The organism is Nitrosococcus halophilus Nc 4 (assembly GCF_000024725.1).
Taxonomy (GTDB): Bacteria; Pseudomonadota; Gammaproteobacteria; order Nitrosococcales; family Nitrosococcaceae; genus Nitrosococcus; species Nitrosococcus halophilus.
The window spans coordinates 2,372,091-2,486,060 of sequence record NC_013960.1 but is presented as its reverse complement, the minus strand read 5'-3'; the positions used below and the strand labels follow the sequence as shown (position 1 = coordinate 2,486,060).

The 113,970-nt window shown below is 51.2% G+C and carries 127 protein-coding genes, 4 tRNA genes and 1 pseudogene (1 of these 132 cut by a window edge); 23 read left to right on the top strand and 109 right to left on the bottom strand.

Annotation, left to right across the window (positions count from 1 at the left end):
• Positions 1–474 carry the 3' portion of a M14 family metallopeptidase gene (locus NHAL_RS11805; RefSeq protein ID WP_013033370.1) on the top strand. It extends 534 nt beyond the left edge of the window, so only the last 474 of its 1,008 coding nucleotides appear in the window; its start codon lies beyond the left edge, outside the window; its stop codon occupies positions 472–474.
• Between the two features lie 43 nt (positions 475–517).
• Here the strand turns inward: NHAL_RS11805 and cysN are convergent, their stop codons facing one another.
• The 4 genes from cysN to NHAL_RS11785 form a co-directional block, all read right to left on the bottom strand.
• Complete coding sequence (gene cysN / locus NHAL_RS11800; RefSeq protein WP_013033369.1) at positions 518–1,792, bottom strand: sulfate adenylyltransferase subunit CysN; 1,275 nt, start codon at positions 1,790–1,792, stop codon at positions 518–520.
• Positions 1,793–1,805: 13 nt separating this feature from the next.
• Positions 1,806–2,711 (bottom strand): sulfate adenylyltransferase subunit CysD, encoded by a 906-nt coding sequence (gene cysD / locus NHAL_RS11795; protein ID WP_013033368.1) that lies wholly within the window; start codon positions 2,709–2,711, stop codon positions 1,806–1,808.
• A 66-nt stretch (positions 2,712–2,777) separates the two neighbouring features.
• Entirely contained in the window at positions 2,778–3,491 is a 714-nt protein-coding gene (locus NHAL_RS11790) for a phosphoadenylyl-sulfate reductase (protein ID WP_013033367.1), read from the bottom strand.
• Between the two features lie 15 nt (positions 3,492–3,506).
• A complete protein-coding gene (locus NHAL_RS11785) occupies positions 3,507–4,307 on the bottom strand; it encodes a sulfite exporter TauE/SafE family protein (RefSeq protein WP_013033366.1) in 801 nt (266 codons plus the stop codon).
• 133 nt (positions 4,308–4,440) lie between these two features.
• Here NHAL_RS11785 and cysB point away from each other — a divergent pair, with 133 nt between their 5' ends.
• Complete coding sequence (gene cysB, locus NHAL_RS11780; protein ID WP_013033365.1) at positions 4,441–5,361, top strand: HTH-type transcriptional regulator CysB; 921 nt, start codon at positions 4,441–4,443, stop codon at positions 5,359–5,361.
• On the opposite strand, the gene mtnA is transcribed toward cysB, so the two are convergent.
• Entirely contained in the window at positions 5,358–6,404 is a 1,047-nt protein-coding gene (gene mtnA / locus NHAL_RS11775; RefSeq protein WP_041354916.1) for an S-methyl-5-thioribose-1-phosphate isomerase, read from the bottom strand. The genes cysB and mtnA overlap by 4 nt on opposite strands.
• Before the next feature lie 76 nt (positions 6,405–6,480).
• Positions 6,481–6,966, bottom strand: a complete 486-nt coding sequence (locus tag NHAL_RS11770; RefSeq protein WP_013033363.1) for a hypothetical protein — start codon at positions 6,964–6,966, stop codon at positions 6,481–6,483.
• A gap of 60 nt (positions 6,967–7,026) precedes the next feature.
• Between NHAL_RS11770 and NHAL_RS11765 the strand changes: the two genes are divergently transcribed.
• Together NHAL_RS11765 and ubiG are read left to right on the top strand one after the other, a co-directional pair.
• Positions 7,027–8,355, top strand: coding sequence for a TRZ/ATZ family hydrolase (locus NHAL_RS11765; RefSeq protein WP_013033362.1), 1,329 nt, complete (start codon positions 7,027–7,029; stop codon positions 8,353–8,355).
• Positions 8,352–9,062 (top strand): bifunctional 2-polyprenyl-6-hydroxyphenol methylase/3-demethylubiquinol 3-O-methyltransferase UbiG, encoded by a 711-nt coding sequence (ubiG, locus tag NHAL_RS11760; protein ID WP_013033361.1) that lies wholly within the window; start codon positions 8,352–8,354, stop codon positions 9,060–9,062. Before NHAL_RS11765 ends, ubiG begins: the two co-directional genes overlap by 4 nt.
• 22 nt (positions 9,063–9,084) lie before the next feature.
• Here the strand turns inward: ubiG and NHAL_RS11755 are convergent, their stop codons facing one another.
• The 46 genes from NHAL_RS11755 to NHAL_RS11535 form a co-directional block, all read right to left on the bottom strand.
• Positions 9,085–9,828, bottom strand: coding sequence for an SAM hydrolase/SAM-dependent halogenase family protein (locus NHAL_RS11755; protein ID WP_013033360.1), 744 nt, complete (start codon positions 9,826–9,828; stop codon positions 9,085–9,087).
• 197 nt (positions 9,829–10,025) lie between these two features.
• Positions 10,026–10,406 carry a 50S ribosomal protein L17 gene (gene rplQ / locus NHAL_RS11750; protein WP_013033359.1) on the bottom strand — a complete coding sequence of 127 codons (381 nt, stop codon included), beginning with the start codon at positions 10,404–10,406 and terminating at the stop codon, positions 10,026–10,028.
• Positions 10,407–10,442: 36 nt separating this feature from the next.
• Complete coding sequence (locus NHAL_RS11745; RefSeq protein WP_013033358.1) at positions 10,443–11,441, bottom strand: DNA-directed RNA polymerase subunit alpha; 999 nt, start codon at positions 11,439–11,441, stop codon at positions 10,443–10,445.
• Between the two features lie 92 nt (positions 11,442–11,533).
• Positions 11,534–12,160, bottom strand: coding sequence for a 30S ribosomal protein S4 (gene rpsD, locus NHAL_RS11740; RefSeq protein WP_013033357.1), 627 nt, complete (start codon positions 12,158–12,160; stop codon positions 11,534–11,536).
• Between the two features lie 15 nt (positions 12,161–12,175).
• A complete protein-coding gene (gene rpsK, locus NHAL_RS11735; RefSeq protein WP_013033356.1) occupies positions 12,176–12,559 on the bottom strand; it encodes a 30S ribosomal protein S11 in 384 nt (127 codons plus the stop codon).
• A gap of 22 nt (positions 12,560–12,581) precedes the next feature.
• Positions 12,582–12,938 (bottom strand): 30S ribosomal protein S13, encoded by a 357-nt coding sequence (gene rpsM, locus NHAL_RS11730; protein WP_013033355.1) that lies wholly within the window; start codon positions 12,936–12,938, stop codon positions 12,582–12,584.
• A gap of 103 nt (positions 12,939–13,041) precedes the next feature.
• A complete protein-coding gene (gene rpmJ / locus NHAL_RS20495) occupies positions 13,042–13,155 on the bottom strand; it encodes a 50S ribosomal protein L36 (protein ID WP_013033354.1) in 114 nt (37 codons plus the stop codon).
• Between the two features lie 25 nt (positions 13,156–13,180).
• Entirely contained in the window at positions 13,181–14,542 is a 1,362-nt protein-coding gene (secY, locus tag NHAL_RS11725; protein WP_013033353.1) for a preprotein translocase subunit SecY, read from the bottom strand.
• A 2-nt stretch (positions 14,543–14,544) separates the two neighbouring features.
• The gene (rplO, locus tag NHAL_RS11720) at positions 14,545–14,979 is read right to left on the bottom strand and encodes a 50S ribosomal protein L15 (protein WP_013033352.1); all 435 of its coding nucleotides are present in this window, start codon (positions 14,977–14,979) and stop codon (positions 14,545–14,547) included.
• A 1-nt stretch (position 14,980) separates the two neighbouring features.
• On the bottom strand, positions 14,981–15,172 hold the full coding sequence (rpmD, locus tag NHAL_RS11715) for a 50S ribosomal protein L30 (RefSeq protein ID WP_013033351.1): 192 nt from the start codon (positions 15,170–15,172) through the stop codon (positions 14,981–14,983).
• Positions 15,172–15,681, bottom strand: coding sequence for a 30S ribosomal protein S5 (rpsE, locus tag NHAL_RS11710; protein WP_013033350.1), 510 nt, complete (start codon positions 15,679–15,681; stop codon positions 15,172–15,174). Before rpsE ends, rpmD begins: the two co-directional genes overlap by 1 nt.
• Positions 15,682–15,693: 12 nt before the next feature.
• Positions 15,694–16,047 carry a 50S ribosomal protein L18 gene (rplR, locus tag NHAL_RS11705; protein ID WP_013033349.1) on the bottom strand — a complete coding sequence of 118 codons (354 nt, stop codon included), beginning with the start codon at positions 16,045–16,047 and terminating at the stop codon, positions 15,694–15,696.
• A 21-nt stretch (positions 16,048–16,068) separates the two neighbouring features.
• Positions 16,069–16,602, bottom strand: a complete 534-nt coding sequence (gene rplF, locus NHAL_RS11700; protein WP_013033348.1) for a 50S ribosomal protein L6 — start codon at positions 16,600–16,602, stop codon at positions 16,069–16,071.
• Positions 16,603–16,616: 14 nt separating this feature from the next.
• A complete protein-coding gene (gene rpsH, locus NHAL_RS11695; protein WP_013033347.1) occupies positions 16,617–17,009 on the bottom strand; it encodes a 30S ribosomal protein S8 in 393 nt (130 codons plus the stop codon).
• Positions 17,010–17,051: 42 nt separating this feature from the next.
• Positions 17,052–17,357: a 30S ribosomal protein S14 gene (gene rpsN / locus NHAL_RS11690; RefSeq protein WP_013033346.1), complete on the bottom strand. Its 306-nt coding sequence runs from the start codon at positions 17,355–17,357 to the stop codon at positions 17,052–17,054.
• Positions 17,358–17,381: 24 nt separating this feature from the next.
• On the bottom strand, positions 17,382–17,921 hold the full coding sequence (rplE, locus tag NHAL_RS11685; protein ID WP_013033345.1) for a 50S ribosomal protein L5: 540 nt from the start codon (positions 17,919–17,921) through the stop codon (positions 17,382–17,384).
• A gap of 57 nt (positions 17,922–17,978) precedes the next feature.
• The gene (gene rplX, locus NHAL_RS11680; RefSeq protein ID WP_013033344.1) at positions 17,979–18,299 is read right to left on the bottom strand and encodes a 50S ribosomal protein L24; all 321 of its coding nucleotides are present in this window, start codon (positions 18,297–18,299) and stop codon (positions 17,979–17,981) included.
• 11 nt (positions 18,300–18,310) lie between these two features.
• A complete protein-coding gene (gene rplN, locus NHAL_RS11675) occupies positions 18,311–18,679 on the bottom strand; it encodes a 50S ribosomal protein L14 (protein ID WP_013033343.1) in 369 nt (122 codons plus the stop codon).
• Between the two features lie 41 nt (positions 18,680–18,720).
• The gene (gene rpsQ, locus NHAL_RS11670) at positions 18,721–18,981 is read right to left on the bottom strand and encodes a 30S ribosomal protein S17 (RefSeq protein WP_013033342.1); all 261 of its coding nucleotides are present in this window, start codon (positions 18,979–18,981) and stop codon (positions 18,721–18,723) included.
• 2 nt (positions 18,982–18,983) lie between these two features.
• On the bottom strand, positions 18,984–19,178 hold the full coding sequence (gene rpmC, locus NHAL_RS11665; protein WP_013033341.1) for a 50S ribosomal protein L29: 195 nt from the start codon (positions 19,176–19,178) through the stop codon (positions 18,984–18,986).
• Entirely contained in the window at positions 19,178–19,591 is a 414-nt protein-coding gene (rplP, locus tag NHAL_RS11660) for a 50S ribosomal protein L16 (protein WP_013033340.1), read from the bottom strand. The genes rpmC and rplP overlap by 1 nt, the downstream gene beginning before the upstream one ends.
• 11 nt (positions 19,592–19,602) lie before the next feature.
• Positions 19,603–20,274, bottom strand: a complete 672-nt coding sequence (gene rpsC / locus NHAL_RS11655; RefSeq protein WP_013033339.1) for a 30S ribosomal protein S3 — start codon at positions 20,272–20,274, stop codon at positions 19,603–19,605.
• 12 nt (positions 20,275–20,286) lie between these two features.
• Positions 20,287–20,619, bottom strand: a complete 333-nt coding sequence (rplV, locus tag NHAL_RS11650; protein ID WP_013033338.1) for a 50S ribosomal protein L22 — start codon at positions 20,617–20,619, stop codon at positions 20,287–20,289.
• Between the two features lie 11 nt (positions 20,620–20,630).
• Positions 20,631–20,903, bottom strand: a complete 273-nt coding sequence (gene rpsS / locus NHAL_RS11645; protein WP_013033337.1) for a 30S ribosomal protein S19 — start codon at positions 20,901–20,903, stop codon at positions 20,631–20,633.
• 21 nt (positions 20,904–20,924) lie between these two features.
• On the bottom strand, positions 20,925–21,746 hold the full coding sequence (rplB, locus tag NHAL_RS11640; RefSeq protein ID WP_013033336.1) for a 50S ribosomal protein L2: 822 nt from the start codon (positions 21,744–21,746) through the stop codon (positions 20,925–20,927).
• Positions 21,747–21,783: 37 nt separating this feature from the next.
• Positions 21,784–22,080: a 50S ribosomal protein L23 gene (gene rplW, locus NHAL_RS11635; RefSeq protein WP_013033335.1), complete on the bottom strand. Its 297-nt coding sequence runs from the start codon at positions 22,078–22,080 to the stop codon at positions 21,784–21,786.
• Positions 22,077–22,652, bottom strand: coding sequence for a 50S ribosomal protein L4 (gene rplD / locus NHAL_RS11630; RefSeq protein WP_238985514.1), 576 nt, complete (start codon positions 22,650–22,652; stop codon positions 22,077–22,079). Before rplD ends, rplW begins: the two co-directional genes overlap by 4 nt.
• A gap of 62 nt (positions 22,653–22,714) precedes the next feature.
• Entirely contained in the window at positions 22,715–23,365 is a 651-nt protein-coding gene (gene rplC / locus NHAL_RS11625) for a 50S ribosomal protein L3 (protein ID WP_013033333.1), read from the bottom strand.
• Positions 23,366–23,400: 35 nt separating this feature from the next.
• On the bottom strand, positions 23,401–23,715 hold the full coding sequence (rpsJ, locus tag NHAL_RS11620) for a 30S ribosomal protein S10 (protein ID WP_013033332.1): 315 nt from the start codon (positions 23,713–23,715) through the stop codon (positions 23,401–23,403).
• Between the two features lie 4 nt (positions 23,716–23,719).
• A complete protein-coding gene (gene tuf / locus NHAL_RS11615; RefSeq protein ID WP_013033320.1) occupies positions 23,720–24,910 on the bottom strand; it encodes an elongation factor Tu in 1,191 nt (396 codons plus the stop codon).
• 37 nt (positions 24,911–24,947) lie between these two features.
• Positions 24,948–27,041, bottom strand: coding sequence for an elongation factor G (gene fusA / locus NHAL_RS11610; RefSeq protein ID WP_013033331.1), 2,094 nt, complete (start codon positions 27,039–27,041; stop codon positions 24,948–24,950).
• Positions 27,042–27,087: 46 nt separating this feature from the next.
• Positions 27,088–27,558, bottom strand: a complete 471-nt coding sequence (rpsG, locus tag NHAL_RS11605; RefSeq protein ID WP_013033330.1) for a 30S ribosomal protein S7 — start codon at positions 27,556–27,558, stop codon at positions 27,088–27,090.
• A 54-nt stretch (positions 27,559–27,612) separates the two neighbouring features.
• Entirely contained in the window at positions 27,613–27,987 is a 375-nt protein-coding gene (rpsL, locus tag NHAL_RS11600) for a 30S ribosomal protein S12 (RefSeq protein ID WP_013033329.1), read from the bottom strand.
• 177 nt (positions 27,988–28,164) lie between these two features.
• Positions 28,165–32,376: a DNA-directed RNA polymerase subunit beta' gene (gene rpoC / locus NHAL_RS11595; protein ID WP_013033328.1), complete on the bottom strand. Its 4,212-nt coding sequence runs from the start codon at positions 32,374–32,376 to the stop codon at positions 28,165–28,167.
• 77 nt (positions 32,377–32,453) lie between these two features.
• Positions 32,454–36,539: a DNA-directed RNA polymerase subunit beta gene (rpoB, locus tag NHAL_RS11590; RefSeq protein WP_013033327.1), complete on the bottom strand. Its 4,086-nt coding sequence runs from the start codon at positions 36,537–36,539 to the stop codon at positions 32,454–32,456.
• Between the two features lie 198 nt (positions 36,540–36,737).
• Positions 36,738–37,121, bottom strand: coding sequence for a 50S ribosomal protein L7/L12 (rplL, locus tag NHAL_RS11585; RefSeq protein ID WP_013033326.1), 384 nt, complete (start codon positions 37,119–37,121; stop codon positions 36,738–36,740).
• A gap of 69 nt (positions 37,122–37,190) precedes the next feature.
• The gene (gene rplJ / locus NHAL_RS11580) at positions 37,191–37,718 is read right to left on the bottom strand and encodes a 50S ribosomal protein L10 (protein ID WP_041354911.1); all 528 of its coding nucleotides are present in this window, start codon (positions 37,716–37,718) and stop codon (positions 37,191–37,193) included.
• 296 nt (positions 37,719–38,014) lie between these two features.
• A complete protein-coding gene (gene rplA, locus NHAL_RS11575; protein ID WP_013033324.1) occupies positions 38,015–38,710 on the bottom strand; it encodes a 50S ribosomal protein L1 in 696 nt (231 codons plus the stop codon).
• A gap of 3 nt (positions 38,711–38,713) precedes the next feature.
• Positions 38,714–39,145 (bottom strand): 50S ribosomal protein L11, encoded by a 432-nt coding sequence (gene rplK / locus NHAL_RS11570; protein WP_013033323.1) that lies wholly within the window; start codon positions 39,143–39,145, stop codon positions 38,714–38,716.
• An 84-nt stretch (positions 39,146–39,229) separates the two neighbouring features.
• Positions 39,230–39,763: a transcription termination/antitermination protein NusG gene (nusG, locus tag NHAL_RS11565; RefSeq protein ID WP_013033322.1), complete on the bottom strand. Its 534-nt coding sequence runs from the start codon at positions 39,761–39,763 to the stop codon at positions 39,230–39,232.
• Between the two features lie 9 nt (positions 39,764–39,772).
• Positions 39,773–40,111: a preprotein translocase subunit SecE gene (gene secE, locus NHAL_RS11560; RefSeq protein WP_013033321.1), complete on the bottom strand. Its 339-nt coding sequence runs from the start codon at positions 40,109–40,111 to the stop codon at positions 39,773–39,775.
• A 76-nt stretch (positions 40,112–40,187) separates the two neighbouring features.
• A tRNA-Trp gene (locus tag NHAL_RS11555) sits at positions 40,188–40,263 on the bottom strand.
• 108 nt (positions 40,264–40,371) lie between these two features.
• Positions 40,372–41,562 (bottom strand): elongation factor Tu, encoded by a 1,191-nt coding sequence (gene tuf / locus NHAL_RS11550; RefSeq protein ID WP_013033320.1) that lies wholly within the window; start codon positions 41,560–41,562, stop codon positions 40,372–40,374.
• A gap of 86 nt (positions 41,563–41,648) precedes the next feature.
• Positions 41,649–41,724: transfer RNA gene (locus NHAL_RS11545), tRNA-Thr, on the bottom strand.
• 57 nt (positions 41,725–41,781) lie between these two features.
• Positions 41,782–41,855, bottom strand: a tRNA-Gly gene (locus tag NHAL_RS11540).
• Positions 41,856–41,915: 60 nt separating this feature from the next.
• Positions 41,916–42,000: transfer RNA gene (locus tag NHAL_RS11535), tRNA-Tyr, on the bottom strand.
• A 177-nt stretch (positions 42,001–42,177) separates the two neighbouring features.
• Between NHAL_RS11535 and galE the strand changes: the two genes are divergently transcribed.
• The 7 genes from galE (at position 42,178) to ubiB (ending at position 48,741) form a co-directional block, all read left to right on the top strand.
• Positions 42,178–43,167 carry a UDP-glucose 4-epimerase GalE gene (galE, locus tag NHAL_RS11530; protein WP_013033319.1) on the top strand — a complete coding sequence of 330 codons (990 nt, stop codon included), beginning with the start codon at positions 42,178–42,180 and terminating at the stop codon, positions 43,165–43,167.
• 130 nt (positions 43,168–43,297) lie between these two features.
• Positions 43,298–43,837, top strand: a complete 540-nt coding sequence (hslV, locus tag NHAL_RS11525) for an ATP-dependent protease subunit HslV (RefSeq protein WP_013033318.1) — start codon at positions 43,298–43,300, stop codon at positions 43,835–43,837.
• Positions 43,838–43,857: 20 nt separating this feature from the next.
• On the top strand, positions 43,858–45,183 hold the full coding sequence (gene hslU / locus NHAL_RS11520; RefSeq protein WP_013033317.1) for an ATP-dependent protease ATPase subunit HslU: 1,326 nt from the start codon (positions 43,858–43,860) through the stop codon (positions 45,181–45,183).
• Between the two features lie 32 nt (positions 45,184–45,215).
• Positions 45,216–45,608 (top strand): gamma-butyrobetaine hydroxylase family protein, encoded by a 393-nt coding sequence (locus tag NHAL_RS11515; RefSeq protein WP_013033316.1) that lies wholly within the window; start codon positions 45,216–45,218, stop codon positions 45,606–45,608.
• Positions 45,609–45,615: 7 nt separating this feature from the next.
• Positions 45,616–46,362 (top strand): bifunctional demethylmenaquinone methyltransferase/2-methoxy-6-polyprenyl-1,4-benzoquinol methylase UbiE, encoded by a 747-nt coding sequence (ubiE, locus tag NHAL_RS11510; RefSeq protein ID WP_013033315.1) that lies wholly within the window; start codon positions 45,616–45,618, stop codon positions 46,360–46,362.
• A gap of 16 nt (positions 46,363–46,378) precedes the next feature.
• On the top strand, positions 46,379–47,068 hold the full coding sequence (locus tag NHAL_RS11505) for a ubiquinone biosynthesis accessory factor UbiJ (RefSeq protein ID WP_238985342.1): 690 nt from the start codon (positions 46,379–46,381) through the stop codon (positions 47,066–47,068).
• On the top strand, positions 47,065–48,741 hold the full coding sequence (gene ubiB, locus NHAL_RS11500) for a ubiquinone biosynthesis regulatory protein kinase UbiB (RefSeq protein WP_013033313.1): 1,677 nt from the start codon (positions 47,065–47,067) through the stop codon (positions 48,739–48,741). The genes NHAL_RS11505 and ubiB overlap by 4 nt, the downstream gene beginning before the upstream one ends.
• 41 nt (positions 48,742–48,782) lie before the next feature.
• On the opposite strand, the gene NHAL_RS11495 is transcribed toward ubiB, so the two are convergent.
• The 9 genes from NHAL_RS11495 to NHAL_RS11450 all read right to left on the bottom strand — a co-directional run bounded on the left by NHAL_RS11495 (position 48,783) and on the right by NHAL_RS11450 (position 57,189).
• Positions 48,783–49,397, bottom strand: a complete 615-nt coding sequence (locus NHAL_RS11495; RefSeq protein ID WP_013033312.1) for a flavin prenyltransferase UbiX — start codon at positions 49,395–49,397, stop codon at positions 48,783–48,785.
• Positions 49,394–50,767 (bottom strand): UDP-N-acetylmuramate:L-alanyl-gamma-D-glutamyl-meso-diaminopimelate ligase, encoded by a 1,374-nt coding sequence (gene mpl, locus NHAL_RS11490; protein ID WP_013033311.1) that lies wholly within the window; start codon positions 50,765–50,767, stop codon positions 49,394–49,396. The genes NHAL_RS11495 and mpl overlap by 4 nt, the downstream gene beginning before the upstream one ends.
• Before the next feature lie 14 nt (positions 50,768–50,781).
• Positions 50,782–51,285: a hypothetical protein gene (locus NHAL_RS11485; protein ID WP_013033310.1), complete on the bottom strand. Its 504-nt coding sequence runs from the start codon at positions 51,283–51,285 to the stop codon at positions 50,782–50,784.
• A gap of 665 nt (positions 51,286–51,950) precedes the next feature.
• Complete coding sequence (gene secF / locus NHAL_RS11475) at positions 51,951–52,895, bottom strand: protein translocase subunit SecF (protein WP_013033309.1); 945 nt, start codon at positions 52,893–52,895, stop codon at positions 51,951–51,953.
• 9 nt (positions 52,896–52,904) lie between these two features.
• The gene (secD, locus tag NHAL_RS11470; protein WP_013033308.1) at positions 52,905–54,761 is read right to left on the bottom strand and encodes a protein translocase subunit SecD; all 1,857 of its coding nucleotides are present in this window, start codon (positions 54,759–54,761) and stop codon (positions 52,905–52,907) included.
• A gap of 20 nt (positions 54,762–54,781) precedes the next feature.
• The gene (gene yajC / locus NHAL_RS11465; protein WP_013033307.1) at positions 54,782–55,126 is read right to left on the bottom strand and encodes a preprotein translocase subunit YajC; all 345 of its coding nucleotides are present in this window, start codon (positions 55,124–55,126) and stop codon (positions 54,782–54,784) included.
• Between the two features lie 34 nt (positions 55,127–55,160).
• Positions 55,161–56,276, bottom strand: a complete 1,116-nt coding sequence (tgt, locus tag NHAL_RS11460; protein WP_013033306.1) for a tRNA guanosine(34) transglycosylase Tgt — start codon at positions 56,274–56,276, stop codon at positions 55,161–55,163.
• A gap of 179 nt (positions 56,277–56,455) precedes the next feature.
• Complete coding sequence (locus NHAL_RS11455; protein ID WP_013033305.1) at positions 56,456–56,767, bottom strand: nucleotidyltransferase domain-containing protein; 312 nt, start codon at positions 56,765–56,767, stop codon at positions 56,456–56,458.
• Complete coding sequence (locus tag NHAL_RS11450; RefSeq protein WP_013033304.1) at positions 56,764–57,189, bottom strand: nucleotidyltransferase substrate binding protein; 426 nt, start codon at positions 57,187–57,189, stop codon at positions 56,764–56,766. Before NHAL_RS11450 ends, NHAL_RS11455 begins: the two co-directional genes overlap by 4 nt.
• Before the next feature lie 222 nt (positions 57,190–57,411).
• On the opposite strand from NHAL_RS11450, the gene NHAL_RS20490 reads away from it, so the two are divergent.
• Positions 57,412–58,130, top strand: a protein-coding gene (locus NHAL_RS20490) for an IS1 family transposase (RefSeq protein WP_420804776.1) whose coding sequence is annotated in 2 segments (ribosomal slippage) — positions 57,412–57,682 and positions 57,682–58,130 — 720 coding nt in all. Because the reading frame shifts where the segments join, the coding sequence is not laid out codon by codon here.
• A gap of 154 nt (positions 58,131–58,284) precedes the next feature.
• Here NHAL_RS20490 and NHAL_RS19860 read toward each other — a convergent pair.
• Positions 58,285–58,836 (bottom strand): SUMF1/EgtB/PvdO family nonheme iron enzyme, encoded by a 552-nt coding sequence (locus tag NHAL_RS19860; RefSeq protein ID WP_013033303.1) that lies wholly within the window; start codon positions 58,834–58,836, stop codon positions 58,285–58,287.
• Between the two features lie 189 nt (positions 58,837–59,025).
• Here NHAL_RS19860 and NHAL_RS11430 point away from each other — a divergent pair, with 189 nt between their 5' ends.
• Both NHAL_RS11430 and pyrF read left to right on the top strand, forming a co-directional pair.
• Positions 59,026–59,352, top strand: a complete 327-nt coding sequence (locus NHAL_RS11430; protein ID WP_013033302.1) for a helix-turn-helix domain-containing protein — start codon at positions 59,026–59,028, stop codon at positions 59,350–59,352.
• A gap of 65 nt (positions 59,353–59,417) precedes the next feature.
• Positions 59,418–60,116, top strand: a complete 699-nt coding sequence (gene pyrF / locus NHAL_RS11425) for an orotidine-5'-phosphate decarboxylase (protein ID WP_013033301.1) — start codon at positions 59,418–59,420, stop codon at positions 60,114–60,116.
• A gap of 4 nt (positions 60,117–60,120) precedes the next feature.
• Here the strand turns inward: pyrF and NHAL_RS21195 are convergent, their stop codons facing one another.
• The 27 genes from NHAL_RS21195 to flgB all read right to left on the bottom strand — a co-directional run bounded on the left by NHAL_RS21195 (position 60,121) and on the right by flgB (position 88,785).
• Positions 60,121–61,770 carry a flagellar hook-length control protein FliK gene (locus tag NHAL_RS21195; protein ID WP_013033300.1) on the bottom strand — a complete coding sequence of 550 codons (1,650 nt, stop codon included), beginning with the start codon at positions 61,768–61,770 and terminating at the stop codon, positions 60,121–60,123.
• Positions 61,771–61,956: 186 nt separating this feature from the next.
• Positions 61,957–62,409: a flagellar export protein FliJ gene (gene fliJ / locus NHAL_RS11415; protein ID WP_013033299.1), complete on the bottom strand. Its 453-nt coding sequence runs from the start codon at positions 62,407–62,409 to the stop codon at positions 61,957–61,959.
• Complete coding sequence (gene fliI / locus NHAL_RS11410; RefSeq protein ID WP_013033298.1) at positions 62,406–63,848, bottom strand: flagellar protein export ATPase FliI; 1,443 nt, start codon at positions 63,846–63,848, stop codon at positions 62,406–62,408. Before fliI ends, fliJ begins: the two co-directional genes overlap by 4 nt.
• Positions 63,841–64,575 carry a flagellar assembly protein FliH gene (locus tag NHAL_RS11405; RefSeq protein WP_013033297.1) on the bottom strand — a complete coding sequence of 245 codons (735 nt, stop codon included), beginning with the start codon at positions 64,573–64,575 and terminating at the stop codon, positions 63,841–63,843. Before NHAL_RS11405 ends, fliI begins: the two co-directional genes overlap by 8 nt.
• Positions 64,562–65,566, bottom strand: coding sequence for a flagellar motor switch protein FliG (fliG, locus tag NHAL_RS11400; RefSeq protein ID WP_013033296.1), 1,005 nt, complete (start codon positions 65,564–65,566; stop codon positions 64,562–64,564). Before fliG ends, NHAL_RS11405 begins: the two co-directional genes overlap by 14 nt.
• The gene (gene fliF / locus NHAL_RS11395) at positions 65,559–67,259 is read right to left on the bottom strand and encodes a flagellar basal-body MS-ring/collar protein FliF (protein WP_013033295.1); all 1,701 of its coding nucleotides are present in this window, start codon (positions 67,257–67,259) and stop codon (positions 65,559–65,561) included. The genes fliG and fliF overlap by 8 nt, the downstream gene beginning before the upstream one ends.
• 134 nt (positions 67,260–67,393) lie before the next feature.
• Positions 67,394–67,714, bottom strand: a complete 321-nt coding sequence (gene fliE, locus NHAL_RS11390) for a flagellar hook-basal body complex protein FliE (protein ID WP_013033294.1) — start codon at positions 67,712–67,714, stop codon at positions 67,394–67,396.
• A 53-nt stretch (positions 67,715–67,767) separates the two neighbouring features.
• Positions 67,768–68,799, bottom strand: coding sequence for a sigma-54 interaction domain-containing protein (locus NHAL_RS11385; RefSeq protein ID WP_013033293.1), 1,032 nt, complete (start codon positions 68,797–68,799; stop codon positions 67,768–67,770).
• Positions 68,800–69,006: 207 nt separating this feature from the next.
• Positions 69,007–70,449 (bottom strand): sigma-54 dependent transcriptional regulator, encoded by a 1,443-nt coding sequence (locus NHAL_RS11380; RefSeq protein WP_013033292.1) that lies wholly within the window; start codon positions 70,447–70,449, stop codon positions 69,007–69,009.
• Positions 70,450–70,551: 102 nt separating this feature from the next.
• Entirely contained in the window at positions 70,552–71,166 is a 615-nt protein-coding gene (locus NHAL_RS11375) for a PilZ domain-containing protein (protein ID WP_157862560.1), read from the bottom strand.
• 90 nt (positions 71,167–71,256) lie between these two features.
• Positions 71,257–71,562 carry a flagellar protein FliT gene (locus NHAL_RS11370; protein WP_013033290.1) on the bottom strand — a complete coding sequence of 102 codons (306 nt, stop codon included), beginning with the start codon at positions 71,560–71,562 and terminating at the stop codon, positions 71,257–71,259.
• A gap of 63 nt (positions 71,563–71,625) precedes the next feature.
• The gene (gene fliS / locus NHAL_RS11365) at positions 71,626–72,069 is read right to left on the bottom strand and encodes a flagellar export chaperone FliS (protein WP_013033289.1); all 444 of its coding nucleotides are present in this window, start codon (positions 72,067–72,069) and stop codon (positions 71,626–71,628) included.
• A 366-nt stretch (positions 72,070–72,435) separates the two neighbouring features.
• Complete coding sequence (fliD, locus tag NHAL_RS11360; RefSeq protein ID WP_013033288.1) at positions 72,436–74,475, bottom strand: flagellar filament capping protein FliD; 2,040 nt, start codon at positions 74,473–74,475, stop codon at positions 72,436–72,438.
• 33 nt (positions 74,476–74,508) lie between these two features.
• A complete protein-coding gene (locus NHAL_RS11355) occupies positions 74,509–74,907 on the bottom strand; it encodes a flagellar protein FlaG (protein WP_013033287.1) in 399 nt (132 codons plus the stop codon).
• A gap of 77 nt (positions 74,908–74,984) precedes the next feature.
• The gene (locus tag NHAL_RS11350) at positions 74,985–76,442 is read right to left on the bottom strand and encodes a flagellin N-terminal helical domain-containing protein (RefSeq protein WP_338040039.1); all 1,458 of its coding nucleotides are present in this window, start codon (positions 76,440–76,442) and stop codon (positions 74,985–74,987) included.
• A 346-nt stretch (positions 76,443–76,788) separates the two neighbouring features.
• Entirely contained in the window at positions 76,789–78,018 is a 1,230-nt protein-coding gene (locus NHAL_RS11345) for an EAL and HDOD domain-containing protein (protein WP_013033285.1), read from the bottom strand.
• 16 nt (positions 78,019–78,034) lie between these two features.
• Complete coding sequence (flgL, locus tag NHAL_RS11340; RefSeq protein ID WP_013033284.1) at positions 78,035–79,237, bottom strand: flagellar hook-associated protein FlgL; 1,203 nt, start codon at positions 79,235–79,237, stop codon at positions 78,035–78,037.
• 3 nt (positions 79,238–79,240) lie between these two features.
• A complete protein-coding gene (gene flgK / locus NHAL_RS11335) occupies positions 79,241–81,184 on the bottom strand; it encodes a flagellar hook-associated protein FlgK (protein WP_013033283.1) in 1,944 nt (647 codons plus the stop codon).
• 104 nt (positions 81,185–81,288) lie between these two features.
• Entirely contained in the window at positions 81,289–82,206 is a 918-nt protein-coding gene (flgJ, locus tag NHAL_RS11330) for a flagellar assembly peptidoglycan hydrolase FlgJ (RefSeq protein ID WP_013033282.1), read from the bottom strand.
• A gap of 78 nt (positions 82,207–82,284) precedes the next feature.
• On the bottom strand, positions 82,285–83,388 hold the full coding sequence (locus NHAL_RS11325) for a flagellar basal body P-ring protein FlgI (protein ID WP_013033281.1): 1,104 nt from the start codon (positions 83,386–83,388) through the stop codon (positions 82,285–82,287).
• Between the two features lie 60 nt (positions 83,389–83,448).
• Positions 83,449–84,318, bottom strand: coding sequence for a flagellar basal body L-ring protein FlgH (flgH, locus tag NHAL_RS11320; RefSeq protein ID WP_238985341.1), 870 nt, complete (start codon positions 84,316–84,318; stop codon positions 83,449–83,451).
• Positions 84,319–84,362: 44 nt separating this feature from the next.
• A complete protein-coding gene (flgG, locus tag NHAL_RS11315; protein ID WP_013033279.1) occupies positions 84,363–85,148 on the bottom strand; it encodes a flagellar basal-body rod protein FlgG in 786 nt (261 codons plus the stop codon).
• 44 nt (positions 85,149–85,192) lie between these two features.
• Complete coding sequence (gene flgF / locus NHAL_RS11310; RefSeq protein ID WP_013033278.1) at positions 85,193–85,933, bottom strand: flagellar basal-body rod protein FlgF; 741 nt, start codon at positions 85,931–85,933, stop codon at positions 85,193–85,195.
• Positions 85,934–85,960: 27 nt separating this feature from the next.
• Positions 85,961–87,238: a flagellar hook protein FlgE gene (flgE, locus tag NHAL_RS11305; RefSeq protein WP_013033277.1), complete on the bottom strand. Its 1,278-nt coding sequence runs from the start codon at positions 87,236–87,238 to the stop codon at positions 85,961–85,963.
• Positions 87,239–87,262: 24 nt separating this feature from the next.
• Positions 87,263–87,943 carry a flagellar hook assembly protein FlgD gene (locus tag NHAL_RS11300; RefSeq protein WP_013033276.1) on the bottom strand — a complete coding sequence of 227 codons (681 nt, stop codon included), beginning with the start codon at positions 87,941–87,943 and terminating at the stop codon, positions 87,263–87,265.
• A 22-nt stretch (positions 87,944–87,965) separates the two neighbouring features.
• Positions 87,966–88,379, bottom strand: coding sequence for a flagellar basal body rod protein FlgC (gene flgC, locus NHAL_RS11295; RefSeq protein ID WP_013033275.1), 414 nt, complete (start codon positions 88,377–88,379; stop codon positions 87,966–87,968).
• A gap of 4 nt (positions 88,380–88,383) precedes the next feature.
• A complete protein-coding gene (gene flgB, locus NHAL_RS11290) occupies positions 88,384–88,785 on the bottom strand; it encodes a flagellar basal body rod protein FlgB (protein ID WP_013033274.1) in 402 nt (133 codons plus the stop codon).
• Between the two features lie 311 nt (positions 88,786–89,096).
• On the opposite strand from flgB, the gene NHAL_RS11285 reads away from it, so the two are divergent.
• Entirely contained in the window at positions 89,097–89,954 is an 858-nt protein-coding gene (locus tag NHAL_RS11285) for an SDR family NAD(P)-dependent oxidoreductase (RefSeq protein ID WP_013033273.1), read from the top strand.
• Positions 89,955–89,998: 44 nt separating this feature from the next.
• On the opposite strand, the gene NHAL_RS11280 is transcribed toward NHAL_RS11285, so the two are convergent.
• A complete protein-coding gene (locus tag NHAL_RS11280; RefSeq protein ID WP_013033272.1) occupies positions 89,999–90,382 on the bottom strand; it encodes a SirB2 family protein in 384 nt (127 codons plus the stop codon).
• A 216-nt stretch (positions 90,383–90,598) separates the two neighbouring features.
• Here NHAL_RS11280 and NHAL_RS11275 point away from each other — a divergent pair, with 216 nt between their 5' ends.
• From NHAL_RS11275 to NHAL_RS20485, 3 genes are read left to right on the top strand one after another with little or no spacing between them, the layout of a single operon-like run.
• Positions 90,599–92,821 carry an AMP-binding protein gene (locus NHAL_RS11275; RefSeq protein WP_013033271.1) on the top strand — a complete coding sequence of 741 codons (2,223 nt, stop codon included), beginning with the start codon at positions 90,599–90,601 and terminating at the stop codon, positions 92,819–92,821.
• A 52-nt stretch (positions 92,822–92,873) separates the two neighbouring features.
• Positions 92,874–93,473, top strand: a complete 600-nt coding sequence (locus tag NHAL_RS11270) for a beta-class carbonic anhydrase (protein ID WP_013033270.1) — start codon at positions 92,874–92,876, stop codon at positions 93,471–93,473.
• Between the two features lie 21 nt (positions 93,474–93,494).
• Positions 93,495–93,734, top strand: a complete 240-nt coding sequence (locus NHAL_RS20485) for an FmdB family zinc ribbon protein (RefSeq protein ID WP_203434318.1) — start codon at positions 93,495–93,497, stop codon at positions 93,732–93,734.
• 105 nt (positions 93,735–93,839) lie between these two features.
• Here the strand turns inward: NHAL_RS20485 and clpB are convergent, their stop codons facing one another.
• From clpB to NHAL_RS11250, 4 genes are all read right to left on the bottom strand, one after another.
• Positions 93,840–96,437, bottom strand: a complete 2,598-nt coding sequence (clpB, locus tag NHAL_RS11265) for an ATP-dependent chaperone ClpB (RefSeq protein ID WP_013033268.1) — start codon at positions 96,435–96,437, stop codon at positions 93,840–93,842.
• A 64-nt stretch (positions 96,438–96,501) separates the two neighbouring features.
• A complete protein-coding gene (locus NHAL_RS11260) occupies positions 96,502–97,227 on the bottom strand; it encodes a lysophospholipid acyltransferase family protein (RefSeq protein WP_013033267.1) in 726 nt (241 codons plus the stop codon).
• Between the two features lie 65 nt (positions 97,228–97,292).
• The gene (locus NHAL_RS11255) at positions 97,293–97,922 is read right to left on the bottom strand and encodes an L-threonylcarbamoyladenylate synthase (protein ID WP_013033266.1); all 630 of its coding nucleotides are present in this window, start codon (positions 97,920–97,922) and stop codon (positions 97,293–97,295) included.
• An 18-nt stretch (positions 97,923–97,940) separates the two neighbouring features.
• Positions 97,941–98,777, bottom strand: coding sequence for a PHP domain-containing protein (locus NHAL_RS11250; protein WP_013033265.1), 837 nt, complete (start codon positions 98,775–98,777; stop codon positions 97,941–97,943).
• A 74-nt stretch (positions 98,778–98,851) separates the two neighbouring features.
• On the opposite strand from NHAL_RS11250, the gene NHAL_RS11245 reads away from it, so the two are divergent.
• Genes NHAL_RS11245 through ppk1 form a run of 4 tightly spaced genes read left to right on the top strand, consistent with a single transcriptional unit; the run spans position 98,852 to position 102,148 of the window.
• Positions 98,852–99,466: a septation protein A gene (locus tag NHAL_RS11245; protein ID WP_013033264.1), complete on the top strand. Its 615-nt coding sequence runs from the start codon at positions 98,852–98,854 to the stop codon at positions 99,464–99,466.
• Between the two features lie 2 nt (positions 99,467–99,468).
• The gene (locus NHAL_RS11240; protein WP_013033263.1) at positions 99,469–99,768 is read left to right on the top strand and encodes a YciI family protein; all 300 of its coding nucleotides are present in this window, start codon (positions 99,469–99,471) and stop codon (positions 99,766–99,768) included.
• Positions 99,765–100,046 (top strand): BolA family protein, encoded by a 282-nt coding sequence (locus NHAL_RS11235; protein WP_013033262.1) that lies wholly within the window; start codon positions 99,765–99,767, stop codon positions 100,044–100,046. Before NHAL_RS11240 ends, NHAL_RS11235 begins: the two co-directional genes overlap by 4 nt.
• 29 nt (positions 100,047–100,075) lie before the next feature.
• Complete coding sequence (gene ppk1 / locus NHAL_RS11230) at positions 100,076–102,148, top strand: polyphosphate kinase 1 (protein WP_013033261.1); 2,073 nt, start codon at positions 100,076–100,078, stop codon at positions 102,146–102,148.
• Positions 102,149–102,318: 170 nt separating this feature from the next.
• Here ppk1 and NHAL_RS22495 read toward each other — a convergent pair.
• The 15 genes and pseudogenes from NHAL_RS22495 to NHAL_RS11170 all read right to left on the bottom strand — a co-directional run.
• Positions 102,319–102,378, bottom strand: a pseudogene (locus NHAL_RS22495) (excalibur calcium-binding domain-containing protein); the annotation flags it as partial.
• A 389-nt stretch (positions 102,379–102,767) separates the two neighbouring features.
• On the bottom strand, positions 102,768–103,019 hold the full coding sequence (locus tag NHAL_RS21190; RefSeq protein WP_157862558.1) for a hypothetical protein: 252 nt from the start codon (positions 103,017–103,019) through the stop codon (positions 102,768–102,770).
• A 115-nt stretch (positions 103,020–103,134) separates the two neighbouring features.
• Entirely contained in the window at positions 103,135–103,686 is a 552-nt protein-coding gene (locus NHAL_RS11225; RefSeq protein WP_157862557.1) for a hypothetical protein, read from the bottom strand.
• A gap of 459 nt (positions 103,687–104,145) precedes the next feature.
• Entirely contained in the window at positions 104,146–104,724 is a 579-nt protein-coding gene (locus tag NHAL_RS11220; RefSeq protein ID WP_013033258.1) for a sigma factor-like helix-turn-helix DNA-binding protein, read from the bottom strand.
• A 78-nt stretch (positions 104,725–104,802) separates the two neighbouring features.
• A complete protein-coding gene (locus tag NHAL_RS21185; protein WP_157862556.1) occupies positions 104,803–104,949 on the bottom strand; it encodes a hypothetical protein in 147 nt (48 codons plus the stop codon).
• Positions 104,946–105,692, bottom strand: coding sequence for an SAM-dependent methyltransferase (locus NHAL_RS11215; protein ID WP_013033257.1), 747 nt, complete (start codon positions 105,690–105,692; stop codon positions 104,946–104,948). Before NHAL_RS11215 ends, NHAL_RS21185 begins: the two co-directional genes overlap by 4 nt.
• 139 nt (positions 105,693–105,831) lie before the next feature.
• On the bottom strand, positions 105,832–106,338 hold the full coding sequence (locus NHAL_RS11210; RefSeq protein ID WP_013033256.1) for a hypothetical protein: 507 nt from the start codon (positions 106,336–106,338) through the stop codon (positions 105,832–105,834).
• 69 nt (positions 106,339–106,407) lie between these two features.
• Positions 106,408–106,734 (bottom strand): hypothetical protein, encoded by a 327-nt coding sequence (locus NHAL_RS11205; RefSeq protein WP_013033255.1) that lies wholly within the window; start codon positions 106,732–106,734, stop codon positions 106,408–106,410.
• 153 nt (positions 106,735–106,887) lie between these two features.
• The gene (locus tag NHAL_RS22490; protein WP_013033254.1) at positions 106,888–107,142 is read right to left on the bottom strand and encodes a ParE family toxin-like protein; all 255 of its coding nucleotides are present in this window, start codon (positions 107,140–107,142) and stop codon (positions 106,888–106,890) included.
• Positions 107,139–107,339, bottom strand: a complete 201-nt coding sequence (locus tag NHAL_RS11195) for a hypothetical protein (RefSeq protein WP_013033253.1) — start codon at positions 107,337–107,339, stop codon at positions 107,139–107,141. Before NHAL_RS11195 ends, NHAL_RS22490 begins: the two co-directional genes overlap by 4 nt.
• A 114-nt stretch (positions 107,340–107,453) precedes the next feature.
• Positions 107,454–108,428, bottom strand: a complete 975-nt coding sequence (locus NHAL_RS11190) for a DNA-processing protein DprA (protein ID WP_013033252.1) — start codon at positions 108,426–108,428, stop codon at positions 107,454–107,456.
• A complete protein-coding gene (locus NHAL_RS11185) occupies positions 108,428–109,051 on the bottom strand; it encodes a hypothetical protein (RefSeq protein WP_013033251.1) in 624 nt (207 codons plus the stop codon). The genes NHAL_RS11190 and NHAL_RS11185 overlap by 1 nt, the downstream gene beginning before the upstream one ends.
• Positions 109,048–109,665, bottom strand: a complete 618-nt coding sequence (locus NHAL_RS11180; protein WP_013033250.1) for an HAD family hydrolase — start codon at positions 109,663–109,665, stop codon at positions 109,048–109,050. The genes NHAL_RS11185 and NHAL_RS11180 overlap by 4 nt, the downstream gene beginning before the upstream one ends.
• 89 nt (positions 109,666–109,754) lie before the next feature.
• The gene (locus NHAL_RS11175) at positions 109,755–110,036 is read right to left on the bottom strand and encodes a hypothetical protein (protein WP_203434317.1); all 282 of its coding nucleotides are present in this window, start codon (positions 110,034–110,036) and stop codon (positions 109,755–109,757) included.
• 92 nt (positions 110,037–110,128) lie between these two features.
• Positions 110,129–112,486 carry a hypothetical protein gene (locus NHAL_RS11170; protein ID WP_041354900.1) on the bottom strand — a complete coding sequence of 786 codons (2,358 nt, stop codon included), beginning with the start codon at positions 112,484–112,486 and terminating at the stop codon, positions 110,129–110,131.
• A 100-nt stretch (positions 112,487–112,586) separates the two neighbouring features.
• On the opposite strand from NHAL_RS11170, the gene NHAL_RS21180 reads away from it, so the two are divergent.
• Positions 112,587–112,892: a hypothetical protein gene (locus NHAL_RS21180; protein ID WP_157862555.1), complete on the top strand. Its 306-nt coding sequence runs from the start codon at positions 112,587–112,589 to the stop codon at positions 112,890–112,892.
• Positions 112,893–113,970: the final 1,078 nt, after the last annotated feature.

Here is a 113,970-nt window from a genome sequence, read left to right as displayed (position 1 = left end):
CCGGCGGTTACCCTTGAATGTGGCCAGCCCGATTGCCCCCAAGGTGTGGCTCACGCCCGTGAATACCTCACCGCTTGTTTGCACCTGGCCGAATTTCCCTCCCATTCCATTGCAAAACGGGAGATTGAACTTTTCCATACGGTAGCCGTAGTCCGAATCCCTTCCGAACTGCGGGTCGGTTTCCATGGGGAAGACTTGGACTTACGCTTGGTGGATGATCTCGATCAACTCAATTTCCAGGAATTGCCCGCCAATACCTTGTTGGGGTGGCAACCCTCAGATCCCAATGTCCTGCTTACCGTCACTGACGAGCAAGATGTGGAAGTCAGTGAGCGTTATTTTTATCTTGAGGACAGCGAGCTTCGGACCCGCCGCCCCGTAATGCCCTCAATGTTGACTCGTGATATCCGTGTCATTCGCCAGGATTGCCTTTGTTATTTAATGGAGCGGATGCAACTGCCCAATACTTCCTAGTCCTTTTTTTGTCCTATTTAGAAGGCACCCAAAGGGGTAAGGGCTAGATAATCATTCCCGCACCTACGGTTTCATTAGTAAATTCATTGACAAGAATTAAGCTGCCCGTTCCCCGATTCTTGCGGTAGCTATCAAAGAACAGCGGACTCGTCGTCCTGATCTTGATTCGACCGATATCATTGAGTGCTAATGTTGCTCCATCTTCAAGGCGACTCAAAGAAGTAATATCCAATTTATAACGCACCTCCTTGACGACGCAGCGGGCCTCCTTGGTGGTGTGCTTGAGGGCATACTTGCCACCGGGTACCAACGGAGCCTCATTGAGCCAACAGACCATCAGTTCAATATCCTGGGCGACCTGAGGCTGATTGGCGGGTTTGACAATCATATCTCCCCGGCTGATATCAATGTCGTCTTCCAGGGTAAAGGTCACCGACATCGGCGCAAAGGCCTCCTCAACGGGACCATCCATGGTATCAATGGACTTGATACGGGTAGAAAACCCTGAAGGCAGCGCAATGACTTCATCCCCTGGCCGAAAAATGCCTCCCTCTACTCGTCCAGCATAACCACGATAATCATGGTATTGATCTGATTGAGGGCGAATCACATACTGCACGGGAAAGCGACTATCGATGTGGTTGTAATCGCTGCCAATGTGTACATTTTCCAGGGTGTAGAGCAAAGTTCCTCCCTGATACCAAGGCATGTTCTCGGACTTTTCTACAACGTTATCTCCCCGTAAGGCGCTAATGGGAATATAATGGATATCGGGAATATCTAGCTTGGCTGCAAAATTCTCAAATTCTTTCTTGATATTCTCAAACACCTCTTCTTGGTAATCCACCAAATCCATCTTGTTAATACACAATACCAGATGGGGAAGTTCCAAGAGAGAGGCTATGGAGGCGTGGCGGCAAGTCTGTTCAATAACCCCATGACGGGCGTCAACTAACACAATGGCCAAATTGGCGGTGGAAGCCCCGGTGACCATATTCCGGGTATATTGTACATGCCCTGGGGTGTCGGAAATAATGAACTTGCGTTTAGGTGTCGCAAAATAGCGGTAAGCCACATCAATAGTAATGCCTTGCTCCCGCTCTGCCCGCAGGCCATCGGTGAGTAATGCCAAATTAATATTGCCCTCACCCCGCTGTTGGCTGCTTCTTTGGATAGACTCCAATTGATCTTCGAAGATGGATTTCGAATCATAGAGCAAACGACCAATGAGGGTGCTCTTACCATCGTCTACGCTGCCAGCGGTGGTGAGCCGCAACAGATCCATCTCTAAATATTGTGACTGCAAAGTTCCACTCATAGTTTTTTAAATATTAGAAATAACCTTGCTTTTTACGATCTTCCATCGCCGCTTCCGACCGTCTGTCATCAGCCCGGCCGCCGCGCTCGGTGACCCTAGCCGCCGCCACTTCCTGAATAATATCCTCGATCGTAGCAGCCTCAGACTCCACTACCCCGGTGCAGGTCATGTCCCCCACTGTTCGACAACGAACCCGCCGCTGCTCAGTGTTTTCTCCGCTCATCAAGCTAATATAGGAGGAATTAGCCAATAACATCCCATCCCGCTGGACAACTTCCCGTTCATGGCTGAAATAGATACTGGGAATATCCAATTTCTCTTGGGCGATGTATTGCCAAACATCCATTTCGGTCCAATTACTCAAAGGAAAAACCCGGAAGTGTTCACCCACATGCTTGCGACCATTGAACAAGCTCCATAGCTCCGGGCGTTGGTTTTTCGGATCCCATTGACCAAACTCATCCCGGTGGGAAAATATTCTTTCCTTGGCCCGAGCTTTCTCTTCATCCCGGCGTCCGCCCCCAAAGGCCGCATCGACTTTAAGTTCTTCAATAGCATCGAGCAAGGTGATGGTCTGTAGCATATTACGGCTAGCATTAGGACCTTTCTCTTCCACGGCACGCCCCTTGTCAATGGAGTCTTGTACCGTTCGAACTATCAATCGTGCCCCGATCTGTCCCACGAGACCATCTCTAAACTCGAGGGTTTCAGGAAAATTATGCCCGGTATCAATATGCAGTAAAGGAAATGGCAACTTGGCGGGCCAAAAAGCTTTCTGAGCCAGCCTCACCATGACAATAGAATCCTTGCCCCCAGAGAACAGCAGTGCAGGCCGCTCGAAAGTGGCGGCAACCTCGCGCATAATAAATATGGATTCTGCTTCTAGCTGTTTCAGATGAGTCAGACTGTACGACTTCATAATATCTTACTCATTGATAAATCTCGAATGCCTCTATAGGCTAATTTAACTCGGTGGTGGACAAATTTATCCCGTGGATAGCCGCTTTAGATGCAAACCACATTCTTTGGTATCCTCATCTTCCCACCACCATCTTCCAGCACGAACATCCTCACCCACAGTAATCGCCCGAGTGCAGGGGGCACAGCCGATACTGGCATAGCCCTGATCATGTAAAGCATTATAGGGGAGCTCAAGCCGGCGGACATAATCCCAGACCTCATCTTCACTCCAATCAATAAGGGGATTGAATTTCTGTAGCTCGTGTTCAGCATCCCACTCAGAAAGCGGTAAATCCTTGCGAGTCACGGACTGTTCCCGCCGCACCCCAGTAATCCAAGCTCTCTTCCCTGTGAGGGCCCGCTTCAAAGGTTCTACCTTGCGAATACTGCAACATTCTTTACGTAGCGCTATGGCCTCATAAAAACCATTAGGCCCATGCTCTCCCACATAGGCCTCCACTGCCTGGGTTTCAGGAAAATAAATTTTTACCTGCCGCGCATAGCGCTCTTTAACTTTTTGCATCACATCATAGGTTTCCTGGGGCAGGCGACCCGTATCCAGGGTAAATATTTCGATCTTCGGCGCATGCTTACAAATAAGATCAACCAGCACCATGTCCTCTACCCCAAAGCTACAAGCTAAACAGGCGGGAGCATAGCTGTGCTCAATTGAGGTCAATAGGGAAAGGGCTGCTTCAACTTTATCTGCCAATGAATCTTCTCTCACCGACGTATCCATTACCATATTTCCTGCTCAAAAAATAAACTTGATCCCCACCAACATCAGCAAGGTTGCCAAAGCTGCCTGCATCGCCCGCTCCGGAATATTTACCCCCACATGGCTGCCCACATAAATTCCAGGCAAAGACCCCAAAAGCAAACTTCCCAAGAGCGCCACATCCACCGAGCCCAAGTGCCAATGCCCAATTCCTGCAATAGCGGTCAAAGGCACAGCGTGCGCAATATCGGTAGCCACAACCTGTATCGTCCGCAGACCGGGATAAAGGTATAACAAAACTACGGCCCCTAAAGCCCCCGCCCCAATGGAAGATAATGTCACCAGAAAACCCAGCACCGCCCCCATCACAACGGTGCTTACGGTAGTAAAACGAGGCTCCCAGCGCAAGGAATAAATGGGTTGCAGCGATCTAGGCAAGCCATCCTTTTCCGCTATTCGCTGCAGCCAACTTTTCATAGGCAATGCCAACGCCGTCAAGACTAATGCTATTCCCAAAGCGGTATTGATAAGACCTTCTAATTGTACGCCACGGATCTGAAGTAGTTTTAGTATTTGTAGGGCAATCACGGTGGCAGGGATACTCCCTAGGGCCAGTAGACCCACCACCCGCCACTGAATAGTATGGTGACGCCAGTGTGCCCAAATGCCACCCATTTTGGTGAAGGCCGCAAATAGTAAATCAGTCCCTACTGCCGTTAGGGGTGGGATACCAAAACCAAAAATCAAAAGCGGCGTCATTAGCGAACCGCCGCCGACCCCCGTCAACCCCACCATGAAACCGACCACCAGCCCGGCGAGTATATATCCCAACTCCATCCGCTTCGAACCTATGTTGATTCCCTTTTAAAGATCGGGAATAGAAGTAGATGGAAATTGTAGCGTCCGGTGAATATTATATCAAAATATATTATTATTTATTGATATAATATTTTTTTATACCCAAGCAATCATGAAGCTACAACAACTCCAATTCGTGCGTGAAGTCACACGACGAGGATATAACGTATCCGCAGCCGCCGAGGCGCTTCACGCCACACAACCCGGGGTGAGTAACCAAATTCATCAATTGGAACAAGAATTAGGCGTGCCTATTTTTGAACGTCATGGCAAACGCCTCACCGGAATGACCCCCGCCGGAAGTGCTATTCTCGGGATGATTGAACGCATCCTGGGCGAAGTGGAAAATATCAAACAAGTCAGCGCAGAAGCCACCGACGAGCACCGGGGAATGCTCTCCATTGCCACAACCCATACTCAAGCCCGCTATATCCTGCCACCGGTCATCAAAGCCTTTAGGGACCGCTATCCCAATGTTCGCCTCAGGATGTTCCAGGGAACTCCCCATCAAATTGCCGAAATGGCAGCTACCGGCACGGTAGACCTCGCCATTGCCACCGAGGCCATTGAGTTATTTGAAGATCTAGCCATGCTACCTTGCTATGACTGGAACCGAAGCGTGGTCGTTCCCCCCAATCACCCCCTGTTATCATGCCGCCCCCTCACCTTGGAAGCTGTAGCCAAATACCCTATTGTCACCTATGTCTTCGGCTTTACAGGTCGTTCTAAACTGGATAAGGCGTTTGCCAGTAAAGAGCTTATTCCCAACGTCATCCTCACAGCCACTGACGCCGATGTTATCAAAACCTATCTCCATCTAGGATTGGGAATCGGAATTATCGCCAGCATGGCCTTTGATCCTGAACAGGACGCCCCTCTCAAAGCTATTGATGCCAGCCATCTATTTGAGCCCAGCACGACCCATATCGGCATCCGCCGTGGCACTTATCTGCGGAGGTACATTTATGCCTTCATAGAATTATTTGCTCCCCAGCTTACCCGCCAAGTGGTTGATACAGCCGTTCATGCCTAAACTTGAAGGGTCTTCATGCGCTCACTACTAGGCTGGTGAACCACTCCTTTTTCCGTCACAATCACATCAATGAGATGAGCAGGGGTCACATCAAAAGCGGGGTTATAAGCTTTAGTGCCTGAGATGGCTATCTCTTTGCCTGCTAGAGTCAAAACTTCTTCCGGAGGCCGTTGCTCAATTGGAATCCCCATCCCATCAGGTAAATTCCAGTCAATGGTTGAAGTAGGAGCCACCACCATAAAACGCACACGGTGATGGCGGGCAGCCACCGCCAAACCGTAGGATCCAATCTTATTGGCAATATCGCCGTTAGCCGCAATTCGATCGGCGCCAATAATCACCCACTGGATTTGCCCCTGCCCCAACAAATATGGCGCCACGCTATCGGCAATAAGCACCACCGGTATTCCGTCCTGTAGCAGCTCCCAAGCGGTAAGACGTGCCCCCTGCAACCAGGGCCGGGTTTCATCGGCGAACACTTCGTTAATTTGTCCCTCGCTATAGGCATAACGAATAACTCCCAGGGCAGTTCCAAAACCCCCTGTCGCCAAAGAACCGGTGTTGCAATGGGTCAATACTTTTGCGGGTCCTTCAATGAGGGCTGCGCCTAACTCACCCATGCGGCGATTAGCCGCAATATCCTCCTCATGGATACGCTGGGCCTCGGCGAGCAGCGCGTTTTCTGGATCGACATCACTGGGAAGGCCATTAATCAGCGCTGCCATCCGCTTCAATGCCCAAGCAAGATTGACAGCGGTAGGCCGCGCCGCCTCTAAATCTTGTAAATCAGTCTTAATCAGCGCTTTCCAATTAGAATTTGCTTCCGCAAAACGCGCCCTTGCAGCAAGCACTACTCCATAGGCGGCGGCGATTCCAATAGCAGGCGCGCCCCGCACCACCATTTTGGTAATGGCCTCAGCCACCTCAAAGGCGCAAGTTGCAGTCCAGTAGGTTTCTTCCTGGGGAAGGCGACGCTGATCCAGCAACCGCACTCCTCTTTCAGTCCAAACCACCGCCCGGATCCTATCGTGTTTAGTGTTCAACACTCTATTTACGCGTCCAGTTTAAAGAACCAAGAGAAACAGCCCCCTTTGAGTCATTTATCTCTTTTTGCCCCCATCAATGGGGCCAGTGGAGAATATATTCTTGGGGTAGCTTTAGCAAAATGATCACCAATATCACAATTGCCAGTTGCCGCTTATCTTCAAACAACTCAGGCAACCCCAGTTTTTTCGCCGCCAGATAGCCAATGAAAAAATAAAAAAAGATGTTAGGGAAAAAGAAAAACATGACCCTTAACTCAGTAAATAAGTAAAGCGCATACCCCAATAACCTATATCCATAAAAGAATAATGCGATGTTACGGATAGTTTTATTTTCCCATCGGCTCGCCACTATGGCTTGTATAGTAATCTGATAAACATCGAGGGGTTTGTCATAAGAAGTATAATCTATGTCTGTTGTTCCCATCTCCGCCCAAATCAGAATATCGATGGCATCGAATATATATTCTGAGACAATACTGCCCAAAAGAGGCCACTGAAATATCATCAATGGTCCCAACAGTCTCATTGCTAATACGATTATCGTTCCAGCATCAAACATGATTAAGCCACACCACCATTACCGCTTGTCTTCTTGTTAAAGGTTATAATTACCTTCACCATGCAAAACATTAATACTTTAATTTACGCCCCCTGGATTATTCCCGTTATTCCAGAAAATCAAATACTGGAAAACCATTGTCTTGCCATCCACCAAGGCCGTATCGTGGATTGCCTCCCTAGGGTCCAAGCAGAAGTCCGTTACCGGGATGCACACCTAATCGAGCTGACACAACATGCGCTCATCCCTGGCCTTGTCAATGCCCACACCCATAGCCCTATGTCTCTCCTGCGTGGTCTCGCTGACGATCTCCCCCTCATGGAGTGGCTTGAGGGGCATATCTGGCCAGCGGAATCCAAGTGGGTCAGTGAAACGTTTGTTCGCGACGGCGCGCTCCTAGCGATTGCTGAAATGCTCCGCGGAGGGATTACCTGCTTTAACGATATGTATTTCTTTCCCGAAATAGTGGCGCAGGTAGCAACTGAAGTGGGCATGCGTGCTGTTATCGGCATGATTGTTATTGATTTCCCCAGTCGTTGGGCAAAAACACCTGAGGATTATATCCGTAAAGGGCTTGAGTTAAATGACCAGTATCGGGATCATCCTCTTATCAAGACAGCCTTTGCCCCCCATGCCCCCTATACTGTCAGTGACGAACCCTTAAAGCAAGTTGCTATTTTAGCTAAAGAACTGAATGTTCCAGTTCATATGCATCTTCATGAAACAACAGAGGAGGTCAATAGGAGTTTAGCCCAATACGGCGTTAGGCCCTTAGAGCGGTTGCAGCGCCTAGAACTGCTCTCTTCCCAGCTCTTAGCCGTCCATATGACCCAACTTACCGACCGGGAGATTCAGACCCTAGCAACAAGTGGTACCCATGTCATCCACTGCCCAGAGTCTAACCTCAAACTGGCTAGCGGCTTTTGTCCCGTCGCAAAACTCTCTCAGGCGGGGGTTAATATTGCCTTGGGCACTGATGGCGCGGCAAGTAATAACGACTTAGACATGTTTGTAGAAATGCGTCTTGCAGCCCTATTAGCGAAAGCATTAGCCGGCGATGCCAGTGCCATTCCCGCAAAACAAGCACTTCGCATGGCCACTTTGAATGGTGCTAAGGCACTGGGCCTGGAGCAAGAGATTGGCTCTCTGGAAATTGGCAAGGTGGCGGACATCGTTGCCGTTGATCTCGGCGAGCTAGAAACACAACCCCTTTATGAGCCCACCTCCCAGTTAGTTTATACCGTAGGCCGGGATAGGGTCAGTGATGTTTGGATAGCAGGCCAACAAGTACTTAAGAAGCGCCAATTTACAACTTTGGACGAATCACTCATTCTGTCCCAAACCCAAGCATGGGCAGAAAGGATAAGAGAAACAAGGAAATCCATATGAGCGATAAACAAATCAATGTCGACCCTGGTGAAATTGCCAAGTTTGAGCAACTAGCCCATCGCTGGTGGGACCGTGAAGGTGAATTCAAGGCCCTCCACGATATAAATCCATTGCGTCTTGAGTACATTCGCAAGCGCTGCTCTTTGACTGGCAAGCGGGTGCTAGACGTAGGTTGCGGCGGCGGTATTCTTACGGAGGAGCTGGCCAGGCTCGGGGCCATAACAACCGGCATTGATCTCAGTGAAGCCCCTTTGACAGTAGCCCGCTTACATGCCCTAGAAGGGAATTTAGAAATCGATTACCGGCAGATAAGCGTGGAGCAACTTGCAGAAACAGAAGCTGAATCCTTTGATGTTGTCACCAATCTGGAAATGCTGGAACATGTTCCTGATCCGGCTAGCGTTATTGCCGCCTGTGGACGACTGCTTAAACCCGATGGGAGAGTATTTTTTTCTACTCTTAATCGTACCCCGAAAGCTTATTTATTCGCTATTATCGGCGCTGAATATACACTCCAATTGCTCCCTAAAGGCACCCACGACTACCAGCGGTTTATCCAGCCTGCTGAATTAGAGGCTTGGTGCCGGATAGCGGGCTTAGAACTCCAAGACTTAACAGGCCTTCATTACAATCCTCTCACCCACCGCTATTGGCTCGGCAATGATATCAATGTAAATTACCTCGCCTATGGAACTAAAATGGAATAACCGTATGAGTGTAGGGAATAAATCAGCCTTTAAATTCAATGGGAGTTCCCACCTCTAGCTTGAAACGCTTGGCAGCACACCCCTGATTAACGGCAATCTCTATAAGACCGAGGGAATTCACATACCAAAAACCTTCCCCCGGAGCCACGTCATGGAAAGTTTGCGCTGCGGAGACTAAATCTCCGCTCGGCAATCGAATTCGTCGACACTGCCCGGCCTTGATAGCTCGAATCCCCGTCATTGCATTCCCGTAATGATCGATATAAATAATTTCTGCAAGATCCCCTGGATCTGTAGTCACCACTGCCTCATCCCAGCGCTCACCTAACAATTCCTTGTCCTGAAGGTTTTTGCTTCGAGCCAACTTGGCCACAACTGGCGCAAATAAATCCCGACCATGAAAAGTTGCAGAAAGTGAAGAGGGACGCCAAGTAATGCGCCACAAAACTGTGCTTGTCGCCCGTCCCATCACCACATCTAATAATCCATTTCCTGGACCCACATACCAGCGATCATCTGCCAAAACCATGACCGGTTCTCGAGTACTAGAACCTACGCCAGGGTCGACTACGGCAAAAACCACAGTACCGGGAAGTAAATACTGAGCTAACGCCGCTAACAAGTGAGCCGATGCATGAGGGGAAAAGCGGGGAGCGTCTGCCATCAGATTAACGACCGGAATACCCGGCGCCTGCTGATGCAGCACAACTTCCACTTGGCCAAGATAGGGACCCCGAACTCCGAAGTCAGTAAAAAGGGCAATCATCTTCAATCACCTCGGAACAAACCTAGAGGTGCTTCTGGTGTGATGATGGCATCAGTCCCAAAAGGAAAAACCGCAAACCCCTACCTCGCAGACAAGGTTCGGGGTTTACAGAACTCTCACCGCCCACCGCCATCGCAGAGGACAGAATTTAGTCAGGTAAAATAGCGCTAAAAATTAGGTTAGCTTAAAAAATAGCTTTACTCTTCCTGTGCCTCAGAGAGGGGACGATCAAGCAATTCCACGATTGCCATCGGTGCATTGTCTCCTGCCCGAAACCCCCTCTTGAGTATCCGAAGGTATCCACCGGGACGTGTTTGATAACGGGGGCCTAATTCATTAAATAATTTAGTCACCGCTTCCCTATCTCTCAAACGGGAGAATGCTAGCCGCCGATTAGCTACAGAATCTTCTTTAGCCAAAGTAATCAGCGGTTCTGCAATACGACGAAACTCCTTTGCTTTTGGCAAGGTCGTATTGATCATTTCATGTTCAATCAGAGACACAGCCATGTTACGGAACATTGCCCTTCTATGGGAACTAGTCCGGTTCAGCTTCCTTCCACTATAGCGATGACGCATGGAATTATCCTTCTCTTCGTTTCCCAGCGAATAGCTTCAAACAGAAGCTTTAGTTTCTTCCTCATGTAGCCCCGCGGGTGGCCAGTTTTCCAAACGCATACCTAAGGACAATCCCCGCGATGCCAACACATCTTTTATTTCCGTCAATGATTTCTTACCAAGATTGGGAGTCTTCAGCAACTCCACCTCCGTCCTCTGAATAAGATCACCGATATAATAAATATTTTCCGCCTTAAGGCAGTTTGCCGACCGCACCGTCAACTCCAAATCATCTATCGGTTGCAACAGCACGGGATCGATCTCAGCCGTCTTTTTCTCCTTGGCGGTCTCTGTTTTGCCTTCCAATTCAACAAAAGCCGTGAGCTGATCCTGTAAGATTGTTGCAGCTTTGCGTACCGCCTCGTCTGAAGCTATAGTACCATTTGTCTCAATCTCTATAATCAACTTATCTAGATCAGTTCGCTGCTCAACCCGGGCACTATCCACTTCGTAAGTAACCCGCCGGATGGGGCTAAAAGAAGCATCCAGAATCAGATACCCAATAGGACGCTCTTCCTCTTCTTTAGGTATTCGTACGGAAGCTGGTTGATAACCTCGACCGCGAACCACCTTCATCGTAATATTGAGCTCACCGGATTTGGTGAGATGAGCAATCACATGTTCTGGATTAATAATCTCCACATCATGTTCAAGCTGTATCTCCCCTGCCGTTACTGCCCCTGGCCCTTTACTATTCAAGGCTAGGGTCACTTCATCACGGCCATGTAGCTTGATTGCTACCCCTTTAAGATTAAGCAGGATTTCCGTCATATCTTCCTGCACACCTTCCTTGGTGGTATATTCATGTAATACGCCGTCAATTTGCGCTTCTACAATAGCGCAACCAGGCATCGAAGATAACAAGATTCGGCGCAGGGCATTTCCAAGTGTATGCCCAAAACCCCGTTCTAGCGGTTCCAGCGTAACTTTAGCTGTGTAATCATTGACGCGTTGGACATCCACTATCCTGGGCTTAAGAAAATTAGATACTGACATGGGTGGCACACTTCCCCTCTAAGAGTTAATATCACGCCGGAAGTATGTTAGGGCACGGGCGCACCCTTTATGGAACAAAGTCTTTTATTCCCTTACTTTGAATAAAGCTCGACGACTAGGTTTTCCTGAATATCGGGGGCCAGTTCGCTACGTTCCGGTACTCTCTTAAAGGTACCCTCTAGCTTACCCATATTAATCTCTATCCAATCGAGCTCAGGGCGAGCCTGGGCTAACTCAAGCGCAAATTTTATCCGGTCTTGTTTCTTAGCCTTTTCCCTAACGGAGACTACATCTTCAGCCCGTATCTGGTAGGAAGGAACATTAATCACCTTTCCATTAACCAAGATTCCCTTGTGACTAATAAGCTGCCGTGCTTCTGCGCGGGTACTACCAAACCCCATCCTATAAACCACATTATCAAGACGCGATTCAAGCAATTTAAGCAAATTCTCGCCCGTAGACCCTCTACGCCGAGCAGCCTCCTTGTAGTAGCGTCGAAACTGCTTCTCTAATACACCATACATACGACGCAGCTTTTGTTTCTCTCGTAGCTGCAGCGCATAATCCGACATGCGGGCACGCCTAGCTCCAGCTCCATGCTGTCCAGGTACTTGCTCTATCTTGCACTTGGAATCGATAGGGCGAACACCGCTTTTTAGAAACAGATCCGTGCCCTCACGCCGTGCCTGCTTAAGCTTAGGACCTGTATATTTAGCCAACGTTAATTCTCCTTCTCAAACTCTTCGCTTTTTAGGGGGACGGCATCCATTATGGGGGATGGGTGTGACATCCGCGATATTGGTAACCTTAAATCCTACATTGTTCAGGGCTCGCGCAGCAGACTCGCGCCCAGGCCCTGGTCCTTTAACACGCACTTCCAAATTCTTCATGCCCATCTCTTGGGCTACCCGTCCAGCTTTCTCGGCAGCCACCTGGGCAGCAAAGGGGGTACTCTTACGTGAACCTCGGAAACCACTACCCCCGGATGTTGCCCATGCGAGGGTATTCCCCTGACGGTCAGTAATTGTCACAATCGTATTGTTAAAAGAGGCATGAATATGGGCAATGCCGTCAACAACGACCCTTTTTACCCGTTTTTTTGCGCTCGCTTTCGCCATGAAATCCTACTCGATTTTTGCCTTACTTTCTAACTAACCGCCGCGGGCCCTTACGTGTCCTTGCATTCGTCTGGGTACGCTGCCCCCGCACTGGGAGCCCCCTCCGATGGCGAAGTCCACGATAACAACCTAGGTCCATCAATCGTTTGATATCCATGCTTATTTCACGTCGCAAGTCACCTTCTACAGGATACTTCGCAACCTCAGCACGCAACCCTTCTAGCTCGCTATCAGAAAGATCTTTAACCTTCTTGTCAGAGGCAACACCAGCTGCCTCACAGATCTTCTTAGCCCGGGTTGGGCCTACTCCATAAATGGAGGTAAGCGCAATTACCGTGTGCTTGTGCACCGGGATATTAATTCCAGCAATACGGGCCATTCACCTCATCTCCATAAGGCTGTCAGTTGCATTTCGCGAAACCGCGCATTTTACTCTATGAGCTAACACACTGACAACTATCTTAGTTAATCCAACTAAATCTTTACCCTTGACGCTGTTTATGGCGGGCGTCTTTACATATGATTCGCACGACGCCCTTTCGACGTACAACCTTGCAATGGCGGCAAACTTTTTTTACCGAAGCGCGAACTTTCATTACCCCACTCCTGCCCCTTTACCAATCAATGTAGTAAACCTCCAGTGGTCGCTCCACTTCCCTTCAACTGTGATTTCTTCAGCAAACTCTCATACTGATGGGACATTAAATGGGCCTGCACCTGGGCAACGAAATCCATAACCACAACCACGATAATCAACAAGGAGGTACCGCCAAAATAAAACGGAACATTCCAATACAGAATTAAAAACTCTGGTAGAAGGCATACCGCAGTGACATAAATGGCACCACCCAAAGTCAGTCGTCCCATTACAGTATCAATATACCGAGTGGTCTGAGCTCCCGGCCGTATTCCCGGAATAAACGCCCCGGATTTTTTCAGATTATCTGCTGTCTCTTTTGGGTTAAACACTAGCGCTGTATAAAAGAAGCAAAAGAAGATAATAGCTACAGCATACAGCAGTACATAAATAGGCTGCCCTGGTGAAAGGGTAGCCGACAGATCTCTGAGCCAACCCATACCTTCGCTAGCACCAAACCAACTCGCCACCGTTGCAGGAAACAAGATAATGCTTGATGCAAAGATAGGGGGAATAACGCCAGACATATTAATTTTTAACGGCAAATGACTCACCTGGCCGCCATAGACTCTTCTTCCATGCTGCTGCTTAGCATAATGTACCGGGATACGCCGTTGGGCCCGCTCCATAAACACCACAAAGGCTGTCACTAACAAAGCCAATGTTAAAAGCACCAATACTGTGAAGGTATGCAACTCACCAGTTCGCGCTAACTCCAACGTTCCGCCAAGGGCTGAAGGTAACCCAGCGACAATGGCCGCAAAAATAATGAGCGAGATCCCATTCCCTATACCACGCTCAGTAATCTGCTCGCCTAACCACATGAGGAATAAAGTCCCAGTAACCAACGTCACCACCGCTGTTACCCTAAAAACCAGGCCGGCTTCAATAACCACAGATGCGCCCCCCACCTGCTGGGATTCCAGAGCAATAGCCACGCCAATAGCCTGTATCGTTGCCAGCACGAGCGTACCGTAACGCGTATATTGGGTGATTTTCCGCCGTCCCGAAGCACCCTCTTTCCGCATTTGCTCCAACTTAGGATGGACTACCGTCAGCAATTGCATAATGATGGAGGCCGAGATATACGGCATAATCCCCAAAGCAAAGACGGATAGACGCTCCAACGCACCTCCAGAGAACATGTTAAACATGTCTAGAATGGTACCACGCTGCTGCTCAAACAAAGCAGCTAAAGTCACCGGATCAATCCCGGGAACGGGAATAAAGGTACCGACCCGATAAACTAACAAGGCACCCAAAACAAAGAGTAGCCTTTGTCGCAGCTCCGTTAATTTACCCAAAGTGCCCTGATCAAATGACTTTTTGGAGGCGCGTTTCGCCACAGTTATTCTCCGATGCGGCCGCCTGCCGCTTCAATAGCTTTACGTGCGCCTGCAGATGCTCCAATGCCCTGCAGATTCACCGGTTTATCAATCTTACCCGAGGCAATTACCTTAACACGCTTGGCGTGCTTTGGAACCAAACCCGCCTTTATAAGGGCTGACAGGTCTACGGTATCAGCTTTCATCTTTGCAAGTTGATCGAGGCGTACCTCGGCTGCAAAGCGTGCCTTACGAGAATGGAAACCAATTTTAGGGACACGCCTTTGCAAAGGCATCTGCCCACCCTCAAAGCCAACCTTGTGGAAGCCTCCAGAGCGGGACTTTTGACCCTTATGACCACGCCCACAGGTTTTGCCCAAACCAGAGCCAATACCACGCCCGGCACGCTTTGCCGCCTGTTTAGCACCAGGAGCTGAGGCAATCATATTTAATCGCATTCTAGCCTTCCTCTAACCTTAGAAGGTAAGACACCTTTTGAATCATTCCTCGATTCTCTGGAGTGTCAATAACCTCAACTGTCTGCCCAATCCGGCGAAGCCCTAAGCCAGCAACACATGCTTTATGCTTTGCCAACCGCCCGATAGTACTTCTTACCAGCGTGACCTTGAGTGTTGTCTTTTCCGTTGCCATCACTCACCCATAATATCTTCAAGGGTTTTGCCCCGTTTGGCTGCAATCCCTTCCGGGTTTGACATCTCTACAAGCCCCTTAACCGTAGCTCGCACTACGTTAACAGGATTTGCCGAACCTATACACTTGGCCAAGACGTTATGTACACCCACCACCTCAAAAACAGCACGCATTGCACCGCCGGCAATAATCCCTGTTCCCTCAGAGGCAGGCTGCATATGTACTTTGGCAGCACCATGGCGAGCAGTAATGGGATGTTGCAGCGTATCCCCTTTTAGGGGAACAAAAATCATGTTTTTTCTCGCGTTTTCCATGGCCTTCTGAATGGCAACAGGAACTTCGCGAGCCTTACCTCGGCCAAATCCAACCCGTCCCTTACCATCGCCCACCACTGTCAAAGCCGAAAAACCAAATTGGCGCCCGCCCTTCACCACCTTGGCAACACGTCTCACGCCAACTAATTTCTCCAGCAATGCATCTCCTGTCATCCGCCGATCTGTCTGTGCCATCAACTCCAACCCTTAAAACTGTAATCCACCTTCACGGGCCGCGTCTGCCAATGCCTTTACCCGACCATGATATTTGTAACCAGAACGATCAAAGGCAACCTTGGCAATACCCTGCGCCTTAGCCCGTTCAGCAATTACTTTTCCAACGGTGATTGCTGCTTCTTTATTACCAGTATTCTTCAACTGCTGCTTTAACTCTGGCTCTAGCGTTGAAGCACTGGCAACGACATCCCCGCCTGTCGGCTTGATTATCTGCACATAAATATGCTTGGGAGTGCGATGAACCATTAACCGCGCTACTCCCAGCCCACGGATTTTGTGCCGCGCTTTAGTCGCACGCCGTAACCTTGCTACTTTTTTATCCACGCTGCTACGTTCCTGCCTTCGCTATTTCTTCTTCGCTTCCTTGCGCACAACTATTTCGTCTGCATAGCGCACACCTTTTCCCTTATAAGGTTCAGGCGGCCTAAATCTGCGAATATTTGCCGCAACCTGTCCAACTTGTTGCTTATCAGCCCCTTTGATGACTATTTCAGTCGGGCTCGGTACCTCGATGGTAAGGTTTGCTGGCGCAGTGAACTCAATAGGATGAGAGAAACCCAAATTGAGCACAAGCTTTTGCCCTTGCATCTGCGCTCGGTAACCTACTCCAACAAGTTGTAAGCGCCGCTCAAAACCTTGACTAACCCCCTGCACCATATTACTCACCAAGGCGCGGGTAGTCCCACTGAGTGCTCTTGCCTGTTTTTCTACACCCTTTGGCGCAAAAGACAATATTTCCCCTTCCTGGATTATTTGTACTAAGGGGTGAATGGCAAGCCCCAGAGAACCCTTTGTTCCCTTTACCTCAATATTGTTTCCGGCAAACGTGACTTCGACACCCTTAGGGATCGGCACTGGGTTATTCGCAATTCTTGACATCTTTCCCTACCTCTTTAGGCAACGTAGCACAAGACTTCGCCGCCTTCACCAGCAGATCTTGCAGCCTTGTCGGTCATGACACCGCGAGACGTGGAGACGATGGCAACACCTAACCCACCACGGATCTTAGGCAAACTATCCTTACCTTTGTATATACGCAGCCCGGGGCGACTTACTCGTTGAATTTCATCAATCACGGGCTTACCTTCATAATACTTTAAGTGCACAACTAAGGCGGGCTTCGTATCATCCACCACCTTATAATCTTCAATATAACCTTCTTCTTTCAACACGCGGGCAATATTTTCCTTCAGTTTTGAAGAAGGCATACTGACTTCTAACTTGCCCGCAGTTTGGCCGTTACGCACTCGCGTCAGCATGTCCGAGATTGGATCGGTCATACTCATGATATTCCTAGCCCCTTTGCGCTCTTACATTTTTATAGATGGTTACCAACTGGCCTTAACCAGCCCTGGAACATCGCCACGCATCGCTACCTCACGCAATTTGTTACGGGACAAACCGAATTTACGTACATAGCCATGGGGTCTTCCGGTTAAACGGCAACGTCTCCGTTGGCGCACAGGCGAAGAATCCCTTGGCAGGCTATGGAATTTAAGCATGGCCTGTTCCCGCTCCTCTGGGCTGAGACTTTCGTCCTGCATCCGTGCTTTTAATTCTGCGCGCTTGGCCGCATATTTACGCGCCGTGCGTACCCGCTTCAACTCTCGATTAATCATGCACTTTTTTGACATCCCTAACTTCCAGCCCTGCTCCGTCTATGTCCTGAAGGGAAAATTAAATGCCCTAAGCAATACGCGACCTTCTTCATCCGTCTTCGCTGTAGTCGTTATGGTGATATTCATTCCCCGTATGGTATCGATCTGGTCGTAGTCGATCTCCGGGAAAATAATCTGTTCACGAATACCCATATTATAGTTACCCCTTCCATCAAAAGACTTGGGGCTAAGCCCCCGGAAGTCTCGAACACGGGGAATCGCGATGTTAATGAAGCGATCTAAAAATTCGTACATCCGATCACGGCGCAAGGTAACTTTACACCCAATGGGCCAGTCCTTGCGGATTTTAAACCCTGCCACCGAATTCCGAGCACGAGTGAGTACCGGCTTCTGGCCAGATATTTTAGCCATGTCAGCCATCGCATGCTCTAGGATTTTTTTATCCCCAACAGCTTCCCCCACCCCCATATTCAGGGTGATCTTTTCGATACGGGGCACTGCCATCACTGACCGATAACCAAATTGCTCTTGCAATTGGCTAACAACGGTGTCCCGGTAATATTCTTGTAACCTTACCATACTAATTTACCACTAAGCCTTGGATTAAGCCCAAGTAACTTCGGCTATTTTTCTAAACTAAGCGTCAACGACTTCACCGTTTGACTTGAAATAGCGTACCTTACGGCCATCTTCCAATCTCTTAAAACCAACTCGATCACCTTTCTCCGTAACCGGGTTGTAAAGCATAACATTGGAGATATGCACCGGCGCTTCCTGCTCGACAATTCCTCCTGGCTTATTATCTGCCGGATTAGGCCGAGTGTGCCGCTTCACCATATTGACCTCTTCTACAATTACACGGTCACCGCCGCCCACTACGCGTAAAACTTTTCCTCGCTTCCCTCTACTTCTACCAGCAGTAACGACAACTTCATCGCCTACCCGTACTCTGCGCATCATCACCCTCCCTACAACACTTCCGGGGCCAAAGAAACTATCCTCATGAAGTTTTCGACACGCAGCTCCCGCGTCACAGGACCAAAAATTCGAGTCCCTATAGGCTGTAACTGATTATTCAATAATACCGCGGCATTATTATCAAATCGGATAAGTGATCCGTCTGCACGACGAACCCCTTTTTTGGTCCGTACAATCACTGCGTTATAAACTTCACCTTTCTTGACCTTGCCCCGCGGAATAGCCTCCTTGACTGCAACTTTAATAACGTCACCAATTCCTGCATAGCGCCGCTGCGATCCGCCTAACACTTTAATACAAACAAGTCGCCGAGCACCGCTGTTATCTGCCGCCTCTAGGCTGGTCTGCATTTGAATCATTATTGCTCTCCACCTAATATCATCGGGAAAACGACCATTATTCAGCGTGTGCGTTCAAGGACATTAACCAATTTCCAAGTCTTGGTCTTGGAGAGCGGGCGTGTTACTGAGACTGCTACCACATCACCCACTCGACACTCATTATTTTCGTCATGAGCATGTAACTTCGTGAAACGCTTTACATACTTTTTATAGAGAGGATGCGCAACTCTACGCTCTACAAGCACCGTGATTGTCTTATCCATTTTATCACTCACTACACGACCAATAACGGTGCGTAAAGATTTCTCCTGATCACTCATATCTACTGCGCCTGCTCTTTCTCTGTTAGCACTGTCTTAACTCGAGCAATACTACGTCGCACTCGATTTAGCTCGCTATTTCGCGCCAATTGCCCGGTACCCTTTTGCATACGCAGTTTAAATTGCTCTCGAGAGAGCTCCAGGAGTTCCTTCTGTAACTCATCCACTGTCTTTGTTCGCAACTCTTGAGCTTTCATTACATGACCGCCCGTGTAACAAATACCGTCTTAACAGGCAATTTAGCTGCCGCCAACTCGAAAGCCCTTCGTGCTACCTCTTCCGGTACCCCTTCCATCTCATAAAGGACACGCCCAGGTTGCACGTTAGCAGCCCAATATTCTACATTACCCTTTCCTTTTCCTTGGCGCACTTCAAGAGGTTTTTGAGTAATGGGCTTATCTGGGAAAATCCGGATCCAAATTTTCCCGCCCCGCTTAACATATCTCGTCATAGCACGACGTGCAGCTTCGATTTGACGTGCTGTAATCTTCCCTCTACCAATGGCTTTCAATCCATACTCGCCAAAATCCACTTGGTTACCCCGTAGCGATTGCCCGCGGTTTCTGCCTTTTTGTTGCTTACGGAACTTGGTTCTTTTCGGCTGTAACATAGTCTATTACCTTAGCTTATCGCCGAGTTCCCTGCGGTAACTTGCTGATCCGGCTGTTCAAACACTTCGCCCTTGAATATCCATACCTTGACACCAAGAACTCCATAGGTGGTTTTCGCCTCAGCAAAACCATAGTCAATATTAGCTCGCAGCGTATGCAACGGCACTCGGCCTTCTCGGTACCACTCATTGCGAGCAATTTCCGCCCCATTTAAGCGCCCAGAGACTTTTATACGAATGCCTTGGGCACCTACACGCATAGCGTTGGTAACAGCACGCTTCATGGCTCGACGAAACATGATTCGCCGCTCAAGCTGCTGCGCCACATTTGCAGCAACGAGGGTGGCATCTAACTCAGGCTTGCGTATCTCTTGAATGTTAATATGAACGGGTATCCCCATCATCTCAGAGACTTCTTGCCGCAAGTTATTGATGTCTTCGCCCTTCTTCCCAATGACAATACCCGGACGCGCCGTATGTATAGTAATCCGAGCATTACGTGCTGGCCGATCAATTTGAATATTACTGACTAGTGCATGGGATAGCTTCTTGGTAAGATGGCTGCGAACTCCCAAATCATTATTGAGCAAATCACTAAACTGGCTGCTGTCCGCATACCACTTAGAATTCCAGTCCTTGACGATACCAAGGCGAATCCCCGTAGGATGTACCTTCTGCCCCATTCCTATGCTCTCCTAATCCTCTGCAACTATCACCCTGATATGGCAAGAACGCTTAAAAATCCGACTGGCGCGCCCTCTAGCTCTTGCACGGATTCGCTTCATGGTAGGTCCTTCGTTGACCATAATGGCAGCAACCCGCAGCTCGTCGATATCAGCCCCGTCGTTGTGCTCAGCATTAGCAACAGCCGACTCCAATACCTTCTTGATAATTCCTGATGCTTTCTTGGGGCTAAAAGTCAAAACGTCTAACGCTTTATCCACAGGTAGCCCGCGAATCTGGTCGGCAACCAACCGACCTTTTTGTGCCGACAGCCGCGCATATTTTAGTGTTGCTGTAGTTGCCATCTTTCGCTCCGTTACCTTGACTTTTTGTCAGCCACATGGCCTTTAAAAGTACGAGTTGGGGCAAACTCACCCAACTTGTGACCAACCATATTCTCGGTGACAAAAATAGGGACATGCTGCCGACCATTATGCACAGCAATTGTCAGTCCAATCATCTCCGGAACGATCATCGAGCGACGCGACCACGTCTTAATCGGACGTCGGCTCTGGGTCGCGCTTGCCTCCGCCACCTTCTTTGTTAGGTGGGGGTCTACAAACGGGCCTTTTTTAATCGAACGCGGCATGCTTCATCCTCACTGAGTTATTTACTTACGTCGACGCACAATAAATTTCCCGGTACGCTTATTACGGCGGGTCTTATATCCTTTGGTAGGAACCCCCCAAGGACTCACCGGATGGCGACCACCTGAAGTTCGACCTTCACCACCCCCATGGGGATGGTCTACGGGATTCATCGCAACTCCGCGCACGGTGGGGCGCTTCCCCTGCCAACGCTTAGCCCCCGCCTTCCCCAGGGAACGCAGGCCATGCCCGTCATTGCCAACTTCTCCAACCGTCGCACGGCACTCAAGCGGTACTCTTCGTATCTCACCTGAGCGGAGGCGCAACATCGCATGACTGCCTTCACGGGCAACCAACTGGCAGGAAGCGCCAGCGCTCCGCGCCAATTGGGCACCCTTGCCTGGTTTTAACTCGACACAATGCACGAGCGTACCCACAGGAATATTCCGTAGAGGAAGGCAATTCCCATCACGAATTGGCGCATCCTGACCCGAGGTTACAGAAGTTCCAACTCGGATCGCCTTGGGTGCAATAATATACCGCTTTTCTCCATCAGAGTAGCTGATTAGTGCAATATGAGCGCTACGATTAGGATCGTACTCTATCCTTTCCACACGCCCAGGAACGCCAATTTTATTGCGTTTAAAATCAATAACTCGATAGAGTCGCTTATGCCCACCACCAGAGTGGCGAACAGTAATTCTACCTTGATTGTTCCGGCCTCCGCTCTTGCTCAGCTTCTCAGTCAAAGCCGGATGGGGTCTCCCCTTATATAACTCAGGAGAGGTTATCTGTACCACAAACCGACGACCAGCGGATGTAGGTTTAGCTTTTACGATCGGCATAGCCGTTTCCTTAATTTATTAAGCAATAATCCTGCGCTTACCCGGCACCCATAAAGTCAATCTCGTGACCTTCCTGCAGTGATACATAAGCCTTTTTCCAATCACTGCGGCGACCGGTATAGCGGCCAAAACGCTTACTCTTCCCCTTAATACGCGCTGTACGCACCTCAGCGACTTTAACATCAAACAAAAGCTCAACCGCCTGCTTGACCTCTCGCTTGTTAGCATCAGGCAACACTTTTAACACCACCTGGTTATGCTTTTCCCCAACTAAGGTGCTTTTTTCCGAGATCACAGGCGCTAAAATAATTTTAGTTAAACGCTCCTCGTTCATGCGAGGCTCTCCTCGAAACGACGGATTGCAGCATCTGTTGCTAGAACTCCATCAAACCGGATCAGATCAACAGGACTTATGTTGCTCGCATTTCCTACAGCAACCGCCGGGATATTACGGGCTGACAGTTCAAGATTAGGATTATCTTCAGCAACCACCACCAACACGCTACGCCAATCATAAGCGCTCAATAATTTGACTAATTCCTTTGTTTTGGGCTCAGGAAACACAATCTCATTGACCACCCGCAATCTATCCTGGCGCGCAAGCTCAGAGAGGATCGAGCGCATAGCGGCCCGATACATTTTTTTATTTACTTTCTGGGAATAATCCCTCGGCTTAGCGGCAAAAACCTTACCGCCTCCCCGCCATAGGGGACTCCGAATGGTACCTGCCCGGGCACGACCAGTTCCTTTCTGGCGAAAAGGCTTAGCGCCACCGCCTCGAACTTCTGAGCGCGTTTTTTGAGCACGCGTGCCCGCTCGATCTTTAGCCAAATAAGCAGTTACCACTTGATGGATAAGAGGCTCGTTAAAGTATTGAGCAAACACGACATCGGATACTTGTATCATACCCGTTTCAGCGTTTTCCGCGAGCGATTGCACTGCGAGCTCCACCGCTTCCTCCTTTTATCTTACTTACCTACCGCGGCCTTGGCTGCAGGCTTCACCACCACATCACCCCCTGGCGCGCCAGGAATGGCCCCTTTCACCAATAGCAAATGGCGTTCCTCGTCGACCCGCACCAACTCAAGGTTTTGAACAGTGCGCTGCACATTTCCCATCTGCCCAGCCATTTTTTTTCCTTTAAACACTCGACCCGGAGTCTGGCATTGACCAATAGAACCTGGAGCACGATGGGATAACGAATTGCCATGACTAGCGTCTCCACCACCGAAACGGTAACGGCGGACCACGCCTGCAAAGCCACGCCCACGGGTAGTACCCGTAACATCAACCTTCTGCCCGGCTTCAAATAAGCCAACCTTTAATTCGCTGCCAGCCTCGGCATCTGCTCCTTCCCCCTCTGCAAGGCGAAACTCGTGCAACTTTCGACCTGGCTCCACCCCCGCCTTTGCAAAGTGCCCCTTTAGAGGTTTGGTGACTCGAGAAGGTCGCTTCTCACCTAATGTCACTTGCAACGCCCGATAACTATCCCGCTCCAGAGTCTTAATCTGTGAAATCCGATTTGGAGTTGCCTCGATAACCGTTACCGGTATTGATTCCCCCTCGTCAGTAAAGACTCTTGTCATCCCCAACTTTCGGCCGACTAGTCCGATTGCCATTCGCCTATCCTCGCGCCTACCATCACATAGTTTTATCAAGTTAGCTTGATCTGGACGTCGACACCCGCAGCCAAATCTAGCTTCATCAAGGCGTCAACAGTCTTTTCCGTCGGTTCAACAATATCCATTAACCGTTTATGGGTACGGATCTCATACTGATCTCGAGCATCCTTGTTAACATGGGGCGATATCAAAATCGTAAACCGCTCCTTCCGAGTAGGCAAAGGAATCGGCCCACGTACGTGGGCACCCGTGCGCTTAGCGGTATCTACAATTTCCCGTGCTGACTGGTCAATTAGGCGATGATCGAACGCCTTTAACCGAATCCTAATAACTTGTTGCTTGGCCATGCCGTTACTCAATAACTTTACTGACGACGCCGGCCCCTACCGTACGCCCCCCTTCGCGGACCGCAAAACGCAAGCCCTCCTCCATCGCAATGGGCGCAATCAAACTGACCGTCATCTGAATATTATCCCCCGGCATCACCATCTCCACCCCCTCGGGCAAATCAATGGCGCCGGTCACATCCGTGGTCCGAAAATAAAACTGCGGACGATACCCCGTGAAAAACGGCGTGTGCCGACCCCCCTCATCCTTGGAAAGAACATACACCTCCGCATGAAACTTCGTGTGCGGCGTAATCGAACCCGGCTTGGCAAGTACCTGCCCGCGCTCCACATCCTCGCGCTTGGTCCCCCGCAACAAGACCCCCACATTGTCCCCCGCTCGACCCTCGTCCAAGAGCTTGCGAAACATCTCCACTCCCGTACAGGTCGTCTTCTGCGTCTCCCGCATCCCTACGATCTCTATCTCATCACCCACCTTGACAATCCCTCGCTCCACGCGGCCCGTCACCACCGTCCCCCGGCCCGATATCGAAAACACATCCTCTATCGGCATCAAAAATGGCTGGTCCACCGCACGCTGGGGCTCCGGAATATACGCATCCATCGCCTCCACTAACTTCAATATCGACGGAATCCCTATCTCGCTCGTGTCCCCTTCCAAAGCCTTCAACGCACTGCCCACCACTATCGGTGTGTCATCCCCCGGAAACTGGTAACTGTCCAACAGCTCCCGAACCTCCATCTCCACAAGCTCCAATAGCTCCGGGTCGTCCACCATGTCCGCCTTGTTCAAATACACCAAAATGAACGGGACCCCCACCTGACGCGCCAACAAAATATGCTCCCGCGTCTGCGGCATCGGACCATCCGCCGCCGATACCACCAATATCGCCCCGTCCATCTGCGCCGCACCCGTAATCATGTTCTTCACATAATCCGCATGACCAGGACAGTCCACGTGCGCATAGTGGCGAGCCTCCGTCTCATATTCCACGTGCGCCGTCGCTATCGTAATCCCTCGCTCCCGCTCCTCCGGCGCGTTGTCTATCTGATCATAGGCCCTAAACTCCCCTCCATATTGCTCCGCTAACACCCTCGTCAACGCCGCCGTTAACGTCGTCTTACCATGGTCTACGTGACCAATCGTGCCTACGTTGATATGCGGCTTCTTCCGCTCAAATTTCGCCTTGGACACAGTCGCTCACCTCACAAAAATAACTGTCTATCTTATCTTATTGAGACTTTTTGATAATTGCCCCAGCGATGTTAGAGGGCGCCTCATTATACTTTGAAAACTCCATCGTATAGTTAGCCCGCCCCTGAGTGGCCGAACGGAGATCAGTGGCATAACCGAACATTTCCGCCAATGGCACCTCCGCACGAATGACCTTGCCACTAGGGGAGTCATCCATTCCCTGGACCATACCACGACGCCGATTAAGATCACCCATCACATCACCCATGTATTCCTCAGGGGTTACTACTTCCACCTTCATAACAGGTTCTAACAGCACGGGATCTGCTTTTTGCATTCCCTCCTTGAAAGCCATAGAACCTGCAATTTTAAAGGCCATTTCACTAGAATCTACATCGTGGTATGAACCGTCATATAGCGTGACCTTGACATCCACTACGGGATATCCCGCAATAACTCCGTTCTCGGTCTGCTCTTTTATCCCCTTGTCAACGGCAGGAATAAATTCCTTGGGGATAGCCCCCCCCACGATTTTGTTGACAAACTCGTACCCCTTACCCCGCTCTTGAGGTTCGATCCGAAGCCATACATGACCATACTGACCACGACCACCGCTCTGGCGTACAAATTTTCCTTCTTGCTCCACACTCTGATGTATTGTTTCCCGATAAGCTACTTGGGGAGCACCTACATTAGCCTCCACCTTAAACTCTCGCTTCATGCGATCAACAATAATATCAAGGTGTAACTCCCCCATTCCCGAGATAATGGTCTGGCCAGATTCTTCATCCGTTCGAACTCTAAAAGAGGGATCCTCCTTAGCCAGCTTTCCAAGGGCAAGGGACATCTTTTCTTGGTCCGCCTTAGTTTTAGGCTCGATGGCAACGGAGATTACGGGGTCGGGAAACTCCATCCGCTCCAATAAAACGATATGGTCCATATCGCATATGGTATCACCCGTAGTCACGTTTTTTAGACCAACCGCAGCGGCGATATCACCCGCCCCCACATCTTTAATTTCTTCCCGGCTATTAGCATGCATCTGAAGCAAGCGGCCAATGCGCTCGCGGTTTCCAGAAGCCGCGTTGTAGACCGTATCCCCTGAACTTAACACCCCAGAATAAACCCGGAAAAAGGTAAGGTTTCCCACGTAGGGATCGGAGGCGATCTTAAAAGCTAGAGCAGCAAACGGCTCTTCATCAGAGGCATGGCGTTTGACTTCGGTCTCATCTTGTTGGATGCCTTTGATAGGGGGAACTTCAACGGGAGAAGGCATATAAGAAATGACCGCATCCAATACTGCCTGAACCCCCTTATTTTTAAAGGCTGAACCGCACAAAGCCGGAACGATTTCTCCATTCAAGGTGCGGGTACGAAGACCCTTGGTAATATCCTCCGACGACAGTTCGCTTCCCTCAAGGTACTTTTCCATTAATTCTTCGGAGGCCTCGGCAGCGGCTTCCACCATCTTTTCCCGATATTCATCGCAAGTGGCTTGCAGATCCTCCGGTATGTCCTTTTCTTCAAAAGACATACCCTTACTGCTCTCATCCCAATAGATGGCCTTCATCTTTATAAGGTCAACCACCCCCTTAAAATTTTCCTCAGCCCCAATAGGAACCTGAATAGGAACGGGATTAGCCCCCAGCCGGGTACGAACTTGCCCGACGACTCGGAAGAAATCAGCCCCCTGTCTATCCATCTTATTAACGAATGCCAAGCGGGGGACTTTGTATTTGTTTGCCTGCCGCCATACCGTTTCTGATTGGGGTTCAACCCCCCCTACGGCACAGAATACGGCAACGGCACCATCTAACACCCGCAGAGAGCGTTCTACCTCAATGGTGAAATCCACGTGCCCCGGCGTATCAATAATATTGACCCGGTGCTCGGGAAATTGCCTCTCCATGCCTTTCCAGAAACAGGTTGTTGCTGCCGAGGTGATCGTAATTCCCCTTTCCTGTTCCTGCTCCATCCAGTCCATAGCGGCAGCACCATCATGAACCTCACCAATCTTATGGGAGACACCTGTGTAATACAGGATACGTTCAGTGGTAGTAGTTTTACCGGCATCAATATGGGCCATAATGCCAATATTACGATAGCGTTCGATAGGGGTCTTCCGGGCCACGACAGCAAATCCTTAATTTGAAGAAATAATCCGAACCACCAGATACTCACCAACGATAGTGGGCAAAAGCCTTATTCGCCTCTGCCATGCGGTGAGTATCCTCCCGTTTCTTGACCGCAGTTCCCTTACCCTCATAGGCATCCATGAGTTCTCCAGCCAGACGCAACCCCATGGATTTCTCGCCCCGCTTGCGGGCAGCTTCCACCAGCCAGCGCATCGCAAGGGTAGAACGTCGCTCAGGACGGACTTCTATGGGCACCTGATAAGTTGCCCCACCTACCCGACGGGATTTAACCTCAACTAATGGACGAACATTTTCCAACGCCTTTTCCAAGATATCCATGGGCTCTTGATTCGCTTTTTCCGCAGCGCGATCCAAGGCTCCATAGACTATCTTCTCCGCCAGCGATTTCTTGCCATTGAGCATAAGAATAGTAATAAACTTAGCTAGCTGTGCGCTCCCATATTTAGGGTCTGGTAGCACTTCCCGCCCAGTAATAACCCGTTTTCTTGGCATCTCTTCCGTCCAGTTCGTTTATTTCATCCAACCTCTATAGATAAGGGGGTATCACTAGCCCTTCGGGCGCTTGGCCCCATACTTGGAACGACCCTGCCGACGATCCCCTACCCCTGCTGTATCTAAGGAACCCCGTACAATGTGGTAACGCACACCGGGCAAGTCCTTAACACGACCACCCCGAATCAGGACCACAGAGTGTTCCTGTAAATTATGCCCTTCACCCCCAATATAGGAGGTGACTTCCATGCTGTTGGTTAGGCGCACACGGGCTACCTTACGCAAAGCCGAGTTAGGCTTCTTGGGCGTCGTCGTGTAGACCCGAGTACAGACTCCCCGCTTCTGGGGACAGGCCTGCAATGCAGGTACATTACTTTTCTTTCTCTGCCGTACCCGCGGCTTGCGAACCAACTGGTTAATGGTAGCCATGGATTCTGAATACTCCGGACAAAATAAAGTTAAGCGCCCAAACGCCGACAACTGTCGGAGAGTGAACGCTTCAGGATTTGGGTTTCTAATTTCTAAACTTACGGCGTCCTCCTTGACCTTTTCAAGGAGGACGCCTACGTAGGAAACTGGAGATTTTAGGCTCGATGAGCTTTTTTGTCAAGCAGTCGCAGCACCTGACTCAGAAATTTCACCCTCCCCATAACGAGAAGAACTTGCTTCCCCGGTTAGGGCTTCTGATTGCTCTAACATATGCCGCTTGCGACGCCGCTCAGAGTGATAAGCTAATCCCGTCCCCGCAGGAATCAAGCGGCCCACAATCACATTTTCCTTCAATCCGCGCAACTCATCGCTCTTGCCTGTTACGGCTGCTTCCGTGAGCACACGCGTAGTTTCTTGGAAGGAGGCGGCCGAGATGAAAGATTCTGTCGCTAGTGAGGCCTTGGTGATACCAAGAAGCACCGGCTCAAAACGGGCAGATAGTTTGCCATCTTTCTCTACCTTTTCATTTTCCTCCAACAATCTCGCCTTATCAACCTGCTCACCCTTAAGAAAGCTGGTATCTCCAGGTTCTATTATTTCCACCTTGCGAAGCATTTGGCAAACAATGACTTCAATGTGCTTGTCATTGATTTTCACCCCTTGTAAGCGATATACATCCTGGACTTCGTTAACAATATATTGAGTTAACTCTTCCACACCCCGTAGACGTAGAATGTCATGGGGCGCAGGCGGCCCATCAACGATCACTTCACCTTTTTCAACGTGTTCACCTTCGAATACATTGACTTGACGCCACTTGGGGATCAATTCTTCATGCCGTTCGCCATCGCTTCCAGTGATAATAAGCCGCTGTTTACCCTTAGTTTCCTTACCAAAACTTACGGTCCCCGAAATTTCGGCAAGGACCGCGGGGTCTTTCGGTTTACGTGCCTCGAATAGGTCGGCCACCCTCGGCAAACCACCCGTAATATCGCGGGTCTTACTGGATTCTTGGGGCAATCGCGCTAGCACATCACCCACACCGACCATGGTAGCATCCTCTGCCGAAACGATAGCCCCTGCTGGCAAATAATAATGGGCAGGGATATCCGTTCCTGCAATGCATAAGTCACTTCCTGTTTCATCAACTAGCTTAACCATCGGGCGCAATTCCCTAGCAGCGGCGCCTCGTTGCTTAGGATCAAGCACGGTGAGGCTAGTCAAGCCAGTGACCTCATCAACCTGGCGTTCCACGGTGGTGCCTTCCACAAAATCCTGAAGTCTGACTTTGCCCGCCACTTCTGTAATCACGGGATGAGTATGGGGATCCCAGGTGGCCACTACTTGACCCGGTTCCACCACATCGCCATCTCCCACCGAAAGCTCAGCGCCATAGGGAATCTTATAACGTTCCCGATCACGCCCCTGCTCATCCACCACATGGACTTCCCCGGAGCGAGAGACAGCAACATATTTACCACTTTCATGCTGAACTATCTTGACATTATGCAACCGGATACTGCCCTTATACTTAATCTCAATGCTATTGGTGGTGACTGTTCGGGATGCTGCGCCGCCAATATGGAAAGTGCGCATAGTCAGCTGCGTACCTGGCTCACCGATGGATTGAGCCGCAATGACCCCAACGGCCTCACCCACATTGATACGGTGGCCACGCCCCAGATCTCGCCCATAGCAACCCGCACAGACCCCATAACGGGTCTCACAGGTAATAGGTGAACGGACCTTCACCGCATCGATGCCTAGGGTTTCAAGATGATCGACCCAGGATTCATCCAGCAGGGTGCCGGCGGGTATCGCCACTTCATTGCTCCCTGGCACAAAAACATCAAGGGCCAATACCCGACCTAGCACCCGCTCTCGTAGCGGCTCTACAACGTCACCCCCCTCTACCAGAGGAGTCATGCTAATCCCACGGGTGGTACCACAGTCATCTTCTGTGATGACCAAATCCTGGGCGACGTCCACTAAGCGCCGAGTCAAGTATCCAGAATTAGCCGTTTTTAGGGCTGTGTCAGCCAAACCTTTACGAGCCCCATGGGTAGAGATAAAGTATTGCAGGACATCTAGCCCTTCACGGAAATTAGCCGTAATTGGAGTTTCAATGATCGAGCCGTCAGGCTTAGCCATCAAACCCCGCATACCTGCAAGCTGACGGATCTGGGCAGCCGATCCCCGGGCCCCAGAATCGGCCATCATATAGATGGAGTTAAAGGTTTGCTGTTTGACGACTTTACCCTCTGCGTCCTCCACCTCTTCACTCCCTAACCGCTCCATCATGGCCTTGGCTACCTGGTCATTGGTATGGGACCAAATATCCACGACTTTATTATACCGCTCGCCATTGGTAACCAAGCCTGAGGCGTATTGTTCCTCAATTTCCTTAACTTCTTCTTCCGCCCTAGCAAGAATGGGTTGCTTTTCCTCTGGCACCACCATGTCATCAACACCTATGGAAATACCACTCAGAGTCGCTTGCCGGAAGCCGAGATACATCAGGCGATCAGCAAACACCACTGTGGTCTTAAGGCCTAGGCGCCGATAACAGATATTGACCAGCTTGGAAATCTCCCTTTTAGTCATATTCCTATCGACTAACTCGAAGGGCAACCCTGGCGGCAAGAGCTCTGAGAGCAGTGCTCGTCCCACTGTAGTCCTCACGATACGGGTCGTTTCGCGTTCACCTTCAGGTTTAGAGAGATCCGTTTCGGTAATACGTACGGAAACTTTTGCATGGAGATCAACCGCCGCTGTCTCATAGGCACGCCGTACCTCATTGACATCGGCGAAGAGCATCCCCTCACCCTTGGCATTCACCCGCTCAGAGGTCATGTAGTACAGTCCTAAGACTACATCCTGGGTGGGACCAATAATGGGCTCCCCATTAGCTGGCGACAGAATGTTGTTTGTGGACATCATGAGGGCGCGGGCCTCCAGCTGGGCCTCCAAGGACAGCGGTACATGGACCGCCATTTGGTCGCCATCAAAGTCAGCATTAAAAGCCACACAAACCAAGGGGTGGAGCTGAATCGCCTTACCTTCAATGAGCACCGGCTCGAAAGCCTGAATGCCAAGGCGGTGCAAGGTAGGGGCCCGATTAAGCATAACCGGGTGCTCGCGGATAACCTCCTCTAACACGTCCCATACCTCAGGACCTTCCCGCTCTACCAGTTTTTTTGCTGCCTTAATCGTGGTGGCAAGCCCAGCTCGCTCCAACTTACCAAAGATGAAAGGTTTAAAAAGTTCCAGTGCCATCTTCTTGGGCAAACCACACTGATGCAGCTTAAGGGTTGGACCCACCACAATGACAGAGCGACCAGAATAATCCACCCGCTTACCCAGTAGATTTTGCCGAAACCGTCCCTGCTTGCCTTTGATCATATCGGCTAGCGATTTTAAAGGCAGCTTGTTGGTCCCTGTGATCGCTCGGCCGCGGCGCCCGTTGTCCAAGAGAGCATCCACTGACTCCTGAAGCATGCGTTTCTCATTACGCACAATGATATCTGGCGCATTCAGATCTAATAATCGCTTAAGACGATTATTTCGATTAATCACCCGCCGGTATAGATCATTAAGATCAGAGGTGGCAAAACGCCCTCCTTCCAAAGGCACTAGCGGCCGTAAATCAGGCGGCAAAACCGGGAGCACTTCTAGAATCATCCATTCGGGGCGATTACCCGAATCGATAAACGCTTCCATAAGTTTAAGCCGCTTGCTAAGTTTTTTAATCTTGGTGTCAGAGTTAGTGTTGGTAATCTCCTCGCGCAGCTTTGTGGCCTCTCCCTTGAGATCAAGGGTTTTTAGCATTTCCTGGACCGCTTCTGCTCCCATACGGGCATCGAACTCATCGCCATACTCTTCAACAGCTTGAAGATAGGCCTCATCCGCTAAGAGCTGCCCCCGCTCCAATGGAGTCATGCCTGGCTCGATAACTACAGAAGCTTCAAAGTAGAGAACCCGCTCTATATCGCGGAGTGTCATATCTAAAAGCAAACTGATCCGCGAAGGCAGGGACTTTAGGAACCAAATATGGGCCACTGGACTGGCCAGTTCAATATGCCCCATACGCTCCCGGCGAACCTTGGCCAGAGTCACCTCTACTCCACATTTCTCGCAAATCACGCCCCGATGTTTGAGACGCTTATATTTGCCGCATAAACACTCGTAGTCTTTAACTGGACCAAAAATCTTAGCGCAAAAAAGCCCATCACGCTCCGGCTTAAAAGTCCGATAGTTGATGGTTTCGGGCTTTTTGACCTCCCCGTACGACCAGGCCCGAATCATATCGGGAGATGCCAGACCAATGCGTATGGAATCGAACTCCTCGATCTGGTTTTGCTGCTTAAGCAAATTCAGTAAATCTCTCATTATGCGGTCCTCCATAGCCAGGGCTGGCGGATATGTCTATTGCGACCATCGGCTCGTTTTCCCATTTCTGTGGCCATTTAGTCCTGTTCCAGTTCGATATCGATACCGAGGGCGCGGATTTCCTTTGTCAATACATTAAACGACTCGGGCATACCCGCTTCCATTCGGTAATCCCCATCCACGATGTTTTTATACATCTTGGTGCGCCCGTTCACATCATCAGATTTCACAGTGAGCATCTCCTGCAAAGTATAGGCAGCCCCATAGGATTCCAGTGCCCATACCTCCATCTCACCAAAACGCTGTCCACCAAACTGGGCTTTCCCACCCAGAGGCTGCTGAGTGACTAAGCTATAAGGGCCAGTCGACCTAGCATGCATCTTGTCATCAATCAAGTGATTAAGCTTAAGCATATGCATATACCCTACCGTTACCGGGCGGGCGAAAGCTTCTCCTGTTCGACCATCATAAAGAGCGGTTTGGCCGTTGGTAGGCAGATCAGCCAACTCCAGCATCGCTTTGATTTCCTTCTCGGAAGCTCCATCGAATACTGGCGTTGCCATAGGAACACCATTACGCAGGTTATTTGCCAGTTCCAATACTTCCCCATTGCTCAGAGAACTTAACTCTTCTTTCTTGCCACTGGTGTTGTATACCTGCTCCAAAAAAGCACGTAATTCAACAACCTGCTGCTCTGAACTGGAATCAAGGAGAGCGCCAATCTTTCGACCTAGGCCTTTCGCTGCCCACCCCAGATGAGTCTCCAGGATCTGCCCAATATTCATCCGAGAAGGCACCCCTAGGGGATTAAGGACGATATCTACCGGGGTCCCATCTTCCATATAAGGCATGTCTTCAAGAGGCACGATAGTAGAAATCACGCCCTTGTTCCCATGCCGGCCTGCCATCTTATCGCCGGGTTGGACGCGACGTTTTACTGCCAAATAGACCTTCACCATCTTCTGGACACCGGGAGGGAGATCGTGCCCGGAAGTGAGCTTGGCCCGCTGCTGCTGGAACTTTTCGTCCATCGCAGCCCGTTGCTCCTTAAGTTGCCCAGCAGCCCATTCCAGCTGCTTATCCGCCTCCTCACTGCGCAACCGAATCTCAAACCATCGATCCTTAGACAAATCAGCAAGGTAATTTTTTGTGATCTTGCTGCCCGCGCCTAATCCTGCCGGCCCTCCTTCAGCAATCTTACCCACCAAAACCTTTTCTAAGCGTTGGTAGATATCTGCTTCTACGATACGGAACTCATCTCGCAAATCCTTTTTGATCTTAGCCAGTTCCATCTCTTCTATCTGCAAAGCCCGCGAATCTTTTTCCACGCCATCACGGGTAAAGACCTGAACATCGATCACAGTGCCGTGCATACCCGAAGGGACCCGCAGGGAAGTGTCCTTCACGTCAGAGGCCTTTTCCCCAAAAATGGCTCGCAGCAACTTCTCCTCTGGTGTTAATTGGGTCTCCCCCTTGGGGGTCACCTTGCCCACCAAAATATCACCGGGTTTGACCTCCGCCCCAATATAAACGATACCCGCCTCGTCCAGTTTGGATAGAGCCGCTTCGCTTACATTAGGAATATCGCTGCTAATTTCTTCCGGACCCAGCTTGGTGTCCCGCGCAAAGCAACTCAACTCTTCAATATGGATAGAAGTAAACCGTTCTTCCTCCACTACCCGCTCGGAAATAAGGATTGAGTCCTCGAAGTTATAGCCATTCCAAGGCATAAAGGCCACGAGAAGATTCTGCCCCAAGGCCAATTCACCCATGTCTGTTGACGGACCATCAGCCAGAACATCACCTGCTACCACGACCTCACCTGGTTTCACCAAGGGCCGCTGGTTAATGCAGGTATTTTGATTTGAGCGGGCATACTTGGTGAGGTTGTAAATATCAACCCCGGGCTCATCAGCAGCCGTTTCCTCATCATTGACTCGCACTACCACCCGGGCGGCATCCACAGAATCCACGATACCTCCGCGGCGGGCAACCACCATCACCCCTGAATCACGGGCCACAACCTTCTCAATACCCGTACCGACTAAGGGGGTCTCCGCCCGCAAGGTGGGTACCGCCTGACGCTGCATATTAGACCCCATCAATGCACGGTTGGCATCATCGTGCTCTAAAAAGGGAATCAAAGATGCGGCTACCGATACAATCTGCTTAGGTGACACATCGATGTACTGCACCTTTTCCGGCGGCAAAAGCGTGAATTCATTCTTGTGGCGGCAAGAAACGAGCATATCCACCAGGCGGCCTTCCTCGTCCGCAGTCGCATTTGCCTGGGCAATCACGTACTGCCCTTCCTCAATGGCCGACAGATATTCCACTTCGCCGGTCACCTTGCTTTCGACTACCTTTCGGTAAGGCGTTTCAATAAAACCATATTGATTAGTTCTAGCATAAACCGCTAAGGAATTGATCAAACCAATATTCGGGCCTTCGGGTGTCTCAATGGGGCAGACCCGCCCATAATGGGTAGGATGTACATCGCGCACCTCGAAACCCGCCCGCTCACGGGTGAGTCCCCCTGGCCCTAGTGCAGATACCCGTCGCTTATGGGTTACCTCCGACAACGGGTTATTCTGATCCATAAATTGCGACAGTTGGCTAGAACCAAAAAATTCCTTAATCGCTGCCGACACCGGTTTCGCATTAATCAATTCCTGGGGCATCAGCCCTTCCGACTCGGCTAAGCTTAAGCGCTCTCGCACCGCCCGCTCGACCCGAACCAAACCTACCCGAAATTGGTTCTCCGCCATTTCACCAACACTGCGCACTCGGCGGTTGCCCAGATGGTCAACGTCATCCACGCTGCCATAACCGTTGCGGATGTCAATTAAAGTTTTTATGACATCGACAATATCCTCTTTTGATAATACACCTAGGCCAGTAATATCCTCTTTCCCAAGGCGACGATTAAACTTCATTCGCCCCACAGGGGAGAGATCGTAGCGTTCGGGGTTGAAAAACAGATTTTGGAATAAATTCTGCGCGGCCTCCTTAGTCGGCGGCTCCCCAGGACGCATCACGCGGTAGATTTCCATTTGGGCCTCCAAAGGCGTAGTGGTAAGATCTAACCGCAAGGTATCGGAGATAAAAGGGCCACGGTCTAAATCATTGGTATAGATAAGATCAAAGGCTTGGATATCGGCGCCTTCTATGGCTTCCATTAACTCTGCTGTAATTTCGTCATTAGCTCTAGCCAAGACTTCCCCGGTGTCGGTATCCACTAGATCTCGAGCCAGAGTCTTCCCTATTAAAAATTCCTTGGGCGCAGACAGAGTCTCCATCCCCGCCTTTTCCATCTGCTTGATATGCCGTGCTGTAACCCGTCGCTCGGCTTCGACAATGACCTCGCCATCGGGGTTAATAATATCGAAGGGCAGAGACTCGCCGCGAAGCCGCTGAGGCAGCAAATCTAATAAGTAAGCTGAACCCTGGTGATGAACTGTAATAGTCTCAAAGAACATCATCAGGATTTCCTCGGTGCTGTAACCAAGGGCACGTAATAATATGGTCGCTAGCAGTTTGCGCCGGCGATCGATACGGGCATAGACGCAGTCCTTAGGATCAAATTCAAAATCTAACCAAGACCCGCGATAGGGGATTATCCTAGCGGAAAAAAGCAACTTCCCCGAGGAATGGGTCTTGCCCTTATCGTGCTCAAAGATAACTCCTGGAGAGCGATGTAATTGGGAGACGATAACCCGCTCTGTTCCATTGATAACAAAATTCCCTTTTGGGGTCATTAGGGGGATTTCCCCCATGTAGACTTCTTGTTCCTTTACATCCTTGACGACTTGCTCGCTAGCGGGAGCCTCCTTGTCATAAATAACAAGGCGCAACTTAACCCGTAGTGGAGCTGCATAAGTCAAACCTCGTACTTGGCACTCCTTAACATCAAACGAGGGAGTACCAAGGTGATAACTGACATACTGGAGTTCCGCGTATTCTGTATAGCTCTTAATGGGAAATACGCTCTGGAATGCCGCATGTAACCCTTTATCCTCCCGCTTATTGGGAGGTGCATCCATCTGTAAGAAATTACGGAAGGAATCGATTTGTGTTGCTAGCAGGAAAGGAGTTTTCAGTATACTATAAAGCTTGCCAAAATCTTTACGAATACGCTTCTTCTCGGTCAGCGAGTAGGGCATCTTATCACCTCGGCGAGTGCCTGCTATCAAAAAACCAGCAGCGGGTAACCACCGCGTTGCTGGCACTCTCTAGAGACGGGTCACTATTCCTACCAAGCCCCATGCTTGGCAGAAACTAAAGAAACGGAAAAAGGCTGGTGGCTACCGCCACCAGCCAATTTTCCGTTCACACGGATAATAAACAATCGCGCTGTCGCGTTATTTAACCTCGACGCTGGCGCCTGCCTCCTCCAGTTGCTTCTTGACATCTTCAGCTTCATCTTTAGAGACTCCCTCCTTAACTGCTGAAGGCGCGCCTTCTACCAATTCTTTAGCTTCCTTAAGGCCAAGACCCGTGACACCACGCACCGCTTTAATGACTTGCACCTTATTAGAACCAAAGCTTGTCATTACCACATCAAACTCTGTTTTTTCTTCAGCTGCAGCCCCTGCCTCAGCACCGGCTGCAGGCGCAGCCACCGCCGCCACTGGAGCAGCAGCGCTAACCCCAAATTTTTCCTCCATGGCTTCAATCAATTCAACCACATCCATGACAGTCATATTCGAAATCGTTTCTAAGATTTCTTCTTTCGTTACAGCCATCGTTAACTCCGTAAACCTTGCTTAATACAGAATGTTGCCTAAGCTCCAAACACCCTTCTAACCGCGAATTCAGGTCGCTTGTTTTTGATCCCGCACAGCAGCAACGGTGCGCACCAACTTCGCTGTTGGCTCAGCCAAGGTGCGGACAAACTTGCTGATCGGCGCTTGCAAAACCCCCATAAGCATAGCAATTGACTGCTCCTTAGTAGGCATTTCCGCTAGGGCCTTGACCTGCTCAGGGGGCAACAACCTACCGCCAAGACAGCCCATCTTCACTACAAGCTTGGCATGCTCCTTGCCAAAATCTCGAATCAGCCGCGCTGCAGCACTAGGATCCTCGCGAGAAAACGCCAGCATCAAGGGTCCTCTTAAACCATCGCGCATGCACTCGAATTCGGTTCCTTCCAGGGCACGAGACGCTAACGTATTACGCACCACACGCAGATAAACTTTTCCCTCGCGGGCAGCTGTCCGCAACTTTGTCATCTCAGCAACAGTCAGTCCACGATACTCAGCAGCAACAGCGGAATGAGCTTGAGAGGCAACTGCCGCCACCTCGGCAACAACAGCCTTTTTTGCTTCCAGATTAAGACTCAACCTTATTGCCTCCTTAATTAATTTCTGCCACATCCCTGTCCATAGATAAGTACCTATTGGAGGTCGAAATATCCTCAACCTTCCCAATTTACGGCAGCCGTTGCCACAACATTCCGTAGTAGTAGCAGGGCCTACCGTCTGCGCAGGCCAGTTGGCCTCCCGCCAACCTATTAAGCTCAACACGCCTGCGGTCTTAGACAGCCTACGGATATATTCGTAGGCGGCCCTCTAACACCCTCAACAAACAGAGCCCATCATCGAAACGATGAACTCAAATGTTAAAAAATTCGCCCCACCTAATCTGAAAGGGTCGCTTGATCCACAGCTATACCAGGGCCCATAGTAGTAGACAAAGTCAGTTTTTTTAGGTACACGCCTTTCGCCGAGGCAGGCTTCAGCTTCCTGAGATCTTCAACCAGGGCTTGAAGATTTTGCTTAAGCGCACCGACCTCAAATGAGACTTTGCCAATTGAACAATGAATGATGCCCGCCTTGTCCGTCCGGTAACGAACCTGCCCTGCTTTAGCCTTAGTCACAGCACCAACCACATCAGTGGTCACCGTTCCCACCTTGGGGTTGGGCATCAGCCCACGAGGTCCTAGGATGGGACCCAACTGCCCTACTACGCGCATGGCATCTGGAGATGCAATGACCACATCAAAGTCGGTTTCGCCAGCCTTTACCTTCTCAGCCAAATCCTCAAGCCCAACGACATCGGCCCCTGCTTCTTTTGCCGCATCAGCATTAGCGCCCTGGGTAAAGACCGCCACACGCACTGTTTTACCAATACCATTAGGCAATACCGTTGAACCACGGACCACTTGATCAGACTTGCGCGGATCTACGCCAAGGTTAACAGCGGCATCGACTGATTCTTCAAATTTAGCCGTTGCGGCCTCTTTAAGCAGGCTTATGGCTTCCTCTACCGAATAGACCTTCCCCGGCTCCAACTTTTCCCGAATCCCAGCTAGCCGCTTACCCATTTTAGCCATGGCTTAGACCCCCTCCGTTTCCAGACCCATACTGCGTGCGCTACCGGCAATAGTGCGGACGGCTGCATCCTTATCTGCCGCAGTCAAATCAGGCATTTTTGTTTCCGCAATTTCCTCCAGTTGAGCACGGGTTACCTTACCCACCTTATTGGTATTAGGTTGGCTACTCCCAGAGGTGACTCCCGCTGCCTTTTTAAGCAGAACAGAAGCTGGCGGTGTCTTGGTCACGAAGGTAAAACTACGGTCAGAATAAACCGTAATCACCACCGGTATAGGCATGCCCTGCTCCAAACCTTGGGTCTGGGCGTTGAATGCCTTGCAGAACTCCATAATGTTAACGCCGCGCTGACCCAAAGCCGGGCCTACCGGAGGGCTTGGATTGGCCTGTCCGGCGGGTACTTGCAGCCTAATATAAGCTTCTATCTTCTTTGCCATGGTTTTGCTCCTATCGGGTGCAAACGGCGCTCTCGCCTCCCCGAAGCCTTATCCTCTAGACAGCCAGATTCCTAGCCACTACCACTATCTTTTTTCAACTTGTCCAAAATCGAGTTCAACCGGGGTGGATCGCCCAAAAATCAACACCGCCACTCGAAGCTTATTTTTTTCGTAATTGACTTCTTCAACCACGCCGTTGAAATCAGTAAAAGGCCCCTCTACTACCCGCACCATCTCACCGGGCTCAAATAGTATTTTTGGCCTTGGCTGCTCTGCCCCTTCCCGGACCCGCTCTAGTATCTTTTCGGCTTCAGCATCCGTGATCGGCGCCGGTTTATCGCTAGTTCCCCCAATAAAACCGAGCACCCGCGGAACATCCCTTACTAAATGCCAGGTCTCATCGCTCATTTCCATTTGAACCAAGACATATCCAGGGAAGAACTTACGCTCACTTTTACGCTTTTGGCCCTCGCGCATTTCAACGACCTCCTCTGTCGGCACCAGGATATCCCCAAATTTTTCCTGCAGCCCATAACGGCGAATTCGCTCCTCAAGGGAGCGCTTCACTTGCTGTTCGAAACCAGAGAAAGCCTGGACCACATACCAGCGCTTGGCCACCTTAACCCCCTACCCGGTCAATAGACGGACAATCCACATCAGCAGCGTATCAAACAGCCACAGTATGCTTGCCATCACCATTACCATTAGCAACACAATAAGCGTTGTACGAATAGTTTCTTGTCGTGACGGCCAAACGACTTTCCGAAACTCGGTTCGGGTCTCCCCAGCAAAGCTCAACGCAGCTTGACCCCGGGTCGTTTTTGCCAAGATTGCCAACGAAATGCCCACTGCGGTAAGTAGCCCTAGCACACGCAAAAGCGTAGATTGCTCATTAAAATAATAAAATAGCCCAATAGCGGTACCTAGCAACAATATTGCGACCGCAAGTTTAATGGTGTCTGCCATAATAATTTCGGAAACCAAAGACGGCGTTAATATATTTAATCTGGTAAAAAAACCCTTGCGTGAATACTTAACTAGATGGCAGGCCAGGAGGGAATCGAACCCCCAACCTGCGGTTTTGGAGACCGCCGCTCTGCCTATTGAGCTACTGGCCTAGTTAAAGTAAACAGAACTATTGACACAATAAACACTAGAAATAAGATAGGGGCGGAAACTGAATGAATTACTCAGATGATACTTCAAACTCGCCCCTGCTCCTACGTTTACTCAATAACTTTACTGACGACGCCGGCCCCTACCGTACGCCCCCCTTCGCGGACCGCAAAACGCAAGCCCTCCTCCATCGCAATGGGCGCAATCAAACTGACCGTCATCTGAATATTATCCCCCGGCATCACCATCTCCACCCCCTCGGGCAAATCAATGGCGCCGGTCACATCCGTGGTCCGAAAATAAAACTGCGGACGATACCCCGTGAAAAACGGCGTGTGCCGACCCCCCTCATCCTTGGAAAGAACATACACCTCCGCATGAAACTTCGTGTGCGGCGTAATCGAACCCGGCTTGGCAAGTACCTGCCCGCGCTCCACATCCTCGCGCTTGGTCCCCCGCAACAAGACCCCCACATTGTCCCCCGCTCGACCCTCGTCCAAGAGCTTGCGAAACATCTCCACTCCCGTACAGGTCGTCTTCTGCGTCTCCCGCATCCCTACGATCTCTATCTCATCACCCACCTTGACAATCCCTCGCTCCACGCGGCCCGTCACCACCGTCCCCCGGCCCGATATCGAAAACACATCCTCTATCGGCATCAAAAATGGCTGGTCCACCGCACGCTGGGGCTCCGGAATATACGCATCCATCGCCTCCACTAACTTCAATATCGACGGAATCCCTATCTCGCTCGTGTCCCCTTCCAAAGCCTTCAACGCACTGCCCACCACTATCGGTGTGTCATCCCCCGGAAACTGGTAACTGTCCAACAGCTCCCGAACCTCCATCTCCACAAGCTCCAATAGCTCCGGGTCGTCCACCATGTCCGCCTTGTTCAAATACACCAAAATGAACGGGACCCCCACCTGACGCGCCAACAAAATATGCTCCCGCGTCTGCGGCATCGGACCATCCGCCGCCGATACCACCAATATCGCCCCGTCCATCTGCGCCGCACCCGTAATCATGTTCTTCACATAATCCGCATGACCAGGACAGTCCACGTGCGCATAGTGGCGAGCCTCCGTCTCATATTCCACGTGCGCCGTCGCTATCGTAATCCCTCGCTCCCGCTCCTCCGGCGCGTTGTCTATCTGATCATAGGCCCTAAACTCCCCTCCATATTGCTCCGCTAACACCCTCGTCAACGCCGCCGTTAACGTCGTCTTACCATGGTCTACGTGACCAATCGTGCCTACGTTGATATGCGGCTTCTTCCGCTCAAATTTCGCCTTGGACATGGATGGATACCCCCTTACCTGAGAGTCACATAAACCTGACAACGCAATAATTGCGACATGACTGATATGTTATTCAAAATTTTTTTTGGAGCCCATAACCGGATTTGAACCGGTGACCTCTTCCTTACCAAGGAAGTGCTCTACCGACTGAGCTATATGGGCGTAGCAACATCATACACCTACGAAAAATGCACCTAGGGACCAACTTAACCCGAGTCATGGAGCGGGCGATGGGAATCGAACCCACGTCATCAGCTTGGAAGGCTGAGGTTCTACCATTGAACTACGCCCGCTAATGTATTCAAAGGTTAGCAGGATTCATCTAAGAGGTTACTCCTCCCGTCACTTGGAGCTGGTGGAGGGGGGAGGATTCGAACCTCCGAAGGCTGAGCCGTCAGATTTACAGTCTGATCCCTTTGACCGCTCGGGAACCCCTCCCAGACGTAAACATAATATTCTTGTGCATTCTTGCTGTAATGTCAATACCAGATATGCTTCCAAGCTTGATTTTATGACGATAACCCCCTATTGGTGATTGCCTATTCTACCCCCTATTACAACCACGGCAGTTAATACATAAAATAAGCATTTTACCGAGATTGGAGATTTAAAGCTATGGCACAAAAAGGAATACTCGTCACTGGCGGCGCAGGCTACATCGGCAGCCATGTGGTCCAGCAGCTGACCGCGATGTCTCATCGCGTCGTCGTCCTAGATAACCTCTCAACGGGTTTTGCCGATGCTGTTATCAACGCCGATCTCGTGATTGGAAACACTAAAGACAGCGAACTGGTAAGAAGCCTTCTGAAAGAGTACCAGGTAGACACCGTAATGCACTTTGCCGCCCACACTGTCGTCCCAGAATCCGTTGCTAATCCACTCAAGTATTACGCCAATAATACTTGCCACACCCGGAATCTCCTAGAGTGCTGCACGGCGGCAGGAGTAAAATACTTTATCTTCTCCTCCACCGCGGCCACCTATGGCACCCCCTCTACTCCCTTGGTTACCGAGGACACCCCGACTGCCCCTATCAATCCCTATGGCACTTCCAAACTAATGAGCGAATGGATGCTACGCGATTTATCTCAAGCAAGCAATCTTAATTATGTGATTCTTCGCTATTTTAATGTTGCCGGTTCCGACCCCACCGGACGTATTGGTCAGTCAACCCGTGAAGCCACATTACTCATCAAAGTTGCTTGTGAAGCTGCGGTAGGAAAGCGAGATCAAGTATCTATCTTTGGTACCGATTATCCCACCCCCGATGGCACGGGAATCCGCGACTATATTCACGTGGAGGATTTAGCAAAAGCTCATATTTTAGCCCTGGACTATCTTAAACAAGGCAACCAATCTACTATCTTAAACTGTGGCTACGGTCATGGCTACAGCGTCCGCGAAGTACTTGACGCCGTCCAACGTGTTCATGGCCGCCCTCTAAAGGTAGTGAAATGTGCCCGCCGCCCCGGCGATCCACCTCGCTTAATCGCTGCTGCTGAACAAATCCGGGGCGTATTAGGTTGGCAACCGCAGTATGATAACCTGGATTTTATCGTCAAAACTTCGTTAGACTGGGAATATAAACTGTTGGCACGTGGCTGACAGAGGAAAACCACTGAAGGAAATGGGGAGCCTTCCAATTTATGCCCTCTTACCGGTGCATAGTGTGGAATACGCTTCTTGGTGTAGAATCTAAAAGCTAAGAAACAATTTGAACGAGGAGCATAAGCCTTTGGAACAGTTTCGAGGCACAACCATTCTCTCGGTACGGCGCCAAGAGCAAGTTGTTATGGGGGGTGATGGTCAAGTCAGCATGAATGATATTGTCATGAAAGGCAATGCCCGTAAGGTGCGGCGCCTATTTCATGGGCAAGTCGTTGCCGGCTTTGCCGGCGGGACGGCTGATGCCTTTACGCTCTTTGAGCGCTTTGAGGCTAAATTGGAAAAACACCAAGGCAACCTAACCCGCGCTGCCGTAGAATTAGCCAAGGATTGGCGTTCTGATCGCTCTCTTAGGCGGCTTGAGGCCCTACTGGCCGTGGCTAACCCCAAGGCTTCTTATATTATCTCGGGGAATGGTGATGTCATTGAACCCGAATATGGCTTGATTGCCATTGGCTCAGGGGGCCCTTATGCCCAAGCGGCGGCCCGTGCGCTACTCGAAAACACGGACCTCAGTGCCCGCGCCATTACCGAAAAAGCCCTGAATATTGCTGCTGATATCTGTATTTATACCAACAGCTACCTAACCATTGAAGAACTCTCCGATTGAAACCCCTAAAACAGGACATTATGCCCGAACTCACCCCTCGACAAATCGTTCAGGAACTGGATAAGTATATTATCGGCCAAACGGCAGCTAAACGAGCTGTAGCCGTTGCTCTTCGTAATCGCTGGCGTCGGCGCCAGCTGAGTGAAGAACTGCGCCATGAGATCACACCCAAAAACATTCTCATGATTGGCCCCACCGGCGTGGGCAAGACTGAAATTGCCCGGCGCCTTGCAAAGCTAGCCAACGCCCCTTTTATTAAGGTCGAAGCGACCAAGTTCACCGAAGTCGGCTATGTTGGCCGAGACGTGGAATCGATTATCCGTGATTTGCTGGACATTGCCATCAAAATGACTCGCGAACAGGAAATGGCAAAGGTTCGCGACCGAGCCGAGGATGCGGCAGAGGAGCGAATCCTCAATGCCCTCTTACCCCCCTCGCGGGCTATGGCTGGTGAAACAACAGAAGGGGATTCAAGCACTCGGCAAAAATTCCGCAAAATGCTGCGGGAGGGAAAATTAGACGACCGGGAAATTGAAGTTGAATTAGCGGCTGTTTCCATGGGAGTGGAAATCATGGCTCCCCCGGGCATGGAGGAAATGACCAGCCAGCTTCAGAATATGTTCCAACATCTTGGCGGCAGCCGTACTCGAACCCGTCGGCTGCGGGTCCGTGAGGCATTCAAATTGCTGACTGAAGAAGAGGCCGGAAAGCTCATTAATGATGAGGACTTAAAGGCGCGCGCCCTGGATAACGTCGAACAGAATGGTATTGTATTTCTCGACGAAATGGACAAGATCGCCAAGCGTTCAGAAGTCTCCGGGACGGATGTCTCTCGTGAGGGTGTGCAGCGTGACTTACTCCCCATGGTAGAGGGAAGTACGGTCTCCACAAAGCATGGCATGGTAAGGACCGACCACATCTTATTTATTGCTTCAGGTGCCTTCCATCTGGCCAAACCTTCAGATCTCATTCCGGAATTGCAAGGGCGTCTACCCATTCGGGTTGAGCTCAGCGCCCTTAGTGTGAATGATTTTGTGCGTATTTTGACCGAACCGAGCGCTTCTCTTACCGAGCAGTATACCGCCCTACTCAAGACTGAGGGAGTCTCCTTGTATTTCACCGAAAATGGAATTGCCCGCATTGCCCAAATCGCTTGGCACGTCAATGAGCGTACGGAGAATATTGGTGCTCGGCGCCTGCATACTGTCATGGAACGTCTACTCGAAGGACTCTCCTTTGAAGCGGATGCGCATGCCAGTCGAGAAGTCACCATTGACGCCGCCTATGTAGACACACAGCTAGCTGATTTGGCCCAGGATGAAGATCTCTCGCGCTATATTCTCTAAGAGCCTTTAGCAACGCCTCTGGCTTCAAAATTATGGCAACACAGCACCCCCAACCTACAGAGATCAAGCTTCGCCGAAACTCCCGCCTGCTTGAACTCTGCTTTGACGATGGCGCTCATTTTACACTTCCCTGCGAATTTCTACGGGTCTACTCCCCATCAGCAGAGGTCCGGGGGCATGGCCCAGGACAAGAGATCCTCCTCATTGGCAAAGAAACCGTTAACATCAAAGACATCGAGCCCGTTGGCAATTATGCGGTTAAACTCCGCTTCGATGACGGACACGATACCGGCCTTTACTCTTGGGAGTACCTTTACAAACTAGGGCAAGAGCAAACCCCTCTTTGGCAAGAATATTTAGATCGCTTGCAGCAAGCGGGCTATCAACGCAGGGAACCTGAAACAAAAGATTCAAGTACGGACTAAATCAAGAATGGAGCAAAAAAAAACGACCCACTTTGGTTTTCAGGAGGTCCCTCTAGAGGAAAAAGCACATAAGGTCGCCGAAGTTTTTCACTCTGTCGCCAGCCGCTATGATCTGATGAACGACCTTATGTCCCTCGGCATCCACCGCCTGTGGAAGCGTTTTGTTATTGAACTCAGCGGTATTCGGCCTGGCATGCGAGTCCTAGACTTAGCGGGCGGCACGGGAGATCTGGTTAAAGTATTTGCTGACCGTGTCGGCAATAAGGGCCAAGTGGTCCTTGCAGATATCAATTCAAGCATGCTGGAGAAAGGCCGGGAACGGCTGACGAACCTGGGCAAAGTAGGCAATATAAGCTACGTCCAGGCCAACGCAGAAAGCTTGCCTTTCCCCGCCAATTATTTTGATCGAATCACTATCGCTTTTGGCCTGCGCAATGTCACCCAAAAAGAAACTGCCTTACATTCCATGTACCAAATTTTGAAACCAGGTGGCCAACTCCTGGTGCTGGAATTTTCCAAACCTGCACCTTGGTTGGCTCCTGCCTATGATGCCTATTCTTTTTGGGCTTTGCCGCGAATTGGCAAATGGGTAACCGGAGATGCGGATAGTTATCGCTATTTAGTAGAATCTATTCGCCGGCACCCGGATCAGGAAACCCTCTGCGCCATGATGCAATCTGCAGGATTTGATCACTGTGATTTTCATAACTTAAGCCAGGGCATTGTTGCCCTCCATAGGGGCTATAAATACTGACCCGATTGGGGTCAGAATGGTTGCCCTAAATTTTTTATTACAAAGCGATATTTTCCATTATCCTAATATAGGCCTGGGACCCATAGGACACCACACCGTGTACGTGCCCTCTATTTTATTAGCCCCCGTTGAGGCCTCGATTAATGCCTCTTTACGTCTTGATCCTGATAGCTTGGCCCGGGTAGCTGCCCTATCAGGTCGCTGCATTGCGGTGGAACTTCGCGGTCTGGATTTACAAATTTTCGTTGAACCGACCGCTGATGGCATTTTATTGGATACTTCCAGCGATTTGCCCCCCACGGCGACCCTATCAGGCACACCCTTGGGCCTTCTACGGATGGCGGCCGCTCCCGCCGATTCCAGTCTTTTGCTTGCCGGTGAGGTCCAAATCCATGGCGATATAGAGCTTGGCCGGCAGCTCAGAACACTGCTCCAGAACCTTGACCTGGACTGGGAAGAACTATTATCACGCTATACGGGAGATATCTTGGCCCATCAACTCGGCAATGGGATACGCGGCTTGATGACTTGGAGTCGACAGGCCACCGGAGCCCTCAGCCAAGATCTAGCGGAATACTTACGCGAAGAAACTCGATTATTGCCTGATCGTGGCGAAGTTGCCACCTTTCTCGATGCCATCGACTCTCTTCGGGCCGATTCAGAGCGACTGGAAGCGCGCGTTCAACGGTTACAGCAACAGCCATGAATTTAATTCGTCAGTTTCTGCGCTTAGCGTATATTAATTGGACCCTGCTGCGCCATGGATTGGATGAAGTAATCCTGGCCACACGTCTGTTTCGTCCCTTACGATTTTTGATTTACGTTACCCCCGGATACTGGTGGCGGAAAACCTCCACCACGGCACCACGGGGAGTGCGAATCCGCCATACCCTGGAAGATCTTGGGCCTATCTTCGTCAAATTCGGCCAACTGTTATCCACTCGCCGGGATTTGTTACCGGACGATATCGCAGAAGAACTTACTTTACTGCAAGATCATGTGGCGCCCTTCCCCAGTGAAGAGGCGAAAGAAATCATCGAAACAGCCTATGGCCAGCGTATTTCCGAAGCTTTTGCAATTTTTGAGGAGGAACCCCTAGCGTCGGCCTCTATTGCCCAAGTTTATACCGCTCAGCTACATGACGGAAGCAAAGTCGTGGTTAAGGTTGTACGGCCCGGGATCAAACGGGTTATCCAGGGCGATGTGGATCTTCTTTATATGCTAGCGGGCCTTGCTGAACGCTATTGGTCGGAAGGACCACGATTACGTCCCCGCGAAATCGTGGCAGAATTAGAAAAGAATTTATATGACGAGTTGGACATGCTCCGAGAAGGGGCTTCCGCCTCTCAATTACGGCGTAATTTCATCGGTTCCACTAAACTCTATGTGCCCCTGGTGTATTGGCATTACACCCGCCTTAATGTGCTCGTCATGGAGCAAGTTCAAGGCATCCCTATTGGTAATATCAACGAACTCCGGCGTCAGGAGATAAATTTCAAACGGCTCGCCGAAATCGGCGTAGAAATTTTCTTTACCCAGGTTTTTCGCCATAACTTTTTTCACGCCGACATGCACCCAGGAAATATCCTGGTCTCCGCTGAAGATCCCCAAAACCCTTATTATATTGCTCTTGATTTCGGCATTATGGGGACTCTGGGACCCGAAGATCAACGCTACCTCGCAGAGAATTTTCTGGCCTTTTTCAACCATGACTACCGGCGTGTGGCCGAACTCCATGTGGATGCAGGGTGGGTTCCCCCCGGCACCCGGGTTGATGAGTTTGAGTCTGCCATTCGCAGCGTTTGTGAGCCTATCTTTGACCGCCCCTTGAAGGAAATCTCCTTTGGCCAGCTGCTTACCCGGCTATTCCAAACTGCCCGCCGCTTTCATATGGAGGTCCAACCCCAACTGGTGTTACTACAAAAAACCTTGTTGAATATTGAGGGCCTAGGTCGTGATCTCTATCCAGATCTAGACCTATGGCAAACCGCTAAGCCCATCTTGGAGCGTTGGATGAGCGAGCAGGCGGGCCCCCATGCCGCCTACAACAACCTACGACAAAATGCTCCCCGCTGGGCAAATGCCCTACCTGAACTTCCCTTGCTCATCCACGAGGTCACAAAACAAGCCAGCAAAGGGCACTTGCAGGTACGCCTCTCTGCCGATGATCTCAAAGAATTGCATCAAGAGATACGCCGTGCGAGCTTGCGCACCACGGCCGCCGTAGCAGGGGCGGCCCTCTTGGTAGGGGCAGCCACCATCCATGGCCTGAGCGATTATACCCCCATCCTGTTAGCGGGCGTGCCCCTCCTCAGCTGGCTATTGGCAGGCGTGGGTTTTATATTCATCATTGCCGCCTGGCGTTTAGAGCGAAACTAAATCTAAATCAGAAAGGCCAATTCCACGCTCTCAGCCTCAACTCACGAAGCAGTTTCCCCCCATCGGGCCAGCAAATGCTGTTCTACCCCCAAATGATCTAGAACCCGGGCGACAATAAAATCCACCAAGTCCTCAACCCGGCGAGGTTGATGGTAAAAACCTGGATTTGCAGGAAGAATAACCGCACCCAGCCGAGCTAGACTCAACATATTCTCCAAATGGATGACCGAGAAGGGTGCTTCCCTAGGCACCAGAACCAACTTGCGCTGCTCTTTAAGCATCACATCCGCGGCTCGCTCGATAAGATTGTCATTAGCCCCCCGGGCAATAGCCGAAATGGCCCCCACCGTGCAGGGACAAACCACCATCGATTGAATGCGGTGGGAACCGCTGGCTAAAGGAGCAGTCCACTGGATCTCGCTATAGCAATGAAGCAATTCAGGCGCCACCGAAAAATGAGCCGCTAAGTATCTTTGCAAGTCCCGGGGTCGAGGGGGAAAGCGCAAATCAGTTTCCATGGCCACCACCGTCTGGGCCGCACTAGAAACCAAAAGATGCACCGACACTTCTGCCTTGAGCAAACACTCCAGTAACCGCAACCCATAGACAATACCGGAAGCCCCGGTCATGGCTACCGCCACTTCCCTCGGATTCATTGCCCTCCCCCTTGTAAGGCCTTGAGCAGTCGTTGATGGATATGACCAAATCCCCCGTTACTCATAATCACGATATGGTCCCCCTCCTGGGCATGGGCACACAAATTATCCACAATAGCCTGGATATCAGCGAAGACCGAGGCCTTAGCTCCGAGAGAATGGAACGCGGGCGCTAAGGGCCAAGCAAGATCGGGAGGTTGGTACAGGAGCACCCGGTCCGCCAAGGTTAGGGCGGGTGCTAAGCTCTCCTTATGGATACCCAATTTCATGGTGTTGGAACGAGGCTCCAACACGGCGATGAGACGAGCCTCGCCAACCCGTGCCCGTAGCCCGGCTAAGGTCTTAGCAATAGCGGTTGGATGGTGGGCAAAATCGTCATAAACCGTCACCCCCTTCACCTTGCCGCAAACCTCTAGACGCCTTCGCACCCCCTGAAACCGTTCCAGCGCCTGACAAGCCTGCTCAATGGGTACCCCGGCATGATGGGCGGCACCAATAGCCGCCAAGCCATTGGCCACATTATGGTGACCAAGCAACGACCAAGAAACCTGGCTCTGGTAGGCACCCTCACGCCACACTTCAAAGCGGCTGCCATCCTCTGCCACGGCGGCAGCAGTCAGAGCGCAATCCTTCTCTTTGGCCATGCCAATAGGGGCCACCGGGGTCCAACACCCCATGGCCAGTACGGCTTCCAGAGCATTGTCCCCTGCTGGCGCAAGGATAAGCCCATTACTGGGTACCGTGCGCACCAGATAGTGAAATTGCTGCTGGATGGCTTCTAGGTTGGGAAAGATATCGGCGTGGTCATATTCCAGGTTGTTGAGGACCAGTGTTCGGGGACGGTAATGGACAAACTTGGAACGTTTATCGAAGAACGCCGTATCATATTCATCCGCTTCGACCACAAAATAGGGGCTCCGCCCCAACTGGGCCGAAACACCAAAATCCCTGGGAACTCCACCGATAAGATACCCCGGCCCATGACCTGCGTACTCGAGTATCCACGCCAACAGGCTACTGGTGGTGGTCTTGCCGTGGGTACCGGCTACTGCCAATACCCACCGCCCTTGTAAAATCTGTTCGGCTAACCACTGGGGTCCCGAAGTATAGGGTAATCCCTTCGCCAGGACATACTCGACGGCGGGATTACCGCGAGAGAGGGCATTGCCCACTACCACTAGATCCGGGGTAGGTGACAAAGCTGCTGGCTCATAACCTTCATGGACCCCAATACCCGCGGCCTGCAATTGCTCGCTCATGGGCGGATAAACATTGGCATCAGAGCCGCTGACATGAAATCCACGCTCTCGCGCTAAAAGCGCCAACCCAGCCATAAAGGTGCCGCAAATCCCCAGGATGTGGAGGTGCATCAACGGCGTCTCACTTAAGCGGGAGGAAAAAGAAAATTCATCACTTGAATAGAAACCAAGGCATAAATTACCGCGATAAGGACTCCCACCGTGAAAGAGACCGACAGCGCCTGACGCATAATATGGGCTGTTACCGCCAAGCTCCAAATCATCAGTCCAAACAGCAATAAGGAGACCACCCCAGGTGGAAGCCCCGCTTGCTGGGCCGCATCGAGCCATAACAACAGGGGCAGCGCTAGAATTCCAAGAATAATTCCTGCCCCCGTTAACGCAATTAAAGTCTGCTGTAAACGGGCCGTGTAACCCCGCACCGCCAGCAATCCCCCAGTCATACCGATTAACAGGACGGTATCCACGGTGCTCGACAGCAACCCATCAACAAACTCCAAATGGAGCATAGAAATCAACCAACCTATCCCCAGATAGGCCAGCAGGGTTTGGGTCAACAAAGCCGACGAAGGAGGGGCATCGGCCGGTCCTGAACGCAATAAACACAAGGATAAGAAATATCTCAGCATCTGAGAAAAACCATTTTTCTAAGGAGACAATAATTAAAAACGCTCATTGTATAGAGAAATTCTCATGATAGCTGTCCTAGAGATAACTGGCAAAGTATGATCCTTGAAACGGCAGTTGACCACTTATTTAGTATCTCAGTGAAAGTTTTAAAGTATTCTTGGAGCGAGCCGGTGGCGTGGAGCCAGGGGACAGGGAAGTCCCCACAAACCCTTTTTTCAGGGAGGGAAAACGGGTTTGCGGAACACCACCGGCTCGCTCCTAAAACACCTCATATTTTATTCATAGGTATTTAAAAACCCAGGGAAGATACAGGAAAAGTGTGATGAATTCCGACTTTCCGGCCACTGACCTGCTACCCCCTTGAGGTGACCCGGCGATGCCATCCAGTCCGCTAGTAGCTCACTTGGATATCTCCAACCGCCATGTTTAGGAGGATGGGAGAGAATTGAAATTCATCCTTGGCGACAACGGCTAGACCACTATATTTGGGGCGCAAACCGGGGAAAGGGCGGTAGAAACAGGTTACGGTTAGCAAGACCCCCCTATATCCCCGCCCAATTGGGCGGGGATATAGGCGGATTAGTTCTGAATGCATAAAAGCAAATAAGGCGGAAGAGCGGTCCGTCTCTGCCAAGAGTTAACCCCTTCCAACCTTGTCAACATTCTAGGGCCGGTCATCCAGCTTCGCGCCTTCCTTAGGAACAGGCGCGGGCATTAAATCTCCTTTGCTGATTCCCAAAGCCAAGGCCGTAGGGCTCGCGATATAGATGGAAGAATAGGTTCCCACCAGGACTCCCATGATAAGGGCCATGGAAAAACTATGAATTGCCTCACCGCCAAATATAAATAGGGCGAAAAGAACCAGCAAGGTGGTCAAAGAGGTCATCACGGTACGGGATAAAGTCTGGTTCAGGGAAGTATTGACCACTTGCACCGCCGTGCCTTTGCGTATTTTGCGGAAATTTTCCCGGATACGGTCCGACACCACGATAGTATCGTTGAGGGAATAACCAATGACCGCAAGAAGGGCCGCCAGCACCGTAAGGTCAAACTCAAGCTGCAAGAGCGAGAATAGGCCCAGCACGATAAGCACATCGTGAACCAAGGCCGCCACCGAACCAATGGCAAGCCGATACTCGAAGCGCAGAGAAACATAAATCAGAATTCCAATCAGCGCATATAGCATCGCTAGGCCCCCTTGCTCGGTGAGTTCTTCACCCACTTTCGGCCCCACAAATTCCACCCGCCGCATGGTCGCCGGGTTATCCCCATTGGCCTGCAAGGTGGCCAGCACTTCGTTGCTGAGCTCGGCGTTATTACGTTCGGCCCCCGGTGCCAAGCGAATAAGGACATCCCGGGTGGTGCCAAAATGCTGCACAATGGCGCCGCCAAACCCTGCCTCTCCCAAGTCCTGGCGCACGTCCGATAGCTCTACCGGCTGCTCATACCCCACTTCCAGCAGAGTCCCCCCGGTGAAGTCGATACCGAAATTAAGGCCCTGGAAAATTAGTGAACCCAAGGAGGTGAGGAGCAGCGCCACGGAAAATATCAAGGCGAGGCGGCGCTTGCCCATAAAATCAATACGAAAAGATTTCTTGTATAGCTTCATATCCGCGTCTCAAATGGCTAGCCTTACTTTGCGCCGCCCTCCATAAATGAGGTTGATCACTGCCCGGGTGCCAATAATGGCAGTAAACATGGAGGTGAGGATACCCAAGGATAAAGTGACCGCAAAGCCTTTGATAGGCCCTGTCCCAAATCCAAATAATACTATCGCGGCGATCAGGGTAGTAATGTTGGCATCCGCAATGGTCGATAAGGCATTGGCATAACCCGCCTCGATACTGGCCTGGGGGCTATTGCCATTGCGAAGTTCCTCACGAATACGCTGAAAAATCAAAACATTGGCATCGACTGCCATACCCACCGTAAGCACAATGCCGGCAATCCCGGGCAAGGTGAGCGTTGCTTGCAGTAAAGAAAGCAGTGAGACTAACAGCACCAGGTTGACCGTCAACGCCAAATCGGCAATGAGACCAAAGACCCGATAGTAGAGCGCCATAAACACCAGCACCAGGGCAAAGCCAATCAGCACGGACTGAAAGCCCTTTTCTATATTATCCTGCCCCAGGCTCGGACCGATGGTCCGCTCCTCAATGATATCAATGGGTGCAGCCAACGCTCCTGCTCTTAGCAACAAAGCCAAGTTACGGGCTTCTTCGGTGGAATCAAGCCCGGTGATCTGGAAGCGCTTGCTCAGTTGATCCCGGATGGTGGCCACATTAATTACCTCGGGGACCCGCCGGTGGAGCTTGACCGATTCGCCTTCCTCCATCCGGGTCTCGGTCTTGGTCTCGATAAAGACCACCGCCATGGGTTTACCAATATTTTCCCCTGTGACCTTGCTGAAGAGTCGGGCGCCCTGTCCATCGAGGGTGACAAATACCGCAGGACTGCCGCTTTGCTGATCAATCCCCGAGGCGGCATCGATAATATGATCACCGGTCAGTATCACCCGCTTCTTGAGCAAGATGGGCGCCCCACCCCGCTCATAATAGAGGCGGGAGCCGGCGGGTACTCTGCCTTCCACCGCCCGTTGGACCTCATGGGTCACATCCACCAAGCGAAACTCCAAAGTTGCCGTCGCGCCCAGAATTTCCTTAGCTCGGGCCGTGTCCTGGACACCCGGTAATTGCACCACAATGCGATTCCGGCCCTGCTGCTGGATAGTGGGTTCGGCCACCCCGAGCTCATTAATCCGATTACGCAAAGTGGTGATGTTCTGTTGTAAGGCTAAACGCTGGATTTCCCGTTTTTCCTCTTCGCTTAAAGTAATCTCCAGGCGCGGGGAACCGCCCTCCTCCACAGGCTGCAACAGCAAGTCGAAATATTCATCATGGATGAGGGTTTCGGCTTGATCCCGTTGCTCCGTATTACGGAACTTGATCTCCACGCCCCCGGCGCCAAGCCGCCCAATGCTGAGGTAACGGAGCCGATTCTCCCGCAACAAGGATCGCAGATCTTCCACATAGCGCTCTTCCGCCTGCTGGACTGCGGCCTCCATGTCCACTTCCATTAAAAAATGCACCCCGCCACGGAGATCCAAGCCCAAGTTCATGGGGAGTCCCCCAATGGTTCGCAACCAACTGGGGGTCGCAGGGGCCAAGTGCAAGGCGATCGAGTAATCCGAACCCAATTCTTCCCTCAGGGCGTCCTGGGCTTTGAGCTGGGTCTCCGCTTGGCGGAGGCGAACCAAAAGGCGCTGGTCTTCCAAACGGACCGATTGATAGTCCAAGCCTCGTTCCTTGAGCAGTTGCTCCACCCGAGTCAAGATCTCCGGTTCCAGGCTAGCCCCCCGAGTCGCTGAGATTTGTAACGCCGGGGTATCTCCAAACAAATTAGGTGCAGCGTAGAGAATGCCAACGAGCACCACAACCAGCACAAGCAAGTTTTTCCAAAGAGGATAACGGTTCATCGAGGGTAACTTAACGATTTTTAAAGCTTTTCAAGGGTGCCTTTGGGCAATACCGAGGCAACGGATTGGCGTCGTATTTTGATTTCAACATTCTCGCTGACCTCCAAGGCCACGACACTTTCCGCCAATTCCGTGATGCGCCCCATAATGCCCCCTTCGGTCATCACTTCATCCCCTTTTTGTAACCCTTCCACCAGCTTGTTGTGTTCTTTGGCCCGCTTTTGCTGAGGCCGAATCAAGAGGAAATAAAATAAAACCAGTAGGACCAACAGGAAGATGATGTTAAACAGTCCCGCTTGGGGTGGCGCCGCTGCCGGCTCCTGGGCCCAAGCTGACGAAATGAAAAGATCTAGCACAGTTGACACGTGACTTGCCTCCCAGTTCGAACTAAATTGTTGATTATGGCACAGGCAACGGGTCCTGCGCACGTGCAGCATAAAACTCAGCGACGAACGCTTCCAGCCTATTTTGTTCAATCGCCTCCCGGAGCCTCTCCATAAGGTTTTGATAATAGTGCAAATTATGGAGAGTATTCAGGCGCGAGCCGAGGATTTCCCGGGTCTTGTCCAAATGGTGCAAGTAGGCCCGGCTATAGTGGCGGCAAGTATAACAAGTACAGCCCTCATCTAAAGGCCGGGTATCGTCCCGGTAGGTGCTATTGCGGATGCGGATGACACCTTCCCGAACAAAAAGATGGCCATTGCGGGCATTGCGGGTAGGCATAACGCAATCAAACATATCGATTCCCTGCCGCACTGCCTCCACCATATCCTCCGGCCGCCCCACCCCCATCAAGTAGCGGGGTTTATCCGCCGGCATTTGGGGGGCGGTATGGGTCAAAATCCGCGCCATGGCGTCCTTCGGCTCTCCCACGGATAATCCCCCGATGGCATAGCCCTCAAACCCGATCTCCAACAACCCTTGCAGGGACTGATCCCGCAAGTCCTCGTACATCCCCCCTTGGATGATCCCAAACAAGGCCGCCGCAGAATCCCCATGGGCCTCCCGGGAGCGGGCCGCCCACCGCAAGGACAATTCCATGGACTGGCGGGTCATTTCTTCGGTCGCAGGATAAGGGGTGCAGTCATCAAAGATCATCACGATATCCGCCCCCAACGCCCGCTGCACGGCCATGGACTCCTCCGGCCCCAGAAAAACCGGACGACCATCAATGGGAGAGCGAAAGCTGACTCCCTGCTCGGTAATTTTTCCCATGGCCCCCAGGCTCCACACCTGAAAGCCCCCGGAGTCGGTCAGAATCGGCCCCTCCCAGTGCATGAAACCATGGAGCCCCCCGTGCTTGGCAATGACTTCCGTGCCAGGACGCAGCATCAGATGAAAGGTGTTGCCCAGGACAATCTCCGCCCCCCCGGTACGCAATTCTTCCGGGGTCATGGCCTTGACCGTGCCATAGGTCCCCACCGGCATAAAAGCCGGGGTCTCCACGGTCCCCCGGGGAAAACGAAGACGCCCCCGCCGGGCCGCACCGGCACGGGTCAGCAGTTCAAATTCCATTTTTTGATGTGATAACTCTTGATGAATGGAGAGAAAAGGTCAAATGATTCCAGAGGATAACATATTCCAGGGAAGATAAGCCTTTATGTTGTAGCACTCCGAGGCCAATTATCGATCCGAAACCAGCGCATCAATAATGGCGCAATGGCGCGCCTTTTTTTGATGCTATTTTGGCGTGTCTACTCCCTCCGTTCATAGAATACAACCCCCACACGCCGGATATGGTCGATGACCTCAGGATCGCTGATCTGGTTAAAAATGGAGAGATCAAAAGTGTAAGGCAAAAGCAAGTCGTCGAGTTCATCCATGATTTTGCCCAACACCGAGAGAGTCAAACCGGCGCCGCCTACTAGAGTCAGGTCAATATCCGAGCCGGTCTTGTAATTCCCTCTAGCGCGCGAGCCATACAGAATCGCCTTTTCTACCTGCGGATGGCGAGCCAGAACGGCGCAGATTTTCTCGATGACAGATTCTCTCAGACCGTATTTCATTCTGGATGGGTGTATTTTAATCCTTCCAATTTCCGCACCAGTACACAGAATTCCGGATAATAAAAATCCAGGATGGCCGAGGCAATGCTTCTTGCAGTGTCTTCATTGTAGGAGTGAGAAGTCAGGTTACGGTCACGAATCATGTCCATCCAGATTTCGCCGTTTTCCAGCAAACCGCGTTTGAATGCTGCGCGGGTCGAGTCTTTGGAACCATACAAAGGGCCTACGCCGAGGTTTTCCAGGAAGTCTTTGAGCGTATTCCATGCTAGTTCGTGGGTAAATTCAAAAGCTTGAATCAACCCCTGCTCTTCCAGCCGGGAGAGGGGACGCTGCCCTGCAAGGTCGACCGCCTCTTCCAGCCGCGCCAACGCCATCTTGTAGTGGTTGAAACGCTGTATCCAGCGGATGTCTTGTGCACTCATTGTGCGTTTCTCCATCCTTTTGCCATAGCGTTTCCCGAATAGATGAGACACAAATATCAATCTACCAGGACCCTAATCCCTCAATTTAACTGTACCTCTCCTATAAGGGAAACGCTATAAATTGGTATGAATTCATCACAAAACTTCTCGGTAGTGCTGCATATTGAGTGATTATGCGCTATATTTATATTATGTATGTATAGATTTCTCAAGGAGATAGCCATGAACTGTCCCCGATGCGGTGGTACTCATATTGTCAAAAATGGGAGTAATGGGGTCGGGACACCCAAATTTTTATGCAAAGTCTGCGGTCGGCAATTCGTGGAGGACCCCAAGAATTGCTCCATTACTCAAGAGACGAAAGAGCTGATTGATAAATTGCTCTTAGAGAGAATTCCGCTGGCAGGGATTGTCCGAGTCACGGGCGTTTCAGAGCGCTGGTTGCAATATTATGTGAACGATAAATATGCGCATACACCGCGGCGAGTGGAGATAAAAAAAAGTCCAGAGCTCGTTTAACCCTTGAGTGCGATGAGCTTTGGTCGTTTGTCGCCAGAAAGGGCAATAAACAATGGGTGTGGTTAGCGTTCGATAGGGACACCCAAGAAGTTGTGGGGGTTTATATCGGCGATCGGAGTCAAACAGGGGCACAAGGATTATGGCAGTCCTTACCCGCCGTTTATCGGCAGCGGGCCGTAAGTTACACCGATTTTTGGGAAGCCTATGAGGCTATCTTCCCAGGGCCACGCCATCGCAGCGTGGGCAAAGAAACGGGACAAACAAGCCACATTGAACGCTTTAATTGTACGCTCAGACAGCGTGTTTCGCGTTTAGTCAGAAAAGCACTCTCTTTCTCCAAGAAATTAGAAAACCATGTCGGCGCTATTTGGTATTTTGTCCACCATTATAATGCGACCCTTTGCCCAACAACCCGATCCTGATTATCACTCATAATGCAGGACTACCAAACTTCTCATCTAGGCTTATAGCGTTTCCCGAATAAATGAGATACGAATATCGGCTTAGTCGGGCCTTACGTTCTCAATCCAACCGTATCTCTCCTATTTGGGAAACGCTGTAAACCAGCGCGGCGGATCAGAGATCAGAGGATTCATCGGTCAGAGAAAAGGGGGACACCACCACTCGAAACCCAATGAAGAGGGCAAGAACGACAGGAGCGTTGGGGAAGCGGTAAGCGCAGCGCACGAGCTTGGCACCAGAATTAAACGCGCCGCCACGCAACACCCGGGCCCGCAAATCCTCCCGCTTCTGCCGTTCTTTGCCTTCCTCGGGATAGGGATAATCGCCCTTAAGGCTGCGGGTCCACTCCCAGACATTGCCGCTCATCTCCTCGCAACCGTAAGGACTAGCCCCGCCTGGGAAACAGCCTACGGGGCTGGTGGCGCCAATCCCCGTATCAATATAATTGGCTTTGTTAGAATCCGGTTCATTGCCCCAGGGGTAGGCTTGGCCTTCTTTTCCCTTCGCCACCTTCTCCCGGCAAAATGTATCTGCGACCGTATCACGGGCCCCGAAATCTTCCATCCGCACACAATGGAAACCATCGAGACGGTGGATCGCCTCATACACTGCCTGGCGGTAATCAGCGAGATCCCGGGCGGTAGAACTAAGAAAAACTTTCCACATTGCTAAAAGTAATGGTTTTAACCAAGGCATCCGGGTTCATATTTATTATCTTAAAGGGGTTTTGGCCGCAAATGCACGCGAATAAACGCAAGATTCATGAGGGGTGATCAACAATGACCAATATAGCGTTTTCCTTATAGGAGAGATATAGTTAGGCTAAGAAGTTAAGGTCCTGGTAGGTTAGTATTCATGCTCCATTTACTCGGGAAACGCTATCAATCACTCCTGGAAGCGGTGCACGAAACGGCCCATGGGCTGCACAAGGCCGGGGTAATGGATGCCAAAACCATGCGTGAGTTCGACGCCCTATGCCTGCCACCGATAAAGCAGTATACCCCAGCGCAGATCAAGCGTATCCGGACCAGAAACAAAGCCAGCCAGGCGGTGTTCGCCGCTTACCTCAATACTAGTCCTTCAACAGTACAGAAATGGGAACAAGGACAGAAAAAGCCTAATGGCCCCTCCTTGAAATTGCTGAATCTGGTCGATCAGAAGGGCCTGGAAGCACTGGCCTAACCGCTTGCTAAACCTGCGGCAAAAACCCGTTAAAATTCCAGGACTAGAAACCGCTGGAGAACACCATGGAAGAACCCCGTATTATCATTGCCTTGGATTATCCCAATGGAGAGCAAGCGCTCAATCTTACCCGCCAACTTGATCCCGCCCGGTGCCGGCTGAAGGTGGGCAAGGAATTATTTACTCGGGCCGGTCCCGGCTTGGTCGAACGCCTTGCCGACCAGGGCTTCTCCATCTTTCTCGATTTAAAATTCCATGACATTCCCCATACGGTCGCCCGCGCCTGTCTTGCGGCGGCCGATCTAGGGGTATGGATGCTCAATGTTCATGCCCTCGGCGGACTATCCATGATGCAGGCGGCCCAGGAGGCGCTGGCCAAGACCTCCTCCCGCCCGTTCCTGATCGCCGTCACCGTTTTAACCAGCATGGATCAGACAGCATTGGCACAAATAGGGCTGAGTGGAACTGCGGAGGAAAATGTGCTGCGGCTCGCCCGGCTCACCCAGGAAGCGGGCCTGGATGGGGTGGTCTGTTCCGGTCAGGAGGCCTCGGCACTCCGCCAGGCTTTGGGAACCCCCTTTTTACTGGTCACCCCAGGGATTCGGTCTGCCGGCACGGCTTCAGGAGACCAACAGCGGGTGCTGACACCGAGGGAAGCTCTAAGCAAAGGAGCTAATTACCTGGTCATTGGTCGGCCCATCACCGGGGCTCCTGATCCCATGGCCGCCCTGGAAGGAATTGAAGCAGAAATTTTGGATTTCTGATGGCTCAGGCGTAGTAATCCACTCCCCCTTGGGGGACGGGAGGACGAGGATCTTTTTCTAAACCCTCCTGGGCGTCGGTTTCAGTGGACTCTGCCGGAGTTGCCCGCAAGTTTCCCGACTGGGCCGACTGCCGCTGCTGTTCCGAGAAACCCTGCTGAGACACATCCACATTGACTAAACTCAGCCCTTGCTCCGCCAAAGCATCCCGCAGGCGGGGAAGGGCCGCTTCAAGGGCTTCACGGACTGCCGCCTGGGAAGCATGGAAAGTAATACTCGCTTCCTCATGGTGGAGGTTAATGCGGGCCTCAAGGGGACCGAGTTGGGGAGGGTTGAGTCGCAGTTCCGCAATATGGACCTTATCTTTGATCAGCCAAGTCATCCGCTCGCTGAGTTCTTCTCCCCACTGGGGCTGCTGGAGCGCAGCTTCCAAATTCAGATTCAATCGACTACCTTCAACAGAGGCAGGGGGAGCGGCCGTCTCCATGGGATTAGGCCCTAGTGAAGCCTGGGATACCAGTGGAGGGGACATTTCTCGTAAGGGGGTGGGCTCCGCCAGCCTCTGGGTCTCCCCCTGGAGCAGAGTTGAATGTTCTGGCGCCGTTACCGCCGACAGGCCCCCACCAGGGCTAACCTGGCTAACACTGGAATGGCCCTGGCGCTGGAATCCCTGGGATTCCAACTCCTCGATGGAGATGTCCAAATCCGGGTTAAGCTTGGAATTTCCCCCCGTGAGGATGGGATTTTCTGCTCCTGACTCCCCCTGAAGGGCCGAGGCGGAATTTTCCACTCCTGATTTCCCCTGAGAGGCCAGTAACCCCAAGGAAGCAAGTTCCTTATTCACCCCTGAACCAGGCTGGCTGAGGGGCAGCGGCGGTTCCCTTTTCTCTGCTGTTCCTTTCAAAGATAGATTAGAAAGAGTATCCCCCTCTAGCAGCGCTGAGTTTGCTGCCTCCTTCTCCCCTTCCGGGGCGAGCGCTGTCAATGGAGCCGTGCCTTTGCTGGGGGCGGGGCTAAGAGAGACCGGCGGTTCTGCTTCTTCCGTGGCGACTTCTAAGACGGGCTCTTGCAGACTACCTGCCTGGGTAGAAATCTCTGGAGTGGGGGTATTCCTTTGATTAAGCTGAAGCTGCGGTTGCTCTGGGGATAAAGTGTTGAGGGGCGGAGGAGTCGGTTTGCTTGCATCGGACACAATGCCCGCAAGACCCGGGACCTCTCTGGAGGTTAAGGCCGAATTTTTTGCTATAAAGTCAGATTCAGGGCCTCCAACCTGGGGTAAATCCTGACTCTTCGTAACGTTCCCCGAGGTCTCCACCCAGGCAGGTAAAGAGCCAATCTCAGTCGTCGTCACTGCCGGTACCGGTAATGACGACTCCAGCCCCGAGGCAACCTCCTCTCCTTCCTTTTGTTCCAGGCTCAACAAATTCTTGATAAAGCGGGTCTGCCCCCCCGTGCTTTCCAAGCCCTCAGAAGAGGGAGGGTTCTCGGGCAAGGAGTTAAGCTGGGCAATCAAATCCCCCAGCTGGGCGGAAAAATCGGCGCCGGCCGCTTCCGATGCGGGAGGCGCCGAGGCGTCAGGGTTCCCTTCAAATTTTCCTGCCGAAGTAGATGGGGAAGGACGCGGCAAAGATAGGGCAAGAAATCCCGGCGCTGTCATTGACCCCTACACTCCAGACTATATGCCTATCCAATAGTAACTAGCTTATAGGCAAATCCCGTGCCGAAAAAATTGTCTCCTCAGAAAGGCTCGATTTTACTGGTAGACTCAATCCCCCGGCCCTATCACCGCTTTTTGACCTGGACAGGTTTCGCCATCTTGCAGGCAAAATTTGCCTTCCAAGATCTAAAATTTGCCGCCATCCTCCGTCTTGAAACAATGTTGATGCCGATCATCCACTTCCGCCTGCTCGCGATGGGCGGCTAAACAGCGTTCCTCCTGCCGAACCCGATCCTCAAGCTTACTCAAAGCTTTTACTTGACTGCGTGCCTCAAGCCATCCATTACGCGTCTGCTCTAACTGCTGAAGGTATTGCTGCAGCCGCTGCTTTTGCTGCCCAATAGCCCGGTCGAGTTGAGTCAAAAAGCTTTGTAGCTGCTGAAGTTGCTGGACACCGACGCCATTTCGGCCCACGGTTTGAAAATGCTGCGCATACTCTTCCCGGTAGCGGTGCATTTCCTCAAGCTGTTGTTGCTGCTGCTGGAACAGGCGCTGGGCCTCGCCTAATCCTCTAGCGGCTTGCTGTTCCTGGGCTTCCGCCACCTGGAGCAGGGAATGCAAGCGATGGGAGCGGATCATGCACGGCCTCCCCGATCCTCATGCCTTAATACGCCCGCAGCATTCGTCACGGGTGCCGCCGTCTTTGGGGGTTGTTGTTCCCTTAATGCTTGTTGAAGCCCTTTAAGGCTCTGGTCAATGGAAAACGATTGAAACATACCTTGCTGGAGAAATGTTTGGAACCGGGGTTGCCTATCAATGGCCTCATCGAGGCGAGGATCGCCACCGCGGCGATAAGCCCCCACGCTGATAAGATCCCGATTCTGCTGATAAAGGGAGTAAATTTGCTTAAATTGTTGGGCCGCCTGCCGGTGCTCCGGCGTGGTGATTTGACTCATCACCCGGCTGACTGAAGCTTCAATATCAATGGCAGGATAATGACCCGCTTCCGCCAACCGCCGGGACAGCACGATATGGCCATCCAAGATGGCCCGCGCCGCATCAGCCACCGGATCATTGGCATCATCCCCTTCCGTGAGCACGGTATAAAAGGCGGTAATACTGCCGCTGCCCGAGCGGCCGTTGCCCGCCCTTTCCACCAATTGGGGGACCTTGGCAAATACCGACGGAGGATAACCTCGAGTGGCTGGCGGCTCACCGATAGCCAAAGCCAATTCCCGCTGGGCATGGGCAAAACGGGTCAGGGAATCCATCAACAATAACACCTGTCGGCCCTGATCCCGGAAATATTCGGCGATACTGGTGGCGAGCATGGCGCCATGGAGCCGCATCAAGGGAGAATGATCTGCGGGGGTTGCCACCACCACCGAGCGCGCTAACCCCTCCGGACCCAGAGTGCTTTCGATAAATTCTTGGACCTCCCGACCCCGCTCCCCAATCAGCCCCACCACGATGACGTCCGCCTTAGCGTAGCGGGTCATCATGCCCAGTAATATGCTCTTACCCACCCCACTGCCCGCAAACAACCCCATGCGCTGACCGCGGCCGATGGTAATCAACCCGTTGATTGCGGCTACCCCCACATCCAGGGGTTCCCTAATCGGTTGCCGTGCTAAGGGATTGATCGGCTGACCGTCCAGGGAAACATGATGGGGGGTACGCAAAGGACCCAGGCCATCCAAAGGACGCCCTCCACCGTCCAGAACTCGGCCCAGCAGCCCCGCGCCTACCGCCACTCCACCGCCATGGGGAAGGGGAATCACCGGGGCATTGGGCACCAACCCTCTCGGATCACCGGTGGGCATCAAAAAAAGCCGCTCTCCGGCAAAACCGACCACTTCAGCTTCCACCGGCGGCTTCCCCGGTCTTAAAATATGGCAACGTCCTCCTACCGGCAATTGACACCCGACGGCTTCCAGGGTCAACCCCACCATTCGAATGAGGCGCCCCTCCACCCTCAACAGGGGAGCCTCATCTTGGAGCAAACGCTCCCGGCACTCGGCTAAGGTTTGCCGCCAGCGGCCCCCCAGAAGGGGAGTTGTGGAAACAGTGTCACTCACTACCCGGATCGTCTTCCCGCTCACCGCCAAGCGCTCTGGCAATGGCGGCTTTCAGCCGAGTCTCTACCGTGGCATCTATCCTGGAATGTTCCGTCTCCAACTGACATCCTCCCCGGCTGAGGGAGGGGTCCTCCACCACTTGCCACCGTCGTTCCTCTCCAGAAATGGACAAGGCAGAGCGCACCACGCCCACATCATCCGGGTGGAGTCGCAACCGCACCTGGCGGCTATGGGAGGGGAGGTAATGCAATCCTTCCCGCACTGCCGCCACCACCTCGCTGGGTTGGGTTTTCAGTTCCCGGCGTATCAGCTGGCGGGCAATGGCAATCCCAAGCTGCACCAATTCTTCCTCCACGGTCTCATCAAGCTCCCGAAGAGGCTTACTCAAAGTTGCCATTAACGTCTCAAGAGGCGCTACTTTTTGCTCCAGCTCCTTTTGCGCCGCTTTCCGGCCCTCCGTCAATCCCACGTTGAAACCTTCCTCGTAGGCCTGCTTTTGGAGAGCTTCCAGTTGTTCTACCGTCAATGGCGAAGGGGTGGCCGTTTCCGCGTGCTCCTGGGTTTCCGAGGCGGGCTGCCTGAGGTTAGCCTCAGCAGCTTTTTCATTATGCCCGGGATCCTGATTAGAGGGAGAAGCCTCCTCGGATTCTTCTCGATCTACTAAAGGTAATTCCCAGCGCTCATAGGCAGTGAGATCTCCTGGGCGCAAAATCTTAGATGTACTCATCGCCACCGCCTCCTAAGGAAATGTCCCCCGCTTTGGCAAGACGCCGGGCCATGGCAATAATCTCCTTTTGCGCTGCTTCAACTTCACTCAAGCGCACGGGTCCTTTACTTTCCAAATCCTCGCGCAGCATCTCCCCCGCCCGTTTGGACATATTTTTGAAGATTTTCTGCTTAAGCTCCTCGGCGGCTCCCTTAAGGGCAATGATCAGCGTTTCAGAAGAAACCTCCCGCAGCAAGGACCGGATCCCCCGATCATCCACCTCCAGGAGATTGTCAAAGACAAACATGAGATCCTCGATATTCTGGCCCAATTCCGCGTCAGCCTCTTTAATCTGTTCCAGAACTTCGTTTTCTACGGCACTGTCCAGTAAGTTGAGAATGTTGGCCGCCGTCTTAACTCCCCCCACCGAAGAAGCCTTAAGGCTACTATGGGTGCCGGAAAATTGCTCCTCCAAAATTCCGTTTAATTCATCCAAGGCCGAAGGCTGCACCCGTTCCAAGGTGGCAATCCGCAACACGATATCTAGCCTCACCTGAGCAGCAAACAGGGACAGGACTTCGGCGGCTTGTTCACTTTCTAAAAAAGAAAGCACGATAGCGATCACTTGAGGATGCTCCAAATGGATAACCTGATAAATAGAACGGGCATCCATCCATTTGAGCTGCTCAATCCCATTGGTATTGCCGCCCAATAGAATACGGTCAATCAGCGTTCCGGCCTTATCTTCGCCCAAGGCACTTTGCAGCATCGTGCGGACATAGTCATCAGAGCCTATCCCCAAAGCCGTTTCTTCTCGTATCCTTTCTGCAAAATCTTGAAGCACGGCGTCAACCTGTTCCCTGGAAACACTCCGGAGGGTAGCCATGGTCGTCCCGATTTTTTGGATCTCTTTCGGCTCCAAATGCTTAAGCACCTTAGCAGCACCCTGTTCGCCCAATGAACGTAATAAAATTGCCGCCCGCTCAGTCCCCGACAATTGGCCCTCAGCCATCGCCAGAGACCCAGTTTTTGACTACTTGCGCGACCCGTTCGGAGTCATCCGCGGCCATCTTGCGAACCCTCTCCAAGTTGGCTTCTAGGGAATCGGGCCCTGATAATTGCAGCGTAGGGGCGTTACTGCTCAAAGTCAGCCGATCCTCTTTTAGCCCTTCTTTGTCTTCGTCACTGCCCTTGGGAAGAGAAGGCACGGTCACTGGCTCGGGCACGGTGGTCAACCTCCGGAAGGTCGGTCGCAAAACACCTAACAACAAAAATAACACCGCCAGGATCCCTCCCCCTTGTTTAACAGCTACCCAGAACCATTCTTGTTGCCAAAAGGGGGGCTCGGGTAAGGGTTCCAACTCCTCGTTGGGCACGAAAGGGGCATTAATCACATTGATAGTATCGCCTCGATCCGGATTAAAGCCTACGGCCTCTTTGACCAGGCCGGTAATATGCTCCAACTCCTGGGGTGAGCGTGGTGAAGTGCTGACATTGCCTTCAGCATCTGTCACCAGTTTCTCATCTACCAGAACGGCCACGGAGAGGCGCCGAATATCACCGGGCGCTAGCCGAATATGGCTGATGGTGCGATCCAACTCATAGTTACGAGTAGCCCGCAGGCTTCGGCTTGACGGGGGTTCTGAAGGCTGGGACTCACCCTCGTTGGCCCCATTGAGAGTCTCGGGAACCTGGGCCTCATCCGGCGGCTGATTACTGAGCGCCCCGGGAATCCCTCCTGGAAGACGGCCACCAATCCGCTCTTCTTCTGCGGTTTGCTCACTGCGCAGGGCCCTTTTCTCCGGTTCATAGCGCTCTTGGGTCTGTTCCGTGACAGTAAAATCCACCTCAGCCACGACCTGAGCGCGCACCTTATCAGCGCCCACCAACGGCGCCAGAATGCGTTGAATCCGGTGTCCATATTCCTCCTCGATGCGACGGGTATACTCGAACTGGCTAGCCGTCATCTCTAGGGTTTGGGAACGCTCCGGCTGAGTGAGCAGATCCCCCTCCTGATTGACCACCGTCACTCCAGCGCTCTCCAACTCGGGAATGCTGGAAGCCACCAGGTGGGTGATGGCGGCCACCTGTCCTGGAGCGAGCATCCGCCCAGGATAAAGATCCAAGACGACCGAGGCAGAGGGTACCTTGCGGTCGCGGATAAAAACCGACCGCTTGGGCAGCGCTAGATGGACGCGGGCACTCTTGACGTTGTTCAGGGTGCTGATGGTACGCGCCAACTCCCCTTCCAGCACTCGCTGATAGCGGGCCTTTTCCAGGAATTCACTGACGCCGAAACCAGGGTTCTGTTCTAGCAGTTCAAAACCGGTGCCAGCACTCCGGGGTAAACCCTCCATCGCTAGCTGCAACCGCACTTCATGCACCTGGGAGGCGGGCACCATCAAAGCCCCCGTAGCCTCATCCAATTGGTAGTCGATATTCGCTTTCTGCAAGGCTTCAACAATTTCCCCCTTTTCTTTGCCAGAAACCGCCCCATAAAGAATTTGATAATTCGGTGACTGAGACCATAAAAAAATACCTACCCCTAAGGCCACACTGACGGCAATCATGAGCAGCAACCCCACCTGTTTTAGGGGGGATAAACGCGCAATATTCGCCTGCAATACTGCCAGGGATGAACTCGCAGCCGGCAACGTTTCCGGGGCAGCGGCAGGTGGATTTCTATGGGTGTTCGCGTCTGCCATCAATCCCAATTCCAAAGAAACCGGCAAGATTGGCCAGGAAACCAGAGATAAAGCAGAAGACCTCTTTTATTGATATTATGGACTCCGGTCTCCTCCCCAAGGCTGGAGTTGATTCGATTGAACCTCGACGCCTTTCAGATCTGCATATTCATAATTTCTTGATAGGCAGACACCAGTCGGTTGCGGACTTGGAGCACGGCTTGGAAAGAAACGCTGGCTTTTTGGGAAGCGATCATGACCTCCGATAAATCCACATTACTCTCCCCGAGGACAAAAGCCGTCTCCAGATCGCTGGACTGCTGCTGGGCTTGATTGACCGAGTTAAGGGCCTGCTCCAACAAAAGCGCAAACTCATTCCCCGTGGCCTCCCCGGAGGTCCTGGCTGAGCCATTTTCGGCTAGAGCGGCGGCAGCGCGCATTTGCTCAAGAAGTTGGGTGCTATTGATCGGTTCCACAGCAGAAGCCTCCCTCAGGTATTCGCTAGGATGCTCTCTAAAGGCATCTGGGTTCAGGGTACAAATCTTGTGTTCGAGGGGTCAGGGATAGTCACACCTGCCTTCCGTAGCCGAGCAAGTTTATAGCGCAGGGTTCGCTCGCTAATACCTAACTGGGCGGCCGCCTGTTTCCGCCGCCCACCACAGCGCGCCAGCGTATCGAGAATAAGCTGTTTTTCATGGCTTTTGAGATCCTTGCTAAGCTCTCCTACCCCCCTTGGAAGCGGCGCCTCCATCCCCGCTTCAAAAGCCAGCGCCTGGGCGGTGATGGCTTCTCCCTCTTCCAAAATCAATGCCCGCTGAATAACATTATCCAGTTCACGGATATTTCCCGGCCAGGGGTGAGCCAGCAACTTGGTTTCGGCAGCGAGCGTCAAACGGGGGGGGAGACGACCCACTGCCGCAGCCCGGCTGGCAGTCAGTCGCCGTGCTAGGGGTAAAATATCCTGGGTACGCTCCCGCAGGGGCGGCAACTGCAAAGGAAAAACATTTAAGCGATAATAAAGATCTTCGCGAAACTGGCCGTTCCCTATCTGCTCCCGGAGATCCTGGTTGGTGGTTGCCAATATCCGCACATCCAAGGGGATCACTTTGCACCCGCCTAAACGTTCCACTTCCCGTTCTTGCAACACGCGAAGCAACTTAGCTTGTAAATCCAAATCCATTTCCGAGATCTCATCAAGCAGCAAAGTCCCTCCCTGGGCTTGCTCGAATTTGCCGGGACGAGTCTGATGGGCGCCGGTAAAAGCCCCCTTTTCATAGCCAAACAGGGTGGCCTCCAGCATATTCTCTGGAATGGCAGCGCAGTTGATAGCCACAAAGGGACCTTCGCAACACCTTGAGTGGCGGTGGATGTAGTGCGCTAAAACCTCCTTCCCCGTGCCACTCTCACCGCTGATAAGCACCGTGGCTTCGCTGCGAGCTACCCGCCGCGCTAGCTCCACTACCGCCCGGGAATGGGGATCAATGGCCACCAGAGGCTCATCTTTTTCCAACACCCGCAGAGCTGGTTCATTGTTAACGACCAGAACCGAGGGTTGCACCATAACTTACTCCTTTGCTTTGACAACAGCTTAAAAAAAATCGAAGCATCCAGCAGGTGCTGGGAAATTCGCGGCTTTGCACACTTTTGCCTGATAGTGCCAACACAGCGGGACATTCGCCCTCTGCACTTTAAATCATCATGCAAAAAGAACGCCAAACAAAAAAATATTTTTAGAATCAGTCAACTAAGGAGTGAGTTCAGGCAGAAGTCAAAATCTTGACGTTATATCTTCACGCTGGATACCGTATTTGCGCAGTTTTTCGACTAAAGTGGTACGCCGCATTCGCAGTCGGTTGGCGGCTTGAGCCACGACCCCATCGGCCTCGTCCAGCGCTTGTTTGATGAGTGAACATTCGATGCGGTTGAGGTGTTTTTTGAGGTCTAAACCTTCTCGCGGCAGTCGGGGAGTCTCCGAAGTATCGACGACCTGCTCTAGCGATGATACCTCTGGAACAAAAGGGCGGTTTTTCTCCTCATCTATTTGGTACTTCTGGGGCAGATCATGATAATCCACAACGCCATAGGGATGGAGTATCATTAAGCGCTCAATCAGGTTGGCCAGCTCTCGCACATTCCCCGGCCAGGGGTACTGGCAGAGGGCCATCACCGCCGCCGGCGTCAAGCGGACAGCGCCTCCCTTCTCGTGCCCAATCCGGATAATCAGCTCTTTAATAAGCAGGGGGATATCTTCAACCCGTGCCCGCAAAGGCGGCATCTCAATCGGAAAAACATTAAGGCGATAATAAAGGTCCTGGCGAAAGTTCCCTTCTTTGAGTTGCTCTTCCAGATCCCGGTGGGTGGCCGCAATAACGCGCACATCCACATCAATGAGCTTGCTGCTTCCTACCCGCTCAAAAGTCCGCTCCTGCAACACCCGCAATAATTTTACCTGCATGGCCATGGGCATATCGCCGATTTCGTCCAGAAACAGGGTCCCTCCTTGGGCTAGCTCAAACCGCCCTTGGCGAGAGGTAATGGCTCCCGTAAAAGCCCCCTTCTCATGGCCAAAGAGTTCACTTTCCAGCAGTTCACCGGGAATAGCGCCGCAGTTAACGGGCACAAAAGGTTTTCCCCGGCGTGCGGAATAGTAGTGGAGATTGCGGGCGACGACCTCCTTGCCAGTCCCCGACTCCCCCAGAATCAGTACCGTCGCGTTAGAATCAGCAACCTGTTCTATCAAATGGCGAACTACTCGAATGGCGCGGCTGTTGCCCACCAAGCTCCGAAACAGCTCTACGGGACGTCCCCCTTCCTTTTTTTGCCGCCGGCCCTCGCGAAAAAGCTCCGCATTTTGCAAAGCCCCTGTCAGCTCTGCTTGGGTAAAAGGGTAGCGGAGAATTCCTAGAGATCCGGGCAAGCGCCAGCTTTCTTTCTCTTGACTGCGCTCCTTCGGTATCAATACCCATACGGGCAATTGCCCTTCCTCACTAGTTAATTCCTTCACGAGGGCAGCCGACTGCGCCTGGTCTTCGTCGCAACGACCCAGCAACACTGCAACCACGGCTTGGAAATCGAGGTCATTCACTTGTTTTCGCCATTCCCGGCTTGGCTCAATAAGCACGGGACGGTAGCCAATAAACTCGATAATCGTTTGGAGGGCCTGGCCGCGTTCTTTATCACCCTCCAAGATCAATACGACCTCAGCGGACATCGTAGGCTTTTCCTGCCTCTTAAGGCACTGTCTCGGAGTACGAAAGAAGAGAATTACGTTCTTTAATTAATAAAGAAAGTTAAACACCCCGAGAAGCGAATGTCAAAATTCTGTCGTACTATCAGTGTCAGGCTCCCTCCTCGCAGATGGGGAACCCTTCCGAGTTTGGGCGATGTGGCGCCGATGCCATCGAAAGATGAACCGCTCTAGCCCTTCCCGAACACCCTCGCCCAGATCGGTGAAAAGCACCCAAACGCGGTACCCATGAGTCTCCGCTTCCCGTGCTTTCACTCGGCCCAGCAAAACCAAAGGACGGCGGAGCTCTTCTTTTAGATAAACTTCAACCTGGACAGTCTCTCCACTCCTCGGCGCCTCCTGCGCCCACCACTGTAGCTCCTGGGCAGTAAGTCGTAGGGGAACGGCTGCTGGAAGTGGCGCCTGCTGGGCAAGCAGCAACCCTATCTGCTCAAGCAACAGATCCACCTTCAGCTCTAGACGCTGGAGCTCCGAATAAAGTAGCGGCTGTTCCTCCAGTAACTCCAAAGGGGAAGGAATCGAGCTGTTCAAAAGCTTCAGCAGCCGCTCATTATCACGGCAAACGAGAGCGCTGACCTTGGCTTCAGGTTTCACACAGCGCCAGATTAGGGGGTGCTGGCTTTGATAAAAAACCCCCTGGCCTAATGGTTGCGGTGGGAATTGACTTTCTATTTCAGCCACAAGCTTCTCCTCAGCCATCAGGGCAATGAAAGCACTCGCGGGTCCCCCTTTCCATTTCGAATGCAAAAGGAAATCGAGCGAATGATGTCCCTAGAGAGTATAACGCCGGTAGGTATCGCAGGCTTGAGAGCCCTGTTGTAATTTTCTTAATCCTTGGGCAAAGTGATCACGCTCCTGCTGACAAAGGGCGGCGGTTTGCTCATTGAGTGAAAGGAGTTGTTCCAGGCGCTGCCGGGCGAAGGGGAAAGCAACAAGCGCTTTCCCCTGAGGGAATGCTTGCTGCAATACCCTCTCTCGCTCCGCTTGCAGATCTGCTAGCTCTTGCCAGGCACCCTGCTGAGCCTTTAAGAGCATCTTCTGGCTTAAGACAAGAAGAACGTCTAGGGCATCCCTCACAGTCCCTGATCCCAGAACCGAATACGCTGAGATATTGCCTCCAGGGACCGCCACTTCACGAAATCAACGAGACGCGGTAGAAGTAGGCGATGCAGCTTTAGAAGGTTCATAGGCCATCTGAGAATCTGCAGCAGAAATAGCGTCCCATCCATTTTTCACTTCATTGAGGAGACGGCTGGCTTCCTCCAGCATTGCTCCATCGTTATGAAGGTTAGCTTCCAAGAGGCGTCTCACCACATAGTCATAAAGCCGATCCAAGTTAGCGGCAATTTCACCCCCTTGGTCATAGTTCAAACTGGATTGTAAACCGCCAACAATGTTAATAGCCTCACTGATATGGGTGCTTTTTTGCATCACTTCGTTGCGTGCCATTGCTCCCTTAGCCACCGCGATTTTCTCTAGGACACCTTCCAATAACATCTGAATGAGGCGGTGGGGATTGGCTTCAGTCACGGCACTTTGGGCACCGATCTGGCGGTATTGTTGTAGCGCTCCGTTACGTGTCATGAGAGGTTCCTCTTCAATATTATGGCAGCTTTGCGATTTAAATTATTCTTTAAAAGCAATCGCAGTCTGCCCTGTTCCATAGCGTTTCCCGAAATAAAATATTTAGCCGCGAATTAACGCCTATGAACGCAAATAGTTCAATGGCTTAAAGACAGGCAAGCGTTGGCCCGTCAGAAAATCATTCCAGGCCATTTTTTTAAGCGTTTATTCGCGTGCATTGGCGGCTAAAAACCGAATTTAGGTTGTTCCTCGTCGCTATTTCTTTGTCCCTGTCGGTAGGTTCTAGCGTAGAGCCGTAGAAGGAACAAAGCGAAACCTGCCGCCGCTACCTACAAAGGTTTTTCAACAGCCTTTTAGCATGTCCCACTATAGGGAAGTTCTTCTCGGTAAAGCGGCAATTTGTTGACTTAAGAAATTACTTGTGGTTTGAAGCTGCCCAAGGAGACTGTCTAGCGCAGTAAATTGGGCCCGGTAACGCTGCTCCAGGGCGACTAGCCGCCGATCTAAAACCTCCCGCTGCTCGCCCAGATCGGCAACGCGATCATTCAAACCATCAATGCGATTGTCTAAAAACCCGTCCGAGTCGGATATTTGCTCGAGATAAGTATTAAGCTGGGCAGCGACTCCGCGGGAAAAGGCCACGCTACCCCGATCCCCAACGGCACCACCAAGCACTTCAAGCTTAACCCCTTCCGCCCCACCGCTTCCGGTCAAGAAGCGGCCAGAACCGACTGCTGCTTGGCCACCGATGGTTCCCGCTACATCCACCCCTGCGTTGCCACTGTTCACAGTCAAACCCAGAGTTTGGGTAGTGGTCGCGGTCGGCGAAGGATCTAACGATAGGATTTCAACACTTGAAGCACTCCCATAACGGCTAGAGGTCATCTCAAGGTGGTCGCTCACAAACTCGACCGCCACACTTCCCCCTGCCTCACTCAGTTTAGGGTTGCTATTAATCTGACTCTGGAGCGCTGCGGCAAGCTCCGAGCCATTGTTATAAGTTTCGTGGGTTAGCGATATCGTCCCCAGCTCGCTGCCATCCACTTTGAGGGTGAATTCGTCGTTGTCCGCATCGATAGTAATGGGGAAACTACCTGTCGCATTCCCCGTGTACTTCCCTTGGGTGGCCAATTGACTAATATTAACTTCATATTCACCAGCCCGGGTTGTCTCCGTACCCTCAACAAAACGCACTAAAGGATCCGAGGCTTCCCCACCGACCGCAAACAGCCGGGCAATTGCCTCCGGATGGGTCTCAATAGCACTCTGTAACTTACTCTCCTCTAAAGCTAAGGTCCCCTCTCGCTGGGTGGTGATCCCGATATCGGCCAGGGCCCGGTAGGGGCCAGACAGTCCGGCCACGGCATCGCCCATGAGACGGCGGATGCGGTTTTCTATTCCACGTAAACTCGCATCCCCTAGCAGGGCGCCCCTTTCTCGGGTCTCCGGGTTATAGGAAGAAAGCGAGTTTAAGCTCTCCACCAAGCTGTTATAAGAGTCCACGAAACTGTTCACTGATTTGCTGATGGCTTGTCCATCGGAAGCCACCGTGAGTGTCGTGGGGGAACCGGATTCAGCACTTTTGAGGTTTAAAGTCACCCCCTCAATCACCCCGGTGGCGGTATTGGTGGGGCGGGTGATGGTCAAGCCGTCGACCAGGAGGCGGGCATCCTGGGCGGCCACCGTCTCCGTCAAATTCTTACCACTACCGACACCTGGAGCGGTGGGGTCATAGGCAAGTTGCGACAAGCCGTCGTCATCCACATTATCCGCCGGATCAGTACCATCACCATCGCCGACGGTAATTTGCAGGCTATTGGCAACCCCCATGTCTTTAGAGGTGAACACCAGACGATCCCCAGCCCCATCGTTGACGATACTCGCACTGACCCCTATATTGGCCCCATTGACGGCATCGCGGATACCGCTCAGACTACTGTGGGCAGCGTCAATAGTCACCACTTGGGCCGATTTATCTGGGTTCGCCGTAAAGGTATTGCTGTCCCCATCATAGGTGCCAAAACGAAAGCTCAGGGTTCCCGTGCTGATAACAGTGTGGGAGTCAGCGAATGTCTTGGAAGCGAGTTTTTGCGCTTGGGCAAGCTGCTGCACTTCTACACTGTAAGTACCGGTAGCCGCTTCCGCCGTCGCCGAAGCAGTCAATAAACTGGTATTGCCAACGCTCGCTTTGGTCCCTTGGAAAGCCGAAAGCGAGCTAAGCCCTGAAACGGCATTTTGGAAATTAGCTAATTCACTTTTCAGGGTACCCATGGCCGACAGAGTCGTTTGCAGCCGAGCTTCCCGGCGATCGAGGCGGAGCCGCTGCGGTTGGCCTTCCGCCGCTACCAGTTGGCTAACCAAGCTCTCGATGTCAAGCCCGGAACCCACACCCGCCGAAGTAATCATGCCTCTCTCACCCGTTCAGAAATAAGCCAGCCATTAAACCAATGTTTGGATGAGCGTGCCATCCGTTACTCCCTGCCCCCCTTCTTCCGCTACTCGCCGCGCCAGTGTCAGCACTTCTTCTGGAGGAATCTGCCGAATGACTTCTTCACTTTCCCTATCAACAACTTTAATCACGGTACGGCCCGTCACCTCATCGATGCTAAATTGTAATTCCCGACGTACATTTTGCATAAAATCATTAATGCTTTGCACCGCATCAACCAATTTCTGAGATTCAACTTCCCGGTTTCCAGTCTCTTTCTCCTTGGGCCGAGACGATCCAGCGGATAAGGGTTGCTGCTCGCTGGGCGGATTAATTTTTATTTCAGTCATTCGTGAGGCTCGATCAGGAATCACGGCAGGCAGAAGTCCTGGATGGATATTGTTATTCATGGGCTGATTCCTTACAGACTATCCACGAGCATCACGCCCGGAACCGTATTCCGGACATGATGCTCACTCACTTGGCTTTACTGGAGCAGACTCAGTACGTTTTGCGGCAGCGAGTTGGCCTGGGCCAACATGGCAGTCCCTGCCTGCTGGAGGATCTGATTGCGGGTCAATTCCGCTGTCTCAGCGGCGAAATCCGCATCCCGGATTCGGGAACGCGCCGCTGACAGATTCTCAGAGACATTCTCCAGATTCGAGATAGTGGATTGAAAACGGTTCTGAAGCGCACCCAAATCACCCCGCATGGAATCAATCTGTGAAAGAGCCCGATCAACATTGGCGAGGGCGCTGTTGGCCCCAGATTGAGTCGAAATATCCACGTTTTCCATGGCATTGCTGGTATCCACATTATAGGTACCTGCGGTAATGGCCATGCCATGAGTCGCCTGGGTGATACCCGTATCCACCACGAAGGCTTCATCGCTGTCGAGGGTCACCGTTCCTACCGTTACAATATCAACTGCTGAACCGCCATTGGTATCAAAGGTCGCGGCACCGAATACGGAAACGCCGTCAGCCTGGGTACCATCGGTTTCTAGCTGTATGTTGCGACCATCGGCAGCCGTCAATACCAATTCATTGCTGGAATTCAGGGCCGCCGTCACGCCGGTTTGATTCTGCACGGCATTGATGGCATCCCGCAACGCGCTGTCGGAATCACCACTCGCTATAGCCCCCGCGGTGATATTGATACCGTTGATAGCAAAATCGCCCGCAGCAAAACCAGTAGCAGCGGCCGTGATGGTCCCCAAATTGGCCGTGGTAGCATTGGCTGTGGCAGAAACCCCTGTAGTAGCGGACAAGGCGTTGATGCCCGCAGCCACGGCATTGGCGGAGGCAGCTGCATCTCGTGTCGATAGGCCATCCGAGGTCACGGTGATGGCGGTACCGTTGATCTCGAGGACCCCGCTCGGGCTGGTCAGCGCAGCGCTCTGGCCGTCGCTGACCGCAGTCCCCGTAGAGGTTAGCGTGGCATTGGCGCCCAAGCGGCTAGTGCGGGCATCATCAATGCCTACGGAAATGGTCTGATCGGCATTAGCGCCCACATGGAAGATCGCATTGCTCAAGCTGCCATCTAGCAGGCTCTTGCCGTTGAACTGAGTGCTGCTGGCAATGCGGTTCATCTCAGCAATGAGCTGAGTCACTTCGTTCTGCAGGCTTGTACGATCAGCATCCGTGTTGGTGTCGTTGGCGGACTGGACCGCCAACTCGCGCACCCGCTGCAGGAGGCTGGTAGATTCATGCAACGCACCTTCTGCGGTCTGGGCCAAAGAGATCCCATCGTTGGCATTACGGGCGGCTTGATTAAGACCGCGAATTTGAGCCGTCATCCGGTCGGTGATGGCCAGGCCAGCAGCATCATCCTTGGCGCTATTGATCCGCAAGCCTGAGGACAAACGCTGTAACGAGGTCTGCAAGGTGCTCTGGGAACGATCGAGATTCCGCTGCGCATTTAGCGACATAATATTAGTATTCATAATTTGAGGCATCGTTATCCTCCCTCATAATTTTGCCCGGGCTTGTCCCCAGGTAGGTTGTCTCTGTCGGAGATGCGCAAAAAACGCATTCACCGCTTCCATGGGAAGGATCGGCAAAGCGGGGGGAAACTTTAGTGGATACCGGCAAAAATTCGTCATTGAGGGAGGGATTATTTGCCGGCGCTATGACATCCACAGGCAGCTAGCCCGAATAAGTCATGAAATAGCAGCGAAGAATATAAAAAAGCCACTCCCTACCCCAAGGGGCGGGAAATGCGCCCACAGAAATTCAAACTGGATGACGGGTTATTTAACGATCAGACTCAGCACTAAATAACCGATTGTTTCAACGTAATGACAAATTGATCTCCATTGCCCAGGCAACACTGTCGAGAAAAATTTTCCCGATGTCAAAGGGGCTCAAATTCAAATAATGGACCGCCGAGAGGTTCCAATGTTCATAATTAATTGCACAGTTTAAGGCTTCTCCAATTGCGCCTTCCCGATAGGCCAGCCCATTGAAGACATCCTCCGCCAAGGGAAGGGAACTAGCTACTTTATCAAGCGGCATCTTCAGCATTTGATTTATTATTGATAATAATCCCACTAGAAAAAATTTCTCACAGTTACAATCATTACCACAACCATTATTGCAATTATGATTGCCTGCCACGATACATAACAGCTCGCACATTTTTGCGCGCACAAGGGCAATCCGGATCAATTCTTTTGATGCATTAGGCAAACGGAGCAATATGATCAAATTTGCCCAACGCCTAATCTCCCGGATACCTAGATATAAAATCCCATGGTGTATGGAGATGATTTTTCGCGGCAGAGAGAAATATGCCGAGTTAATGTATCGTAGAAGTTTATAGCTCAAACCAACATCACTTGAGATGATTTTGGCCAGCGCTTGGGTATTTATATTAGGTTTGTTGATTTCCGCAAGCACTGAAAACAACACGTAGTCATTAGCGGCAAGACGCTCTCCAGAAACTAGACATGGCTTGCTAAAAAAAAATCCCTGAAAATAATCACAACCCAGCTTTTTGAATTCATAGAATTGTGCAGCAGTTTCGACTTTTTCGGCCAGAATTTTCACAGGGAACCGTTGCAGTAGCCCGAAATGCATCAAGTTTTGCTCTCGGCTCAAATGTTGCACATCAAGCTTGATAATATGCGCAAGATTAACTAGCGGTTTCTTTTCTTCAGAGAAGATAAAATCATCCAATGCAATTCGGTATCCTTGCTTAGCCAATGCGTGGAGTGCTTCAATCAAAGGCTCATCAACTTCCACACTTTCTAGGACTTCAATAATGACCCGGTCCTTGGGAAGCAATAGGGGAGTTCCGCTCAGTATGTTATCACGGGTAAAATTGATAAAGGCATAATGAAAACCTACCAGATTCTCTAGCCCATGCTCCAGCATGCTATCCACAATAATTTGATTAGTCGCTTGAGTCCCATCAACGATTACAGGCGAATCGCCTTGGAAATTACGGAATAACAGTTCATATCCGTATACGTTCCAATCACGATCATAAATTTGCTGCCTGCCAATCAAGAAATTCATCGTTATGTTACACTGGCTACAGAAGGCTAAATAAAGATAAGCCCTGTAACCGGACATAGGTTCGCTGAGCAGCCTCAAGAGCCGTTAGCTGCTGATTGAGATGGCCGATGGCCTCGGCAAGGTCAAGATCGTTAAGAGAGGATTGCAGCTTAGCCATTTGCAGACTCACGTCTTCGTTCATTTGGCGCTCGCTATCGATGGCATTAAGGCGGGCTCCGACTCCTGCCCGGATCTCCGAAACCTTCCCCAGCGCTTGATCCAAATCAGTGAGAGTCCTATTCATATCATTATTGAATCGGGCCTGACTGGCCGTGTCGCTCACTGGCCGCTCCAAAGCATCGATAAAACGCTGGACAGTAGTGAACATATCCTGATGGGCGCTTGAGCGGATAGTGAAACGATCCCCATCCCCAGGCGTGCCGGTTACCCTTACCTGGGCACCGCCAAAAGTAATCGCTCCCCCACTGACAAAATTGCCGCTGGTCACTACGTTATTTTGTGAGTCCAGCACCTCGAAAGTAAGGGAATCACTGGACTGTGGCTGAGAAAAGCGCAAGGTGTAATCACCAGGAACAAACGTCCCACTGACCGAACCGGGACCTATCACCCCCGAGCCGCTATTGGAGGGGTCCGCCTCAGTCACAAAAGTACCATTCCCCTCGCGGATGGCTAGGAATACCTCGGAGCCTGGATCACTGTCCGCCACCTGCACTGAGGGACTGATCTGTATCTGGCGCTGGCCTTGATCGCCCTGGTAGGTAAAATTCCCTCCTTCCCGGATAATGGGTTGGGTGCGGCCCTTAAAACCGGCAAAGAGATATTCACCACTGGCATCTTGAGCGTTGGCAAGCCCCAAAATTTCGTCAAGGCGCTGCCGAACCTCCTTGGCCATCATGACACGATTCTCATTATTTTGAGCGCCATTATTAGCCTGCACCGCTAGTTCCCGCACCCGCTGCAGTAAATCCCCCACCCCTGCCAGGGCTGTTTCCTCCTGGGAGAGGCGAGCCGTTGCCCTGTCGGCGTTTCTTTGGAACTGGGAGAGTTGCTCGAAAGTCTCACGAACATCCAGCAGGCGAGCGGCAGCTGCAGGATCATCGGCCGGAGTAAGAATACGGCGACCAGTGGCTAATTGCTGTTGAATTTTGCTGACCTGGGCCTGCTGATCCAGTATCCCATCGATGCTTCGTTGCTGGAATAAGGAAGTAGAGATACGCATGGATTATCTACCTACTGCACCTAACAAAGACTGGAACATGTCATCGGCAACCGAGATCACCCGGGCGGCGGCTTGAAAAGCCTGTTGAAAACGGAGTAAGTTGGCCGCCTCCTCCTCCAAGTTCACTCCCGATACCCCTTCCCGGGCTTCAACGGCCTGATCTAGCAAAGCTCCACTGGTATCCCGGTTCACTTCCGCTTGGCGAGTGCGGACGCCGACATCCACGACCAAGCGGCTGTAATGTTCCTGGTAAGTCGCTGTCTCGCCCTGGAGGCTACTTTCAGTCTGCAATCCGGCAATTGCGAGGGCATTGCGGTTATCGCTAACGCCCCCAGTATTGTTATGGATAACAAAATTGTCTCCATCGGCAGGGGTGCCCGAAATAGTGAAGGTGATCCCCCCTAAGGTAGGAAAGGTGAATTCCTTGCCGTCACCCTCGGTCGCGGGATCATAACTCAACAGGCCACCCGGTCCCCCATTCACATTGAATTGTTGCGTTGCCTCATCATAGCTCAGGGTAATCTGCCCATTAACAGGTAAAGGAAGACCGTTGGTGTTGGTGACCGAAGCCGCTGAAATTTGCCCTGTCCCCTTATTCCCCAGATTTGCCTCGGTACGGATCGGTGCGGCGGCGGCAATACGGCTAGCATCGGTGAGCATCACCCCAAAATTTTGGGCTGCCTCCCGGGTAGGTTGGATAAGATAGCTATCTCCCGAATCCATGGAACCAGCGGTTAAATCTAAGGTCAGCCCATCGACAGTTTCCGTACCGCCAGGAAAATTAGTCAAGGAGTAAACCTGATTATCTGACAAGCGGGTGAGTGTGTAGCTCACACCATCTCGCTCCAACCGATAATCACTGTCAGTGAGTTTGCTAGCATCGCTGACAGTGATCTCCACCACGCCATCGCCGGTATTATCCGCCCGAGGCAAGGAAACCGGAGCGCTGGAATCAATGGGGGAAAAAAAATCGCGCCCTAGCTCTCCCTTGAGATCCATTCCTAGGTGATGCTGAGCATTAAAGGTTTGGGTAATTCCAAGCGCCAATTGACCCAATTGATTGCGGGATGGTTCCAGTGCTTGGTCCCGGAAGGAGAGTAAAGCGCCTAGCTCCCCCCCCGTGATATGGTTGGAGATATTCAGAGCGTCACTACCAGTAGTATAACCGATATCTAACCGGGAGCTATCGTAGGGATCGCTAAGAATCGCTAGCTTGCTATTGTGGTTACCGACGACCATGGGCTGGCCATTGCCAATAAGCACATTGAGCATCCCATTATCTTGGGGAAGTACCGTCACTGCCACTTTCTGGGCAAGCTCCCCGATGAGCTGGTCCCGTTGATCCAAAAAATCATTAGCCGACTGGCTGCCATTTTGCCCATGAGATTCAAAGATACGTTGGTTAAGCTTCGCAATAGAGGAGGTAAGAGTGTTGACTTCCACCACTGTGTCCCGAAGTTGAGTATTCACCGAATCATGGAGATCACGCAGGCGGCCATCGAGAAAATGAAAACGGGCAGCCAACACTTCACCTTCAGTGAGCAATGTCTGGCGAGCTGCCAGCGCAGAGGGGTCATCAGCCATCTCTTGCATTGAATTAAAAAATTGCTGCAAGGAGGAGGATAAGCCGGCCTCAGGGTCCGCAAAAAGATTGTCAATCTGAGCCGCCAAATCATGAAAGGTTTCGAATTGGGCGTACTCAGAAGTATAGCCTTGTACCTGTTCGGTTAAGAAGGCATCATAGGCGCGACGCACCGTGGCAACATTAACCCCGGTACCAATAAATCCCTTAGCTGTAGACTCCGGCAAGGAAGCGCTTAATTCCGTGCGCTGCCGAGAAAAACCGGGGGTATTAACATTCGCAATGTTATGACTGGTGGTCGCCAAGGACCGCTGCATGGCTAAGAGCCCGGAAAGGCCTATACTCAGTGGATCGCCTGTTGCCATGGTAAATTTCGCTTTGCCTACAATCTAACGGGGATGAAATTCCCCTAAGCGCACCTCTTCATTACCCTCACCCTCATTACCCCCTCCAGGGTCAATCTGAGCTTTCACAAACTCCCGCCTTGAGGGCCGAGGTAGTTGATTATCTCCTCCAAAGCCTGTCCTAACGCCTCACTCCTTAAAACCCCTAATACTTTGTCTGCATAGGCAGGATCCGTCGCGTAGCCAGCCTCGGCTAAGGCTTGGATAAAGCTCTCAGGATTGCGAGTATGGCTTAAGGCATGATGATAGCGGGGCTGCTGCTGCAAAAATGTGACGTAATCCTCAAAACTCTCCCCAAAGGATTCATAGACTCGGAAACGGGCTTGCTCACGCACCGCAACCCCCTCCCGGTATTCGAGGGTACCTACCTGAGTCACTGGGCCCTGCCACTGACCGTCAGCCTTGATATTAAACAGATTGTAGCTACTCTCCTGGGTCTCAGTGCGGAGGATCTGCCGCCCCCATCCCGTTTCTAGAGCGGCTTGAGCAAGAAGCACCCGGGGATCGGCCTGAAGAGCACGTGCCGCCTCCTGGGCATAAGGCCAAAGGGTTTGGGCAAATTCAGCCGGCGTTGCCAAGGCGGGTTCCGGCTTCTCGGTGACCGTGACTCTCTCTATTCTCTCTATTGGAGCACGGGAAATGGCGGTTTTCTGGACTGAAGGCAGGGATTCTTTCCCCGGGACTTTGTTTCCCAACTGGGAAGCAATCATCTCCGCCAACCCCAATCCTCCCTTACGAGCCAACTCAAGGGAAATCTGCTGGTCAAAAAGCCCTTGATAAAATTGAACCTGCTGACTATCCAGAAGTCCTTCCCCCTGGCTGGCTTCCCGCATATTTTTTAGCATTATCTGGATAAAAAAAGACTCAAATTGGGCCCCGACTTGGCGCAACGTCTCGGGGTCTTGCGGCGCTTGTCGTGCGGTCTGGCGAAGCTCGGTGAAGCTATCAAAATGGGTGTAGAGTGGAGTGGTTGATGGGGCCATGGGTTTAGCTTGGATAATTCATGAGATCACCACAAAGACACGAAGAACACAAAGAAATCAACCGGTCACAAGGCGCTTTCAAAGAATGACTAATTCTGCTCGCAGGGCGTCAGCCTGCTTCAGTGCTTCGAGGATCGCCACTAAATCTCCTGGCGCTGCCCCCACCTGGTTCACCGCCCGCACAATATCACCGAGTGACACTCCAGGGGCAAATAAAAACATCCGGCTACCCTCTTCCTTTACCTCAATGTCCGTGCGCGGCACCACCGCTGTCTGTCCACCAGACAAGGGAGGGGGCTGGCTAATCGCCGGATTGGCCGTGATGGTCACCGTCAGGCTGCCGTGAGAGACGGCCACAGGTTGCACCCGCACATGCTGGCCGATCACCACGGTCCCGGTGCGAGAATTGATAACCACCTTCGCCGCGGCCTCACCGGGTTCGACCTCTAAGTTCTCCAGCAAGGAGACAAAGCTGACCCGCTGGGCCGGAGCAGGAGGTGCGTTAACCTGGATCGATGTCCCGTCTAAGGGACGGGCAGTGCCGGCACCGATCGCCTGGTTGATAGTCACGGCAACCCGGTTAGCGGTAGTGAAATCCGAGGTATGGAGGTTAAGGACAATATGGTCGCCATCATTAAAGGGATTAACCACATGCCGCTCCACCGTAGCTCCGTTGGGGATACGTCCGGTGCTGGGTACATTGACGGTCACCCGGGAACCATCATTTCCTTCGATACCAAATCCCCCTACCACCAGATTGCCCTGGGCCATGGCATAGACTCTGCCGTCAGCGCCCTTGAGGGGAGTCAACAACAGACTTCCGCCACGCAGACTCTTGGCGTTACCCAGTGAGGAGACGGTAATATCAATCTGCTGACCAGGCTTAGCAAAGGGAGGCAATTGGGCATGAACAGAAACTGCCGCCACATTTTTAGGCTGAGGGTTAACACCGGGGGGTAAATTGATCCCAAACTCCCGCAGCATGTTTCTGAGGCTTTGGGTGGTATAGGGCACCTGAGTCACCTGGTCTCCCGTGCCATCCAACCCCACCACCAGGCCGTAACCCACCAGTTGGTTGCTGCGAACCCCAGCGATGGCGGCCAGATCCTTTACCCGCTCAGCTTGGGCCGCCTGACTTAAACAAAGCAAAACCACTAGGAAGAGGGTCTGAGTTATTTTCACAGCAAAACTCCGTGGGAAACCTCCGCCGTTAGCCGGGGATAGGGGGCCAGGTGAAATCACTTAAAAAGGCATAAATTTGCTAAAGAAAAGCCGGGTGAGCCAACCCATTCGATTGGCATCCTGGGTTGCGCCATCGCCCACATAGGCGAGACGGACATCCGCAAGCCTTAAAGAAGACACCGTATTGTCCGGCTGGATATCCCGGGGACTGACAATACCGGAGATTCGCAGATATTCGTTGCCCTGGTTGATAGTAATGACCTTCTCCCCTTGGACGATAAGATTGCCGTTTGGCAACACTTCAGCGACAGTGACAGTAATATGGCCATCGAGGCGGTTATTCTGGCTGCTATCTCCACTTCCGGAGAAGGCACCTTCAACCGCAGCGGCCATTTCCAGGGAATTGTTCTTGTTACTGGCTAAAGGAAACCATTTAGGGGTATCGAATTGGACGGCAGAACCCAGCAAGGTGGGATTAGTTAGAGAATAACTGGTTTCCTTGTCGATGGCGGTGTCACTTTCTTTCTCCGCATCGGTGCGCTCCTCCAGCACAATAGTCAGCACATCACCGGCCTGCCGCGCCCGGTAATCGGTAAATAATGAGATCTCATACCCAGCGTGATAAATCGCCCCGTTGTGATGCTGAGGTGGTGGCGTTGCCCCAGGACGGGTTGCCGCGAAATTGGGATCCGGTTTGGGTGCCTGGGCCGCACAGCCCGTAATAAGGGCAATGCCCACCACGCTGATAATGATGTTTTTTAAGTATCTATGAATAAAATATGGGGAATGTTTAGGAGCGAGGGGGTAATGCTTTGCAAACCCGTTTTTCCTCCCTGAAAAAAGGGTTTGTAGAGACATCCCTGTCCCCTGGCTCCACACCACCCCTTCGCTCCAATACCTCAAAGCTTTTGTCGAGATATTGATGCTCATGCTTGAAGCATTACCGGTTTTGCCGCCCCTGAGTTTCATAATTTTTAAAGAGTCTGGGTGGCAAATTGGAGCATCTCATCCGTACCCGCAATTGCTTTAGAATTCATTTCGTAGGCCCGTTGGGTTTCAATCATATTGACCAACTCTTCCACCACATTCACATTAGCGCCCTCTAAAGCGCCTTGGACCAAGGTTCCAAAGCCGGTAAGCCCTGGAATTCCCGTTTGGGCGACACCGCTAGAGGCGGTTTCCTTGAAGAGGTTGTTACCGATGGGCTGCAATCCAGCCGGATTGATAAAATCGGCCAATTGAACATTTCCCAGTTGAGTAGGCGCAGTGTCCCCCGCCACCAATACCGACACGATACCGTCAGAGCCGACGGTGACAGAGAGGGCGCCTTCGGGAATAGTAATCCGGGGCTCCACGGGATAACCGCTGGAAGTCACCAACTGGCCATCGGCGTCCACTTGGAAGGTACCGTCACGGGTATAAGCTAGACTGCCATCAGGCATGAGGATCTGAAAAAAACCCCGCCCCTGAATAGCCAGATCAAGGGGGTTTTCAGTCTGAGCAATGCCCCCTTGAGAAAAGAGTTTCTCAGTGGCGACAGTACGTACTCCCGTACCTAGCATTAGCCCTGAAGGTAACTGGGTGTTCTGGGAAGACTGGGCCCCCGGCTGGCGTACCGTTTGATAAAGCAAGTCTTCGAATACGGCCCGGCCGCGTTTAAAACCGGTGGTATTGACATTGGCAAGGTTATTGGAGATGACCGCCATGCGGGTCTGTTGCGCATCAAGGCCGGTCTTGGCAATCCATAAAGCTTGATTCATGGCCCATTCCCTCTTTATTTTAAAATTTAAACCGTCTCGTCTTTTTAACCCATTCGAAGCATTTGGGCTGAAGAGGCATCTAGATCCTCTGCTGCCTGCATCATCTTGACCTGCATTTCATACTGGCGAGCTAGGGCGATCATTTCCACCATGGCGTCCACTCCATTGACATTGCTAGCTTCCAACATCCCTGAGGCTAGAGACACTGAGGCCTCTGCCGGAGCTACAGCACCCTCCGCTAGCCGCAACAAACCGTCCTCGCCTTTTTTTAACTGGGCCAAGGGAGGATTCACCAGCTTGATCCGATCTAATACAGCTAAGGTATTGGCCTCTTGCCCGAGGGGGCGGATGGAAATGGTGCCATCGGTTCCGATTTCCACCGTTTCTGCCGGCGGAACAGCCACCGGTCCACCTTCCCCCAGGACCGGCTGGCCTGCCCCTGTGGTCAAAATCCCATTGCTGGAAATTTTAAGATTGCCTGCCCGAGTATAGGCTTCGGTTCCATCGAAAGCCTGCACAGCAATCAGGCCCTCTCCCTGGACCGCCACATCTAATTCCCGGCCAGTGCTTTGGAGAGCCCCCAGGGTGAAATCCACGCCAGGGCGTTCCGCCATGGCATAGACCCGGGTAGGATAACCTTCACCAAACACAGGCATACTGCGGAACTGGGATAAATCAGCTCGAAATCCTGTGGTATTGAGATTGGCTAAATTGTGATTATTAGCGGCAGTGGCCTGCATCATCTGCTGGGCCCCCGTCATTGCCACATAAAGCATTCGATCCATCTTGACTCACCCCCCCGCTGCTAATGCTTAACGAATATTAAGAATACTATCCGTGAGGGTACTGGCTGTCTCAATGGCCCTGGCATTGGCTTGGAAGTTACGCTGGGCGGTAATCAGGTGCACCAATTCCGCAGTGAGATCCACGTTGGAACTCTCCAAGGCGCCCCCCTGGATCAAACCAAAACTGCCATTCCCCGCCTCACCTGCTATGGCGGCTCCTGAGTCGATGGTGCCCGCCCAGGAATTGTTCCCTAACTGACGCAACCCTTGCTCGTTGGGGAATTGAGCCAACGCTACCTTCCCTAGGGCTAGGTTTTGCCCATTGCTGAAGTTGGCCCGAATGACACCCGTTTCACTGATATCCAATCCGGTAAGACGGCCCGAAGTAAATCCATCTTGATCCAGTGCAGTCACATTAAATGGCGAAGCCACCTGGGTAGTGTTGGTGGAGGGAAAATTCAGCGTCAAGGTCATATCATTGGCGCCATTGCCGAGAACAATAGGATCAGTCACCAAAGGACTAGGCGTAGTCCCCATCAAGCCGCCTGACGAATCGAAATTAAGGGTCCCATACTGGATACCACCCGCGCCGGCAGTCCCTCCACTGACGTTGACGAGGGCCCCATCCAAGGCGTTATAAACGGCCCACTGATTGGGACTATTGGTGTCCTTCACGAAATACAAGGTAGAGATGTGGCTATTGCCCAGGGAATCAAAGACCGTCGTCGACGTGGAAGCGGTGAAGGTATCGGCATCCAAAGGATCGAAATTGGCCGGGTCCAGAGAAGCCGCATCCGCAGGCAGATTAGCCCCTATACTAACTTGGCTGGTTGCTTGGGGAGTACCCGCCGAGGTGGGAAGCCGCACCGGCTGGGAGCTTTCCAAACTCGATGCGGTAACGGTGCCGTCCTGGTTGACGGGATAAGTGCGCAAAAACTGACCCGCGCCATTAACCACATAGCCATCCTTATTGATACTAAAGGCACCTGCCCGGGAATAGACCAATTCATTGTTGGTTAAGTTGGGGGACAAAGCAAAAAACCCCCGACCACTAACCGCCAGATCCAGAATGTTTTGCGTGAAGTCTAAATTTCCCTGATCAAACTGCTGGGCTGCCCGGTTGAGCAGAACACCACTGCCCACCGCCGTCTTCGGGCTACCGAAAGAGGAAACGGCAAAAATATCGGCAAATTCGGCCCGCGACCTTTTAAAACCCGTAGTGTTGGCATTGGCGATATTATTTGAGACCACATCCAGATCAGAGGATGCGGCATTCAGACCACTAAGCGAAGTATTAAACGACATAACATTTCTCCTCGGCCCAAGACCCTATAAAATTTGTTCCACTTGACCAAAAGGCACCGACCCCTGCCCCGCCAGATTGAGCGTCAACCCCTCGCCCCCTTCCCCGATAACCACGCTGTCCACCCGCGCTACCGTAAATGAAGGCAAGGCTTGGGGGCTGCCATCGACCACTCCTTCCACCTTGAATTGATAAAGCCCAGGCGCGGCTGAGGTCCCATCCTCCTTGAAGCCATCCCAGGCAAAGTGAACGGTTCCGCTTTGGCCTGCTCCCAGATCTAAGGACCGGACCAACTGGCCGGATTGATCAAAAATTTTCAATTGCAGGCTGCTTGCTTCTGAAGGCAACTTGACAGCTCCCCGCAAAGAGCCCTCCGCCTCCAGCGCACCGAACTCCGAAGGCACTAATACCGAGCGGCCAACTAAACCCGAAGCTTGCAGCGCTTGATTGGACTGCATGGAACCGCTGAGTTCTTTAAAGGAGTTTTGTAGATCTTGAATTCCACTCACCGTCCCAAACTGAGCCATCTGGCCAAGGAAGGTGCTATTATCCATGGGCTCAAAAGGGTCCTGATGATTAAGCTGGGTGGTCATTAATTTCAGAAATTGCTCTAACCCCAATTCGGTGTTTTGAGGCTTTTTATCGGGTGGTCGGGTCAGCCCTAATTCTTTATAAATATCCAGGTTGGAATGGGTGGCGGTAACCATTATTTGATGCTTTCCCTATCCGCTATTCACCCAATTGCAGGGTGCGTAACAGTAACTGTTTGGAAGTATTGGCAACCTCCACGCTGTTCTGATAACTGCGTGAAGCCGAAATCATATTGGCCATTTCCTCAATGGGATTCACATTAGGATGAAAAATGTATCCTGCCTCGTTGGCCATGGGGTGATCAGGAGCATACTCCTGCTGTAGCGGAGCCTTGCTCTCCACCACTCCCAACACTTGCACCCCTCCTGTAGCCTCCTCTTGATTAAAATCATTCAACACAGTAGCAAATACCGGATGGCGGGCCCGATAAGTCTGATTTACGCTACTGCTGACACTATCGGCATTGGCGAGATTGCTGGCGGTAGTATTCAGCCGCAAGGTTTGGGCACTCATCGCAGTGCCCGAAATATCGATGATGTTGAACAACGACATGGCGCTACTCTCCCTTCAGGGCCGACTGCAATCCTTTAAAGCTGCCACTCAGGAAGTGGAGGCTGGCTTGATATTGGAGCGCATTCTGCATGAATTTTCCGTGCTCCACCTGGCTATCCACCGTATTGCCGTCGATGGAAGCTTGCAGGGGAAGGCGATAAAGGGCCTCTCCTCCAGGGGGATGCCCTGCCGCAGAAGGCAAATGCCTCCCATGGGTGACTTGCAGTGGCAGGGCTGCTCCCTGGCCCTGAGCCTGCTGCAGGGCCGTTTTAAAATCGATATCCCTTGCCTTATAGCCCGGCGTATCAGCATTAGCGAGATTGGCTGCCAATAATTCGGCGCGCCGAGACCAAAGGCTCAAAGCATAAGGATGAATTCCCAATGCCGAATCAAAGGAAATAGACATAACTCACTCCCGGCAATCAATAAACTGAATTACCCTAAAGATAGGCAAGGGTTATGCCACCTAGGAGTAGTGCTAAAAATCAGATAGATAGAAACTAAAGGCTTACCGACAGGCTACCCTCACCCGGCAAATAATTGCCGCAGGCGGCAATAGCGCTTGCCTTGTCATCCTGGCATACTTTGTTGCCTGGGCCCCAGAGACCGGGTTGAGATGGGTGCAGTTTGCCTCTGGTGAGGTGGACGTAATGGCGCAGACTAGGTTGCAAGCGACGATTAAGTTAACATACAAGAAAAACTACGCTGTAAGCACTTATGATCCAGAATTTTGCTTCTAAATCCGTGTTGGTGACGGGTTGCTCTAGCGGCATTGGTCGCTGCGTTGCCAAGGGATTACAAACCCGCGGTTATCGTGTCTTCGCCACGGCACGCCAAACCCAAGATCTTGAAGAACTCACGGCTGAGGGCCTAGAAGCCATTCCCCTTGAACTCAGCGATGATGCCTCCATTGCTAATACAGTGGACACCGTTCTGGAACGAACGGAGGGACAACTTTATGCCCTGTTCAATAATGCAGCTTACGGCCAGCCGGGTGCCGTGGAAGATTTACGCCGGGAAGTATTGCGGGCCCAATTAGAAACCAATACCCTAGGGACTCAGGAATTGACCAACCGCCTGATCCCCGCCATGCGCAATCAAGGTGCGGGCCGCATCATTTATAACAGTTCTGTGCTCGGCTTTATCGCCTTGCCCTTTCGCGGAGCTTATAACGCCAGCAAATATGCTTTGGAAGCCTTAGCAGACACCCTTCGCCTAGAGCTTTATGGAAGCGGAATTAGGGTCTCTGTTATTGAGCCCGGACCCATCAGCAGCCAATTCCGCCACAACTCATACCGGAAGTACCTGGAAAACATCGACCCTGAACACAGCGCTCACCGCCAAACCTATCGCGCTATGGAGCAACGCCTAAAAAAACGCGGGCCCGCCGTCCCCTTTACCCTTCCCCCTGAGTCCGTACTCAAAAAAGTCATCCATGCTCTAGAATCACCGCGGCCCCGAGCACGCTATTATGTCACTGTTCCTACTCATGTTTTTGCCGCCCTGAAACGCCTGCTTCCCCATACCGCCATGGACTGGGTACTTCACCGAGTTTCTCATAACGAAAACCGATAACTATGGCGCCATTGGATGCCCCGCACAGGAAACCTTCAAACCCATTAACCCCATGGAAAAGGAACCTTGCCGCGGGCGACCCAAACCATATAACCAAATAGGGCCAGGGCCACACACCCTGCAGTGATCCGAATGGGCTTAGTCCGACCACGCTTCAAAGCAATACTACCGAAAACGATATAACCTATCAGTGCCAGGACCTTTGCCGTAAGCCAATCATCCACGAACGGATATTGATGCAAAATAAGCGTTAAACCAATAGCGCTCGTCAATAACACCGTATCCACAATATGGGGGACAATACGGACCCAGCGCCGCTGCAAATACTGGGGAGAAAACAGCATCCACAAGCCGCGCCCAATGAACAGTACCAAAGTGGTCGCTACACTAGTGAGGTGGATATATTTAAGCGTGAGGTATAAAGTCATACTGCTATCTTATCCTAAATACTTATGTACAGAATAAGTATGTAATATCCCAGGGCGAGCTGGCGGGAAATTGAAATAAAATCTGCAAGAACCTGCTTGCATTTAGGCTCCACCCGACCTACATACCCTGTTATCCTGACAACATTCAAAGATTTCTGCCGAGGTACTTAGTTCTACAGGCGCCTCTTCAATTTTTAATTGCACGAAGATAATGCCATGGAACCCCAAACAACACGACCAACGAAGGAAAACAGCCCACGGATTCAACCGCTGGCAACCTTGCTTCGATATTCCCTCAAGAACTTTTACCGGATCCGGGTCAAAGGCTTGGAACATTACCCAAAGGCCGGCCATCGGGTATTACTAATCGCCAACCATATCTCTTTTCTCGATCCCTTGCTCCTGGCGACATTTCTTCCCCAGGACACGGTCTTCGCTATCCCTCCCCAGTTGGCCCAAAACCGTTGGCTACGCCCCTGGCTCAAACTATTCCCTACTTTCCCTTTAGACCTTACGGATCCCTCTGCCCCCCAAGTGTTACTTCGGCACCTTAACGAGCACCGTCAGGTGGTCCTCTTTCCCGAGGGGCGGATCAGCGCGACAGGTTCGATAATGAAAATTTACCACGCTCCAGGATGGGCCGCCTGTAAATCCGGAGCTACAGTGCTACCCGTACGGATTGAAGGGGCTGAAGACACCCCCTTTTCCTGCATGCGCAGCCGCCGCAGATGGTTTCCTCCCATTACCATTACCCTATTACCGCCCCAGGACTTTACCCTACCGCCGCAACTGCCCAGCCGGGAACGACGCAGACAGGCGGAAGCACGGCTACAGGAGACCATCACGGAGATAAAGTTCTCCAACAGCCATTATCGCCGCACAGTCTTCGAGGCTTTGCTAGATGCCCGCCAAAAGCATGGCGGGAACCTCCCAATCGCCCAGGACTTAGACCGCCAGCCCATACGCTATAACCGGCTGGTGCAGCGAGCCTTTCTGTTAGGTTCGGTGCTGGCACGAGAGACTCAGCCAGGAGAATACGTCGGCGTATTATTGCCTAATGCTTTAAGCACCGCGGTCCTCTTTTTCGCTTTGCACAGCCAGGGCCGAGTACCCGCCATGTTGAATTTCACCACCGGTGCCGGTGGCCTTTCTGCTGCTATCGAAGCGGGCGGCATTGGCACCGTATATACTTCACGGCGTTTTATCGAAGCGGCCGAATTACAGGCCGTGGCGAAGACCCTGGCCCGCAAGGTTCGGTTAATTTATTTAGAAGATTTACGCCAACACATCGGTCCCTGGAAGCTCCTGCAAGCCACAATACGTTCTCGTTTTGCCCGTGCCGCTTATTGCCACACCGTCCCCCAAGCTACCCCTGACGATCCGGCCGTGGTTTTATTTACCTCTGGCTCTGAAGGAACGCCCAAGGGGGTAGTCCTGTCACATGCCAACCTTCTGGCCAATATTCAGCAAGTCGCAAGCCGTATCGATTTCACGCGAGAGGACTTGGTCCTTAATGCCTTGCCCGTCTTCCACGCCTTTGGGTTAACGGTGGGCACCCTGTTACCCCTCCTTTCCGGCGTTCCTCTATTCTTATACCCCTCACCGCTGCATTATCGGATGGTTCCCGAAGTCGCCTACCATGTCAACGCCACTATTTTATTTGGCACCAATACTTTCCTAGCCGGCTATGCCCAACATGCCCACCCCTATGACTTTCATAGCATACGCTATGTATTTGCAGGGGCGGAAAAGTTGCAGGAACCCACCCGCCGGCTATGGGTCGAGAAGTTTGGAATCCGTATTTTCGAGGGCTATGGGGTGACTGAGACCAGCCCGGTATTGGCCGTTAATACCCCCATCGATCACCGTTCAGGCACGGTGGGGCGACTGGTCCCCGGAATTGAATACCATCTTGAGCCCGTGGAAGGCATCCACCAGGGGGGGCGCTTAGAAGTTCGCGGACCCAATGTCATGCTAGGTTATTTATTACATCACGCCCCCGGACAGTTACACCCCCCCCATACGCCCCGTGGCAGAGGGTGGTACGACACCGGCGATATCGTCAGCATTAACGAAGAGGGTTATCTTACTATCCAGGGTCGTGCCAAGCGCTTTGCCAAGATTGCCGGCGAGATGGTCTCCTTGACCACAGCGGAAGCATTGGCTTCCAGCGTCTGGCCAGATGTGCGCCATGCCGTCGTTTCCCTGCCAGATGCTAAAAAGGGGGAAGAATTGGTACTGCTCACAGAACAGAGAGACGCCGAACGACGCCCCCTGTTGGCACAGGCAAAGGCGGAGGGACTCAGCGAACTTAGTGTACCCCGCCGGATTCTCGTGGTAGAAGAAGTCCCGCTCCTTGCTAGTGGCAAAATAGATTATGCAACCTCCCAACAATGGGCAGAGCAAAAACTGCTGCAGACAGAAAAAGCCTTGGCCTAAACTTATGTTTGCCCATTAACCCTTTTTTGTATTCCATGGGAGGACTAATAAGATGAGCTTGAAACAGCAGTTAGAAGCCGATTATACCCAACGCAAAAATTGGGCCCTACGACGCCAATTGGGTATTCCCAACAATCGCCGTCTTTGGGTCTGTGCCTGTATGGATGAACGCTTGCCTGTCGATGAAGCATTGGGAATTCGAGGCGATCGTGGCGATGCCCACGTCTTCCGCAACGCCGGAGGTCTCATTACGGATGATGCAATTCGCTCAGCGATGCTCACCTGTCAGTTTTTTGGAACCCAAGAAATCGTCATCATTAATCATACCGAGTGTGGCATGATGTCTGCCCATACGGATACCCTGGTCAACGCCCTCAAGGATCAAGGCATTGATCTGGACAATATCCCAGTTGATCCTTCACTGCCTGAGCTAAAGCTTGATGCAGGCGCCTTTGGCAAATGGATTCGCCTCTTCGACAACGTGGATGATATTTGCGCTAAACAGGTTGAATATGTCCGGAATCATCCCTTGATTCCTAATCATGTGACTGTCAGTGGTTGGATTTGGGAGGTAGAGACAAGCCACCTGCGACCTCCCCATGGCGCGGTGAGCGATAAGGTTAATACCAGCAGGGAAATGGGCGCTAAGTAATCGTGATATCTTAAGGAGAAGATGATGCCCACTTATGAGTACCATTGTTTGGCTTGCAACCAGGATTTTGAAGCCTATCATGGCATGAACGAGCCCGCGCCCTACTGTCCTGCTTGCGGAGGGGCAGTCAAACAACGCTTGTCCGCACCAGCAATACATGGCTATAAGGCAAGAGGGCGTGAAGCGGCCATGCAATCCCTTCAGGATGAAAATCCACGGACTTGTGGCTGCGGCCGCCCTCGTGGTTGTCATTCTCATTAGAATTTTGCCGGATGCGGTGCGAAGCGCCTTATCCGACCTACCAATGGCTCACTTTCATCAAAGCTAAACCGTAGGCCGGATAAGCGCAGCGCATCCGGCGTATGCCTAGGCGGCAGAAGCTGCCCTTGCTTTGCGCTCGAAAACGAAATGTTCGCCTTCAACTCCCACTTCAATCAGATCCCCAGGCTCAAATTTTCCCCCTAGGATTTCCTGGGCTAGGGGGTTCTCGATTTGTTGCTGAATCGCCCGCTTGAGGGGCCTAGCTCCATAAACCGGATCGAAACCCACTTCTGCCAATTTATCCAGAGCAGTTTCGGACACGGCTAAATCCATATCCCGCTCTCGCAGTCGCTGCTGGAGATGGCCAATCTGAAGTTTGGCAATCGCCCGGATCTGCCCTTTCAACAGGGGATGGAACACCACCACATCGTCCACTCGGTTAATAAATTCCGGACGGAAATGCTGCCCGACAATCTCCATTACCGCATTTTTCATTTCCTGGTAATGTTCCTCCCCGGCCATTTCCTGAATCACATGGGAACCGAGGTTAGAAGTCATGACCACCACTGTATTGCGAAAATCTACCGTGCGACCGTGGCCATCTGTCAGCCGTCCATCATCCAAAACTTGGAGCAAAATATTAAATACATCCGGGTGGGCCTTCTCCACCTCGTCGAGCAAGATGACCGAATAGGGCTTGCGGCGTACCGCCTCGGTGAGGTAGCCCCCCTCTTCAAACCCCACATAACCGGGAGGAGCCCCGATGAGCCGGGCCACGGAGTGCCTCTCCATAAACTCGGACATGTCGATGCGAACCATGGCTTCCTCCGTATCAAACAAGAAAGCCGCCAGGGCCTTACAAAGCTCAGTCTTTCCTACCCCCGTAGGCCCGAGAAAGAGGAAGGAACCATTCGGCCGGTTAGGATCAGCTAGCCCGGCCCGGGAACGGCGAATCGCGTTACTTACCACTTCGATGGCTTCTTCCTGGCCCACCACTCGCCGATGCAACGCCTCTTCCATTTTTAATAATTTCTCCCGCTCTCCTTCCAGCATTTTGGAAACCGGAATTCCCGTCCATTTGGAAACCACCTCGGCAATTTCTTCCTCAGTCACCTTGTTGCGCAGTAATTTAAAATCCTGCTGTTCAGCCGCGGTGGCCGCATCGAGCTGTTTTTGGAGTTCCGGGATCTGGCCATACTGTAACTCCGACATCCGAGTTAAATCTCCGGCACGGCGGGCGGAGTCCAGCTCCAATCGAGCCTGTTCCAGTTTTTCCTTGATCCCCTGGGCACCGCTTAGGGCGGCTTTCTCCGCCTTCCAAATCTCTTCTAGATCGGCATATTCTTTTTCCAAATGGTTAATCTCGGTTTCCAAAGTCTCCAGACGCTTTTTAGAGGCTTCGTCAGTTTCCTTCCGTAAAGCTTCCCGCTCAATTTTCAATTGAACCAAGCGTCTTTCCATCCGGTCCATGGGCTCCGGCTTGGAATCGATCTCCATCCGAATGCGGCTGGCAGCCTCGTCGATGAGATCAATGGCCTTGTCTGGAAGTTTGCGATCGGTAATATAACGGTGGGATAAAGTGGCTGCCGCCACAATGGCAGGATCGGTGATCTCCACCCCATGATGGACTTCATAGCGCTCATTCAAGCCCCGCAGGATAGCAATGGTATCTTCTAAGCTTGGCTCATCCACCAGCACCTTTTGGAAACGCCGTTCCAAAGCCGCGTCTTTTTCTATGTATTGACGATACTCATCCAGGGTCGTTGCCCCAATGCAGTGAAGTTCACCGCGAGCCAAGGCCGGTTTGAGCATGTTACTGGCATCCATGGCTCCTTCCGCCTTACCCGCCCCCACCACTGTATGGAGTTCGTCAATAAATAAAATAATATTCCCTTCTGCCTTGCTGATGTCCTTGAGCACCGCCTTAAGGCGCTCCTCAAACTCGCCCCGGAACTTGGCACCGGCAATCAGGGCCCCCATATCCAGCGCAAGCAAACGCCTATGCTTGAGTCCTTCTGGGACCTCGCTGTTGACAATACGCTGGGCTAATCCCTCGACAATGGCAGTTTTACCCACCCCCGGTTCACCAATCAGCACGGGATTATTTTTAGTCCGGCGTTGCAGCACCTGAATAGTGCGGCGTATCTCATCATCACGGCCAATGACCGGATCTAATTTACCCTGCTCGGCCCGCTCCGTGAGATCGATGGTATAGCGCTCTAGGGCCTGGCGTTGGTCCTCGGCCCCCGGTTCATTCACTTGTCGCCCCCCACGGATGGTATTGATAGCCGCCTCTATACTCGCCTTAGTGGCGCCATTTTTACGCAACAACTCGCCCACCTGGCCCCTATCCTCCACAGCGGCAAGCATGAATAATTCACTGGAGATATATTGATCATGGCGCTGCTGGGCCAGCTTATCGGTCACATTGAGCAACCGCATCAAATCTTGAGAGATATGTATCTCTCCCGGAACGCCCTGTACTTGGGGAAGCCGTTTCAGAGCCTCGCTGAGCTGGGCATGGAAATTGTTGACATTCACTCCTGCCTGCATCAATAAGGGGGCTGCGGTCCCGCCTTGCTGTTCTAGCAGGGCAAACATTACATGCAGCGGTTCCAGAAATTGATGGTCCTGCCCCACAGCCAGGCTTTGGGCATCAGCCAGGGCCTCCTGAAACTTGGTGGTTAACTTGTCCTGTCGCATGGGTAAACCCTCTGGTACTTAAAATCTCTTCTTATAGACAGAGATGGGGGCTTAGCCAGCGAAATTAAACCCCCTGCAATACCTGGGGGCTCCTCCACTTTCGGCCTTCTATGATTTGGGCCACCTCCGATAAACATTCCTCTCTCGACAGGGAAGCACAAGCAATCGGCGGACTATAGTGAAGGGAAACCCGGCTGCGAAGCAGCAAAGCCCCAAGAATTTGGCCTTGACCTTCAACGCCCTCGATACGAAGCCCATAGATAGGCGCATTTGACCGTATCGCCAGCCAAGCCACCCCTTTTTTCAGGGGACGGGGCGGATCCGTATCCAAATGAATCCCTCCCTGGGGGAAAAGAGCCACCACCTCCCCCGCATGCAAGGCTAGCAAAGCTTCCCGGAGGGCTTTTTCTGGTCGCCTATCCCGATCAACCGGGATACACTTCATAGCGCGGAACAACCACTGAAATCCAAAGCGCCGATATTGATCGCGAGCAATCAAAAACCGCAGTGGCCGAGGGCTCGCCGCCACTAAAAGCAGGGGATCTAGCCCGGAGATATGGTTAGCCACTACCAACCCCCCCCCTTGAGAGGGTAAAGGCAATAAGTCAGAGTCGAGGCGATGGAAACGGCGGCAATAGAGGCGATTCAAGCCATCTAGACGGTTCAGCCAGCGCCCCCCCCAATCGACCTCATTGGCGGCCTCGCAAGCGCGAAGGCCCTGTCTCCACCCCCACCAGCCTGCCGCAGCAATCCCGATGAGGAAGGGCCACAGCCCAATCTCAGCAAGCATACGTAAAATTACCTAAGAACTTTGACGGTTATGGCAAAATAATGGCCAGTACTTTACCTATCGGCTTAAGGTTCAACCCTGAAAGGCGTTGTATCCCCTTTACCCTCACGAATAATCTTTGGTATATCTTCGACCAAATCAACCACGGTCGTCGGCTCAAAGCCGCAATACCCCCCATCAATGACAAGGTCCACCTGGCTACCAATCCGATCCCGGATCCCTTCTGGATCGGTAAGAGGCATCTCCTCCCCGGGCAGAATCAAAGTAGAGCTTATCAGGGGTTCGCCCAAGGCCGCTAATAATGCTTGGGTAATACTATTATCCGGAATTCGAATCCCGATAGTGCGCCGTTTGGGATCTTGCAAGCGCCGAGGAACCTCTCGGGTGGCTTTGAAGATAAAGGTATATGCCCCCGGGGTGAGGGCTTTTAACAGCCGAAAGGCACTATTCCCGACTCTGGCATAAAGGGAGAGTTCCGAAAGATCCCGGCCAACCAAACTAAATTCGTGGCGAGTGCCTAAACCTCGAAGGTGGCGAATGCGATCCGCCGCTGCCTTGTTGCCAACTTGACACCCCAAAGCATAGCCAGAATCAGTAGGGTAGACGATCAACCCTTCCTGCCGGAGGATAGTCACTGCTTGATTAAGCAGGCGCTGTTGGGGATGAGTGGGATGGATCCTAAAGTACTGGCTCATGGGATACTATCTTTGCGGTTACTGCCATAGACTCCACACCGGCGTGCAGCCGCCAGGCAAAGGGGGAGTCCGGCCCAGTTCAATCCAGGTATTCTCTGGTCCATGATAGTCGGAACCACACGACCCCAAAAGATCCATCTCCCGGGCAAGACGAAGCAAAAGGGCCGTCGCCTCGGGGGGCTGGCTGCCTGAAACCACTTCAAGGGCAACTCCCCCCCATTCCTTAAATTCACCCAGCAGTTGCATCAATTTACTACGGGTCAATCGGTAGCGGGCTGGATGGGCCACTACTGGGAACCCGCCAGCATGACGGATCCAGGTTACAGCCTCTTCCAAGGTCGCCCAACGACCCGCAACATGCCCTGGTTTGCCCTGGACTAGATAGCGCTTAAAGACATCCTGGGTGTTCTTGGCATACCCTTTTTCAACCAAAAAACGGGCAAAGTGGGTGCGACTAAGAATATTGCCCTGGGCATAGCATGAGGCCCCCTCCAGGGCACCCTCAATTCCCGCTTTTTGAAGACCCTGAGCTATTTCACGGGCCCGTTCATCCCGATAGGCCCGTAGCTGCTGTAGGCCGGCTTGCAGTTCCAAGTTTTCCCGATCAATGCCCAGCCCTAAAATATGCACAGTACGCCCGCCCCAGGTCACTGAGATCTCCACTCCGGAAACCAACTCCAGCTCTAAATTTGCAGAGACGGCGCTAGCCTCAGCCAAACCCCCAGTGCAGTCATGGTCGGTTAAAGCCAGGACTGCCACTCCTTGGGCGGCAGCACGCTGAACCAGCGCGGTAGGATTAAGAGTCCCATCGGAAGCCGTTGAATGGGTATGTAAATCGTAGATTGCTGTTGCCATCTAATACAGTGTACCTCATATGGCAAATACAGTAAGATATTTTTACGCTATAATAGGATGAAACTATTGAATCTATGAAGCTATTTTTTGACCTTTTTCCCGTTATTTTATTTTTTTGCGCTTATCAATTCTACGATAAGCTGCCTTCAGAAATCGTAGAGGAACTTAATCGCATCCCCTTCCTGAAACTCACCCCTGGTGGTTCGGAGGATGCCATTCTTTTTGCAACGGCCGTAGCCATCCTTGCCTCCGCCCTGCAAGTCAGCCTCTATTTTTTCAAGCACCATCGCTTCGAGCCCATGCACCTAGTTACCCTAGGCCTAGTGACCCTATTGGGAGGAGCCACCCTGGTGTTTCGCGATCCCACTTTCATTAAGTGGAAACCGACGGTGGTCAATTGGCTCTTCGGTCTCGCCTTCCTGGCCAGTCAGATATTCACCCGCAAACCTCTGGTACAGCGGATGATGAGCACCGCGATCACTTTGCCCACCTCCCTATGGAAGCGCCTTAATATAGCCTGGGTGATATTTTTTCTGGCCTCGGGTCTGGCCAATCTCTATGTGGCCTATCAGTTCACAGAGGCTGTCTGGGTAAACTTCAAACTGTTTGGTATGCTAGGGTTGACACTTTTATTTGTTGTCGGTCAGGCTTTTTATCTGACCCGGTACCTCAACCCGTCTGAGGATTGATCATGCTCTATGCCATTATCGGTCAAGACATTGAACACAGCCTAGAACGCCGCCGCCAAGTCCGCTCTGCCCACCTAGCGCGAATCCAGGAACTCCAAGAAAATGGCCGCTTGGTGCTGGCAGGTCCTTTTCCTGCCATGGATACCGAGGACCCCGGCGAAGCAAGCTTTACGGGCAGCCTAATCATAGCGGAATTTCCTTCCCTGGAGGCAGCGGAACAATGGGCCGAGGCTGATCCCTATGTAGCAGCCGGAGTCTATGCCCAGGTGACCGTCAAGCCCTTCAAACAGGTGCTGCCATGACTCCAGAGGAACGGGTGGCTTTCATCCGCACCCGCCTGGAGGCTGCCCTCTCCCCCCGCTCTGTGGCCATCAAAGACGAAAGCGCTCGCCATGCAGGGCACAGCGGTCATGGCGGCGGCGGTCATTACCAAGTGACCATTGTGGCTGAAGCCTTTGCTGGGAAATCCCGGATAGAACGCCATCGCCTGGTTTATGGCGCTGTTGATGAAGCCATGGGTAATGAAATCCACGCCCTCAGCATCAAAGCCTATACCCCCCAGGAATATCCAGAAGGCTAAATAATCGCCGTTTCCCAGGGACTCAACTTATGGATGCCCCCGACCTAAAGCACCCTGATCTTTATATCAATCGCGAGCTTAGCCTGCTGCAATTTCACAGCCGGGTACTCGCCCAGGCGACGGACGAGAGCATTCCCTTATTGGAAAGATTGCGCTTTCTGTGCATCTCCAGCACCAATCTAGATGAATTCTTCGAAATCCGGGTATCCGGTCTTAAGGAGCAGATTGCCCTAGGCTCGGTACAGGCAGGTCCGGATGGCTTAACTCCCCATGAAACCTTAAAGCGGGTCAGTGAATATGCCCACGGCATGGTGGAAGAACAATACCGGATCCTACAGGAAACCTTGTTTCCCCAACTTGAAAAGGAAAATATCCGCTTTCTCCGGCGCCAAGAATGGACTCCCAAACAGGCCCAATGGGTAAAGCGCTACTTTAATAGCGAGCTGCTACCCATGCTCAGCCCGCTGGGCTTGGACCCTGCCCACCCCTTTCCGCGTATTATCAATAAGAGTCTAAATTTTATCGTTTCCCTAGAAGGAAAAGATGCCTTTGGCCGTGAGAACGGGATTGCCGTGGTCATGGCCCCGCGGACTTTGCCACGACTCATCCATGTACCCCGCGCTTATGCCAAGGGACCCTATGAGTTCATTTTCCTCTCCTCCATTATCCATGCCTATGTGGATGACCTGTTCCCCGGCATGTCCGCGACGGGTTGTTACCAATTCCGGGTCACCCGTAACAGCGATCTATTTGTGGACGAGGAGGAGATCGACGACCTATTGCACGCCCTGGAAGGGGAACTGTCGACCCGCCGCTATGGCGATGCCGTCCGTTTAGAAGTCGCAGACAACTGTCCCGACGAGATGGCCGACTTTCTTCTCAAACAGTTCAACCTCACTTTAGACGACCTCTATAAAGTGAATGGGCCCGTCAACCTGAACCGCCTAATGCCCCTCCCCGACCTGGTAGACCGTCCTGATCTCAAGTACCCCCCATTCACTCCCGGTCTTCCCCTGCGCATGACCCGCAATACGGATATCTTTGAAATCATTCAGCGGGGTGATGTATTACTACACCATCCTTTTGAATCTTTTGCCCCCGTAGTCGAGTTCTTACGCAAAGCGGCGGCCGATCCGCAGGTGCTGGCGATTAAACAAACCCTCTACCGCACTGGCCCCGATTCCGTCATTGCCGATGCCTTGGTGGAAGCCGCCAAAACAGGCAAGGAAGTCACGGCGGTAGTGGAGTTGCGCGCCCGCTTCGACGAAGAAGAAAATATTCATTTGGCCAACCGCCTACAGGATGCGGGGGCTCAAGTGGTGTATGGGGTGGTGGGCTATAAAAGCCACGCCAAAGTGATGGTTGTCGTACGCCGGGAGGGGAAGCGCTTGCGGCGTTATGTCCATCTAAGCACTGGCAATTACCATGCCCGGACCAGCCGAATTTATACTGATATTGGTTTGCTGACCTGCGATAAGGACATAGGCGATGATGCCCATAAGATCTTTTCCCAACTGACGGGGCTCGGCCGAGCCCGAAAGCTCAAGAAACTCTGGCAATCCCCCTTCACCCTCCATAAGCAGCTTATCGGCTACATTGATCGGGAAGCAGAACATGCGAAGGATGGCAAGCCTGCCCACCTCATTGCCAAGATGAATTCCCTCACCGAGCCCCAACTCATCCAAGCCCTTTATCGGGCCTCCCAGGCCGGGGTAAAAATCGAGCTTATCATCCGCGGGATCTGCCGGTTGCGGCCCGGTATTCCCAACGTCTCAGACAACATTCAGGTGCGCTCCATTGTCGGCCGTTTTCTGGAACATAGCCGCATTTATTATTTTCTCAATGATGGTCACAGCGAGATCTACTGCTCTAGCGCCGATTGGATGGAGCGGAACATGTTTCGCCGCGTCGAAACCGCCTTTCCTGTTGAAGACCCACGTCTAGCCGAGCGGCTATTGAAAGAAGGGCTGTTACTCTATCTTTCAGATAACACCCAGGCCTGGATACTGCAATCCGACGGCAGTTACAAACGCCTCAAACCCACCGGCAACCAAAAACCCCGCTCGGCCCAACAGATATTACTGGAGAAACGGGCTGACTAAAGCTGCGGGATTTAGCCCCAATCTCTTGGGTCCGCGCTTCAGCAAAAGCTTTTAAAGTGCTCTGTTTTCAATACTATCGATAGTAGTTGTTATCGCCCAGCCATACTAACTCCTTAACTCTACCAGCCTGAAAGGAATGCTTATTTTCAGGGAGTCCTAACATTGTTTAACTACCGACATATCGCCTCACACGGCACGCCATCCCCATCACCGTCTAGGGCAGTGAAATGAAACTACGATAAACGTAATTCCATAAATCATCGGCATGCTCTTCCATTCTGGGTGTACCCAACATTCCCTTGGTATGAAAATGAGGCGGGTTTCCAACATACATGCCCATAATGTGCGGTGAGGCTCCATTCACAAATCCTGAATACGCTTTGCTTATCGCTCTTATTGGCTCTTGGTATGTGCTTGGGTCTAGTTCTACTCCTTCTATCTTGGCCAAGTAAGCATGTATCTTTTTCTTGGAATCGTTGGTCCTTTCTGTTCTGAATCTATCATTGTTCCAGATTTGTCAACTTCCTCTCCCCAGAAGGACTCAAGAAAGCGTTTGTGCAGATCGGTAATGCTGTCGTTTGTGACAGCATAAACAAGAAACATAATATCTTCGTTTGTTTCATCTATAGCGCGATGAAGAATTGCTTGTTCCTGAACAAAGCCGTTGTTTAGCAGTAGCTGCGCAGTGCGGTACAGAGCTTTGGATACGAGCTAACTTTTGAATCATCGCCTGATATATATCTTTTTCTTGAAATCGATACGCATAACCAAATGAAAGTTTTACGAATTTCGGCTTATTTGGCATCGCGCGCTCGAAATCCTGTAATGCCCTATCCATCAAGTTGAGCATTAATTCAATATCAGTAACCATATGTAAACCTAACGGGTCGAAGTTGAGCGGCACCCCGCGCGGAGCGGGCGCTCAAGATGAACGCATCGCGAGTACGGGGCAAAGCCGCGGAATAATGCCCCTCTCGAGCCTTTTGTTAGATTTCTATTATTTCCCGCTTAAGTTTATTAAAATGTGCAATATACCTGATAAACAACTCTGCCAAGTAATGTGCTTTATTGAATAATACTGCCCTTTCTTCTATCGACGGTTGTTTACCATGCGCTCTGTTATTTCTCTCCTCTCGAAGTGTGCTTAGATGGTGCCCTTTTGTAACAACACCCTCTCGAACAACGCAATCAATCATGGTGGAGAGTCTTCTCATATCTTTTTGAACGACAGTAATCGTGGAATTATTTCTGGCCTCAAGTAAATACTCTTTTAGCTCATTTTCAAAAATAAGTCCCAATTCAAATAACGCTATATCAACATTTTCTATATCCAGCATTGATACTGGGCGAATAAGATGGGCCATAAGAATCGAATCCAAGTTGTATTCGCCGAGGTTAATGTCTATCCTGCTTCCTTCCTCAGAATGCTCGTAAACCGCGTAATAAAAATTACCTTCTTTGTATTGCTTTATGTCGGTGGCTTTATCCAAATATTGATAGAATGTAGGCCGTTGGCAAGGAACCTCTTTATTAACCAATTTATATAAGTCACCCTTTTTAATTGGGGTGTTTGGTTTCTCATATAATATTGATCGTATTTCATTCTGAACTCTATCCCTCAATAGGGTTCTCACTAGCCCTGATTCTTCTAAACAGTAATTTAAGTCGTCACAATAAACTTCTTTATATCGCTTATTGGTATCTCTGGTCTTAAAAATTGGAGATTCATTAGCTTAGATGTTTTTGAAAGGGACTGCTCTAGAAGATTTATTTCTTTACACAGCTCTGAGTAATGGAGCGGCTTATTTTTTGAGGAAAGCAAGCGATAAGCTTTATCAGCAGCGCTTTTCAAGCAATTGAATTTAATTGATATCAGATCGTCATCTACTTCAATTTCCTCACAGGTCATTAAGAAATGAATTCAGCTCAATTGTAGATAGAATGTAGTCCTTCTCTCTGAGTTTATCTTTCATGCACAAATACCTATCTGTAAGCCGTTAATCCAGTCTCCATTTTTTGGTTTTTAATTTCCCAGAAAGAAGCAAATCTAGATCAGATATAGTTTTGGCCTCAATCTGTCGAACGCGCTCACGCGTGAGATCATAATAAATGCCTATATCTTCTAGTGTATATTCACCTTCGCCTTCAAGATTAAATCTCTTGCACAGAATATCCTTGTTTCTTTCAGCATGATTCCCTCCTTTCTTCTCAAAATACAAATCTATTATAGGAGAGAATACTTGAAGCATATTTCCATTGGCATGCTCAAAATACGATTCCCTAGGATCAAGGACATTTAGAATAAGATCTGGTTCTATATTCTCTATTTTTACAAGCAAATCATCTACTTTCTCAACACTCTCAGAAATGGTTTTCGCACCAATCCCAGACATCCCTACGAATCCACTTTTAATGGTTTCGATTGCCCCAAGAACATTTTCAACTCCACCAGCTGTTAAAATATTTTTAGCTCGATTTGGTATATCTAGAATTTTAACAGGTATGCCTCTAAGTATATTTTTTGCTTCTTCTGTAATATTCATATCGCAACCGATGAGGTCAATATTCCTGCCCACTGAGTAAATTCTCTGCCCCGTAGAAATCTAACGCCTGAATTAAGCCGCGCCGCGAAGCGGCGTCGGCTTGAATGAATGTTAGGCCCGCTTGAGACAGACCTTTCTGTTGATTGCACGGATAACTAGAGCATAAGAAATGAATTCAGGCGCAATCACATCTCGGCGAGCCACCAGCTGTTGCGCGGCACAGCCGTTGACGATCCGCCGGATACGCCAACGAATCACCGCGGCATCAGCGCGAACACCCCCCAGCCCAGGTATTCACGCGTGTAAGCGGCGTATCGCTCGGGTTCCGAGGTCAGTTTGGCTCGAACATCTTTCGCGAACTCGTCGTCGGGATTGGCTTCAAGCCATCGGCGCATGGTGAGCCATTTGGCCGCCTCGTATCTGTCCCAGCCGTCTTGGTCAGCCAGAACCATTTCAACGACGTCGTAGCCAAGGTGGCCGAAAGATGCGAGAAGTTCTGGAAGCATGAGAAAGTCGGAGATTGAGTTGGCAAGACACCCCTTGGCAACATCTTCCGTCGGCGGTAACTGCCGCCAGTAGGGCTCGCCGATGAGGATGATCCCTCCGGTGTGGAGGCTCTGCGCCAGAAGCTCGATAGTGCCGATGACTCCCCCAGCGATCCATGTAGCACCGAGACAGGCTGCCACACCTGCCTTGTCGTCCGAGACGTAGCCGGTAGCATCGCCATGGATGAACTTGACTTGATCGGCGACGCCGAGTTCTTCAGCGCGGAGTTTCGCTTGCTCGGTGAACAACTGGCTCATGTCGATGCCAGTGCCGAGGACTCCGTAATCGCGTGCCCAGGTGCACAGCATCTCCCCCGAACCGCTGCCGAGGTCGAGCACTCGGGTCCCCGTTTCCAGACGCAGCGCCGCGCCGAGAGTGGCGAGCTTTTCGGGTGTGAACGGGTTATGGATGCGGTGAGCACTTTCGCTGATGTTGAAGATCCGTGGAATGTCCATTTCGGGAAATCTCCTTATGGGTGTGAATAGATTCGGTCACGGCCTAACGCTGTGTTAAGGGGCCGAAAAGCCGCACAGCGGTTTTGAGGTCCCAGCGACTGAAAGGAGCGAACTTGAACATATTGTTTTGTTAGACGGATCAAGTGGTAACTCTCGCTCCGATGTGGCTATCGGGTGCTCCACCATCTTTTTCGTCGATCCTTCGCCGAAAATTTGCGCGCAAAGTCCCTTCTTCCTGCAGCTCTCGAAAATAGTTCTGAGATGCCAAAACCAACGCCGTATAAAAGTCCTGCGCGTTTAGAACTGTGACTTCACCGTGAGGAGTCAGATGAAGACGTGACTGATTGCAAACGAGGGCGAATGGTCCAGGATTAAACGCATGCACCATGAGATTTCGGAAGCGCCATAGGTCCTCCGCTCGAGACTTGAGATTATCAGGAAAATATGCCGCCACAAATCCCTTGAAGCGCTCACCAGATCCCATGTTCGGATTCCAAACACCCGCCAGCGCGTCTACTGCGGTGAGAATGGTCAGAAAAGCCAAGAAGGCACCAGCTTCATCAAGCAGGCGCGGAATGCCTCCTATATACATTGAATCGAAGTGAAACCTGAACTCATCAATGTCTTTTTCAGTGGATTCTGTCATTAAGCTTTCCAAGCAGTCTAACGCCAAGCTAAGCGGTGCGACGACAGGAGCATCCGCTTGAGCGCCGTGTTAGATTTTATTTTTCTTGGTTTTCGCCGAACCACGATTCTTGTGTTCAGACAATTTGTGCTCGACATGCCGTAGCACCTCGCCTGTATCTTCATTTATAACTAGCTTTTTATATAAATCCTTTTCTCTATCAATAATTTGTTCTTTATATATAAATTGACCGTCCACACTAAATTCATTGCCTTTAAGAGACTCGAAGCCATATTTCCGGCGGCCTTTTCTTGATTTTTTACGGACAGCACCTTTTGCGGCTAGCCTTCCTACTTTTCCTTGGCTTTGGACGCCTGCAAGTTTTACTGTAACACCTTTACCTTTTTTGTCGCCCATGTAATTAGCTCTTAATCTAACGAACCAAGCTAACCGGCCCGCCGTGTTCAAGGCACGAACCGAAACGCTACGATGCCGCTTAGTAAAACGACAAAACTCAAATTTGCCCCTGAAGTCGGCGGGTCCGAGTTGAGCGTGGTGTTAGGGCTTGCGTCATTGCAACAACTTATCATATTCGGCATGAGTACCTATCCAAAACCACAACAACCCATCCTCTACCTCGACAGCTACTGCTCGATACCGATTTCCCACCCTCACAGACCAAAATTTTTCCACTTTCTTGAAATGCAAGGAGGGATGTTTTGGATTTTCTTTGAGAAGCTCATAATTCTTATCGGCTAGCTCTTTAATTTCTGTTGGTAGTTTGTCATAGCATTCCCAGAATGATGGATTTGTGAAATGCTTCATATTTCTTTGAACTTGCCTTTTTTGAAATCTTTTATTGCTTCTTCTGCAAGTTTATCTAATTTTCCAGATCTCACATCTTCTTCAAACTGTTTATCCCAAATCGCTGCATCAAAGTCCTCAAACCAAGCACGGAATTCAGCAAGCTCTTCACGGGAAAGATTCGAAACTTCTTTTTCGATCTTTTGGACTGTCGCCATGATTCACCTCATTGTGGTCAAGCCCTAACGTTTAGCGTAACCGGCCGGCTTTGGAGCGCTAGCGGAAAAGGCGATCCGCGTTGGCGCTTTTGTTATGCCCATATGCCCCTAGGGCTAAATCATTCTCGGCTGAATAGACGGTGCATCCGCCCTCGGCGGCCTCAGGCGCATTATTCTATCCACGACTAATGCCTTGTTCTGACTATTGATGACAATTACATCGGGTTCTTCACGCATGATTTGTCGATTCAAATCAAACATCGGATTTTCTACATATTTTTCCATATCATAAATCACCACCCTTGGGATTGAATAATCTTTCGCATACCCCATTGCTAACCTTGATCCGCTATCATTCCCCAAATTATTCTTGGCGTAGCTGGCAGATAGGATAATTGAGTTACTAAAAAGCGCTTGAAGCCGATCCCTTTCTTGATATCGCGCACTCATTTCCATCTTCGACTTAGCAACGGTTAAATATTCAGAAATCAAAAGCCCTCCCTTTTCCACAATCTCCCCTGCCAATGCGCGATTCCTAGCTGGAATTACATCATTTAGAGGACTAGGCAGTATTGCGATAGTGAGGCCATCACAATCCAGTGCCTGCCTGTGCGCAATAGAATCGCAACCGAATGCCAAGCCACTAACTATTACTGCGCCACTCCGAACCAGCTCAGCGACAACTTCCTTTTCTTCGGACTCAATATCTTCATCAGGAGTCAGTAATCCGATGACAGCAATATTTTTACTATTTTCAGTTAGCAGTGATAAATCGCCACGATAGAAAAGGAAAATTGGCTTTTCACTATTCTTAACGATACCTCGATGTTGCGGAAAATCTTTGTCTCCCAGTGCAATAACGCCATCTACCGATCCAGCGGAGTCGAGCAGAATTTTTTGCAATACAGACCTCTTTCTCCTGAATTCTTCTATTGATATTGCACTTTTCACCTTACCGGAGCTACTCAACAGGCTGACGATCTCGACGTCAGACTTAACAGTAGATAGGTTCTTGGCAATCCATGCTCTACCAATGCCTTTGTAAGTCCTTGCCGTCATTACATTCAAGGCATTTTCTGTGAAATTCATTACCAAGCTCCTCTTTCCACTTTTCCAACTGCATAGAACGTAACTGTAGATACTCCGCTTCTCATTAGCGTACCAATAGCATCCTCGTCTATATTGACCCCAGGCGTATAAATGTCGTCGATCAGTAGAATATGGTTATCTCTAACCTCGGGTGAGATATCACAAGTGTCTTCTAGAATCCCAGGATAAGGCTCCGGACCGTCATTATTATAATTTGGAATTGGTTGCCGAAGGTGCGTGGTTTTGGTGTTCGTATGCCGACGCAGGTAATTCGTTCCATCAATGAGGCCGGGAATACGACGGACAACGGATCTTACGGTACTTCGAAAGAGTTGCTGCTTTTTATGATATGCCTTTTCTGCCTTTGCCCTCGGAACAACACACACATGCAATTCGGTAAACTCAATCCTTGCATGTATCTTCGGCAGGTCCTCCTGAAGGACGCTGGTCAATTCTTGTACTGCAACCCTCAACTTCCTATCGGCAAAGCTGTTATATGTATTCTTTAGATGATTAAGATAGTCTGGATTCGCCGGTTTCCCCATTCCTGTGTACCGGACGTGATAGAATGCCAATGCATCTTGAGACAAATGATCGTTTGCATTAATCTGAAACTCGATCATAAGGGGTTTGCCTGCTCAGAAATGATTTTGTAGATGTTGGGTCCGGGAATCCCCGCATTGATGGCAGCTTCAACACCGAAAGGATCATTGTCAAAGACAACAATGGATTCTTGGTGCACGGCCATGATGCGTATAGCAGTCTCATACTTGTTAGGCGAGTCGTTGCTAGACAAAACCTCCCAACAAATCAATCGTTTGAAGTGCTCGAGCAATCCGTAGTATTTAAGTATTTCCGTGGCTCTTTTTTCTCGACAGCATGTCAACAATACTATTGTGTTCTCGAGAGAGTGCTCAGAAACCAGACGTGCCAACATGGTATTTAATTGTGTAACCGAGAGAAATTGTGTGAAATAGCCGGTCTTGAGCGAGACTATTTCTTTCAGCTGCGTGTCAGTTAGCGTCGGTAAGCGCTTAGTCAGGCTCTCCCTGTTTGCCCTTTTCTCATCAAAACTGAGCTCAATCTGTCCCTGCGTTACTTCAAAAACGGCGAGCCTGTAAGCCAAATAGTTGGCATAATCGGTATCGACCAAGGTTCCATCTAGGTCGCAAAAAATGGTGGCTCCCGGTGGAATGCTAATGGTGTCGTGATTACCAAATGTCAGCTCTCTATTCACAGCACCTAAACCACGTAGGCATAACGCCTCAATAACCGGCGTGCGCTTTTTACGCGTCCGGCGCCGAAGGCGCGAAGTTGATTGATTTGTTATGTTTTGCGCTCAATCTTCACCGCCGATTCGTCCCCGGAGTGGATGAAGAACATGCCCTCTCCATGATCGGGATCTGGGAACTCGAAGATACCCCGGCCGCAGTACTCATCTCTCTCCCAGACACCCTGCCATGTAAATTCCAACATCGGTACCCGAGTTGATACTCGCACATCAAGCCAGCCTCGCATAGCGCCAAATACGAATTCGCCTTTGTCCTCGGTGAATTCAAAGTAGCCCGGCTCCTCTAAATCTACATATTCCTGCGGCCAAGTCTCCATCCAGGTAATACGCCATTTTCCGATAAAGTAGTGCATCTATGCCTCAGAAAAAAACATAACGCTCGCGTAATAGGCGCGAGCTTGCGAGCGTCCTAATTGACGCGCTTGTTATGTGATGATTCGCTATCTCGATTCTCTGCAAGTGCTATATAATGATACGGCAAGTCGTCATTATCTATATTTATTGCAATAATCAAGCAATACTTAACATGATTCGGCTCCAGACCCAAAGCAGATGCATGATCAATAAACTCATAGCGTTTGTCTCGATTCTCGTCTTTAAATAGGACTACAACCAAAGCATACTCTGATGATTCTGGCGGCTTATATATAACAATATTATTATGGTCGTCGGATTGCCATGTTCTATGCACCACCTTGGATAAGTCTTTGATATGCTGAACTAGCTTTCTCTGATCATCTGGGGGGAAGCGATTGAGTATACACCCGATCTCTGTCCAACGCGCAGTAGATCGCTCCTCGAGTTTACTAAATATCTTCTTGAAAAAAGGCGATATTTTGGGTTGAGGCTTATCAATTAATATACCTTGGTCTTTTGACATATAATACTTGTCTAATGGCTCAGACATCCCTGATATTATGACTTCTGCTTCATCATCACTTACCATATTCCCAATATTCAGCAAGTTAGTAATGTATAGCCCCATAAAATCGAGCTCATCCCCCATGAACTTGTAATTTCCTTCAAGCTCAGTTCTTCTTAGAAGATAGTGGATGATTTGAACAGGGTGTTCGAGAAAATCAAACAATGTTTCGAAATCGGCAAGGTTCATTGATGGGCAAGGCGCGAAATCATCCGGAATCCAACCGGTTTCATTAAACAGCCTCAAGTTTGTCTGAAGAGTAGCAAAATCTTCTAGAGATACTGAAACCCGAAGCGCTTTATTTATAGATCTTATATCTACAGGGATCTCTTTCAAAAGAGAATCGTCTGGTTCATCCTGAACCCTAAGATCGTTAAGCTTCTTTTCTAATCGATTCGACTGAATTCCTGGCTCTATCAGGACTTCCTCAAGGTGCCTCTTTATTCGGTCTGGCGCGCCTCTTAAAGCAGGCCTCGATATTCTTTGTGATTTCGCCTCAATAATAATTGCATGAGAATCAATAAATGCAATAAGGTCGGTTTCATACTGAGCTTCACCCTGATTCCATTTAACCCCAGAAACTACTTGTGACTCAGGAAACCTTGTCTTAACAACCTCTTTAATCTTTGACTCCAGATAATCAGCTCGCCGGTCGTGAAGAGACTTCTTATCTACTCCCTCCACAATCTCATTTAGCGTGTCTAGAACGAAGCTAAAGAATAGCTGGGGCAATACGCAATAGTATCCACTATAGGATGAGATTACTGGCTTCTTCCACACAGGGTTTTCCAAAAAGAGAAATTCTTTCTTTTCGTCCCTGAGATCGCCGAATCTGTATGAAAAGTGACTTAGAACATTATCGATAATACTTTCATCAATTTTTAGCCGCTCCGACAATTCATGACTATTGATAAAGTAGTAGTCAGGCATTCTCAGATCGAAATGCGATAAAATCATGGCAAAAAGATTCTTTCGCGACATCTTTTTTATATCAATGTTCTCGGAAAACCTATCAGCCTCATTTTTCCCTTGCCCAATCAATTCATGATATTTAACTAGCATGTCGTACGGCGCTTTTGTGGACTTTAGATCGGACAATATATTAAATCTCTTAGAAAGCTTTTCCTCTACAGATTCAGTCAAAACCTTAAAAACATCAATGGCATTTGTGGCTGAAAAGCCAAACTTATTATAGATTTCCCCATCAAAGTGACTATATAATTCCTTCGAAATACCAACCACTTGAGAATGAAAACCCCAATTCCTAACCATTTGTGTATGACTTCGTAGAAACTCTTGGACCTGATTGATAGCCATTTCAATATTGGATGACTCCAATAGCTCTACATTCATCCTACTAAATTTAAAGGCGTGACCTATTTCTATTAATCGATCCCATACCTTCTGAACTATATCAGGAGTGACAGGGAGCGCGCCGAGTTCGTTCTCTGGTATTTGTAGAGCCAGCGCCTGAACTAGCTCCACATGTGCCTGATTTAGGCCTCCAGATGATTCTTTTGATTGGACTCCACCATCACCTGCTCCAACAGTCAAACCATAGGCTGAGAGAATACTTATTAAGGTGGTAGGGTCATACTGCCTCAAAATATCGTTCAACGATTCGAATATCTCAGCAACTTTATCTTTCCCGTTCTTTCCTAGTTCTACAATCAACTCTTTCCTTTGTTCACCAGTGAGGCCAGACAGTGGGTTTTCCATCATTGTCATCACTGGTCCAGAGAAAGATTGTTTACCAGCAGTGCGCTTGTTAGATTTAAGACGGTTGCGGATTTTCTTTGCTTTCCTTTTCTTAGCATCTCGTCTGGACTTACTATTTCGACCCACAATATGTCCCTATTGGCAGTACGGAGCGGTCACATAACGTCTGAGCTAAGCGGCGCGGCTTTAGCCGCGTCCGGTGGAGGCCCGAAGGGCCGGAACGAACTTGAGCGGCTTGTTAGCTGTGGATGGGCCGATCTTCTTTCGGCCACCCTGGGCGGCGAGCGAAGCCCGCCCCGGTGCTCGATTGGCACCGACCCGGACGAGACTGAAGCCTTTCCGGGCTGACGCAGCAAACACCGAGCCCGCCGGACGGCTAAGCGAGAAGTGGCAGCGCGGAACTGGGCTATCGGCGCCGCGCCCGGAGGCCGCTCCAACGCCCGTGGCACGGCCGGGTCTATCAACTGCGCCCCTCTGGCCGTTCTGCGGTGCCGATCTACAAATACTCATTCCAACAGCTAACATGAAATAGCCTGACTAAGATGCGTCTTGTTACACGCAATCGGCTACTGGCCAATACCTATTTCTACCCTTATATCAAAGAATTACTCATTCTGTCAGCCCATATTAGTTTTGGCAAACATGCACATCAACTTTGCTTTTTCGTTTTGCGACCTACGTCTTATAAGACGCATGCCAACTCTCAAAATGGAGAAAGAATTTCCCATATCTATCCCTACAAAACCAAGGCTACGCAAATCATAGGCAAAATAACAATGCCTCTAGGAGCCAAAAATATCTCGAAAAACATGCCTTGCAGCTCCCGCGATCGATAACATTCAGGAGTACCTTTTGCTCGGCGCCCTGTCGTGAAATCTGAACAAGTTAGCAGAGGTTAGGGTTAGCTATTTAAATTTCATCAGAAGAGCCCCATTTTTCAGCTTGCCTTCAGTTTCATTCTTTATTCTTACACTCTGTAACAACACTACAAGGAGGCATGTCCAAATGAAACGGAAACAAGAGACTGAACCTCGTAGCTCACCGCTTACTTTTTCCTTGCTAATTCTCTATGCGCTGTTTGTCCTCATCCTGCTTGGCTTAGGTTGAGGTGCTGCTTAAGCCGCCATAGCTTAGACGCGGTATAAAAAGTCTTTTGCACTGGTCCAGGTTTTCCAGGGTGTAACTGTGGCAGGGGCACTCTAGAAAAGGGTGCCCTTGCTTTTCGGTGGCGTGTTCTATCCCTATGCCCCCTTACTTAATTTTGCGGACGCAAAAAAATGATTGCCCGTCCGGTCTTGGTGCATGAAGTTGTAGAAATTTAGGGTGGGCGGGTATCCGTATAAATTTTGTGGATATGTGGTGGGTTTTGGGGTAGTTCTGCAACATTGCAGGATTACTAAACAGGGAAAGTGGCAACATTACCAGTTTGGGCGCAGAGGAAAATGGTGAGTTAGCAAAGGGGGGCAACCATATCAGGCTACCAGCACCCAAAAGGAACCCGCTTAGAAATGCTTTTCTAAACCAGCTTGTTTTAACACTCCGTTTGCTGTGTGCCTTGATTTAATATTACCGTCAACAACAAAAAACTTATCGGTGATCGGGCTATACCA

Bases quoted from the DNA above. Each gene is read 5' to 3' on its own strand.
- NHAL_RS11405 (WP_013033297.1), bottom strand. From the start codon at position 64,575: ATGAGTACATCTAAGATTTTGCGCCCAGGAGATCTCACTGCCTATGAG.
- NHAL_RS11350 (WP_338040039.1), bottom strand. From the start codon at position 76,442: ATGAATACTAATATTATGTCGCTAAATGCGCAGCGGAATCTCGATCGT.
- rplE (WP_013033345.1), bottom strand. From the start codon at position 17,921: ATGGTAAGGTTACAAGAATATTACCGGGACACCGTTGTTAGCCAATTG.
- NHAL_RS11495 (WP_013033312.1), bottom strand. From the start codon at position 49,397: ATGAATCCGAGGGAAGTGGCGGTAGCCATGACCGGGGCTTCCGGTATT.
- rpsC (WP_013033339.1), bottom strand. From the start codon at position 20,274: ATGGGGCAGAAGGTACATCCTACGGGGATTCGCCTTGGTATCGTCAAG.
- NHAL_RS11235 (WP_013033262.1), top strand. From the start codon at position 99,765: ATGACTCCAGAGGAACGGGTGGCTTTCATCCGCACCCGCCTGGAGGCT.
- rplV (WP_013033338.1), bottom strand. From the start codon at position 20,619: ATGGCAACTACAGCAACACTAAAATATGCGCGGCTGTCGGCACAAAAA.
- NHAL_RS11455 (WP_013033305.1), bottom strand. From the start codon at position 56,767: ATGAAATACGGTCTGAGAGAATCTGTCATCGAGAAAATCTGCGCCGTT.
- secD (WP_013033308.1), bottom strand. From the start codon at position 54,761: ATGAACCGTTATCCTCTTTGGAAAAACTTGCTTGTGCTGGTTGTGGTG.
- fliF (WP_013033295.1), bottom strand. From the start codon at position 67,259: ATGGCAGACGCGAACACCCATAGAAATCCACCTGCCGCTGCCCCGGAA.
- pyrF (WP_013033301.1), top strand. From the start codon at position 59,418: ATGGAAGAACCCCGTATTATCATTGCCTTGGATTATCCCAATGGAGAG.
- rpsN (WP_013033346.1), bottom strand. From the start codon at position 17,357: ATGTCAAAAAAGTGCATGATTAATCGAGAGTTGAAGCGGGTACGCACG.
- cysB (WP_013033365.1), top strand. From the start codon at position 4,441: ATGAAGCTACAACAACTCCAATTCGTGCGTGAAGTCACACGACGAGGA.
- flgL (WP_013033284.1), bottom strand. From the start codon at position 79,237: ATGCGTATCTCTACTTCCTTATTCCAGCAACGAAGCATCGATGGGATA.
- NHAL_RS11450 (WP_013033304.1), bottom strand. From the start codon at position 57,189: ATGAGTGCACAAGACATCCGCTGGATACAGCGTTTCAACCACTACAAG.
- rplK (WP_013033323.1), bottom strand. From the start codon at position 39,145: ATGGCAAAGAAGATAGAAGCTTATATTAGGCTGCAAGTACCCGCCGGA.
- ubiG (WP_013033361.1), top strand. From the start codon at position 8,352: ATGAGCGATAAACAAATCAATGTCGACCCTGGTGAAATTGCCAAGTTT.
- fliD (WP_013033288.1), bottom strand. From the start codon at position 74,475: ATGATTACTTCGGCGGGTGTGGGTTCCGGGCTTGACATCGAGAGCTTG.
- NHAL_RS11285 (WP_013033273.1), top strand. From the start codon at position 89,097: ATGATCCAGAATTTTGCTTCTAAATCCGTGTTGGTGACGGGTTGCTCT.
- rplQ (WP_013033359.1), bottom strand. From the start codon at position 10,406: ATGCGTCATCGCTATAGTGGAAGGAAGCTGAACCGGACTAGTTCCCAT.
- hslU (WP_013033317.1), top strand. From the start codon at position 43,858: ATGCCCGAACTCACCCCTCGACAAATCGTTCAGGAACTGGATAAGTAT.
- rpsQ (WP_013033342.1), bottom strand. From the start codon at position 18,981: ATGAGTGATCAGGAGAAATCTTTACGCACCGTTATTGGTCGTGTAGTG.
- NHAL_RS11515 (WP_013033316.1), top strand. From the start codon at position 45,216: ATGGCAACACAGCACCCCCAACCTACAGAGATCAAGCTTCGCCGAAAC.
- rplP (WP_013033340.1), bottom strand. From the start codon at position 19,591: ATGTTACAGCCGAAAAGAACCAAGTTCCGTAAGCAACAAAAAGGCAGA.
- NHAL_RS11745 (WP_013033358.1), bottom strand. From the start codon at position 11,441: ATGTCAGTATCTAATTTTCTTAAGCCCAGGATAGTGGATGTCCAACGC.
- flgH (WP_238985341.1), bottom strand. From the start codon at position 84,318: ATGAGCATCAATATCTCGACAAAAGCTTTGAGGTATTGGAGCGAAGGG.
- flgE (WP_013033277.1), bottom strand. From the start codon at position 87,238: ATGTCGTTTAATACTTCGCTTAGTGGTCTGAATGCCGCATCCTCTGAT.
- flgJ (WP_013033282.1), bottom strand. From the start codon at position 82,206: ATGGCCCCATCAACCACTCCACTCTACACCCATTTTGATAGCTTCACC.
- fliG (WP_013033296.1), bottom strand. From the start codon at position 65,566: ATGGCTGAGGGCCAATTGTCGGGGACTGAGCGGGCGGCAATTTTATTA.
- NHAL_RS11275 (WP_013033271.1), top strand. From the start codon at position 90,599: ATGGAACCCCAAACAACACGACCAACGAAGGAAAACAGCCCACGGATT.
- flgC (WP_013033275.1), bottom strand. From the start codon at position 88,379: ATGTCGTTGTTCAACATCATCGATATTTCGGGCACTGCGATGAGTGCC.
- NHAL_RS22490 (WP_013033254.1), bottom strand. From the start codon at position 107,142: ATGAAGCATTTCACAAATCCATCATTCTGGGAATGCTATGACAAACTA.
- NHAL_RS11260 (WP_013033267.1), bottom strand. From the start codon at position 97,227: ATGCTTGCTGAGATTGGGCTGTGGCCCTTCCTCATCGGGATTGCTGCG.
- NHAL_RS11770 (WP_013033363.1), bottom strand. From the start codon at position 6,966: ATGTTTGATGCTGGAACGATAATCGTATTAGCAATGAGACTGTTGGGA.
- secF (WP_013033309.1), bottom strand. From the start codon at position 52,895: ATGAAGCTATACAAGAAATCTTTTCGTATTGATTTTATGGGCAAGCGC.
- NHAL_RS11280 (WP_013033272.1), bottom strand. From the start codon at position 90,382: ATGACTTTATACCTCACGCTTAAATATATCCACCTCACTAGTGTAGCG.
- flgG (WP_013033279.1), bottom strand. From the start codon at position 85,148: ATGAATCAAGCTTTATGGATTGCCAAGACCGGCCTTGATGCGCAACAG.
- cysD (WP_013033368.1), bottom strand. From the start codon at position 2,711: ATGAAGTCGTACAGTCTGACTCATCTGAAACAGCTAGAAGCAGAATCC.
- NHAL_RS11270 (WP_013033270.1), top strand. From the start codon at position 92,874: ATGAGCTTGAAACAGCAGTTAGAAGCCGATTATACCCAACGCAAAAAT.
- rpsH (WP_013033347.1), bottom strand. From the start codon at position 17,009: ATGAGTATGACCGATCCAATCTCGGACATGCTGACGCGAGTGCGTAAC.
- NHAL_RS11430 (WP_013033302.1), top strand. From the start codon at position 59,026: ATGCTCCATTTACTCGGGAAACGCTATCAATCACTCCTGGAAGCGGTG.
- NHAL_RS11215 (WP_013033257.1), bottom strand. From the start codon at position 105,692: ATGGACATTCCACGGATCTTCAACATCAGCGAAAGTGCTCACCGCATC.
- NHAL_RS11175 (WP_203434317.1), bottom strand. From the start codon at position 110,036: ATGGAGACTTGGCCGCAGGAATATGTAGATTTAGAGGAGCCGGGCTAC.
- rplO (WP_013033352.1), bottom strand. From the start codon at position 14,979: ATGCGATTAAATATGATTGCCTCAGCTCCTGGTGCTAAACAGGCGGCA.
- rpsM (WP_013033355.1), bottom strand. From the start codon at position 12,938: ATGGCCCGTATTGCTGGAATTAATATCCCGGTGCACAAGCACACGGTA.
- NHAL_RS11185 (WP_013033251.1), bottom strand. From the start codon at position 109,051: ATGATCGAGTTTCAGATTAATGCAAACGATCATTTGTCTCAAGATGCA.
- rplF (WP_013033348.1), bottom strand. From the start codon at position 16,602: ATGTCAAGAATTGCGAATAACCCAGTGCCGATCCCTAAGGGTGTCGAA.
- flgB (WP_013033274.1), bottom strand. From the start codon at position 88,785: ATGTCTATTTCCTTTGATTCGGCATTGGGAATTCATCCTTATGCTTTG.
- NHAL_RS11355 (WP_013033287.1), bottom strand. From the start codon at position 74,907: ATGAATAACAATATCCATCCAGGACTTCTGCCTGCCGTGATTCCTGAT.
- galE (WP_013033319.1), top strand. From the start codon at position 42,178: ATGGCACAAAAAGGAATACTCGTCACTGGCGGCGCAGGCTACATCGGC.
- fliS (WP_013033289.1), bottom strand. From the start codon at position 72,069: ATGACACGTAACGGAGCGCTACAACAATACCGCCAGATCGGTGCCCAA.
- NHAL_RS21190 (WP_157862558.1), bottom strand. From the start codon at position 103,019: ATGGTTACTGATATTGAATTAATGCTCAACTTGATGGATAGGGCATTA.
- rpsS (WP_013033337.1), bottom strand. From the start codon at position 20,903: ATGCCGCGTTCGATTAAAAAAGGCCCGTTTGTAGACCCCCACCTAACA.
- secE (WP_013033321.1), bottom strand. From the start codon at position 40,111: ATGGCAGACACCATTAAACTTGCGGTCGCAATATTGTTGCTAGGTACC.
- rpmC (WP_013033341.1), bottom strand. From the start codon at position 19,178: ATGAAAGCTCAAGAGTTGCGAACAAAGACAGTGGATGAGTTACAGAAG.
- NHAL_RS11505 (WP_238985342.1), top strand. From the start codon at position 46,379: ATGGTTGCCCTAAATTTTTTATTACAAAGCGATATTTTCCATTATCCT.
- NHAL_RS20485 (WP_203434318.1), top strand. From the start codon at position 93,495: ATGATGCCCACTTATGAGTACCATTGTTTGGCTTGCAACCAGGATTTT.
- NHAL_RS11765 (WP_013033362.1), top strand. From the start codon at position 7,027: ATGCAAAACATTAATACTTTAATTTACGCCCCCTGGATTATTCCCGTT.
- ppk1 (WP_013033261.1), top strand. From the start codon at position 100,076: ATGGATGCCCCCGACCTAAAGCACCCTGATCTTTATATCAATCGCGAG.
- rplD (WP_238985514.1), bottom strand. From the start codon at position 22,652: ATGATACAAGTATCCGATGTCGTGTTTGCTCAATACTTTAACGAGCCT.
- rpsG (WP_013033330.1), bottom strand. From the start codon at position 27,558: ATGCCAAGAAAACGGGTTATTACTGGGCGGGAAGTGCTACCAGACCCT.
- NHAL_RS11240 (WP_013033263.1), top strand. From the start codon at position 99,469: ATGCTCTATGCCATTATCGGTCAAGACATTGAACACAGCCTAGAACGC.
- rpsE (WP_013033350.1), bottom strand. From the start codon at position 15,681: ATGGCACAGACAGATCGGCGGATGACAGGAGATGCATTGCTGGAGAAA.
- NHAL_RS11255 (WP_013033266.1), bottom strand. From the start codon at position 97,922: ATGAGCCAGTACTTTAGGATCCATCCCACTCATCCCCAACAGCGCCTG.
- NHAL_RS11245 (WP_013033264.1), top strand. From the start codon at position 98,852: ATGAAGCTATTTTTTGACCTTTTTCCCGTTATTTTATTTTTTTGCGCT.
- flgK (WP_013033283.1), bottom strand. From the start codon at position 81,184: ATGGCAACAGGCGATCCACTGAGTATAGGCCTTTCCGGGCTCTTAGCC.
- NHAL_RS11785 (WP_013033366.1), bottom strand. From the start codon at position 4,307: ATGGAGTTGGGATATATACTCGCCGGGCTGGTGGTCGGTTTCATGGTG.
- NHAL_RS11190 (WP_013033252.1), bottom strand. From the start codon at position 108,428: ATGAATTTCACAGAAAATGCCTTGAATGTAATGACGGCAAGGACTTAC.
- rplB (WP_013033336.1), bottom strand. From the start codon at position 21,746: ATGCCGATCGTAAAAGCTAAACCTACATCCGCTGGTCGTCGGTTTGTG.
- cysN (WP_013033369.1), bottom strand. From the start codon at position 1,792: ATGAGTGGAACTTTGCAGTCACAATATTTAGAGATGGATCTGTTGCGG.
- mpl (WP_013033311.1), bottom strand. From the start codon at position 50,767: ATGCACCTCCACATCCTGGGGATTTGCGGCACCTTTATGGCTGGGTTG.
- rpsJ (WP_013033332.1), bottom strand. From the start codon at position 23,715: ATGGCCAAGCAACAAGTTATTAGGATTCGGTTAAAGGCGTTCGATCAT.
- NHAL_RS11205 (WP_013033255.1), bottom strand. From the start codon at position 106,734: ATGGGCGACAAAAAAGGTAAAGGTGTTACAGTAAAACTTGCAGGCGTC.
- NHAL_RS19860 (WP_013033303.1), bottom strand. From the start codon at position 58,836: ATGTGGAAAGTTTTTCTTAGTTCTACCGCCCGGGATCTCGCTGATTAC.
- NHAL_RS11485 (WP_013033310.1), bottom strand. From the start codon at position 51,285: ATGCTGAGATATTTCTTATCCTTGTGTTTATTGCGTTCAGGACCGGCC.
- rplW (WP_013033335.1), bottom strand. From the start codon at position 22,080: ATGAACGAGGAGCGTTTAACTAAAATTATTTTAGCGCCTGTGATCTCG.
- rpmD (WP_013033351.1), bottom strand. From the start codon at position 15,172: ATGGCAACGGAAAAGACAACACTCAAGGTCACGCTGGTAAGAAGTACT.
- rpsL (WP_013033329.1), bottom strand. From the start codon at position 27,987: ATGGCTACCATTAACCAGTTGGTTCGCAAGCCGCGGGTACGGCAGAGA.
- NHAL_RS11195 (WP_013033253.1), bottom strand. From the start codon at position 107,339: ATGGCGACAGTCCAAAAGATCGAAAAAGAAGTTTCGAATCTTTCCCGT.
- NHAL_RS11250 (WP_013033265.1), bottom strand. From the start codon at position 98,777: ATGGCAACAGCAATCTACGATTTACATACCCATTCAACGGCTTCCGAT.
- rpsK (WP_013033356.1), bottom strand. From the start codon at position 12,559: ATGGCGAAAGCGAGCGCAAAAAAACGGGTAAAAAGGGTCGTTGTTGAC.
- NHAL_RS21195 (WP_013033300.1), bottom strand. From the start codon at position 61,770: ATGACAGCGCCGGGATTTCTTGCCCTATCTTTGCCGCGTCCTTCCCCA.
- rplL (WP_013033326.1), bottom strand. From the start codon at position 37,121: ATGGCTGTAACGAAAGAAGAAATCTTAGAAACGATTTCGAATATGACT.
- NHAL_RS11755 (WP_013033360.1), bottom strand. From the start codon at position 9,828: ATGATTGCCCTTTTTACTGACTTCGGAGTTCGGGGTCCCTATCTTGGC.
- flgF (WP_013033278.1), bottom strand. From the start codon at position 85,933: ATGGATCGAATGCTTTATGTGGCAATGACGGGGGCCCAGCAGATGATG.
- NHAL_RS11300 (WP_013033276.1), bottom strand. From the start codon at position 87,943: ATGGTTACCGCCACCCATTCCAACCTGGATATTTATAAAGAATTAGGG.
- rplA (WP_013033324.1), bottom strand. From the start codon at position 38,710: ATGGCTAAAATGGGTAAGCGGCTAGCTGGGATTCGGGAAAAGTTGGAG.
- rpmJ (WP_013033354.1), bottom strand. From the start codon at position 13,155: ATGAAAGTTCGCGCTTCGGTAAAAAAAGTTTGCCGCCATTGCAAGGTT.
- clpB (WP_013033268.1), bottom strand. From the start codon at position 96,437: ATGCGACAGGACAAGTTAACCACCAAGTTTCAGGAGGCCCTGGCTGAT.
- NHAL_RS11790 (WP_013033367.1), bottom strand. From the start codon at position 3,491: ATGGATACGTCGGTGAGAGAAGATTCATTGGCAGATAAAGTTGAAGCA.
- rpoC (WP_013033328.1), bottom strand. From the start codon at position 32,376: ATGAGAGATTTACTGAATTTGCTTAAGCAGCAAAACCAGATCGAGGAG.
- NHAL_RS11210 (WP_013033256.1), bottom strand. From the start codon at position 106,338: ATGACAGAATCCACTGAAAAAGACATTGATGAGTTCAGGTTTCACTTC.
- NHAL_RS11345 (WP_013033285.1), bottom strand. From the start codon at position 78,018: ATGAATTTCTTGATTGGCAGGCAGCAAATTTATGATCGTGATTGGAAC.
- ubiB (WP_013033313.1), top strand. From the start codon at position 47,065: ATGAATTTAATTCGTCAGTTTCTGCGCTTAGCGTATATTAATTGGACC.
- rplX (WP_013033344.1), bottom strand. From the start codon at position 18,299: ATGCGCAGAGTACGGGTAGGCGATGAAGTTGTCGTTACTGCTGGTAGA.
- tuf (WP_013033320.1), bottom strand. From the start codon at position 41,562: ATGTCCAAGGCGAAATTTGAGCGGAAGAAGCCGCATATCAACGTAGGC.
- rplN (WP_013033343.1), bottom strand. From the start codon at position 18,679: ATGATTCAAATGCAGACCAGCCTAGAGGCGGCAGATAACAGCGGTGCT.
- ubiE (WP_013033315.1), top strand. From the start codon at position 45,616: ATGGAGCAAAAAAAAACGACCCACTTTGGTTTTCAGGAGGTCCCTCTA.
- rplC (WP_013033333.1), bottom strand. From the start codon at position 23,365: ATGGCAATCGGACTAGTCGGCCGAAAGTTGGGGATGACAAGAGTCTTT.
- fliJ (WP_013033299.1), bottom strand. From the start codon at position 62,409: ATGATCCGCTCCCATCGCTTGCATTCCCTGCTCCAGGTGGCGGAAGCC.
- NHAL_RS11385 (WP_013033293.1), bottom strand. From the start codon at position 68,799: ATGGTGCAACCCTCGGTTCTGGTCGTTAACAATGAACCAGCTCTGCGG.
- NHAL_RS11380 (WP_013033292.1), bottom strand. From the start codon at position 70,449: ATGTCCGCTGAGGTCGTATTGATCTTGGAGGGTGATAAAGAACGCGGC.
- tgt (WP_013033306.1), bottom strand. From the start codon at position 56,276: ATGGAATTTGAACTGCTGACCCGTGCCGGTGCGGCCCGGCGGGGGCGT.
- rpoB (WP_013033327.1), bottom strand. From the start codon at position 36,539: ATGCCCTACTCGCTGACCGAGAAGAAGCGTATTCGTAAAGATTTTGGC.